This window comes from Henriciella mobilis (assembly GCF_003576285.1).
In the GTDB taxonomy this organism is placed as follows: Bacteria; Pseudomonadota; Alphaproteobacteria; order Caulobacterales; family Hyphomonadaceae; genus Henriciella; species Henriciella mobilis.
On sequence record NZ_QWFX01000013.1, the window covers coordinates 506,737 to 619,672 of the forward strand.

The 112,936-nt window shown below is 62.0% G+C and carries 110 protein-coding genes and 2 tRNA genes (2 of these 112 running past the window's edge); 53 read left to right on the forward strand and 59 right to left on the reverse strand.

Annotated elements, in window-relative coordinates; all coding sequences use genetic code 11:
* Positions 1 to 581: the start of a beta strand repeat-containing protein gene (locus D1223_RS12915; RefSeq protein WP_119376829.1), read on the reverse strand. It extends 2,335 nt beyond the left edge of the window; 581 of the gene's 2,916 nt are visible here — the first part of the coding sequence; the start codon lies at positions 579 to 581; its stop codon lies beyond the left edge, outside the window.
* Positions 582 to 984: 403 nt separating this feature from the next.
* Entirely contained in the window at positions 985 to 1,878 is an 894-nt protein-coding gene (locus D1223_RS12920) for a TolB family protein (RefSeq protein ID WP_119376830.1), read from the reverse strand.
* Positions 1,879 to 2,063: 185 nt separating this feature from the next.
* Between D1223_RS12920 and D1223_RS12925 the strand changes: the two genes are divergently transcribed.
* Complete coding sequence (locus tag D1223_RS12925) at positions 2,064 to 3,089, forward strand: SUMF1/EgtB/PvdO family nonheme iron enzyme (RefSeq protein WP_119376831.1); 1,026 nt, start codon at positions 2,064 to 2,066, stop codon at positions 3,087 to 3,089.
* 77 nt (positions 3,090 to 3,166) lie between these two features.
* On the opposite strand, the gene D1223_RS12930 is transcribed toward D1223_RS12925, so the two are convergent.
* Positions 3,167 to 5,503, reverse strand: coding sequence for a TonB-dependent receptor (locus D1223_RS12930; protein ID WP_119376832.1), 2,337 nt, complete (start codon positions 5,501 to 5,503; stop codon positions 3,167 to 3,169).
* Between the two features lie 551 nt (positions 5,504 to 6,054).
* Between D1223_RS12930 and D1223_RS12935 the strand changes: the two genes are divergently transcribed.
* From D1223_RS12935 to D1223_RS12945, 3 genes are all read left to right on the forward strand, one after another.
* Entirely contained in the window at positions 6,055 to 7,536 is a 1,482-nt protein-coding gene (locus D1223_RS12935; protein ID WP_147372810.1) for a hypothetical protein, read from the forward strand.
* On the forward strand, positions 7,524 to 7,958 hold the full coding sequence (locus D1223_RS12940; RefSeq protein ID WP_233353158.1) for a DCC1-like thiol-disulfide oxidoreductase family protein: 435 nt from the start codon (positions 7,524 to 7,526) through the stop codon (positions 7,956 to 7,958). The genes D1223_RS12935 and D1223_RS12940 overlap by 13 nt, the downstream gene beginning before the upstream one ends.
* A 305-nt stretch (positions 7,959 to 8,263) precedes the next feature.
* Positions 8,264 to 10,264 carry an acyltransferase family protein gene (locus D1223_RS12945; RefSeq protein WP_119376834.1) on the forward strand — a complete coding sequence of 667 codons (2,001 nt, stop codon included), beginning with the start codon at positions 8,264 to 8,266 and terminating at the stop codon, positions 10,262 to 10,264.
* A gap of 13 nt (positions 10,265 to 10,277) precedes the next feature.
* On the opposite strand, the gene D1223_RS12950 is transcribed toward D1223_RS12945, so the two are convergent.
* Both D1223_RS12950 and D1223_RS12955 read right to left on the reverse strand, forming a co-directional pair.
* Positions 10,278 to 11,042: a YdcF family protein gene (locus tag D1223_RS12950; protein WP_119376835.1), complete on the reverse strand. Its 765-nt coding sequence runs from the start codon at positions 11,040 to 11,042 to the stop codon at positions 10,278 to 10,280.
* A gap of 63 nt (positions 11,043 to 11,105) precedes the next feature.
* Positions 11,106 to 11,630, reverse strand: a complete 525-nt coding sequence (locus D1223_RS12955) for a CC0125/CC1285 family lipoprotein (protein WP_119376836.1) — start codon at positions 11,628 to 11,630, stop codon at positions 11,106 to 11,108.
* On the opposite strand from D1223_RS12955, the gene D1223_RS18850 reads away from it, so the two are divergent.
* The gene (locus D1223_RS18850) at positions 11,629 to 11,778 is read left to right on the forward strand and encodes a hypothetical protein (RefSeq protein ID WP_158588476.1); all 150 of its coding nucleotides are present in this window, start codon (positions 11,629 to 11,631) and stop codon (positions 11,776 to 11,778) included. The genes D1223_RS12955 and D1223_RS18850 overlap by 2 nt on opposite strands.
* Positions 11,779 to 11,849: 71 nt before the next feature.
* Positions 11,850 to 12,674, forward strand: a complete 825-nt coding sequence (locus tag D1223_RS12960; protein WP_119376837.1) for an SDH family Clp fold serine proteinase — start codon at positions 11,850 to 11,852, stop codon at positions 12,672 to 12,674.
* 26 nt (positions 12,675 to 12,700) lie between these two features.
* On the opposite strand, the gene D1223_RS12965 is transcribed toward D1223_RS12960, so the two are convergent.
* Positions 12,701 to 13,132 (reverse strand): DUF3775 domain-containing protein, encoded by a 432-nt coding sequence (locus D1223_RS12965; RefSeq protein WP_158588477.1) that lies wholly within the window; start codon positions 13,130 to 13,132, stop codon positions 12,701 to 12,703.
* A gap of 22 nt (positions 13,133 to 13,154) precedes the next feature.
* The gene (locus tag D1223_RS12970) at positions 13,155 to 13,598 is read right to left on the reverse strand and encodes a DUF2267 domain-containing protein (RefSeq protein ID WP_158588478.1); all 444 of its coding nucleotides are present in this window, start codon (positions 13,596 to 13,598) and stop codon (positions 13,155 to 13,157) included.
* A 171-nt stretch (positions 13,599 to 13,769) separates the two neighbouring features.
* On the opposite strand from D1223_RS12970, the gene D1223_RS12975 reads away from it, so the two are divergent.
* Positions 13,770 to 14,291, forward strand: coding sequence for a CC0125/CC1285 family lipoprotein (locus D1223_RS12975; protein ID WP_119376840.1), 522 nt, complete (start codon positions 13,770 to 13,772; stop codon positions 14,289 to 14,291).
* A gap of 16 nt (positions 14,292 to 14,307) precedes the next feature.
* Here D1223_RS12975 and D1223_RS12980 read toward each other — a convergent pair whose 3' ends face one another.
* Complete coding sequence (locus D1223_RS12980; RefSeq protein WP_119376841.1) at positions 14,308 to 14,754, reverse strand: baeRF12 domain-containing protein; 447 nt, start codon at positions 14,752 to 14,754, stop codon at positions 14,308 to 14,310.
* A 309-nt stretch (positions 14,755 to 15,063) separates the two neighbouring features.
* Between D1223_RS12980 and D1223_RS12985 the strand changes: the two genes are divergently transcribed.
* Complete coding sequence (locus D1223_RS12985; RefSeq protein WP_119376842.1) at positions 15,064 to 15,849, forward strand: helix-turn-helix domain-containing protein; 786 nt, start codon at positions 15,064 to 15,066, stop codon at positions 15,847 to 15,849.
* A 79-nt stretch (positions 15,850 to 15,928) separates the two neighbouring features.
* Here the strand turns inward: D1223_RS12985 and D1223_RS12990 are convergent.
* Positions 15,929 to 16,004: transfer RNA gene (locus D1223_RS12990), tRNA-Thr, on the reverse strand.
* A gap of 141 nt (positions 16,005 to 16,145) precedes the next feature.
* Here D1223_RS12990 and D1223_RS12995 point away from each other — a divergent pair.
* The gene (locus tag D1223_RS12995) at positions 16,146 to 16,598 is read left to right on the forward strand and encodes an OmpA family protein (protein WP_119376843.1); all 453 of its coding nucleotides are present in this window, start codon (positions 16,146 to 16,148) and stop codon (positions 16,596 to 16,598) included.
* A gap of 64 nt (positions 16,599 to 16,662) precedes the next feature.
* Here the strand turns inward: D1223_RS12995 and D1223_RS13000 are convergent, their stop codons facing one another.
* Positions 16,663 to 17,124 (reverse strand): DUF1761 domain-containing protein, encoded by a 462-nt coding sequence (locus D1223_RS13000; protein WP_158588479.1) that lies wholly within the window; start codon positions 17,122 to 17,124, stop codon positions 16,663 to 16,665.
* Positions 17,125 to 17,235: 111 nt separating this feature from the next.
* Here D1223_RS13000 and metG point away from each other — a divergent pair, with 111 nt between their 5' ends.
* On the forward strand, positions 17,236 to 18,984 hold the full coding sequence (gene metG, locus D1223_RS13005; RefSeq protein ID WP_119376844.1) for a methionine--tRNA ligase: 1,749 nt from the start codon (positions 17,236 to 17,238) through the stop codon (positions 18,982 to 18,984).
* Positions 18,985 to 19,065: 81 nt separating this feature from the next.
* A complete protein-coding gene (locus D1223_RS13010) occupies positions 19,066 to 19,698 on the forward strand; it encodes a hypothetical protein (RefSeq protein WP_119376845.1) in 633 nt (210 codons plus the stop codon).
* Here the strand turns inward: D1223_RS13010 and D1223_RS13015 are convergent.
* Positions 19,679 to 20,446 (reverse strand): hypothetical protein, encoded by a 768-nt coding sequence (locus D1223_RS13015; RefSeq protein WP_119376846.1) that lies wholly within the window; start codon positions 20,444 to 20,446, stop codon positions 19,679 to 19,681. The genes D1223_RS13010 and D1223_RS13015 overlap by 20 nt on opposite strands.
* Before the next feature lie 159 nt (positions 20,447 to 20,605).
* Between D1223_RS13015 and D1223_RS13020 the strand changes: the two genes are divergently transcribed.
* Positions 20,606 to 21,970, forward strand: a complete 1,365-nt coding sequence (locus D1223_RS13020) for an amidohydrolase (protein WP_119376847.1) — start codon at positions 20,606 to 20,608, stop codon at positions 21,968 to 21,970.
* Between the two features lie 9 nt (positions 21,971 to 21,979).
* Here D1223_RS13020 and D1223_RS13025 read toward each other — a convergent pair whose 3' ends face one another.
* The 4 genes from D1223_RS13025 to D1223_RS13040 form a co-directional block, all read right to left on the reverse strand.
* Positions 21,980 to 22,945: an alpha/beta fold hydrolase gene (locus D1223_RS13025; RefSeq protein WP_119376848.1), complete on the reverse strand. Its 966-nt coding sequence runs from the start codon at positions 22,943 to 22,945 to the stop codon at positions 21,980 to 21,982.
* On the reverse strand, positions 22,942 to 23,640 hold the full coding sequence (locus D1223_RS13030; protein ID WP_147372812.1) for a hypothetical protein: 699 nt from the start codon (positions 23,638 to 23,640) through the stop codon (positions 22,942 to 22,944). The genes D1223_RS13025 and D1223_RS13030 overlap by 4 nt, the downstream gene beginning before the upstream one ends.
* 71 nt (positions 23,641 to 23,711) lie before the next feature.
* Positions 23,712 to 24,914 carry an acyl-CoA dehydrogenase family protein gene (locus D1223_RS13035; RefSeq protein ID WP_119376850.1) on the reverse strand — a complete coding sequence of 401 codons (1,203 nt, stop codon included), beginning with the start codon at positions 24,912 to 24,914 and terminating at the stop codon, positions 23,712 to 23,714.
* Positions 24,915 to 24,926: 12 nt separating this feature from the next.
* The gene (locus D1223_RS13040) at positions 24,927 to 26,042 is read right to left on the reverse strand and encodes an acyl-CoA dehydrogenase family protein (RefSeq protein WP_119376851.1); all 1,116 of its coding nucleotides are present in this window, start codon (positions 26,040 to 26,042) and stop codon (positions 24,927 to 24,929) included.
* 195 nt (positions 26,043 to 26,237) lie between these two features.
* Here D1223_RS13040 and D1223_RS13045 point away from each other — a divergent pair, with 195 nt between their 5' ends.
* The 3 genes from D1223_RS13045 to D1223_RS13055 all read left to right on the forward strand — a co-directional run bounded on the left by D1223_RS13045 (position 26,238) and on the right by D1223_RS13055 (position 31,974).
* Positions 26,238 to 26,813 carry a hypothetical protein gene (locus tag D1223_RS13045; protein WP_119376852.1) on the forward strand — a complete coding sequence of 192 codons (576 nt, stop codon included), beginning with the start codon at positions 26,238 to 26,240 and terminating at the stop codon, positions 26,811 to 26,813.
* A 93-nt stretch (positions 26,814 to 26,906) separates the two neighbouring features.
* The gene (gene pepN / locus D1223_RS13050; protein ID WP_119376853.1) at positions 26,907 to 29,501 is read left to right on the forward strand and encodes an aminopeptidase N; all 2,595 of its coding nucleotides are present in this window, start codon (positions 26,907 to 26,909) and stop codon (positions 29,499 to 29,501) included.
* 181 nt (positions 29,502 to 29,682) lie between these two features.
* Entirely contained in the window at positions 29,683 to 31,974 is a 2,292-nt protein-coding gene (locus D1223_RS13055) for a PAS domain-containing sensor histidine kinase (protein ID WP_147372814.1), read from the forward strand.
* Here D1223_RS13055 and D1223_RS13060 read toward each other — a convergent pair.
* The 4 genes from D1223_RS13060 to D1223_RS13075 are packed head-to-tail and all read right to left on the reverse strand — an operon-like array spanning position 31,971 to position 35,429.
* Positions 31,971 to 32,573, reverse strand: a complete 603-nt coding sequence (locus D1223_RS13060) for an ABC-type transport auxiliary lipoprotein family protein (RefSeq protein WP_119376855.1) — start codon at positions 32,571 to 32,573, stop codon at positions 31,971 to 31,973. The genes D1223_RS13055 and D1223_RS13060 overlap by 4 nt on opposite strands.
* Positions 32,573 to 33,532: an MlaD family protein gene (locus tag D1223_RS13065; protein WP_158588480.1), complete on the reverse strand. Its 960-nt coding sequence runs from the start codon at positions 33,530 to 33,532 to the stop codon at positions 32,573 to 32,575. The genes D1223_RS13060 and D1223_RS13065 overlap by 1 nt, the downstream gene beginning before the upstream one ends.
* Positions 33,532 to 34,299: an ABC transporter ATP-binding protein gene (locus tag D1223_RS13070; protein ID WP_119376857.1), complete on the reverse strand. Its 768-nt coding sequence runs from the start codon at positions 34,297 to 34,299 to the stop codon at positions 33,532 to 33,534. The genes D1223_RS13065 and D1223_RS13070 overlap by 1 nt, the downstream gene beginning before the upstream one ends.
* Complete coding sequence (locus tag D1223_RS13075) at positions 34,299 to 35,429, reverse strand: ABC transporter permease (protein ID WP_119376858.1); 1,131 nt, start codon at positions 35,427 to 35,429, stop codon at positions 34,299 to 34,301. Before D1223_RS13075 ends, D1223_RS13070 begins: the two co-directional genes overlap by 1 nt.
* Before the next feature lie 103 nt (positions 35,430 to 35,532).
* On the opposite strand from D1223_RS13075, the gene dgcA reads away from it, so the two are divergent.
* Complete coding sequence (gene dgcA / locus D1223_RS13080) at positions 35,533 to 36,510, forward strand: N-acetyl-D-Glu racemase DgcA (RefSeq protein ID WP_119376859.1); 978 nt, start codon at positions 35,533 to 35,535, stop codon at positions 36,508 to 36,510.
* An 8-nt stretch (positions 36,511 to 36,518) separates the two neighbouring features.
* Here the strand turns inward: dgcA and D1223_RS13085 are convergent, their stop codons facing one another.
* The 4 genes from D1223_RS13085 to D1223_RS13100 form a co-directional block, all read right to left on the reverse strand.
* The gene (locus D1223_RS13085) at positions 36,519 to 37,265 is read right to left on the reverse strand and encodes an SDR family oxidoreductase (RefSeq protein ID WP_158588481.1); all 747 of its coding nucleotides are present in this window, start codon (positions 37,263 to 37,265) and stop codon (positions 36,519 to 36,521) included.
* Between the two features lie 83 nt (positions 37,266 to 37,348).
* Positions 37,349 to 37,780 carry a hypothetical protein gene (locus tag D1223_RS13090; RefSeq protein ID WP_119376861.1) on the reverse strand — a complete coding sequence of 144 codons (432 nt, stop codon included), beginning with the start codon at positions 37,778 to 37,780 and terminating at the stop codon, positions 37,349 to 37,351.
* A complete protein-coding gene (locus D1223_RS13095; protein WP_233353159.1) occupies positions 37,777 to 38,838 on the reverse strand; it encodes a phosphotransferase family protein in 1,062 nt (353 codons plus the stop codon). The genes D1223_RS13090 and D1223_RS13095 overlap by 4 nt, the downstream gene beginning before the upstream one ends.
* A complete protein-coding gene (locus D1223_RS13100) occupies positions 38,831 to 39,934 on the reverse strand; it encodes a hypothetical protein (RefSeq protein WP_119376862.1) in 1,104 nt (367 codons plus the stop codon). Before D1223_RS13100 ends, D1223_RS13095 begins: the two co-directional genes overlap by 8 nt.
* Before the next feature lie 110 nt (positions 39,935 to 40,044).
* On the opposite strand from D1223_RS13100, the gene D1223_RS13105 reads away from it, so the two are divergent.
* The 7 genes from D1223_RS13105 to D1223_RS13135 all read left to right on the forward strand — a co-directional run bounded on the left by D1223_RS13105 (position 40,045) and on the right by D1223_RS13135 (position 44,759).
* Positions 40,045 to 40,461: a PaaI family thioesterase gene (locus D1223_RS13105; RefSeq protein WP_119376863.1), complete on the forward strand. Its 417-nt coding sequence runs from the start codon at positions 40,045 to 40,047 to the stop codon at positions 40,459 to 40,461.
* Between the two features lie 110 nt (positions 40,462 to 40,571).
* Complete coding sequence (locus tag D1223_RS13110; protein WP_119376864.1) at positions 40,572 to 42,086, forward strand: flavin-containing monooxygenase; 1,515 nt, start codon at positions 40,572 to 40,574, stop codon at positions 42,084 to 42,086.
* A 67-nt stretch (positions 42,087 to 42,153) separates the two neighbouring features.
* A complete protein-coding gene (locus D1223_RS13115; RefSeq protein WP_119376865.1) occupies positions 42,154 to 42,513 on the forward strand; it encodes a DUF423 domain-containing protein in 360 nt (119 codons plus the stop codon).
* A 57-nt stretch (positions 42,514 to 42,570) separates the two neighbouring features.
* Positions 42,571 to 42,975, forward strand: a complete 405-nt coding sequence (locus D1223_RS13120) for a globin (protein ID WP_119376866.1) — start codon at positions 42,571 to 42,573, stop codon at positions 42,973 to 42,975.
* A gap of 145 nt (positions 42,976 to 43,120) precedes the next feature.
* Positions 43,121 to 43,891: an SDR family NAD(P)-dependent oxidoreductase gene (locus D1223_RS13125; protein WP_119377143.1), complete on the forward strand. Its 771-nt coding sequence runs from the start codon at positions 43,121 to 43,123 to the stop codon at positions 43,889 to 43,891.
* A gap of 5 nt (positions 43,892 to 43,896) precedes the next feature.
* A complete protein-coding gene (locus D1223_RS13130) occupies positions 43,897 to 44,268 on the forward strand; it encodes a tRNA-binding protein (protein WP_119376867.1) in 372 nt (123 codons plus the stop codon).
* Positions 44,265 to 44,759: a PaaI family thioesterase gene (locus tag D1223_RS13135; protein ID WP_119376868.1), complete on the forward strand. Its 495-nt coding sequence runs from the start codon at positions 44,265 to 44,267 to the stop codon at positions 44,757 to 44,759. The genes D1223_RS13130 and D1223_RS13135 overlap by 4 nt, the downstream gene beginning before the upstream one ends.
* A 327-nt stretch (positions 44,760 to 45,086) precedes the next feature.
* On the opposite strand, the gene D1223_RS13140 is transcribed toward D1223_RS13135, so the two are convergent.
* Both D1223_RS13140 and D1223_RS13145 read right to left on the reverse strand, forming a co-directional pair.
* Entirely contained in the window at positions 45,087 to 45,461 is a 375-nt protein-coding gene (locus tag D1223_RS13140; protein WP_119376869.1) for a hypothetical protein, read from the reverse strand.
* A 236-nt stretch (positions 45,462 to 45,697) separates the two neighbouring features.
* A complete protein-coding gene (locus D1223_RS13145) occupies positions 45,698 to 47,158 on the reverse strand; it encodes an AMP-binding protein (RefSeq protein WP_119376870.1) in 1,461 nt (486 codons plus the stop codon).
* A 172-nt stretch (positions 47,159 to 47,330) separates the two neighbouring features.
* Here D1223_RS13145 and D1223_RS13150 point away from each other — a divergent pair, with 172 nt between their 5' ends.
* Positions 47,331 to 47,822, forward strand: a complete 492-nt coding sequence (locus D1223_RS13150; protein ID WP_119376871.1) for a hypothetical protein — start codon at positions 47,331 to 47,333, stop codon at positions 47,820 to 47,822.
* Positions 47,823 to 47,889: 67 nt separating this feature from the next.
* Positions 47,890 to 49,983 carry a TonB-dependent receptor domain-containing protein gene (locus D1223_RS13155; RefSeq protein ID WP_119376872.1) on the forward strand — a complete coding sequence of 698 codons (2,094 nt, stop codon included), beginning with the start codon at positions 47,890 to 47,892 and terminating at the stop codon, positions 49,981 to 49,983.
* A 48-nt stretch (positions 49,984 to 50,031) separates the two neighbouring features.
* On the opposite strand, the gene D1223_RS13160 is transcribed toward D1223_RS13155, so the two are convergent.
* Positions 50,032 to 50,310, reverse strand: coding sequence for a hypothetical protein (locus tag D1223_RS13160; RefSeq protein ID WP_119376873.1), 279 nt, complete (start codon positions 50,308 to 50,310; stop codon positions 50,032 to 50,034).
* A 293-nt stretch (positions 50,311 to 50,603) separates the two neighbouring features.
* On the opposite strand from D1223_RS13160, the gene groES reads away from it, so the two are divergent.
* The 10 genes from groES to D1223_RS13205 all read left to right on the forward strand — a co-directional run bounded on the left by groES (position 50,604) and on the right by D1223_RS13205 (position 58,739).
* Positions 50,604 to 50,891, forward strand: a complete 288-nt coding sequence (gene groES / locus D1223_RS13165) for a co-chaperone GroES (RefSeq protein WP_119376874.1) — start codon at positions 50,604 to 50,606, stop codon at positions 50,889 to 50,891.
* 59 nt (positions 50,892 to 50,950) lie between these two features.
* Entirely contained in the window at positions 50,951 to 52,600 is a 1,650-nt protein-coding gene (gene groL, locus D1223_RS13170; protein WP_119376875.1) for a chaperonin GroEL, read from the forward strand.
* A gap of 159 nt (positions 52,601 to 52,759) precedes the next feature.
* Positions 52,760 to 53,377 carry a YceI family protein gene (locus D1223_RS13175; RefSeq protein WP_158588482.1) on the forward strand — a complete coding sequence of 206 codons (618 nt, stop codon included), beginning with the start codon at positions 52,760 to 52,762 and terminating at the stop codon, positions 53,375 to 53,377.
* 66 nt (positions 53,378 to 53,443) lie between these two features.
* Positions 53,444 to 54,148: a CoA transferase subunit A gene (locus tag D1223_RS13180; RefSeq protein ID WP_119376877.1), complete on the forward strand. Its 705-nt coding sequence runs from the start codon at positions 53,444 to 53,446 to the stop codon at positions 54,146 to 54,148.
* A gap of 198 nt (positions 54,149 to 54,346) precedes the next feature.
* The gene (locus D1223_RS13185) at positions 54,347 to 54,712 is read left to right on the forward strand and encodes a hypothetical protein (protein ID WP_147372815.1); all 366 of its coding nucleotides are present in this window, start codon (positions 54,347 to 54,349) and stop codon (positions 54,710 to 54,712) included.
* Positions 54,712 to 55,341, forward strand: coding sequence for a CoA transferase subunit B (locus D1223_RS13190; RefSeq protein WP_119376879.1), 630 nt, complete (start codon positions 54,712 to 54,714; stop codon positions 55,339 to 55,341). The genes D1223_RS13185 and D1223_RS13190 overlap by 1 nt, the downstream gene beginning before the upstream one ends.
* A complete protein-coding gene (locus D1223_RS13195) occupies positions 55,338 to 55,670 on the forward strand; it encodes a zinc ribbon domain-containing protein YjdM (RefSeq protein WP_119376880.1) in 333 nt (110 codons plus the stop codon). The genes D1223_RS13190 and D1223_RS13195 overlap by 4 nt, the downstream gene beginning before the upstream one ends.
* A gap of 100 nt (positions 55,671 to 55,770) precedes the next feature.
* Positions 55,771 to 57,279 (forward strand): acetyl-CoA acetyltransferase, encoded by a 1,509-nt coding sequence (locus D1223_RS13200; protein ID WP_233353160.1) that lies wholly within the window; start codon positions 55,771 to 55,773, stop codon positions 57,277 to 57,279.
* A 45-nt stretch (positions 57,280 to 57,324) separates the two neighbouring features.
* A complete protein-coding gene (locus tag D1223_RS18855; RefSeq protein WP_158588483.1) occupies positions 57,325 to 57,756 on the forward strand; it encodes a hypothetical protein in 432 nt (143 codons plus the stop codon).
* The gene (locus D1223_RS13205; RefSeq protein WP_158588484.1) at positions 57,753 to 58,739 is read left to right on the forward strand and encodes a zinc transporter ZntB; all 987 of its coding nucleotides are present in this window, start codon (positions 57,753 to 57,755) and stop codon (positions 58,737 to 58,739) included. The genes D1223_RS18855 and D1223_RS13205 overlap by 4 nt, the downstream gene beginning before the upstream one ends.
* Positions 58,740 to 58,742: 3 nt before the next feature.
* Here D1223_RS13205 and D1223_RS13210 read toward each other — a convergent pair whose 3' ends face one another.
* The 15 genes from D1223_RS13210 to D1223_RS13275 form a co-directional block, all read right to left on the reverse strand.
* Positions 58,743 to 59,426 carry a DUF938 domain-containing protein gene (locus tag D1223_RS13210; RefSeq protein WP_119376882.1) on the reverse strand — a complete coding sequence of 228 codons (684 nt, stop codon included), beginning with the start codon at positions 59,424 to 59,426 and terminating at the stop codon, positions 58,743 to 58,745.
* Positions 59,427 to 59,438: 12 nt separating this feature from the next.
* A complete protein-coding gene (locus D1223_RS13215; protein ID WP_119376883.1) occupies positions 59,439 to 61,184 on the reverse strand; it encodes a class I adenylate-forming enzyme family protein in 1,746 nt (581 codons plus the stop codon).
* A gap of 117 nt (positions 61,185 to 61,301) precedes the next feature.
* Entirely contained in the window at positions 61,302 to 61,433 is a 132-nt protein-coding gene (locus tag D1223_RS19170) for a hypothetical protein (RefSeq protein WP_267896316.1), read from the reverse strand.
* Positions 61,434 to 61,506: 73 nt separating this feature from the next.
* Positions 61,507 to 62,154: a hypothetical protein gene (locus tag D1223_RS13220; RefSeq protein ID WP_119376884.1), complete on the reverse strand. Its 648-nt coding sequence runs from the start codon at positions 62,152 to 62,154 to the stop codon at positions 61,507 to 61,509.
* A 69-nt stretch (positions 62,155 to 62,223) separates the two neighbouring features.
* Positions 62,224 to 62,991: a hypothetical protein gene (locus D1223_RS13225; protein ID WP_147372817.1), complete on the reverse strand. Its 768-nt coding sequence runs from the start codon at positions 62,989 to 62,991 to the stop codon at positions 62,224 to 62,226.
* A gap of 153 nt (positions 62,992 to 63,144) precedes the next feature.
* Positions 63,145 to 65,067: a 1-deoxy-D-xylulose-5-phosphate synthase gene (dxs, locus tag D1223_RS13230; protein WP_119376886.1), complete on the reverse strand. Its 1,923-nt coding sequence runs from the start codon at positions 65,065 to 65,067 to the stop codon at positions 63,145 to 63,147.
* 43 nt (positions 65,068 to 65,110) lie between these two features.
* Positions 65,111 to 65,995 carry a polyprenyl synthetase family protein gene (locus D1223_RS13235; RefSeq protein ID WP_119376887.1) on the reverse strand — a complete coding sequence of 295 codons (885 nt, stop codon included), beginning with the start codon at positions 65,993 to 65,995 and terminating at the stop codon, positions 65,111 to 65,113.
* Between the two features lie 10 nt (positions 65,996 to 66,005).
* The gene (locus D1223_RS13240; RefSeq protein WP_119376888.1) at positions 66,006 to 66,254 is read right to left on the reverse strand and encodes an exodeoxyribonuclease VII small subunit; all 249 of its coding nucleotides are present in this window, start codon (positions 66,252 to 66,254) and stop codon (positions 66,006 to 66,008) included.
* Positions 66,255 to 66,326: 72 nt separating this feature from the next.
* Positions 66,327 to 66,884, reverse strand: coding sequence for a histidine phosphatase family protein (locus tag D1223_RS13245; protein ID WP_233353161.1), 558 nt, complete (start codon positions 66,882 to 66,884; stop codon positions 66,327 to 66,329).
* Between the two features lie 127 nt (positions 66,885 to 67,011).
* Positions 67,012 to 68,172: a GNAT family N-acetyltransferase gene (locus D1223_RS13250; protein ID WP_158588485.1), complete on the reverse strand. Its 1,161-nt coding sequence runs from the start codon at positions 68,170 to 68,172 to the stop codon at positions 67,012 to 67,014.
* A gap of 84 nt (positions 68,173 to 68,256) precedes the next feature.
* Positions 68,257 to 69,129, reverse strand: coding sequence for a signal peptidase I (lepB, locus tag D1223_RS13255; protein WP_119376891.1), 873 nt, complete (start codon positions 69,127 to 69,129; stop codon positions 68,257 to 68,259).
* Positions 69,126 to 69,440, reverse strand: coding sequence for a YbjQ family protein (locus tag D1223_RS13260; protein ID WP_119376892.1), 315 nt, complete (start codon positions 69,438 to 69,440; stop codon positions 69,126 to 69,128). The genes lepB and D1223_RS13260 overlap by 4 nt, the downstream gene beginning before the upstream one ends.
* 12 nt (positions 69,441 to 69,452) lie before the next feature.
* Complete coding sequence (locus tag D1223_RS13265) at positions 69,453 to 69,719, reverse strand: hypothetical protein (RefSeq protein WP_119376893.1); 267 nt, start codon at positions 69,717 to 69,719, stop codon at positions 69,453 to 69,455.
* Positions 69,720 to 69,800: 81 nt separating this feature from the next.
* Entirely contained in the window at positions 69,801 to 70,865 is a 1,065-nt protein-coding gene (locus tag D1223_RS13270; RefSeq protein ID WP_119376894.1) for an MBL fold metallo-hydrolase, read from the reverse strand.
* 62 nt (positions 70,866 to 70,927) lie between these two features.
* The gene (locus D1223_RS13275; RefSeq protein ID WP_119376895.1) at positions 70,928 to 72,307 is read right to left on the reverse strand and encodes an L-serine ammonia-lyase; all 1,380 of its coding nucleotides are present in this window, start codon (positions 72,305 to 72,307) and stop codon (positions 70,928 to 70,930) included.
* Between the two features lie 120 nt (positions 72,308 to 72,427).
* Here D1223_RS13275 and D1223_RS13280 point away from each other — a divergent pair, with 120 nt between their 5' ends.
* The 5 genes from D1223_RS13280 to D1223_RS13300 all read left to right on the forward strand — a co-directional run bounded on the left by D1223_RS13280 (position 72,428) and on the right by D1223_RS13300 (position 79,830).
* Positions 72,428 to 73,915: an amidase gene (locus D1223_RS13280; protein ID WP_119376896.1), complete on the forward strand. Its 1,488-nt coding sequence runs from the start codon at positions 72,428 to 72,430 to the stop codon at positions 73,913 to 73,915.
* A 90-nt stretch (positions 73,916 to 74,005) separates the two neighbouring features.
* Complete coding sequence (locus D1223_RS13285) at positions 74,006 to 75,289, forward strand: Xaa-Pro dipeptidase (protein ID WP_119376897.1); 1,284 nt, start codon at positions 74,006 to 74,008, stop codon at positions 75,287 to 75,289.
* The gene (locus tag D1223_RS13290; RefSeq protein WP_119376898.1) at positions 75,290 to 76,072 is read left to right on the forward strand and encodes an enoyl-CoA hydratase/isomerase family protein; all 783 of its coding nucleotides are present in this window, start codon (positions 75,290 to 75,292) and stop codon (positions 76,070 to 76,072) included. It abuts the gene before it with no gap.
* A gap of 277 nt (positions 76,073 to 76,349) precedes the next feature.
* Positions 76,350 to 78,683: a TonB-dependent receptor gene (locus D1223_RS13295; RefSeq protein ID WP_119376899.1), complete on the forward strand. Its 2,334-nt coding sequence runs from the start codon at positions 76,350 to 76,352 to the stop codon at positions 78,681 to 78,683.
* 142 nt (positions 78,684 to 78,825) lie between these two features.
* Complete coding sequence (locus D1223_RS13300; protein WP_119377145.1) at positions 78,826 to 79,830, forward strand: zinc-dependent alcohol dehydrogenase family protein; 1,005 nt, start codon at positions 78,826 to 78,828, stop codon at positions 79,828 to 79,830.
* Between the two features lie 108 nt (positions 79,831 to 79,938).
* Here D1223_RS13300 and D1223_RS13305 read toward each other — a convergent pair whose 3' ends face one another.
* The 7 genes from D1223_RS13305 to D1223_RS13335 all read right to left on the reverse strand — a co-directional run bounded on the left by D1223_RS13305 (position 79,939) and on the right by D1223_RS13335 (position 89,605).
* The gene (locus D1223_RS13305; protein ID WP_147372819.1) at positions 79,939 to 80,712 is read right to left on the reverse strand and encodes a hypothetical protein; all 774 of its coding nucleotides are present in this window, start codon (positions 80,710 to 80,712) and stop codon (positions 79,939 to 79,941) included.
* Between the two features lie 33 nt (positions 80,713 to 80,745).
* On the reverse strand, positions 80,746 to 82,329 hold the full coding sequence (locus D1223_RS13310) for an MFS transporter (RefSeq protein WP_119376901.1): 1,584 nt from the start codon (positions 82,327 to 82,329) through the stop codon (positions 80,746 to 80,748).
* A 174-nt stretch (positions 82,330 to 82,503) separates the two neighbouring features.
* The gene (locus D1223_RS13315) at positions 82,504 to 84,861 is read right to left on the reverse strand and encodes an EAL domain-containing protein (protein ID WP_119376902.1); all 2,358 of its coding nucleotides are present in this window, start codon (positions 84,859 to 84,861) and stop codon (positions 82,504 to 82,506) included.
* A gap of 145 nt (positions 84,862 to 85,006) precedes the next feature.
* Positions 85,007 to 85,897, reverse strand: a complete 891-nt coding sequence (gene mmsB, locus D1223_RS13320; RefSeq protein ID WP_119376903.1) for a 3-hydroxyisobutyrate dehydrogenase — start codon at positions 85,895 to 85,897, stop codon at positions 85,007 to 85,009.
* Positions 85,897 to 86,931 (reverse strand): enoyl-CoA hydratase/isomerase family protein, encoded by a 1,035-nt coding sequence (locus D1223_RS13325; protein ID WP_119376904.1) that lies wholly within the window; start codon positions 86,929 to 86,931, stop codon positions 85,897 to 85,899. The genes mmsB and D1223_RS13325 overlap by 1 nt, the downstream gene beginning before the upstream one ends.
* Positions 86,928 to 88,070 (reverse strand): acyl-CoA dehydrogenase family protein, encoded by a 1,143-nt coding sequence (locus tag D1223_RS13330; protein WP_119376905.1) that lies wholly within the window; start codon positions 88,068 to 88,070, stop codon positions 86,928 to 86,930. The genes D1223_RS13325 and D1223_RS13330 overlap by 4 nt, the downstream gene beginning before the upstream one ends.
* Positions 88,071 to 88,108: 38 nt before the next feature.
* On the reverse strand, positions 88,109 to 89,605 hold the full coding sequence (locus tag D1223_RS13335) for a CoA-acylating methylmalonate-semialdehyde dehydrogenase (RefSeq protein ID WP_119376906.1): 1,497 nt from the start codon (positions 89,603 to 89,605) through the stop codon (positions 88,109 to 88,111).
* A gap of 110 nt (positions 89,606 to 89,715) precedes the next feature.
* Between D1223_RS13335 and D1223_RS13340 the strand changes: the two genes are divergently transcribed.
* From D1223_RS13340 to D1223_RS13350, 3 genes are all read left to right on the forward strand, one after another.
* Positions 89,716 to 90,585, forward strand: coding sequence for a LysR family transcriptional regulator (locus D1223_RS13340; protein ID WP_119376907.1), 870 nt, complete (start codon positions 89,716 to 89,718; stop codon positions 90,583 to 90,585).
* A gap of 303 nt (positions 90,586 to 90,888) precedes the next feature.
* Positions 90,889 to 91,581, forward strand: coding sequence for a response regulator transcription factor (locus D1223_RS13345; RefSeq protein WP_233350123.1), 693 nt, complete (start codon positions 90,889 to 90,891; stop codon positions 91,579 to 91,581).
* Positions 91,581 to 92,606: a sensor histidine kinase gene (locus D1223_RS13350; protein WP_158588486.1), complete on the forward strand. Its 1,026-nt coding sequence runs from the start codon at positions 91,581 to 91,583 to the stop codon at positions 92,604 to 92,606. The genes D1223_RS13345 and D1223_RS13350 overlap by 1 nt, the downstream gene beginning before the upstream one ends.
* Here D1223_RS13350 and D1223_RS13355 read toward each other — a convergent pair whose 3' ends face one another.
* Genes D1223_RS13355 through D1223_RS13365 form a run of 3 tightly spaced genes read right to left on the reverse strand, consistent with a single transcriptional unit; the run spans position 92,607 to position 95,207 of the window.
* Positions 92,607 to 93,488, reverse strand: a complete 882-nt coding sequence (locus D1223_RS13355; protein WP_119376910.1) for an amidohydrolase family protein — start codon at positions 93,486 to 93,488, stop codon at positions 92,607 to 92,609.
* Positions 93,485 to 94,540 (reverse strand): 4-oxalomesaconate tautomerase, encoded by a 1,056-nt coding sequence (locus D1223_RS13360; RefSeq protein WP_119376911.1) that lies wholly within the window; start codon positions 94,538 to 94,540, stop codon positions 93,485 to 93,487. Before D1223_RS13360 ends, D1223_RS13355 begins: the two co-directional genes overlap by 4 nt.
* Positions 94,533 to 95,207 (reverse strand): 4-carboxy-4-hydroxy-2-oxoadipate aldolase/oxaloacetate decarboxylase, encoded by a 675-nt coding sequence (locus D1223_RS13365; RefSeq protein ID WP_119376912.1) that lies wholly within the window; start codon positions 95,205 to 95,207, stop codon positions 94,533 to 94,535. Before D1223_RS13365 ends, D1223_RS13360 begins: the two co-directional genes overlap by 8 nt.
* Positions 95,208 to 95,307: 100 nt before the next feature.
* On the opposite strand from D1223_RS13365, the gene D1223_RS13370 reads away from it, so the two are divergent.
* The 10 genes from D1223_RS13370 (at position 95,308) to D1223_RS13415 (ending at position 105,529) form a co-directional block, all read left to right on the forward strand.
* A complete protein-coding gene (locus tag D1223_RS13370) occupies positions 95,308 to 96,477 on the forward strand; it encodes a LysR family transcriptional regulator (RefSeq protein ID WP_233353162.1) in 1,170 nt (389 codons plus the stop codon).
* A 62-nt stretch (positions 96,478 to 96,539) separates the two neighbouring features.
* Complete coding sequence (locus D1223_RS13375) at positions 96,540 to 97,406, forward strand: NAD(P)-dependent oxidoreductase (protein WP_119376913.1); 867 nt, start codon at positions 96,540 to 96,542, stop codon at positions 97,404 to 97,406.
* A complete protein-coding gene (locus D1223_RS13380; protein ID WP_119376914.1) occupies positions 97,403 to 98,431 on the forward strand; it encodes an amidohydrolase family protein in 1,029 nt (342 codons plus the stop codon). The genes D1223_RS13375 and D1223_RS13380 overlap by 4 nt, the downstream gene beginning before the upstream one ends.
* Entirely contained in the window at positions 98,428 to 99,444 is a 1,017-nt protein-coding gene (locus tag D1223_RS13385; RefSeq protein ID WP_119376915.1) for an aromatic ring-hydroxylating dioxygenase subunit alpha, read from the forward strand. Before D1223_RS13380 ends, D1223_RS13385 begins: the two co-directional genes overlap by 4 nt.
* Positions 99,437 to 99,841 (forward strand): protocatechuate 4,5-dioxygenase subunit alpha, encoded by a 405-nt coding sequence (gene ligA / locus D1223_RS13390; RefSeq protein WP_119376916.1) that lies wholly within the window; start codon positions 99,437 to 99,439, stop codon positions 99,839 to 99,841. The genes D1223_RS13385 and ligA overlap by 8 nt, the downstream gene beginning before the upstream one ends.
* A 1-nt stretch (position 99,842) precedes the next feature.
* Entirely contained in the window at positions 99,843 to 100,688 is an 846-nt protein-coding gene (locus D1223_RS13395; RefSeq protein WP_119376917.1) for a class III extradiol dioxygenase subunit beta, read from the forward strand.
* The gene (locus D1223_RS13400) at positions 100,688 to 101,629 is read left to right on the forward strand and encodes a Gfo/Idh/MocA family oxidoreductase (protein WP_119376918.1); all 942 of its coding nucleotides are present in this window, start codon (positions 100,688 to 100,690) and stop codon (positions 101,627 to 101,629) included. Before D1223_RS13395 ends, D1223_RS13400 begins: the two co-directional genes overlap by 1 nt.
* On the forward strand, positions 101,629 to 102,798 hold the full coding sequence (gene pobA / locus D1223_RS13405) for a 4-hydroxybenzoate 3-monooxygenase (RefSeq protein ID WP_119376919.1): 1,170 nt from the start codon (positions 101,629 to 101,631) through the stop codon (positions 102,796 to 102,798). Before D1223_RS13400 ends, pobA begins: the two co-directional genes overlap by 1 nt.
* A complete protein-coding gene (locus tag D1223_RS13410) occupies positions 102,795 to 103,790 on the forward strand; it encodes an aldo/keto reductase (RefSeq protein ID WP_119376920.1) in 996 nt (331 codons plus the stop codon). The genes pobA and D1223_RS13410 overlap by 4 nt, the downstream gene beginning before the upstream one ends.
* 107 nt (positions 103,791 to 103,897) lie before the next feature.
* Positions 103,898 to 105,529 (forward strand): Na/Pi cotransporter family protein, encoded by a 1,632-nt coding sequence (locus D1223_RS13415; RefSeq protein ID WP_119376921.1) that lies wholly within the window; start codon positions 103,898 to 103,900, stop codon positions 105,527 to 105,529.
* Positions 105,530 to 105,562: 33 nt separating this feature from the next.
* Here D1223_RS13415 and D1223_RS13420 read toward each other — a convergent pair.
* The 8 genes from D1223_RS13420 to D1223_RS13455 all read right to left on the reverse strand — a co-directional run.
* Positions 105,563 to 105,638: transfer RNA gene (locus D1223_RS13420), tRNA-Lys, on the reverse strand.
* A 74-nt stretch (positions 105,639 to 105,712) separates the two neighbouring features.
* Positions 105,713 to 106,447 carry a proteasome-type protease gene (locus tag D1223_RS13425; protein ID WP_119376922.1) on the reverse strand — a complete coding sequence of 245 codons (735 nt, stop codon included), beginning with the start codon at positions 106,445 to 106,447 and terminating at the stop codon, positions 105,713 to 105,715.
* A 21-nt stretch (positions 106,448 to 106,468) separates the two neighbouring features.
* A complete protein-coding gene (locus D1223_RS13430) occupies positions 106,469 to 107,272 on the reverse strand; it encodes a transglutaminase family protein (RefSeq protein ID WP_119376923.1) in 804 nt (267 codons plus the stop codon).
* Positions 107,273 to 107,287: 15 nt separating this feature from the next.
* Positions 107,288 to 108,226, reverse strand: coding sequence for an alpha-E domain-containing protein (locus tag D1223_RS13435; RefSeq protein ID WP_119377147.1), 939 nt, complete (start codon positions 108,224 to 108,226; stop codon positions 107,288 to 107,290).
* Complete coding sequence (locus tag D1223_RS13440) at positions 108,226 to 109,653, reverse strand: circularly permuted type 2 ATP-grasp protein (RefSeq protein ID WP_119376924.1); 1,428 nt, start codon at positions 109,651 to 109,653, stop codon at positions 108,226 to 108,228. Before D1223_RS13440 ends, D1223_RS13435 begins: the two co-directional genes overlap by 1 nt.
* Positions 109,654 to 109,807: 154 nt before the next feature.
* Positions 109,808 to 110,797 (reverse strand): NAD(P)H-hydrate epimerase, encoded by a 990-nt coding sequence (locus tag D1223_RS13445; protein WP_119376925.1) that lies wholly within the window; start codon positions 110,795 to 110,797, stop codon positions 109,808 to 109,810.
* 52 nt (positions 110,798 to 110,849) lie between these two features.
* Complete coding sequence (locus D1223_RS13450; RefSeq protein ID WP_119376926.1) at positions 110,850 to 112,244, reverse strand: acetate and sugar kinases/Hsc70/actin family protein; 1,395 nt, start codon at positions 112,242 to 112,244, stop codon at positions 110,850 to 110,852.
* Positions 112,245 to 112,255: 11 nt separating this feature from the next.
* Positions 112,256 to 112,936, reverse strand: the 3' portion of a protein-coding gene (locus tag D1223_RS13455) for a hypothetical protein (protein WP_119376927.1). Its footprint extends 105 nt past the window's final position; only the last 681 of its 786 coding nucleotides appear in the window; the start codon falls outside the window, past its right edge — the gene reads right to left on this strand; the stop codon is at positions 112,256 to 112,258.

The window sequence follows — 112,936 nt, forward strand, 5'->3', positions numbered from 1 at the left end:
GCGTTCGTGCCGGCCTCGATGATTGAGGAGCTGGTGTTCTCGTCGTTGATGGCTGCGCGCGCCGTCATCCGGACCGGGTTGGTCTCGGTGCCGTTAACGACAAGCTGCGACCCGCGGCTGATGACGACATAGTCATCAGAGCCGTCACCGGTCCCGGCAGCGGCCGCGCCATAAAGAACGGCGCCTTCTTCGAGGGTCAGCGTGGCGGATGTGCCACCATCTTCACCGATAAACACCGCGCCGCGTACGGCAACCGTGGTGTTCGCGGGGATGGTCAGGTCGCTGGTGATCGTCGTCGTCGTCGCACCGGCATCACCGATTGCGCAGACGTCGATGCTGGAGAAGCCTTCCGACGCGATCGCAGCGAAAGTGGTCTCGCTCGTGCCGGTCGGGCAGCCCGCAGTTGGCACCAGGTCAATGGTGGACGCGGCAGGCGGCGGGGGCGGCGGAGGCGGCGGTGGAGGGGAAGTCGGCGGCGCTGCTGCGCCGGGGGAGGAAATGTCCGTATCAGAACAACCGGCGATTGCGAGAACCGCGGCGCTGGCAAGGAAAATGAGACGTAGGCTTTTAGCCGTTTTCATGGGAGCCCCCTTAGGCTTTTCGATCCATCTGACGAGCGGCATCATCGGGGATGTGCCGAACTCGGCAGGGCTATTGCACAGCTCATTAACACTATTGCGACATCATAAAACATTCACAAAACTATTCGATGTCAGTTTTGTTTAGCTTTTACGACGAGCGCGTGACACACGCAGTATTGGCGGCAGTATAACAACGCACGTTACTTCGAGCGTTTTCGCCACAGGAAGACATGCAGTCGCGATATGCGTATACTGACAGTCTCACTTCCGGCAACTCCAAATAACTATTTTTTTGCACGTTTTCCGGGCACTAAGAGGCATGCTGCGGAAATACCACACGCTCAATCAATTGCAGCGGTTGCGAAGAATGTAACCTGATCGGCCTTCAGGAGCCGCGGCCTGCTCAGCTGTCCGGCTCCAGCGTGCCCACACCTTCAAGCGCCGAGTCGAGGGCGACTTCCATAAGCACGCCGTCTCGGGAGAAGAACAGGATTTGTCCGTCACCAGACATTCCAGGGCCGAAGTCGATTCCAGGCGTATTGACGGGTGCCCCGAGATTCTCGGGTTTGCCCCACTGGCCATCTTCGCCGCGTGCGATCGTCCAGATATCGACGACGCCGAGTTTGGGATTGCGATGGCTGTAGAAGAAGAGCCGGTTGCCATTCGGAGTGACAGCAAGATGGGCTTCCGCCTTGGCACTGTTGATCCCATCCGGCATGGCGGTGACCTGCCACTCACCCGTTTCGGCGTCGAGGGCCGCTTCGAAGATGTCGTGCCCCCCAATGCTGTCATAGCCATTCGAGGTGAAATAGAGCCGTCCGGCCCGGTCCATGGCCGGGTTCAATTCGTCGGCGCCGGTATTGATCGACGCCGGCAGGTGCTCGGGTGTGCCCCACCCCTCTTCTGTCAGCGCCACCCGCCAGATATTCGCGTCGCGCTGGCCCCGTTCGAGAATGTCGACATCCGACGCGTAGTAAAGCATCCCGTCGGCAAAGCTGAAGGATGGGTTGGTGAGCTTGTTGCGGCGCGGGAAATCGAGTTCCTGCGGCTCGCTCCAGCTGCCATCCGGCTGGCGGCGAAGCTCGTACAGATTTGTGAGGTCGTTCTGCTCGCGCGCAAAGACACGCACCGACCCATCTGGCGATTCCGTCAGCCCGTAGGCGCGGGTAAAGGGCGTCGGAGGCGCCTGGCCGGGAAAGACTTCAACCGGAGTATGTGGCAGAGTCGGAGCAGACGTTTCACCCGCACTGCAGGCAGCGATGACAGCGGTTGCAAACAGGCAAAGCGCGCGTTTCATGAAAGCCTCCAGCGGTTTGTGACGAAACGCGCGCCGTCATAGCCCCGGCGTGTGACGCTTTTTCTACAGCCGCTGCATACACCGCGCGCATTGCCTGCCATGGCCTTAGGCCGCACAGTAAAACCGGAAGCCCCGCAGAACGAACACACAGACACCCGTTCACGTCAAATGAGGACGAGCCGGCCATGAGCGAACAGCCAAGAAGTGACCGGAAACATCGCCCGAAAGGCTCAGTGCTGGGCGCGCTTTGTCTCGCCTGTGTCTGGTTCGGCGGGGCCGCACTCGCCGCGCCTGTTTGCCACCCTGGACGCACACCTGTGCAGATAGAGCCGGGTGAATTTGTGATGGGGAGCAATCAGACCTATCGCGAAGAGGGCCCTGCCCGGACGGTGCGGGTATCGGGTTTCTGGATCGACCCGACCGAGGTCACGGTCGGCCAGTTTCGCGCCTTCGTCGAAGCGACCGGCTATGTAACACTCGCAGAACAGGCGCTTGATCCGGCCGACTACCCAAGCATTGATCTTGAAGCCAATCCGGAGCTGGCAGACCTATTCAAACCCGGCGGTGCGGTGTTTACGCCCGACGTCGCCAGCATCTCACGCGGCCTCAGCTGGTGGACATATGTACCGGGCGCTACCTGGCGGTATCCACAGGGGCCTGACGCGCCCGCAGCGAACGATGAGGCGCCCGTCACCCAGATCGCATTCGACGACGCAGCCGCCTATGCGGCATGGAAAGGTGGCCGGCTGCCCACTGAAGCGGAGTGGGAGTATGCCGCGCTCGGTGGCAAGGCGCAGGCTACCTTCGAGGCCCAACCCGCCCCCAAGAATGCGAACACCTGGCAAGGTATCTTTCCAATCGCCAATACGTCTGGTGACGGCTTTGAGGGCGTCGCCCCCGTGGGTTGTTTCCAGCCAAACGGCAACGGGCTTTACGACATGCTCGGCAATGTATGGGAATGGACAGCCGACTGGTATGCGCCTGTCCATGACACGGGGACCGAGAATCCGAAGGGCATTCCACGCAACCGCAGCTTCGACCCCGCCAATCCAGGTGTGCCGTCGAGGGTGCTGAAGGGTGGCAGTTTTCTGTGCGCAGACAATTACTGCCATCGTTATCGTCCGGCCGCGCGTCACCCACAGGAAACAGGCCTCGGCACCAACCATATCGGGTTCCGGCTCGTCTATGACGAGGCACCGGCGGACGACTAGAGAGCGCCGCCAGATAAAAAAGGCCCCTCCCGGCCATCTATCCGGGAGGGGCTTTTTCCCGCGCAGGATATGAGCGCCTAGAAGTCCTTGGTGAAGACAAGGCTGAAGGTGCGCGGCCGGGCGTAGATGCCCTCCGAATAGCCGGTCGCCGTGGACGCGGACGTCGTTCCCGACAGAAGGTACAATTCATCGGTGAGATTGTCCCCGCGCAGACTGATGCGCCAGTCATTCATGACATCTGCCAGCGTGAGCGAACCCGTCAGCAGGGTCACGGAGTCCTCGCCAATATCATTGCCGGCATCGAAGAAGATCGAGTCCCGGTAGCTCACATCAAGACGCGGCGTCAGTTCGAAGCGCGATCCGATGTCGAACACGTATGATGCGCCGATATGAAATTCGGTCTCTGGCGCCCGCGGAAGACGGTCGCCCGCCTGTGTTGTCGCAGTTGGCGTCTGTGCACCGAGGTCGGGCACCGTGCGAACCGTGTCCATCTCAGCATCCAGGTAGCCGATGCTGGCGTCGACGATCAGCGCATCCGTCGGCGCATAATAGAGTTCGAGTTCCGCGCCATTGATGGTCGCCTCCCCCGCATTGAACAGGAGCGGCGCCGGACCAACGCGGTAAGTCAGCTGGATATCGTCATAGGCATTCGAGAAGATGGCACCGTTCAGCCTGACCGACGGCGCCGGGTTTGACTTGAAACCGACCTCGAAGGACTGCGCGGTTTCCTCATCGAAGGCCAGCGGGCTGCCATCGGTATTCAGCAGCGCATTGTAACGCTGGTTGAACCCGCCCGACTTGAAACCCTGCGAGAACGATGCGTAGGCCATCAGGCCCTCGTTGAAACGATAAGCAACGTTGGCCGAGCCGGTGACCGAGCTGAAATCCTCGGTGAAAGGCGTGCGGGCCACGAACAGGCATCCAGCAACAGGCGCGCCGACAACCGGGCAAAGGTCCGTCGGGATCGACGGTTCTGGCGTACCAACGCCAGCAACATTGAACCAGGCGCCCTGAATGCCCTTTTCTTCTTCGGTGTAGCGAAGACCGCCGGTGACGCTCAGCGCCTCGGTAAGGTCATACGTCCACTCCGTGAACAGGGCCACGGCTTCCGTGGTCAGTTCGACGCGGTTGGTATCGTAGGATGTCCCCGGTGTGCCCAGCTGGACAATGACACGGTCCTTGCTGGTTTCATCGAAATAGTAGGCGCCGACCACACCATTCAGGCGGTCTCCGGTATATTGCGCCTGAAGCTCCTGCGAGAACTGGTCGCTTTCCGACGAATAGTTCGTGTACAAAATGAGCAGCGGGGTATTGTCGGCATCACGGGCCCCAGCCCATTCGAGCTTCCGTCCCGAAGAAATCGACTTCAGCGTCCACTGTTCATTGACGTCCCAGGTAACGACCGCAGACAGTCCACTATTCTCAAGCGTCGAGAATATGCGCCCTGTGCCGCCATTCACGAACGGACCCCTGTCCTGAAAGTCATTCGCGCAGCGCGGGTCGTCGACGTTCGGGACCGGCGTCGGCGGAGGGAAAGACGATCCGGGACATCCGGCAAACGCGCTGGCAATCATCGGGAAGGCCGCGGTTTCATTGATGTCGAGGAAGACAAAGGGCGAGCCGTTTTCGTCCTCCTTGGCGTAGTCGCCGCGCACGAGGACGTTCAGGGACGAAGTCGGATCCCATTCGAGCGACACCTGACCTGTCCAGCTGTTCTCATCGCCAAGATCGGCGCCATCCACAGCCCGCGTGACATAGCCGTCGCGCGACCGCGCGCCCAGCGACGCCCTTACGCCTACCGTATCCAGATCGAGAAGATCTACCGCGGCAAACCCCTCGAAGAGATTATCCTCACCGACACCAACGCGGATCGTGTTGCCGGCTCCTGGACGGTTTGTGGTCAACAAGACAGCGCCGCCGATCGTGTTGCGGCCAAATAGTGTGCCCTGCGGCCCGCGAAGGACCTGCGTTGTGGCGATATCGCGAAAATCCATCGCGCCGCCAACCGACCGCCCCATGTAGACTTCGTCGATATAGACACCGACCCCGGGATCGACCCCGGGCGTCGCATCGGTCTGGCCGATACCACGGATGAAGACCTGCGCTGCCGAATTGTTGCCCGTCAGCGTTCCGTAAGTGGCAAATTGAAGGTTCGGCACGATCTGTGTCAGGTCAGTCGTGGCCGAAATGCCCTGGCGTTCAAGGTCTTCTGCATCGGCCACACTGACCGATACAGGAACATCCTGAAGGCTCTCGCTGCGCCGGCGGGCCGTCACCTGGACAGATTTCAGGGTGCGTTGTTCGGACGCCTCCGCCTCGCCGCCTTCATCCTGGGCGAAGGCGTGGCCGGCGAGCGCAGAACTGAGGACGGTTGCGCCCAGCAAGGTGCGCGCAAGTGATTTTCCAATAAACATGAATTCCTCCCTTTTGTTTATCGAGGAGGCCCGACTGGCTGGAACTGAATTACAACCATGCTCACGAACCAAAAGGCGCGCAGCCAGCGTTGTTCGCCATCCCGCCAGTCATTCCTCCACGCTCAACTGCCGGGCCATTCTCTCGTAGCCGGCCAGCCTGAACGCTATGGAGTATAGCTTTTTAATCGCTATGCACAATAGCTTTCTGAGGGAGGTGTTCTCCCATCCGAATTTGATCGATCAGTGACGCAAATTGGCCACATGCCGGGCGTGGCAAGAGTCTCTGGATTCGTGTTCCTTTCGGGAAAATGCACCGGATCCCCTTTATCCCAGTATTCGCACGGCCGCATCCACCTGATGATTTTCCAGAATGCCAATTCTCAGTCCAAAATGCCCGGTCATCGCGGAAATTATACTGCGCAAGACCGGCATCACGTCCTTCGATATTCACCTTCACCGAGTATTGACATGGTTTACAATAATCCAGAGACTGAGGCGGAGCGTGCGCCTTGCGCGTTCGGGGACAATCATCGCTAACGTTGGGGGACATCGTGAGCGGACAAGCAACTATCCCGAGTGACCGGGCGCGATCAGCTGTGCCCGACTCCCTGACAATATTCTCGTATGCCTGGGCGGCGCAGAGCCTGGTGCAACTGGTCTTTTTCAAGGACTGGGCAAGCCAGGGAAACATCCTCGGCTACATTTTCGCGGCCCTGTCCATTGCTGTCTTCGTCTTTCCGGGACGGCTCTTCCTGTTCGTGCCGATGGTGATCGCCAGCGTCACCTATTTCGTGTCGCAGTGGCCATTTGTGGTTAACCACGTGTTCGTCGATACCTTTGTGTCGCTGACCATGCTTGTCGCTTTTGGCTTGATGGCATTGCGATACATGACGTCACCGTCGCAATTCAGCCGGCAGACGGCAGAGGCCTGGTTCGTGAAGTTTGCCCCCGTCTGCGGGGCGATCTTTGCCTTCATGTATTTCTCGATCATCATCTCGAAACTGAACGCAGGCTTCTTCGATCTCGATGTCAGCTGCCTGTCAGGCATGATCGAGGAAGCGCAGGCTAACCGGCCTCTGATTTCCGGGCCTTTATCCCTGTTCAGCGTGGAGTTCTTCTTCTGGTTCTTCATCGTCGCCGAAGCCGCCCTGCCCGTCATGCTCGCCTTCCGGCGCACGCGGCTGGCCGCCTTCTATTTCGGCGTGCCATTCCACATCCTGCTGGGCCTGATGGGGCACTGGCCGTTCTCGTCATTCATGATCTCGCTCTATGTCCTGGTCGCCATGCCCGCGCTGAAAGGCGTTGCGCAGGAACTGGTGGCGCGTCTGGAAGAGATGAGGCAACGCGTCGTGCCGGCCATACCGGGCACATTGCTGTTTGCCGCAGCGAACGGCCTGCTTCTGGCCAGCGTCGTGGTACTGAAACCGAGCTGGATTTGGCTGCTCTGGACCAGCGCCCTGTCAGCGGTCCTGATGGTCGCCGTCATGCGCGAGCACTTTCACCATGGCCTCTTTTCCGGCACGGGCGCAACGCCGATGTGGACGACGAGGCCGGGCATACTCTGGGTCTTCTTTGTCCTGGCGATTGCCAATTCCGCCTCGCCCTATATCGGCTTCAAGACTGAATCCAATGTCGCGATGTACAGCAACATGCGGACCGAAGGCGGGGTGAACAACCACCTCTTCATGCCAAAGGTGGCACTTTTCGACTTTCAGGACGACCTAGTCGAAATCGTCGATTCGAACTCACCGGACATACTCGATCTCAAGACCCATCCGGCGCGCTATGGCTTTGTGGGTGAGGAATTCGAAGTCTACATCCCATACTTCGAGTTCCGCCGCGCGGTGAGCAGCCTTGAAGGCCCAAATGACCTTCAGATCACCTATCGGCGCAATGGCGAGTTGCGTGAGTTCAGGCGCGGTGCAGACGACAATGTGGATGCGGACCTTGATGTCCGCCCGCCGGTCGTCTTGGCCAAGCTCGCCTATTTCCGTCCCGTATTCAAAGGCGAGGTGTCCTATTGCCTGCACTGAACGATAACAGCGCGGACGGCAAACCGGGCCTTCCCCCAAAGCTCGATAACTGGCTGCTCTACGACGGTGAATGCCCGTTCTGCAGCCGGTATGTCCAGCTCCTGCGGATCCGTGAGACGGCCGGCCCGCTCCGGCTGATCGATGCGCGGAATGGAGGACCGGAGCTGAAGGAGGCATTGGCCGAAGGCCTCGACCTTGATGAGGGCATGGTGCTGAAAGTGTCAGACCGGCTTTACCATGGTGACGACTGCGTCCACATGCTCGCCCTTCTCAGCGCGCCAAAGGGTCTGTTCAGCCGGTTCAATAGCTGGGTCTTCAAGTCCCGGATGCGGTCTGCCCTGATCTATCCGGTCCTGCGCACGGGCCGGAACATCACGCTTCGCCTGCTGGGGCGCAGAAAACTCCAGGCAAGGAACGGATAGATTGACGGTCTCACCAAGGGGCCGGCGAACCAGATGACAATGGCATTCTCACCGATGGGAAACGGAATACAAATATGATGTGAGCGCAGTGCTTGGGTGGGGACAATCAACAGAAAACGTGCAGGCGGCCTCAGGGCGCCCGTGCTGATTGTTATTGATCCACAAGGGGACAGCAATGTGGAACGCAAGACCTTCAATCACAGGCGGCGCCGCGGCCAGAGCCGGCATCGCGCGGAATTCGGCCGCTATAAGGCCCCGGCCGGCGTGCCCTGGCGTCTGCTCCGGTGGGATTCCCGGCTAGAACCATGAAATATAGAGCGGAAATCGACGGACTTCGCGCCATCGCCGTGATCCCGGTCGTGTTTTACCATGCCGGGTTCGACGTGCTGAAAGGCGGCTTTGTCGGCGTCGACATCTTCTTTGTCATCAGCGGATACCTGATCACCACCATCATAAAGACCGAACTTGATGAGGATCGTTTCAGCCTTGTCCAGTTCTACGAACGGCGCGCCAGGCGAATCCTGCCTGCGCTCTTTCTCGTTATCCTGGTTGCCCTGCCGCTCGCCTGGATATGGCTGCCGCACCGCGCCATGGAAGAGTTTCTACAGAGCATCTTCTCGGTCTCGCTCTTCTCATCCAACATCTTCTTCTGGCAGGAGAGCGGCTATTTCGACACCGCGACGGAGCTTAAGCCCCTCCTGCACACATGGACGCTCGCCATTGAAGAGCAGTACTACATCCTCTTCCCGCTCTTCCTGATGTTCATGAAGCCCTTCGGCACGCGCAAGACGATTATCGTTCTCGTTGTCGCGCTGGTGATGAGCCTCGGCCTGGCCCAGTGGGGCTCATCGGCAAAGCCGGTCGCAACCTTCTACCTGCTGCCCACCCGTGCCTGGGAGCTGGCCATCGGCTCTCTCGTGGCGTTCCAGCTCATGTATTCCAGCTGGACGCCGTCCCGCATGGTCAGCCAGGGCGCGAGCCTTGCAGGCTTTGCGCTGATTGTATTCTCGGTGTTCGCCTATAGCGCCGACACGCCATATCCGAGCCTCTATACCGTCGCGCCAACCCTCGGCACCGCGCTGGTGATCCTGTTCGCCAGGCCAGGCACATGGGTCAAGGCACTGCTGAGCCTGAAGGTTCTGGTAGGGATCGGCCTGATTTCCTACAGCGCGTATCTGTGGCATCAGCCTCTGCTCGTCTTCGCGCGCTATCAGTTCGCCATTGAGGGGCCATCCATGTTCGTGATGGCCTCGCTCGCCATCCTGACTTTCATTCTCGCCTATCTCAGCTGGAAATATGTCGAGACACCTTTCCGCAACCGAGCGCTCTATTCGCGCGGCCAGGTTTTCGGGGCGTCGGCGGCAGGCATAGCGGCCTGCATGTCCCTTGGCATTGTCGGCATGGCCACAAATGGCAAGTTGCTGCAACCCGATGCCACGACCTATCATGTGGAGCTGCTGGACTATAATCCTGACAACCGGACCTTGCAGGAGGCGACCTGGGACCCCCTGCGGGACCTAAGCGGCGACCCGCACTATCGCGTCGACAACAATCCATTTGACAGGACGCTCTGGTTCGATCTCGATGATGAGCGGCCAAGGCTTCTGCTTGTTGGCAACTCCTTCTCGAAAGATCTCTACAATGTCCTGTCGTTCAGCGAGGTCAGCAAGGTGTTCCAACTGGCCCGATATGGCGTTCAGACCGGCCATATCGACGAGACCTTCTTCGGGTCACCTAATTATGTAAATGCCGACGTCATCATCCTGGCATCGAAGAACAACTGGCAGGACCTGAAACATCTCGAGACAGTCCTTGAGCGCTTCGAGGCAGACGGGAAGATCGTCGCCATACTGCGCAATATCGTTTCTTTCGATGAGCACCTTGGCGGCACGCTCACCCTTGCGGATATCGCTGTCATCGAACAGACGCGCGCTGGTATCGAGGATGGCGACACCATCCGTGACGAGGCCGACGAGCGATATTATGAAGACCTTGATGCGCTCAGCCGCGAGCGGCGCTCCAAACCCTCAGTCCGCCTGCTGGACGATCTGTCGGTGCAGTTCCCACGGCTGATCCAGCTCGACAGGATGGGCTATGCGTGCGCCCTCGAACGGGCGACCTGCTACTCGATGGATGAGAAGCTGAACAAGTTCTTCTACGATTATGGCCATCATACCCTCGTGGGGGCCCGATTCTTCGGCCGGCGGATTGACAGGATCGGCTGGTTCGACCCGGTCTATGAAGCCATTTCCGACGCCCCACCCCCCGACCGCGCCGGCACCTCCGGAACGCAGGACCTCAGGTGATGCAGGGACAGTGTCAATCGTCGGGATAGAGCGCGTCCGTCCGCCCGAGCAGTCGGTAGGAAACGAGGCCGACCCACTCATCGACGACGTCATCCAGCAGTTCGAACCGTGTGGTCGGATTCATGCGGCTCACCGCCCAGGATGGTGGCAAGGCCCTGTAATCGACCGGGTACGGAATAACGTCCACGCCGGCCTGCCGGAACGTTCCGACCGAACGAGGCATGTGACGCGCCGAGGTAATGAGAAGATACTGGCCGGCCGGATCCGGCAGCATGTCGGCTGAAAACATCGCATTTTCATGCGTGTTTCGCGACTCGTCCTCAAAGATAATCGTCTCCGGATCGACGCCGACATCGGCGAGGAAAGCGCGTGTAATCCTCGCCTCATCGGGATTGCCCGTGACGATGATTGGCAGGTCCGGGCGATGGCGACGCAGGGAAGGAATGGCCGCCAGCCGCTCACCCGAGCCGGTGAGAAGGTAGACGCCGCGCAAATCCGTCAGTTCTCCCGAGCCGGTCGAACCACCGAGGACGATGGCGCCCTGGATCTCATCGATGTCATATGCGGCCGGCTCTATGCGGTCCTCGAGCGACCAGGCTAGCCAGTCTGCAAAAGGGGTGAGGGAGATAAGGGCCACAAGCCCCCCGGACGCCCAGAAGCTGTATTTGGCCAGCCGGCGGTAATCGAGGGCCAGCATGGCGAGCCCGAGCCCGACCAGACCAAGGCAAAGGTGCCAGGGCTGGATCACGAAATGTATGACCTGCGCAATCAGATACATGTTGTCCCCTGCCGGCAGACTTAGCAGACAGAGGCCAACGACGCCAACAAGCGGGCCGGTTTTCTAGCCGCTGCTGGCCTGCGAACTCAGGATCATCGGCTCGAGATTAGCCAACACTTCACGCGCATCATAAACGTTTGCGCCATCTTCCGGCTTATCGCCGCTAAATAGCTTTATATAGGCATGTGCCTCGTAGCGGCGGCTTTCACGGTCCGTGGCATCGTATGCCCAAGGATAGCCATAGGAATAGTATGGGAAGCGGTGGCGCGCATAGGGATAGTATCCGTATACTGCGGGTGTATGGCCGGCGGCGCGCCAGGTTGAGCTCGTATCGGTCGCGCGCTCGACGACCATGAAATAGTCGGCACCATTCGCCACGGTGAGCTCAGCGGCCCGATAAAGCAGGAAAGCCTCTACAGTTTCCCTCGGCGTGGCGCTGTTGCCCCGGAACGCGACCTGATAGCGATCGCTCTCGATCTGCTGGTCGCTGTAGCCATACTGTCCGTCCATTGGCCCGTAGGGTGTTGCCGTCTGGCAGGCGGCAAGCAGCGTAGCGGAAACAAGTGCGGTCAGAAGTGCAATACGCATGAAACTGGTCCTCCTCGGCCTGATTGCCGCTGGACATTGGCGCAGCTGCGAAGCGGGCGCCTTGCGCAATGTCAAATCCGGCCTGCGCCGCAATGAAAATAAGCGAGGTGACCGGAACCGAAATTTCGGCGCTTTGCTGCGCTATTGAAGGCATGGCTTCCGGGCGACAACTGAATACAGTGACGGCGATGGGCTAAACCGGAGAGAAAACGCAACGACATGACTGACCTGATATGGATCCTATTTCTCGTCTTCGCGCTCCAGCCGATCATAAGCACTCGCGTCATGGAATGGTCCCGGCGCGGGAAGTTATCGCAGATCGAACGGGCCAATGGTTCCCGGGCAATCGCGCTCATCCACCGGCAGGAAACCATGCGGCTGCTGGGATTTCCGGTCATGCGCTACATCGACATGCAGGATTCCGAAGCCGTCCTTCGGGCCATCCAGATGACGGGGAACAATGTCCCGATCGACCTGATCCTCCATACACCGGGCGGGCTGGTCCTCGCTTCGACCCAGATTGCAAGGGCGATCCGCGCACATCCCGCCAAGGTCACCGTCTACATTCCCCATATGGCCATGTCCGGTGGAACGCTGATCGCCCTGGCGGCGGACGAAATCGTCATGTCGCCGCATTCGGTGCTCGGGCCCGTCGATCCGCAGATCAACCAGTACCCGGCCGTGTCCATCCTCGACGTGGTTGCCCGAAAGCCGGTTGCCGAAATCGACGATGAAACGCTGATCCAGGCCGATGTCGCCCGCAAGGCACTCGATCAGCTGCGCAAAACGGTAGAAGCGCTTCTGTCTCCCGATGTCGATCCGGGCAAGCGATCCGCCCTGGTTGACGCGCTCAGCAGCGGGCACTGGACGCATGACTATCCGATTTCGGCTGAGGAAGCCTCCGCCCTCGGTCTCAACATCTCCCTGGATATGCCCTCATCGGTTCTCGACCTGATGACGATGTATCCCCAGCCGACGCGGATGGGCCAGAGCGTCGAATATGCCCCTGAACCAAGGACCCGTCCGCCATCCCGCCGGCGGTGATCCGGACGGCGTTCGCCACTCCGCCGCTATTGCTGGCCGTATTCCTCAGCTGGATAGCCCAACTGGTCGAGCGCCTGGCTTAGATACTCGTCCGCCAGCGGGGTCTGTTCGAGATAGGAAATGAGGTGGAGGCTTTCGGTTTCGCGCGCCTGTCGCCGGGCGGCGTCCCAACGGCCATCGAAATCGCCCCGGCCGAGCCAGATCAGTGCGAGCAGGTCACGCAACTCGTCAATATCAAGCGCTTCGATCACGCCTGTTAGCTCGGCATGAACCGGGTCGACTGGCCCTGCATTCGCATCCTCGTCGAGCTCCGCCTCGTCGTATTGGACCGGATCACTTTCGCGGTCATCATCATCAGGCTGCGGGCCGTAATCCTCGGCCGTAAACTCTCGTGCGAGTTCCGCGATCCGGTAAGCCACGGCCGGATCGATTGTCAGGTCGAAAGGTCTCTGTGTCATTGCGTCTGCTTTTCCAATCCTCTCAGAGGCCAGCCACGTACTTCTGCGGCCAGAGGCGCTTGATCGCCTCGGGCAAAGTCGCGATGACATTATCGATTTCGCCGGGATCCATTCGCTCCCACAACACAGCGAGGACGCCCCGCGTGGTTGGCCAGGGATCGAGGGGATAGCCATGCGGCAACCGGTCATCCACACGGCCCACGAAATCGTCGGCGCTTCGTTCCTTTGTCGGCGACTCCGAAAATTTCCAGCTTTCGAAGAATATACCCCGAAGCAGCATCGGCATCTGCGCGCTCAGATGCACAGCCGCAGCCGGCGGCAAACGATCGCGAAGCGCATGCAGGACCGCCCGCAGTGCCGCGTAGCCATGATGACGGTCATTCAGCTGAAGTTCCTCGGCCACACGGTCGATGAACTCATACGTCTCAGTCTGCGTTTGCGCGAAAACGGGAAGAGCCTCACTCATAGCGGTCATCCTTTCGGAGAAGACTTCTGATGGCTGAAGGTTACGGCGAGCCGGTCACCGCGCCTTGATCAAGATCAAAGCCGCATGATGGCAATCAGGCACATTCGAATGCGTTCCGCAGGCCGGGTGGGGCCGCCTATGTGTATTCCAAAGAGAGCAGGAAAAGTGTCAATGCGTCGGACCAATCTCGTACATCTGCCCAAAAGTCTTGCACTGGCAGCTTCGCTTGCGGTCGCAGCATGTCAGACAATAGAGCCAACCCCCTATCAAGCCAGAGAGTCCGGCGCCGGGTATAGCGAAACAAGCCTAGGGGAAGGCATTTACCGGATAAGCTTCGAAGGCAATGCGGTAACGTCCTACAAGACCGTTGAGGACTATCTCCTCTACAGGGCAGCCGAAGTGGCCCATGAGCATCAGGCCGATACATTCACCGTGCTCCGCAACACCGAGCCGTCGACGTTCATCGAAAGCCGTCTGCAAACCACCGTCTGTCATTATTCTCCGGCAGATTTCTCCCAGTTTGTCTTATACCCCGACGCGGAAGCGGTTGTTGACGACCCATCGCCCGCGACGCGTTTCGAGGCATATATCGACATCAAGCTGGGTCCCGCGCCAGCGGGGGCGGATGATGCGCAGGTTTTCCGTACGCAGGAGACCCTGGATTATCTCGCATCCTGCGTGGGCGGAGAATAAACGGGCGCGCCCCGTCTTAGTCGGCGGTCCAGGCTGTTATGGCCTGCTCGATATCCTTTATGGGCAATTTTGTCAGATCCTTTGGAATCTCATGTTTGAGAGCCGCTCTTACCGGATCTGTATAACAGCCCCTCATCTCGCCGAGCGTCTTTGGATCCGCCGCAATGACGAGGTTTTTCAACGTCCCGCTGGCCGCAAGGCTCGACAGCTTTTCGACCATCCTTTCGGCAAAACGGCGTTCTGCACGTTCATGCTTGTCAGGCCCCTCGGGCCCGCCGCCAGCATGGCCGCTTGCCTGAAACTGACCCGGCTTCGAACGTCCCTGCTCCCGCGCCGGCGGATTATCCAGCTCGTCATGATCGACATGGCGCAAGTCAATGATCTGCTCGTCGCCCTGATTGACGAGAAGCAATTGCCGGCCGCCGTCGGCGAGCGCAACGATTGTCTTGTTGGGCAGTTTCATGCGGTGTCCTCTTCCTGATCGGCATCACGGGTCCAGGCTCTTTTGTATCGAACCCACATCGTGCCCGAGTTGACGCCGATCAAAGCATGTTCGCGACCTGAAACGAATATTTCTGTTCGCAAAGACCGCCGGGTCCACCACAGGAATCCAGGATGTGCCGGATTCGGGCCTGTGTTCGGGTCACGGTGCGGCCGGCCGGAGACCGCAAGATACGGTTAGGTAGTTTTCCGAATTAACCAATTGGCTGCAAGTGCGCACATTTCTCGCGAGGTGGGAGGAACGAATTCGTTCGGAGAGAAAGACGTGCATATGATGGAGCTTACGTCCCGCAGACTTGCCAGCGACATTAAAAGCGAGCACGAGGTCCGATACAGACCCCATCAGTCACTCTATCTCGACGGCGACCCGGCCCACTCGGTTTTTCGCGTCACGTCAGGCGTTGTCATCGTCTACCGCCTGCTCCCCGATGGTCGCCGCCAGATTTATTCCTTTGCGACTCAGGGCGACTTTCTCGCCCTCGACCTTGGCCGTACATATCGTCATTACGCTGAGGCCATTACAGAGGTATCGGTCGAGGTCTATGAACGCACCTCCTTCGAACAGGCCCTTCAGCGCGATGCCGACTTCCGTCGCGCGATTTTCAGCTACCTCACCGAAAGCCTCCTTGCGGCGCAGGAACAGGCCATCCTGCTCGGCTGCAAATCGGCGCTCGAACGCACGGCGTCCTTCCTCTGCTTTCTGTACGAGAAATCACCCGCTCGCGCGCCTGGCGCCTACATCGTGATCCGCATGAGCCGCAGCGACATTGCAGACTATCTCGGGCTGACCTTCGAAACCGTCAGCCGGATGTTGCATCGTATGAAAGACCTCGGCGTGATTGACCTGCCCAAACCGGACCGGTTCAAGGTTCTGGACTGGCAAGCGCTTGCGAAACTGGCCGGCAAGCAGTCGGCGCAACGATGGGTCGAGCCAAGGCCAGCCCGCATGCCTGGCCTTGCCGGGCGCAGCCGGACGAGCGCTGTTGAAGGAGCCAGCCGCCTGCGTCACGCAAATGACTGCCGGCCTGTCGATTCGAGCATCGCCCGTTCGCACTGAACCAGCCTGCCCGCCTTGGCGCGCGATTGCCAGGATCGCCTTTCCTGGGACAAGCAGGGGCCATTCTTCAAGGTCTGGGTGGTGCCGGCAGAGGGACTTGAACCCCCGACCCCCTGATTACAAATCAGGTGCTCTACCAGCTGAGCTATACCGGCGACGCAGTTCGTTTAAGGCGCGCGGCGCTGGAGGGCAAGATTCCTTTGTAAGATCACCGCATTGCCACATTTGACCCGGTTTGCGGCACTTTTTCGCCGCCGCTGCGTTGTTCCTTCAGTATCGCAAGAAGGAGCAATAAAATGAGCAAGTCGATCATCACTGCCTGCGCTGCGATTTCTGTCTTCACGATGCCGGCCCTGGCCGACGATGCGCGCACACCTCCCTCCGACCCGTACTTCGCGCCAGCCGCACAGGCCTGCGACGACATAGACCTGACGATCTATTTCGAGCCCGGCCAGGCCGAGCTCACCCCCTTTGCCCGTGGTGTCATCCGCGAGACCCATGATCAGCTGAGCGGTTGCGCCGTGACGTCGATCACCGGCCTTGCCAGCGCCAACGATGCCGAAGCGGAATCTGACAAGCTGACGCTCGCCGCGGCCCGCCGCGCCGCCATTGTCGAGGCGCTCGATTCCCACGGCATTCGCGCCGTTAACGCCAATCTCAAAATGGATGTCTCTGCGGCCCCGCAGGACGCCGTCATGGCACGGAACGTCAAGCTGACCCTGCAGGCAACACCCGCCCAGGTCGGCTAGACCCGCCCGACAAGGACAGTCCGGACAAGGCCCGCCCTGCCTGAGCAGCGGCGGGCCTTTCGCATCAGTCGAAGAATGACAGCACGATACAGCCTGCAACGAAGCTGACGACTGTGTGAGACGCATCGACCAGGAACGCCGGCCAGGAATGCCAGGGTGAATAGACCAGCCCGTAGGCCATCAGCGGCACTCCAACCAGAAGTGACAGAACAAGGCCAAAGCCCGCAGCGCCCCCGATCGAAGAAATAGCCTGTGTCTTCAGAAAATAGCCCAGTCCGAAGGAAAGCACGAGCGGAATCAGGAAGCCGGCGGCCATCCAGGCCCCCTCCTCGCCCATGCCGGTGCGCGTGCTGATCCCGTCCGCCTCAAGCCAACGGACCGTGTCTCCGGCCTCATTGAAAAAAACGCCGATGCCGTTCATGTAGGCTTCGGAAAACAATAGTCCGTACCATAGGAAGCCGACAAAATAGATTGCGATTGCCGCGAGCAGGACGCCCAACAGGTTTACATTCGCTAGACGTGGCATGTGCATGATCCTCCCTTGCCCCGTTTCATTTTGTATCCACCGCGCTATGAGTGTCGCCCACCCGCGCGGGGCATGCAGCTTGCCCTCAATCGCTGATCGACGGAAGACACCATGACGACACCTGGCCAACGCCGCATCCTCGTTACGTCCGCCCTGCCCTACATCAATGGGGTCAAGCATCTCGGCAATCTCGCAGGATCGATGCTGCCGGCTGATGTCTATGCGCGCTTCCAGCGCCTTCGCGGACACGATGTCCTGTATATCTGCGCGACGGACGAACACGGCACGCCTGCCGAACTCGCGGCGCAGGCGGCCGGCATGTCGGTTCGCGCCTATTGCGACGAGCAGCACGAGATCCAGAAAAAAGCTGGCGAAGGCTTTGAGCTCTCCTACGATTATTTCGGCCGGTCCTCGGGCGAGGAGAATGCCCGCCTTACCCAGCATTTCGCGCATGTGCTCGAGGCTGAAGGCCTGATCGAAGAGCGGGTGATGGAACAGGTCTACTCCATCGATGACGGGCGTTTCCTGCCGGACCGCTATGTCGAAGGCACCTGCCCGTATTGCGAGTTCGAGAAGGCCCGCGGCGACCAGTGCGACAATTGCGGGCGCCTGCTCGACCCGGTCGACCTTATCGATCCCTATTCTGCGGTCTCCGGATCGAAGAATGTCGAGGTCCGTGAGACGCGCCACCTCTTCCTGTTGCAGTCGAAGATGCAGGACACGATCCGGCAATGGGTCGAGCAGTCAAAGGACTGGCCGCAGCTTGCCCGGTCGATTGCCCTGAAATGGCTGGATGAAGGCCTGCGCGACCGCGCCATCACGCGCGACCTGTCATGGGGCGTGCCCGTCACCAACCCGGACGGATCGATCCGGGAAGGCTTTGAAAACAAGGTCTTCTATGTCTGGTTTGATGCGCCGGTTGAATATATTGGCGCAACTGAAGAATGGTCCAAAGCCACCGGCCAACCCGACGCCTGGCGCAGCTGGTGGCGGACGGATGAAGGGGCCGACAATGTCGAATACATCCAGTTCATGGGCAAGGACAATGTCGCGTTCCACACGGTCTCCTTCCCGGTAACCATTATCGGGTCGAAGGAACCCTGGAAGCTGGTCGACCAGCTCAAGGCCTTCAACTGGGTCACCTGGTATGGCGGCAAGTTCTCGACCTCGAACAAGCGCGGCGTCTTCATGGACCAGGCGCTGGACCTGCTGCCGGCCGACTACTGGCGTTGGTACCTGACGGCAAATGCGCCCGAAGGCTCCGACGCGGCCTTTACCTGGGAGGGCTTCCAGGCCTCGATCAATTCCGATCTTGCCAATGTGCTCGGCAATTTCGTCAACCGGATCACGAAGTACTGCGCCTCGAAATTCGACGGACAGGTGCCGTCGGCGGGCGAGACTGGCGAGGCGGAAGCCTGGATGGTCTCGGAACTGGAAACGCGGCTGCCGCAGCTCTTCGAGCATTACGAGAACATGGACTTCCGGAAGGTTGCCGCGGAGACGCGGGCGATCTGGGCGGCGGGCAATGAATACCTCACCAAGGCCGAGCCCTGGGTAAAGTACAAGAGCGACGTCGACGCAGCCGCAGTCGGTGTCCGGACCGGCCTTAACCTCGCTGCCTTGTTCGGCATCATCGCCCAGCCGATCATTCCGGAAGCCGCGAGGATGATCCTCGATGCTCTCGACATCCCTGAGGACAACCGGACCCTGCACGCCGACCGGATCGGGCGGGATGGTTATGGCGGCCTGCTCGATGCGCTGCCGCACGGCCTCGCCATCACGCCGCCAGACGTTCTCTTCCGCAAGATCGAAGACGATCAGGTGACCGCCTGGACCGAGCAGTTCGGCGGGGAGAGCTGAGACTGGATTGTCGGCTGTCGTAATCTCGACACCGAACAGCGGTATCGGATCAGGGTTATTGGCGACCTTAAGGCTTCAGCCATGGTCCTTCAGAACCGCGTTGATCCGTTTGGTGAAGTGCACGCTGCGCCGGAAAGAGGCATGTTCATGGGCAATCGCGGTGGATGTTTCCACCGAGATGACCAGACGCTGAAACCCACACACTGGGCAAGCCGGCACTGGATAACCTGCTTGCTGGCGTTCAAGGGGCGGCGCCGCAAACTCATGCAGTCGGGCCAGTACACCGAATTGTTCTTTTTGGATGAAGTGACGGCGCTCGCGGCCGGTCACAGGCCATGCTTCGAATGCCGGCGCGGCGATGCCCTCGCCTTCCGCGCTGCTCTGATCTCTCGAAAAGTTTTCGATGAGACACCTTCAGCGAGTGAACTTGATGCGCTGATCGCCGGCGAGGTCCAGGCGCGCCGCCGGGAAAAATTGCCACTTCTTCGCTGCACGGCAAATTCGCTGCCGGACGGCGCGATGTTCGAACATGACGCTCGCGCCTGGCTGAAATGGCAGGACAGAGCGCTTTTATGGTCATTTGGCGGATACCAGGCCGTATCCGACCTGCCTTCCGATCACGTTGGATGCCTGACACCTTCGGCATCGCTTGAAGCGCTAAGAGGTGGCTACTTGCCGAAACTTCACCCGAGCTTCAATCAACTGGCCGCGTGACGATCAGCTCATTCATGCGGCGCGTGCGCTGTTTGGCGAAGAGAACGTTGTGCATGTGCCAGACCTCGCCATCACCGAGCGTGACTTCAATATCACCTGTCACGACAAGACCGAGAATACGGTGACGCAGGAAATCGTCCGAACGGTAGCGGCACCGGGCATTTGCGCCACTTTCGGCCCTGTCCCCGCTGCCCCAGAAGACGCGCTCATGCAGCTGTCCGGGCACGATCTCCCAGTAGCGGACCTTGTCGAAGCCGAAGATCATTAGCGCCCACTGTACGAAGATCAGCACGGCCGTCACCAGGTAGAACATGTTGCTCATCCGGATATCAAGCTGGGCGAGGAAATCCGCGATCGGGCCAGAGAGGTTGGCGAAGGTCAGCAGGATAAACCCAATCACCAGGATCAGGCCGAATATGACGGAATTGGCCCCGCGCAGCCTGACCGTTGTCGAGAAGATGACGAAGGCCAGCGTGAAAACGAAAATCAGGCCAAGCACTTTCTGATTGGTCAGCTCCCCCACGATTCCCGTCGCCTGAAGGAAATAGAAGACAAAGCCGAGCAGCCAGATCGGCCACCAGTAAAGGATGGGCGAGTGCGTATAGACCTTCATCGGCTGCAGGAGGTTCCGGTCCAGAAGCTCACCCTTGCTCGGCTGGGGCGTCTTTGCAGCCGAGTGGCTGACCGCGGCTGACGACTCCGGCGGCTTGTCTGGCGGCGGCGGTGACGGCGGTGTTGTGTCGCTCATGGCGTCCCCTCACTGTGGCGTCTGGTGGACAGTGTAGCCGAGGGGCCGCATGGCGCAAAAGCTTTTCGAGATTTCCTGCGGCGCGCCCAAAGCACCGCTGGCCGTATGCCCCGCATCTGTTAGGGTGGCGCAAGCCAACCCGTATGGAAGGATGCCAGGATGAAGTTCAGCCGTCTCGCCATTTCGCTCTCCGCACTTGCAATCGCAACCGCGCTGCCGGTTTCAGCCCAGCAATCGAAACCAACCCCGGACACCGAGCTGATCGACGTCTACACCTGGCTACACAGCAATCCGGAGCTTTCCTTCAAGGAATCAACATCAGCCTCGATCATGGCTGCCGAGCTTGAAGCGCTCGGTTTCAGCGTCTCGACCCGGATCGGCGAGGACTGGGTTCGCCAGAAATCGATGCGCGACGAAGGCACTGTGCGAGACGGCGTCGGCGGTTACGGCGTCGTTGGCGTCTATGAGAATGGCGACGGCCCGACCGTCCTGATCCGTGCTGACATGGATGCCCTGCCGGTGCCCGAGCAAACCGGGCTCGATTACGCCTCCAAGGTCACAAGCGTGACCTGGACGGGCGTTGAAAGCCCGGTGATGCATGCCTGCGGCCATGATATCCACATGACCAGCTGGATCGGCACAGCCCGCAAGCTGATCGAGAACAAGGATGACTGGTCAGGCACGCTGGTGATGATCGCCCAGCCGGCAGAGGAACTCGGCCTGGGCGCCAAGGCGATGATCGAGGACGGGCTGTATGATGATTTCCCGCTGCCGGACTATAATCTTGCCCTTCACGTGTCGGCATCTGCGCCCGCCGGCACGGTAGCCTACTCATCCGGCTATGCACTGGCCAATGTCGACAGCGTCGATATCCACGTGAAGGGGGTCGGCGGTCATGGGGCCTACCCTCACACCACCAAGGACCCTATCGTGGTCGGCTCGGCCATCGTCATGGCACTTCAGACGCTCGTCTCGCGCAATGTCGACCCCCAGAAGCCGGCTGTGGTGACAGTCGGCGCGTTCACCGCCGGCGCCAAGCACAACATCATCTCGGACTCGGCCGAATTGCTGCTGACCGTCCGCTCCTATGATGATGCCACACGCCAGCTTCTGCTCGATGGTATCAAGCGTATTGCGAAGGCTGAAGCCGAAGCGTTCGGCGCCCCAGAACCGGAAATTTCAATCGATTCCGACTACACGCCGTCGACCTACAATGATCCCGCACTCACCAGCACCGCCATGGCCGCGATCAGCGGCGCGATCGGCGAGGACAACGTGACTGAGGTCACACCCGTTATGGGCGGCGAGGACTTTTCCCAGTTCGGCCGTACGCAGGAAGACGTGCCGGGCCTGATCTTTTGGCTAGGCGCGATTTCACCCGAAACCTATGAGCAAGCCAGGAATGGCGAGACCAGCCTTCCCTCTCTGCACTCTCCCTTCTTCGCGCCTGACGCGGCCCCAACCATCGAAACGGGTGTGAAATCCATGACAGCGGCTGCCATGGCGCTGTTCAATGATGGCTGATGCCAGCGGCTAAAGCGTTGCGAGCCAGTCGACGAGGAGCCTGTTCACTTCATTCGGGCGTTCCTGCTGTGTCCAGTGACCACACCCCTCGAGGAGATGTGCGCCTCGCAGGCCCGGAAGGTTCGGCTTCATCATCTCGACTGGATCGCCGGGAAACATCTTCAGCACGAGATCCCGGGTACCGCCGATAAAAAGGCTAGGCTGATAGATCTTGTGGTCTTCCAGCGCCGTCAGAAAAGCATGGTCGCGCTCATGATTGCGGTAGCGGTTGAGCGGGCCGCGAAAGCCGGACTGGGCAAATTGCGAGGCGTAATAATCAACGTCCTCCTTGCTGAGCCATGGCAGCGGCATGTCCGGCTCGGGCAGGCGATGAAGCAACGTGTCGCCGTGCTTCTTGTCGATCGGCCAGGTCCCGTCGGGCGCATCGCCGCTGATCGCGTAGTAGAACCGGCGGATCGTCGCTGCCGGATCAGCTTCGAGCTCGGCCTCTGGCGGCCCCTCATCCTGGAAATAGACCTGGTAGAAGAACATCCCGCGCGCGGTGAAGAACTCACGGAAGACCTGAATCGCCGGTTTATCGCCGGGCGGAATGTAGGGAACCGACAGCCCGGCAACGGCGCGAAACTGGTCCGGGAACAGCAAGGCCGAGTTCCAGGCAAGCGGAGCCCCCCAGTCATGGCCAACGACAATTGCCGGCGCTTCCGGCTGCAAAGCCTTTGCAACGCCTGCAATGTCGGCCGTCAGGTTTTCCATTGAATAGGCTTCAACGGGATGCGGCTTGTCCGACCCGCCATAGCCACGCACATCAATGGCCGCCGCAGTGAAGCCCGCCGCCGAGACCGCTTCCAGCTGGTGGCGCCAGGAATACCAGCTTTCCGGAAATCCGTGGACGAAGAGAACAAGTGGCCCCTGGCCGGCGATGGCGACCCTTAGCTTGACGCCATTGGTCTCCACGTCACGGAATTCCGGATTCATTGCTGACTGTTTCCTTCTGTTCCCGACTGGGCGGACTGGATGAGCGCAGCCGTATCGGGATGGGTAAACACGCGGTAGCCCTGATCCTGCTGCATGGATGCGAGTTGGCTGATCACGGCCCCGAATTCGATCGGCATGACTTCTACATTGCTGGCCTCAACGCCCTGTGCAGAGACCTGCGCCGCCATGTCGGCAGCGTCACCGGAGCTGAGCAGAATGGGCGTGATCGGCCCGGCACCAGCCTCGATCTGGGCTTCCTTCCCGTCGATCAGGACAAAGAAGACAGGCGCGCCGTAATCCGCATCATCGGCATTCAGGCCGTTCGCGTAACTGATTTCTTCGCTGCTTGCCTCGAACACGACGGGACCTTGCCAGCTCCCCATCATCTGCAACAGCGGAATGGTCGCAACGGACATATCGGCAATCGCGGGGTTCTGCATTGCCTCTTCCGCTGCTCCCGGTTCAAGGAACAGCACAACAGCATTCTCGCCCTGCGGGTTCTGCACCGTGACGACGCCGCCTTCCGCGTCCTGAAGGACAGCAACGTGCAAGCCTCCAAGCGCACCGACGATGGCTGGCGGAATCTGCTGCTGCTGCTGGGCTGGCTCGGCCTGAGGGGCCTGCTGCGCCGTCGCAGCAAGGCCCATTGCGCCGAAAGCGGCCAGGCCGGCGCAGGTCATGATTGATTTAAACAAAGGCAGTCTCCTTGTGGATTGCTCCCGGCCGAGTCTAGGGATCCCGGCCGGGCGGCACAAGAAAACGCCTGTTAACCTTGCTTCAGGGACTCGAACGGCACGTCCTTGTCGACGCGCACATCCTGCGGCAGGCCAAGCACACGTTCGGCGATGATATTCTTAAGAATCTCATCGGTACCGCCGGCAATGCGAAGGCCCGGCGCCCACATGAAGCTCTGCTGGAACAGGGCATTGGACGGCATGGTTTCCGAGTCGGTCATGATCCCGAAATGGTCCTGCATCTCGATCGCCGAGTTACAGATATCCTGCAACTGGTTCGCTGTGATGATCTTGCCGATGGAGTTCTCCGGGCCGGGCGTCTCGCCGCGCGAAAGTGCTGTCTGGGTCCGGAACTTCGTCAGGTTGTAACCCTGTGCAGCAACGTACCAGTCGGCGAGTTTCTCGCGGAAGGCCTGGTCCGTGAGCGAGCTCGTCCCACGGGCGTAGTCCATGATTTCCTTCCAGTCCGGGCCGGGCGAACCGCCGACGGCCAAGCGTTCATTCATCAGCGTGACGAGCGCGACCTTCCAGCCGGCACCGACTTCACCAAGGCGATCGGAGTCGGGAATGCGTACATCGGTGAAGTACACCTCGTTGAATTCCCGGCCGCCGGATGCCTGGTGGATCGGCTTTGCCTCGACACCTTTCTGATGCATGTCCACGATAAACATGGTCAGGCCCTTGTGCTTGGGCGCTTTCGGGTCCGTGCGGGTCAGCAGGATCCCGTAATCGGAGAAGTGGGCACCGGTGGTCCAGACCTTCTGGCCATTGATCACCCATTCATCGCCGTCCTTGATGGCGCGAGTCTTAACACCCGCAACGTCAGAACCGGCGGCTGGCTCGGAGAAGAGCTGGCACCAGATTTCCTCGCCGCGAAGCGCCTTTTCAACGTAGCGCTTCTTGTGCTCGTCCGAGCCGAAGGCGATCACGGTCGGCACACACATGCCGAGACCGATGGCGAACGGACCGACCGGCGCATCAAACTTGGCTTCTTCCTGGTTCCAGATGACCTGCTGCATGGCCGTACCGCCACGCCCGCCCCATTCCTTGGGCCAGGTGATCTGGGCAAAGCCACCTTCGGCTTTCGTCTTCTGCCACGCCTTGGCGCGTTTCAGGAAGTCATCGGAGGATCGGTGACGGCCACCAGCCCCGTCCTTGAGCTTCAGGTGTTTTTCAAGGAAAGCGCGGGCTTCCTTGCGGAATTCTGCTTCTTCAGGGGTATCGTTAAAGTCCATGACTTTTCCTCCTTAAGCGGCGTTCTTGCGCTCAAGAGCGCTGACAAGTTTCTCTTTCCAGACTTTAGGTGAGCCGGCCTGCACGGCAAGCAGCTTGGCGCGGCGGTAGAAAAGATGGCAGTCCACCTCCCAGGTGAATCCCATGCCCCCATGTGTCTGGATATTCTCTTTCGAAGCGAACCAGTAGGCCTCGCTCGCGGCGAGGCGTGAGGCAGCCGCCGCTTCCGGCAATTCAGCCGCATCGGTGGAAAGGGCCCAGGCGCCGTAATAGCAGTTGGACCGGGCAACCTGGTTCTTCACATACATCTCGGCGAGTTTGTGCTTGATCGCCTGGTTGCCACCAATCGGACGGCCAAAGGCATAACGCTCCTTGGCAAAATCGGTCGCCATTTCGAGGCAACGGTCTGCGCCGCCCAGCTGTTCGAAAGCAAGAAGGACAGCCGCGCGGTTCAGCAGCGCGTCGTGCAGATCGCCGCCGGCACCTGCTTCACCGATCCGCTGACCGGGAGCGCCGTCGAACTTGATCTCCGCATGGCTGCGTGTGGGCTCAAGCGTTTCGACCGGAGTGCGGGTGACGCCGGGACCGTTCAGGTCCACCAGGACGAGACTGGCACCAGCACCTTCCTTGGCAAGCACAATGGCATGCGTGGCAATGTCGCCATCCGTCACCGGGATTTTCGTGCCCGAAACCTTCGAACCGTCGAAGCTGGTGGACAGTTTGGCCGGGTCGGGATTGCCCGGACCTTCGCTGGACGCATAGCAGCCGACGACTTCGCCGGAGACGACCTTGGGCAGGATGTCGCTTTTCTGCGCTTCCGATCCGGCGATCTTCAGGGCTTCCGCAAAGAAGTAGGCAGTGGATGCGAACGGCACCGGCGCAAGCGCCCGGCCCATCTCTTCGGCAATGACACACATTTCCAGCATACCGAGCCCAAGCCCGCCATATTCTTCCGGAATCGCCGTGCCGAGCCAGCCCATCTCGACGACCTGCTTCCAGACGCCTTCATGATGGGATTTCGCCTTGTCGTTCAGTACTTCCCTCACATGGGCCGTCGTACATTGGGCGCTGAGAAATTTGCGTGCTTCGCCCGCAAGAAATTTCTGGTCCTCGGAAAAGTCGAAATTCATACGACTTCGTCTCCCTGGTTTATCGGTTGTTCTGACCAGACAATAGCGCGCCCGGTGTCGACTAAAAGCCGTCTCGCAGGGGAAGGACCTAGCGTCGCCCCGGCAATTTCATGCGAGAAGTATCAAATTTTGCAGACCGGCTTCACTGGCTCTCAAACGAGACGTGCCAAAAGACACCAACTTCGGAGATTGGTCATGGCGAAAGCGCTCTATCACAAATCGCAACGCGTCTATGTGAAGCCTGTCGGCACATGGGCTCTGGTAGAGAAAGTCCTGCCGCACTGGGTAAAGGACGTCGAAGAACCGCTGCGGGTGACCTATGATGTCGGGCTTGGCCGCGAATTCACCGCCGGCGAACTCGTATCCGAAGAAGTTATGCGCCGGCGAGAGGGCGGTAATTCCGCCGACGATGCTGTCGAGCTCGAAAACTGGCGAATTTACCGCGCCAAGAACCGCTGGCAGGACGGCGATGAAGTTGCCTCCCACCCTTATCCCGGCACCTTTCCGGTCGTGATGACCGATGAGAACGATTGGGGCGGATGGCGCGTGCCCGGATCGGAATACGACCGCGACCCGTCGAAAATCGAGTATCAGGCCCGCCTGATCATGAATGCGCCGCGCATGCTGAAGGTCTGCCGGCAGCTGTCGGAATACGCCTCGCGCCATTCCGGCGAGCTTCCCGAAGAGCTGCAGAAAGCCGTGCGCAATTGCCAGGGCATCCTGCGGCACGTGTATGAGGTCGGCGACTCCCCCAAAATCGCGGCCGAATAACTGCGTTCAGAGGCTGGCCGCGATTGTGGCTGGCGGCGCACCGTCCTATCTCTAGCGCAACGATATTTGCCAAGAGACAGGACAGGACACGCCATGCGCACGGAAACGCCGGTTTCGGTCAAGCTCGAAGACTACACACCCTACCCATTCGAAATTGACTCGGTTTCGCTCGACTTCTCGCTCGAGCTGGAAGCGACGCGCGTGCGCACGAAGATGTCGGTCCGGCGCGTGCGCCCTGGCGAATTCGTTCTCGATGGCGAGGGCTTGACCCTGAATGACATTTCCATCGACGGAAGCCCGTTGCAGGTCTCGGACTACAAGATCGCCGATAACAAGCTGACCATCGCGGACGTTCCCGACACATTCACGCTCGAAACAGATGTGACGATCAATCCGAAGGCCAATACCGCACTGTCGGGTCTCTATGTTTCCGCCGGACGCTTTTGCAGCCAGTGCGAGGCCACAGGATTTCGCCGGATCACCTACTGGCCCGACCGTCCGGACGTGATGAGCCGGTTCCATGTCCGCATCGACGCCGACAAGGCCACCTATCCTATCCTGTTATCGAACGGGACTCCCGGCAAGGCGGGCGACCTGCCAGGCGGACGTCATTTCGCAGAATGGGACGATCCGCATCCCAAGCCGTCCTATCTCTTTGCCCTCTGTGCTGGCGATTATGATGTCTGGAGAGACAGCTTCACCACGATGAATGGCGACCATGTCGACCTCGGCGTCTATGTCGACAAGGGCCAGGCAGACCGCGCCGAATGGGCGATGGAAAGTCTGAAGGCGTCGATGAAGTGGGACGAGGAGCGCTTCGGGCGCGCCTATGACCTTGGCGTGTTCAACATCGTGGCCGTGCGCGACTTCAATTTCGGCGCCATGGAGAACAAGGGCCTCAACATCTTCAACTCGGCCTATGTGCTTGCAAGCCCGGACAGCGCGACCGATGCGGATTTCGAGGCCATCGAAAGCATTGTCGGTCACGAGTACTTTCACAACTGGACGGGCAACCGCATCACCTGCCGCGACTGGTTCCAGCTCTGCCTGAAGGAAGGCCTGACCGTCTTCCGCGACCAGGAATTCTCGTCCGACCTGCGCTCCCGGCCGGTCCAGCGGATCAAGGACGTCATGCGGCTTCGCGCGCGCCAATTCGCCGAAGATGGAGGGCCGCTCGCGCACCCTGTGCGCCCGCAGGCTTATGGCTCGATCGATAACCTCTACACCGCGACGGTGTACGAAAAGGGCGCAGAACTGATCCGGGCGCTGACTGTGCTGATCGGCGATGATGCCTTCAACAAGGGCATGCAGATCTATTTCGACGAGTATGACGGCACAGCCTCGACCATCGAGGATTTCTATTCCTGTTTCGAGAAAGCCTCCGGCAAGGATCTCAGCCAGTTCCGCCTCTGGTATGCGCAAGCCGGTACGCCCGAAGTGACAGTCGTGGAGGAATGGGACGAGGCCAAAAGCGAGCTGACCCTGACGCTCAGCCAGAAAACGCCGCCTACGCCGAAACAGGACAAAAAGAAGCCAGTCCCGATTCCGCTGCGTGCTGCCTTGCTTGATGGCAAGGGCGGCCACGTTGAAGCCGAGGGCTGGCAAGATGGCGAGACCGTTATCGTCCTTGATAAGGCCGAGAAGACGGTGAAGGTAAACCTCTCCAAGGGCAGCGCCCGGCCGCTCCTGTCCATAAACCGCGAATTCAGCGCGCCTGTGCGCGTCCGCCGCGATCTCGACAAGGCAGGCTTGCTCAAACTGGCCGCAGCCGAGACCGATCCGTTCAACATCTGGGACTGTTTCCAGTCCCTCGCCAAGACCGAGATCTTCCGCCTGCTCGACGAACCCCAGTCGCCGCCGGACGATGCCCTCGTATCAGCGATGGCCGATGCGGTTCGGCTGAATGAGAGCGATCCGGCTTTTGCGGCTCTTCTGACCGTGCTTCCAGACGTTGGCGAACTGTTCCAGGACCGGGAGCCTGCCGATCCGGCGGGACTGGATTCTGCCCGCAAACGCCTGCGCAAGGCATTCGCCGAAGCGCTCGCAGGCGACATCACCCGGATCCTCGAGCAACCGTCGCCCACCCCATTCAAGCCCAGTGCAGAGCAAGCCGGCACCAGGGCGCTTCGCGGCGCCATGATCGGCCTGACGGGCGCCCTTGGCACGCCGGAGGCTGCGAGCCAGCTGAAAAGCCATTTCGACTCGGCGAGCAACATGACCGAAAGTCTTGCCTGTCTGCGCTCTCTCATTCCCCTGCCCGGCAAAGCGCGGGACGAAGCAATCGAAACCTTCTACGCGCGCTGGAAGGACAATCCGCTTGTCATCGACAAATGGTTCGCCGTGCAGGCGGGTCAGGGCACAGCCGAGGATGCCAGGCGCCTGTCTGAACATCCCGATTTCGACATGTCGAACCCGAACCGCGTACGCTCGGTAGCTGCGGCCTTCTCGATGACCAACCTCGCCGCGTTTCACGCACCTGACGGCAAGGGCCATGAGGTCATTGCGGACATCATCCAGCGTGCCGACAAGCTCAATCCCGCCCTGGCTGCGCGCCTGCTGACCAGTTTTGAGCAATGGAAAAAGCTCGAACCGAAAGCCCGCGCCAGCGCCAAGACCGTACTGGAGCGCCTCCAGGAGGCTGGCCTGTCCAAGAACGCCATGGATATTGTGACCCGGGCTTTGGATTAACAACCGACTCGGCTTCATTAACGCAGGTGCAAGCATTTGACCGGATTGTCCGGGATCGTTTGAATCTGCGTCGGGAACCGAGTCGTTGGCATCTTTTGGCCGGGCAAATAGCAGGGATGAGGCTAGCGGGCCCCATGTGCGATCGGCAGGGTCGCTGAAAGCGATTCTGGTTCTGACGCTCATGGTCCTCAGCGCCGCGCTGGGCCTCATGATCTGGAACAGCCATCAGGCCCGTAACGGGCAGGAACTGAAGGTACTGAAGCGCGATGCCCTTCTGGTTGGCGAGCGTTTCATCCGAAATGCAGATCGCGCATCCGACCGGCTGGAAAATGAGCTGCGCGCCGGCGCCCGCCTGTCCTCGATTGATCCGGCCTATATCGGCCTCGATTCCATTCAAAGTATCGACGCTGCCATGGCATCGGATGATCCAGCCCTGGCGCAGGCCGGCAAACTCGCCGCCAATCTTGCCAGCTCCGGAAACAGTATCGGCCTGCTGGACGACGGCAAGCTGGTCCTCAGTCATGTGCCAACCGTTGGCGGCACGGTCGTCGGGATTGTGGATGCGCCCCGCTGGATCCCTGAGTTGAATGACGGTCTGCGGCTCGTGCTTTACGGCGATGCAACCGTGTCTTTGGGCGATAGCGGTATTCTGCCGGCAAACCGAGCCATCAGGGATGCTGGCACCGGCTTCCGCCTGGAGAGCATCCAAAAGCGCTCTGCATCGGCCTGCATCGACATCAATGGCGCAAGCTTCTCCATGTGCCTGTCGCGATCAAGTCCGCTCCTGACGCTGGACTCCCTTCTTTCCCTACTCCTCAACATCCTTCTCGTGTCTGCGCCCGCTCTTGCGATCATTGGCCTCTACAACCAGTCAAAACGCGATCGCGCCGACGAGGCCGATCATCGCCATGGGCGTGGTGAGACCACGGAAGTCTCAAAGGCAGAGCTTGCGACGGCCAATGCCGGCATCGGACTCTGGGACATCCGCCCGGGCGACGGATCCGGATGGATCAATGATGAGGCTGCCCGCCTGCTCGGACGACAGAGCGCGGGTGCCATCAGCCAGGCGGAGTTCATCGAGGCATTCCATGCTGCCCATCGCGACAACCTGTCTGAAGCGATCGATGACGCAAGACCTAGCCACGCCTTCAGCATTAACGCAGCGACGTCCACATCGGTTGGCGAAACGTGGCTGGAGCTACGCGGCTGTCAGGTCTTCGATGTGGGAACGGACACCGCGATCATCAGCGGCGTGATGTTCGACGTCACCGAGGCAGTGCGTCGCCGCGAGCGGCAGAAGACAGCCGAAGCCCGCCTTCGTGGCGCGATCGAAAGCTTCCCCTGCCCGTTTGCACTTTGGGACAGCAACAGACGGCTGGCCTTCTGGAACCGGGCCTTCGAGACAATGTTCGACCTGTCGGACGTGCTGCGGCCTGGAGTCAGCCACGAAACGGTGATGGTCGCGCGTAGCGGCAATGTCATCAGCGAAAAAACCAGTCCCGAAGAGGCCGGCACGGTCCTGCTTGGCCTCAGAAATGGTATCTGGATCAAGCTGGTCGAGCGCGCGACGACCAGCGGAACGCTGATCAGCTTTGGCCTCGATGTTACCAATGACGTGCGCAATGAAGAACAACTCCAACAGCAGAAGAAGAAGCTGAAAACCCTTGTTCAGGAGCTGGAACGCTCGGAAGGGCACAAGTCGGAGCTGGCTCGAAAGTACAATGAAGAGAAGGCCAAGGCCGAACGATCCGCCGACTCAAAGGCTGCCTTCCTTGCCAATATGAGCCACGAGCTGCGCACGCCGCTAAACGCGATCAACGGCTTCTCGGAAATTCTCGTCAATGAAATGTACGGTCCACTCGGTGATGAGCGCTATAAGGGCTACGCGACCGACATTCTCACATCGGGACAGCACCTACTCGACATGATCAACGACATCCTGGACATCGCGAAGATCGAGGCCGGCAAGATGACCATCGATCCGAAGCCGATCGATCTTGTCGATCCGGTTGACGCCGCCGTGCGTATGATCCGCCGGAAGGCAGAAGACAAGGGTGTGAAAGTCATTCTGCAGGCAGAAGATGGCCTGCCAAAGACCGATGCCGATCACCGCGCCATTCGCCAGATGGTGCTCAACCTGCTGTCCAATGCAATCAAGTTTACCGATGCGGGCGGCAAGATCACAGTCAGCGTCCAGCACCGCGACGCGTTTATCCGGGTTGCTGTCCGCGATACCGGCATTGGCATTCCGAAAGAACACCTGCCACGTCTCGCCAAGCCTTTTGAACAGGTCCAGGACACGCGCGAACGCAACTTTGAGGGCACAGGGCTTGGCCTTGCACTCACAAAGTCCTTCGCCGAAATGCACGGCGGAAAGCTCACGATCGCAAGTGAGCCAGGCAAGGGAACGCTGGTCTGCTTCTATCTGCCGGTTGCCAAGGAAGAGCCGGGCGAAGACCGCTTCGTCGCCTAGTCGTCAGTCTCGAGCCCTGCAACCTCGCTGGAAACCCTTTTCGCGGCCTCTGCCACACAAAGGTCGCCCGCTTCGGCCAGCGCCCGCACCCGAGCTTGCGCGTTGCTGCTGGCTGCGGTTGATGACGCTTGCGCGCTCCATTGCACCAGCGGTGTACGTGACCCGCCATCAAGCAAGGTCAGGCGAAGTTTGCAGGTGCCTGTGTCCCCGTTCAGCGTGAAGTCGGCGACATGCCAATAGAGCTCGTAGTCGCCGCTGATCCCGGCAGAATCATCCATGGCATATCCGGCACCGCCACTGAAACTGTCGGTCATGGCAACCTGGAACTGGCGCGTGGCGCGGTCGGCCCAGGCGACACCGCGCAGGACCTTCAGACCGGAATTGGCCCCTTCAACGGCAATCTGCCGTCCAGCCAGGAGGCGCGACGCTTCCGGTTCACGCACGACAAGAACCGCTGGCAAAGGCAGCTGGTCAGAAGGCTGGGCAAACCGGAACACGGCCTCCGGCGTCGGTTGTTCCGGCAGCACGCTGACGCAGGCAGCAAGACCTGCAAGCCCAGCCAGGGCCACGGCAAAATGGTGAAGTCTCTTCGCAGTCACTAGCGATCTCCTTCATAGGGTAGCGGCTCACTGCGCAGCAGGCCCTGAGGATTCTGCTCAAGCTCCCGCGTGACCCGGTCGAGCCGCCGGATAAGGACCCGCAGGTCCTGCGCAATCAGGCGGAAATCGGTGATCGCATCGGTCGCCGGCCCTTCGATGACGTCCGTTGCAGCCGTGATCGCGCCTTGGCTGGCCTCGATGCTCTTGCGGGCGCCTTCCGACATGGTTTCAAGCTCGCCGATCAGTGTAGAGATTTCTTGGCCGACGCGCACAACTTCGCCGTCGGTGTTGCGGCTGAGCGTCTCGAAGGCCTGGGAGGCTTCATTGATGCTGTCGGCCGCTTCCTTCACGGCTGCGAGCGTGGATGCAACGTCTTCGGTCATGGCCTCATCACCCGACAGCAGGTCGGTCACCGCTTCGATATTGTCCAGAATGTTGCTGACGGACTCGATGTTTTCTTCACTGAGCAGTGCGTCGAAGCGTTCCAGCGCGACATTGGCCCGTCCCATGACTTCCGTACCGCCGGAAAACAGCTCGGCGAAGGGGCTTGTGATCGATCGGATGACCGGCACTTCCTGGTAAGGCCCGACCGTCAGTCTGGGAGCATCGGGCGAGCCTGCATTGATCTGGACGAAGGTCACACCGGTAATCCCTGCGAGTTCAATGCTGGCCGTGGAGTCGGTCTTGACCGGGGTCTCGGAGTCGATGCGGATACGCGCGCGGACCTTTGAAGCGTCGTTTCGATCGATCCCGATACGGTCCACCTCGCCGACCTTGATGCCGATATAGCGCACGGACGCCCCTTCCTCGAGACTGACCGGGCCGTCGAAGACAACGTCATAGAGATCGTATTCCTGATTGAATTGCGACTGCCCCAGCCAGAGGATGAAGCCGAGGCCGGCAATCACGGCGAATATCACGAAGGCGCCGATCATCGCGTAATTGGCACGTGTTTCCATCACTTCACTCCTGCCGCAGCGGCGCGGCCGCGCGGGCCACCGAAATACTCCTGCAGCCATGGCTGGTCCATGGCACGCAGCTCATCCATCGTCCCGGCAGCAACCACACGCTTGTCGCCCAGCGCCACGATCCGGTCGCACGTGGCCGCCAGCGTATCGAGATCGTGCGTGACAAGGAACACGGTGAGCGAGAGCGATTGCTGCAAGTCGCGAACCAGTTTGTCGAAGGCGCCGGCAGTGATCGGATCAAGTCCCGCTGTCGGCTCGTCGAGGAAAAGGATGGGCGGGTCGAGCGCCAGCGCTCGCGCCAGGGCGGCCCGCTTGCGCATGCCGCCAGACAGGTCCGACGGGAACTTGTCGCCCGCCGCAGTTTCCAGCCCCGCCATCCGGATCTTCTGGTCGGCCAGCTGGCGCATGAAAGGCTTGGACAGGTCCGTATGCTCGCGCATCGGCGCCATGACGTTCTCTCGAACGGTCAGGTTGGAAAACAGCGCACCATCCTGGAACATGATGCCCCAGAGCGTCTGCACTTCGCGCAATTCGTCACCCTCAAGACCGGTCACATCCTCGCCATAGACCTCAACCGTGCCATGATCCGGCTTCTTCAGGCCGACAATCGCCCTCAGCAGGACCGACTTGCCTGATCCCGACGGGCCAATGACACCGACGATCTCGCCCTCATAGACATCCATATCGAGATGCTCATGCACGACATGCGCGCCATAGGACGTCCTGAGATCGCGGACCTTGATCGCCACCTTCGCCATTACCAGCCGAGCTCCATGTAGAAGACAGCAAACAGCGCATCGATGACAATCACCGAGAAGAGCGCCTGCACCACCGACTTGGTCGTCGAACGACCCAGCGACTGAACGCTGCCTCCTACGAGCAGGCCCTGCCGGCAGCCAACCAGCGCCACGATCATGCCAAAGACGGGTGCCTTCGACATACCGACCCAGAAATTCTCGATCGGCACGAATTCCTGGATACGGTTGAAAAAGACGGTCGGGTTAATATCGAGCGCAACCCAGCTGACGAATGCGCCGCCGCCAACGCCAAAGAGCATGGCGACAAGCGTCAGGACCGGCGTCATGATGAGCATGGCAAAGGCACGCGGCACGACAAGCACATCCATGGGATCAAGCCCGAGCGTTGTCATCGCATCGACTTCCTGACGCATGCGCATGGCACCAATCTGCGCGGTGAACGCTGAATTTGTTCGCCCCGCCAGGATCACCGCAGTCAGGACGACGCCGAATTCCCGCAGCACGGCAATGCCGACCAGTTCGACCGTAAAGATGGTCGCGCCGAATTCAGATAGGGTGCTTGCACCGATAAAGGCGATCACCATGCCGACAAAGAAGGAGAGGAACGCCACGATCGGAACAGCGTCGAGTCCACTGTCCTCCATCACGGCCACGAGCGCGGTCCATCGCATCCGCGTAGGCCGGACCAGCGCCATGAACATCGACATCAGCGTTTCACCAAAAAAGGCAAGCGTATCGACGACTTCATTAACCAGGCTGGACGTCGTGCGCCCGGTCCGCTCCAGCAAGTCCACCAGGCCGTGCGGTTCTTCGTGCGGCGTTTCTTCCTGGGGCTTGGGACGAAGGGATGCTGCCTGCGTCAACAGCTGGCGCATGCCATCCGAACCGCCCTCTACTTCAATGGCGTCGATCCCTCGAACGCAGGCGAACCGGTCGATAAGAAAGGCAGCCGCGGTGTCGAACCGCCCTACGCCGGTCAGATCAACCTCCAGGGCCTGAACGTCGGCCGCTTCCAGATGCGATAGCTCGGGCTGGACCGCAGACAGCGTGTGCACCGTCCAATCGCCTTCAATCACCAGTTTCGCCCGGTGGTCGGTGACATTCAGATGGTAGCGCGGCGCGGTCGGCATAATTCACTTGTGGCTGGTTTGCTGTTTACCCTAACAGTCGGAATTTAAGGATGCCGCAGGGCAGACTGTGAAATTAAATCTATTTTTGTCAGACTGCTAATGCATGACCAAACTTGAGCTTCAGCCCGTTTCTTCACCGCTCCGCAAGAGCTTCGCCATTTCACGCGGGGCGAAGACCAGCGCAGAGACGATCCAAGTCAGGCTGAAGCGTGATGGCAAGGAGGGCGTCGGCGAATGCGTTCCCTATGGCCGCTATGGTGAAACCATCGACTCCGTCGCCCAGCAGATTGAAACCTTGCGCAGCGCACTTGCCGACGGCATGGACCGGCTTGCCCTGCAGGACGCCCTTCCCCCTGGCGCAGCCCGCTGTGCAGTCGACTGCGCCTTCTGGGACCTTGAAGCCAAACTGTCCGGCAAGCCTGCCTGGGAACTCGCCGGGCTCCCCGAGCCGCAGCCGCTGGCGACCGCGGTCACGATCAGCCTGGCGCCGCCCGAGGAGATGGCAAACGCCGCCGCTGAAACCACCGGTCCCATCCTCAAGCTGAAGCTTGGGGGCGCGCAGGACATCGAACGTGTAAAGGCGGTGCACGACGCCCGTCCGGACGCGAAGCTCATCCTCGACGCCAATGAAGGACTTGATGCCGGCCTGTTTCCCGGAATCGTCCGTTCTGCGGCCGAGCTCGGCGTCGTCATGATCGAACAGCCCTTTCCGGCCGGCGAGGATGGATACCTTCTCAAACGTCCACCGGAAGTGGCGATTTGCGCCGACGAGAGCATGCACACATCGAAAGATATCCAAGATCTCGCGCGGCTCTACGACGTCGTGAATATCAAACTCGACAAGACCGGCGGGCTGACTGAAGCCCTTGCAGCCGCCCGTGAGGCCAAGGCTGCAGGCCTTGGCGTCTTGGTTGGCTGCATGGTCGCCGGTTCTATCAGCATGGCACCGGCTGTCCTGCTCGGAATGCTGGCCGATGCGGTGGATCTCGATGGCCCGCTATGGCTCGCCCACGACGTCGAGCACGGTCTTAAATACGAGGGTGGGAACGTCTTCCCACCCTCGCCCCAGCTTTGGGGTTAGACACGGACCTAGAGTTCACTCAGACCGCCATCGACCACGTATTCCGAGCCGGTCACGAAACTCGCATCGTCCGACAGAAGAAAGGTCGCGACCGAGGCAACTTCTTTCGGCTCGCCAAACCTGCCGAGCGGCACGCCTGTCACGATTTGCTCTGAAAGCGCTTTGCTTTCTTCCTCGCTCAGACCGCTGCGGTTGAAGAAGTCCGTGCCGATTGGACCGGGGCTGACAGCATTTACGTTGATCGCCCTTGGCGCAAATTCACGCGCAATACCGCGGACAACCGTTCGCAGCGCCCCTTTTGTCGAGCTGTAGACCGTAGCGCCTGGCAAGCCTGCATTGCGGGCAACAGATGTGTTGAAGACGACCTTCCCGCCGTCACGAAGAAGGCTCGCAAGTGCGCGGACCTGAAGAATTGGCGCGCGGACGTTGATCGCGAATTGCTCATCGATTTGGTCCGCGTCGGTCTGCTCAAGCGCGACAAAGCGGCCAAAACCGGCATTCAGGAAGATTGCGTCCAGTGTCAGGCCGGCTGCGGTAACGGCATTGGCAATCGTGTCGGCACTCGCTGGATCACGATTGTCCGCCTGGATTGTCAATACACCGGGAAACCGGCGACGCAGGTCTGTCAGACGCGCCTCATTGGACCCGGTCACGACGAGGCGGGCGCCCTCTCCCGCCAATCTTTCCACGGTCGCAAGTCCAATACCGGACGTCCCGCCGGTGATCAGGACCGTCTTGTTCTCAAAGCGTGCCATGACATTCTCCTTTGTTGGCATCGCCCGAGCAGATGGGCGCCCGCGCCGCAGGCAGAACGTCGAGTCGTGGCATATATCCTATGTCAGGGCTCGCCCTCCCCCGCCGCGCCAAAGGCCGGCGGGCTAGGCATGCGCCCCGCACATGTCGCGAGAAGATGACCCCAGATCTGCGTGTTGAGCGCTTTCGATCCCTCATCGTCCTTCGCCTCAAGCGAGGCCTGGAGCTCGATCAGTTGCATCGCGAGCTCGTTCCGCATGGCTTTCAGGTCCGAAATCAGGAATGACTCGATATGCGGTTCGGCCTCACCAATACCGGCAGCGGCGAGAAGCGCCTTCATGCGGCCGATCTCATTGACGAGAAGGTCTGCCTCCTTTTCCCACATCTCGCCCGCCATAACGGCCATGAGCCCCGCCATGCTGGCATGGCCACCCGAATAGTCGCCCTCAAGTTTCGGGGCGACTTCATTGACCAGCGTCGCACCCAGCCTCTGCAGGATCATGCCGACATCGCTCATAGCTTCACTCCGAATTTCGGCGCCAGGCGGCTGGCCAGCATCAGCTCGTGGGCGGCGTGGGTAAACCATCCAGACCAGGCCAGGATCGGGTCATCGTTCTTGCCGTCCGCAAAGGCGCGCGCGGATGTGATCCAGATACCGAGGCCTTTAAGGTGCGCAAACAGGCTCCACCACTCAAACGCCGCCGGTTCGAAACTGCAGCCCGACGCCTCCTGCCAGACAGCAATCGCGTCGGGCCAGGGGATAAATCCGGCCGCACGTTCCTGGTCGTTGCCGCACCAGAGCAGGTCTGTTGCCCAGGCAAGATCTTCATAAGGGTCGCCAATATGCGCCATCTCCCAGTCGAGGACGGCGTTGATCCGCCCCTGCCCGTCATGGAGGAAATTCCCCGAGCGGAAATCGCCATGCACGAGCGACAGCTTCTGCGCGGGCGGCGGCGGATTGGCGGCAAGATAGCGGATCGCTGCTTCGGCCACGGGTTGCGGTTCGCGCGCATTGGTGCGGATTTCATTGGCCCAATAGTCGAGCTCGCGCTTCCAGCACTGGTCTGGAGCCGGCGTCTCGATCTCTTCGGCAATCGGCGTGCCGTCGATCTCGAGGGACGCGATGGCCCCGAGATGGCGAAAGAACTCCCGGCCGACCTCGGCCCGATGAGGTTCCACCGCATCGATCTGGAACGGATTGAGCGGCATGCCGCCCTCGATCCGCCCCATGACAAAGAAAGGCGCGCCAAGCGGTCCGGTATCGGTCTCGAGAAACAGCGCTTCAGGCGCCGGAATACCGGCCTTTCCATGCGCTGTTCGGATCGCGGCAAACTCCACCCGCCGCTCGGTATCGATCAGACTGTCCGCCGGGTCACGGCGCAGAATGACCCCTTTCGTCTTGAGACCGGTGGCATCTTCATAGGCGATGTCGACCGAATAGGTCTGACGGCTGGCCCCGCCATGGATCCGGCGCATCTGGACCACACGGAGGTTTTTGGCGCCCGGGATATGAGCTTCGGCATAGGGTTCGAACTGGCGGGCAAGCTCTGGATTGTCGATGACCGCCTCAGGCATCCAGCATGTCCTTCCAGCCCGATGCATCATGCGGACCGATAAAGAGCTGCTCAAGGGCGCCTATACCTTCCGAGCCCTGCCCGTCCGGGCCTTCGTGACGGACCTTGGAAATCGCCTGGATATGAAGATTGTCCGGCTGCTTCCACGGCATGGCCAGCGGTTTGAAGTCTTCCCGGCCAATGGCGTATTCGCCTTTCCAGGCCGCATGGCCCCATTCGGGATGGCCATAGCCGATGCCCTTCATCTGGAAGGTCGCGATGGGCTCGTAAATAATCCTGTGCTCGCGCCCATGGGCATCGCTCGCCGTCAGGACCGCCGAACGAACCCGCCGCGTTCCGGCTTCGAATTCCGGTTTGATCACGGGATTGGCAAGATGCGTCAGCCCATCTGCCCCTGCCCCGTCCATGGCGAACACTGAACGGGTGTTCCAGCGGTCACCGTGCCGGTCTTCATTGACGTGGAAATAGACCGAGGCATTCGGGAAGTTCATCGGCGTCCAGATCCAGTAGAACTGCGGCAGCTGCTGCGGCACAACGGGTTGCGGATCCTGCGCGCCAAGCGGGCGGACACCCCAGCTGCGATCCCGCGTACCCCAGAAATTATCGCTCGAAATCTCTATGGTGTCGCCATCGACCGTGATGCTGCCAGACCAGCGGCCATTCTGCGTCATACGCGTGACATCCATCATCATGCGCGAGCCATTGCGCCTGGTGAAGCGCGGTTCCTCAACCGGGAAGTGGCGCCCCTCGAAAGTGAGATCGGCGGAAATGCCCTCGGCATCATCCAGCTTGATGCGGACAGACTGGAGCGGCTGGACCACCTCGATGCTCATCGGGCCAACACGCGTATCCATCCGCTCGAAATTCAGGATGCGCGACAGATGGACCGATTTCTGGACGCCATCCTTGAGGACAGAGAAGGCGCCATCCTTGATATTGAGATGCGGGTACACCCCGAAAGCGGCGCCAAAGAGCACGGATCCGTCCTTGGAATAGCCATTGAAGAAGTACCGGTCGTAAAAGTTCCGGTCTGACCCAGCCACCCAGACGGGCTCCGGTGTCTGGTGAATTGGATATTCGTCGCCCCAGGTGAGCATGCGGTTCTAACCTCCCTTGCGTGACCTCTTGGCGGGCCAGTTCTCTCTCCTAGACTGGCCAAAGCGGACAAGCGGATCAATCGCTGACGTCAGGGAAAAGGAAAACGCCAATGCCATCAAAGGTCTCTGTCGATGAGGCAAACTCGTTCCTGCACGAGGCCTTCAGCGACGCGAAGAACCGCTCCGAAGTCATGCTGATGGAGGACGGCCACGCCGTCATGCGCCTGAAAGCCGGTCCGGAGAACTTGCGCCCCGGCGGCTATATCTCTGGCCCGACGCAGATGACCATGGCCGACAGCGTGACCTATATGGCTATCTTCACAAAGCTCGGGATCACACCAATGACGGTGACGAGCAATCTGAACATCAACTTCCTGCGACCCTGTATCGGTGAGGCCGTCATCGCAGAGGCGAGGCTCATGAAACTTGGCCGGACACTGGCGGTGGCCGAGGTTGAAATACGGGCTGAAGGCTCCAGCAAGGTCGCGAGCCATGCAATCGTGACCTATTCAATTCCAACCGCCTGAACAGCACCGGAAACCGACTGACGCCACGTCATCCGGGCGATTACCTATTGGACTGTCGTCTTCATGAGGTAGCCTGTCGCGAAAACAGAACAGATCGCGGAGGGAATTACATGCCTACTGGAAAAGGGACCGACGTCCTGGACGTCCTCATTGTCGGCGCAGGAATATCGGGCGTTGGTGCGGCCTATCATTTGCGCACGCGCTGTCCCGGCAAGAAGGTCGCCGTCTTCGAAGCGCTCGACAGCTTCGGCGGCACCTGGAAAGTCCACACCTATCCGGGTATTCGTTCCGACAGCGACCTCTACACGTTCGGATATCGCGACAAGCCCTGGACCGGCCCGCCGATCGCCACTGCCGATGAGATTCTCGCCTATATGGGCGAGTTTATCGAGGAGAACGACCTCGGTCCGCTGATCCATTACAATCACAAGATCACCAAGGCCGCCTGGTCATCCGAAGACAAGCTCTGGACCGTCACTTACGAAACGCCGGACGGCGCACACACCGTCCAGACCCGGTTCATGTGGATGTGTCAGGGTTATTACGACCTCGACAAAGGCTACACGCCTGACTGGGATGGCATGGACGACTTCAAGGGTGAGATCGTTCATCCGCAGAACTGGCCGGACGATATCGACCTTTCCGGCAAGAAGGTTCTCGTCATCGGATCAGGCGCCACGGCGGCGACCCTCGTGCCGAACATTGCCGACCAATGCGAACATGTGACGCTTCTCCAGCGTTCACCGACCTATTTCGTACCGGGCCGCAACGTAAACGAGCTCGCCGACGAGCTGCGGCGTCTGGAGATCGATGAGGACTGGATCCATACGATCATCCGCAAGAAGGTTCTTGTCGACCAGCACGAATTCACACAGCGGGCCAAGGACGAGTCTGAATCGGTGAAAGATGAATTGCTGGCGGGCGTGCAGGCCTTTCTCGGGGAAGACTTCGATATGAGCCACTTCACGCCGCATTACCGGCCTTGGCAGCAACGTATCGCCTTCGTCCCTGATGGGGACATCTTCCAGGGCATCGCCAGTGGCAAGGCCAGCATCGTCACCGACCATATCGACCGGTTCGTGCCGGAAGGAATCAGGCTGACATCGGGGGATGTGCTCGAAGCCGATGTGATCATCACCGCAACAGGCTTCAATCTGAAATTCCTTGGCAACATCCCGTTCGAGGTGGACGGCAAGCCTGTCGCCTGGAACGATCAGCTGACCTGGCGTGGCATGATGATCGAGGATGTCCCCAACATGCTGTTTGTGTTCGGATATTTCCGCGCCAGCTGGACACTTCGTGTCGACCTGCTTGGTGACTTCATGGTCCGGTTACTTAAGCATATGGACGAGGTCGGCGCCGTAGAAGTCTGCCCGAAGGTTCCAGCCGGCGTCCAGGCAAAGGAACGCCTCAGCTGGATGAATCCGGACGACTTCAACCCCGGTTACCTCAAGCGCGGCGAACACCTGATGCCGAAGCGGGCCGATCATCCCGAGTGGCAGCATACCCAGGACTACTGGCACGAGAAGGATGACCTGCCGGAAATCGATCTCGGTGGAGATGTCTTCGAATACTCCGATGCCCAGGGCCACACCATCGACACGCACAAGGCCGATGCCGCCTGAGATGAAGCTTCGCCGCATAGGCGCATCGGCAAACACACGGTAAGAGGCGGACAGAAAGGATTCCTGCATGCCGCCTCTTTCCTTCTTCGCCGCCCTGTTCGGGTTTGTCGGTGTCGCACTGGGTGCGTTCGGCGCACATGGGCTGAAGGGCCAGTTCACGCCCCAGGCCGAAGCCTGGTGGGACACGGGAACGTTCTACCTTCTTATCCATGCTGTCGCCGCACTTGTGATCGGCCTGACCGGCAGGAAGGACGAGGTCCTGGCAGGTGGCTGGGCCATGATCATAGGCTCGGCGATCTTCTCCTCGACGCTCTACTTCCTCGCCTTGGGCGCACCGCGGTGGTTTGGTGCCATCACGCCTATTGGCGGCCTGGCATTACTGGCCGGGTGGGCGCTCGTCCTGGTAGGCGTTTTGCGGTCTGCCTGACGCTTCACCGGTCTGGTAAACTTTCTACAGGGCGTGCGAACATATAAGGTGAAAACCATGGACCAGGCCGAGATTGTCATCGACACATTCGAGAAGGTCGCGGCCCGCGCAGGCGATCCGCATGACCTGATTTATGCCCGCCTTTTCGAACGCCATCCGCATTTCGAAGACCTCTTCGCCATGGACACGGATGGCGGCATTCGCGCGAATATGCTCACGACAAGCCTGAACTGCCTACTCGGGGTCGCCGAAGGCAGCGAAACACCGCGGCTCGAACTGGAAGCGGCCCGGCTGCACCATGAAGGCTATGGCCTGGGGAGCGGCGATATCGACGAGATGTTCGAGATCATTCGAGACGTCTTCCGTGACGTGCTGGCTGACGACTGGACGCCAGCCGCTGAAACATCGTGGAGTGCTGTGCTCGATCAGATCAGCCGTATCGGCCGCGACCTGGACAGCTGACCGCTTGCATCACCAGCCGTCCGCGCCCCTTCTTGCAGATGCATCGCAGATTTTCCAGGCGCACCCTCCTGCCGGGGATTGGCAGGACGCGTGTTTTGAATAAGGTGCCGGCGATACTACACACGTGAAATAAATGGAGGAAATCATGGCCAGTCTCTTCGACATGAGCGGGAAGGTCGCCGTCATAACGGGCTCCTCGCGCGGAATCGGCAAGGCGATTGCCGAGCAGATGGCCGAACAGGGCGCCAAGGTCGTCATCTCGTCGCGCAAGCCCGGCCCCTGTCAGGAGGTTGCTGGCGAGCTGAACGAGAAGCATGGCGAGGGAACAGCCATCGCCGTGCCCGCCAATATTTCCTCCAAGGAAGACCTCACCAACCTTGTCGACGAGACCCGCAAGGCATTCGGCAAGATCGATGTTCTGGTCTGCAACGCTGCCTCGAACCCCTATTACGGCCCGATGGAAGAGATCGGCGACGAGCAGTTCGAGAAGATCCTGTCCAACAACATTATTTCCAATCACTGGCTGATCCAGCTGGTTGCGCCGGAGATGAAGGCGCGCAAAGACGGCGCCATCGTCATCATTTCCTCGATCGGCGGCCTCAAGGGCTCCCCGGTCATTGGCGCCTACAACATCTCCAAGGCCGCCGACTTCCAGCTGGCCCGCAACTACGCCATCGAACTCGGCCCCCACAATATCCGCGTCAACTGCGTCGCTCCAGGCCTGATCAAGACCGATTTTGCCCGCGCCCTCTGGGAAAATCCCGAAAATGCAGAGCGGATCGAGAAAGGCACCCCGATGCGCCGGATCGGTGACCCGGTCGACATTGCCGGCGCGGCGATCTTCCTGGCGTCCGATGCCGGCAAATACATGGCCGGCCAGATGATCGTCGTCGATGGCGGCTCGGTCATCGTCTAATCGCCATGCACAAGACTGACCTTCCCGGAAACCCGCCGGAAGCCGAAACCGATTTCGACACGTTCAGGCGGGTCGATATCCGCGTCGGTACGATCCTCGAAGCCGCCCCGCTCGAGGGCGCCCGCAAGCCGGCCATTCGCCTGCTCATCGATTTCGGCGAAGGCGTGGGCACGAAGAAGAGCTCGGCCCAGATCACCGATCACTATTCGCCCGACCAGCTTGTCGGACGCCAGGTTGCCGCTGTCGTGAACTTCCCGCCGCGCCAGATCGGCAAGTTCATGTCCGAGGTCCTCACGCTCGGCTTTCCCGACACTGACGGCGCAATCGTCCTTTTCTCACCGGATACACCGGTCCCGAACGGAGCCCGCCTCGCATGAGCCTTGATGTCGATACCAGCCAGTTTTCGCCGCACTTCCAGCCCTTCCTGGAAGGCCTTCTCAGCGGCGACTGGCCGAACAAGCCCAAGGGCCTGCAAAAGCTCGGCATCATGCCGGAGAACTGGCTGAAGCATATCGAGCCCGGCCATGTGCGCTATGTCTGGCCGAATGACGGCTCTCACGACATCCAGCCGGGCCGTACCTTCGGTGGCTGGGTCGGCGCGCTGTCGGACCATGTGGTCTCCATCTGCATGTTCTCCGGGCTCACCGAGGGCGAGGCCTTCACCACGCAGGACCTGCAGATCAAGCTGTTCCGCCCTGTCTCCCTGGGCGACATCACCATCGAGGCGCACCTTATCAATCGCTCGCGCACAACCGGCTATGTCGAGGCCGAGTGGCGCCTGCCGGATGGAAAGCTGGCCGCAAAAATCCTGGCCTGGAAAGCGATCCGGTCCATCGAAGCGATACACGGCCAACGCCCGGCAGGCTGATGAAGCGGCGCCAGCACCAGCGCCCGCAGCGTCCGTTGGGACGTGCGGCGTGCTGGTTTTGATCCCCGCTTCGCGATGGATCGCGCTCAGGGAGTCTTTGGTTTTGATCCCCGCTTCGCGATGGATCGCGCTCAGGGCTGTCTTTTCTTTTGATCCCCGCTTCGCGATGGATCGCGCTCAGGGCTGTCTTTTCTTTTGATCCCCGCTTCGCGGTGGATCGGGCTCAGGGCTGTTTGTTTTGATCCCCGCTTCGCGATGGATCGGGCTCAGGGCTGTTTGAAACATCAGTCCGCATGGTGAGCGAAGTCGAACCACGCGGACGGGAGGTCAGCTCGAATCCAGAAAGGCCGGTCCGGCGGCCGTACAATTCGGGTCTGATTCCAGTACGAGAACAGTCCAATTCCGGTATGATTCCAGTCTGGCGCCGAGTGCGGCGAGAAACCCGCCCGGCGCGAGCCTTTCCCACGGCGCACGCGGCGCGAAATTCGTCCAGTCATCGGGGTCCGGCCGGTCACCAGACAGCTGAAGCGTGATCACCAGCCGGCCATTGGGCAGCACGGCGACACCGAGCATCCCAACCGGGTTCGCGGCCCGGTAGGCGCGATAATACCGCTCGAACCGCCAGACTTCGAGGAAGAAGACCGGCCAGTAGTAGAGCGGCAGCAAGGCCAGCGTTTCAAGAATCCAGGCGCGGGTCAGCATGGCCCGAATTGGACCACGGGTTTTGTGGGGGTGGGATGAATTAGCGCCTCTCCCTTCTCCCTCGGGAGAGTGCGCAGGGAGAAGCATCGCATGTCGATGCGCCGGAGCACGGGGATGAGGGGGACTGGTTTGGAAAGGATCGCGCCCGGCATACAGGCCTGCATCCCCTCTCCCCAACTCCTCTCCCCCGGGAGAGGGGAAAAGTCAGCGCGGTCCGGCGGTTCCTCTCGGCCTGATCATGCCGTTTGGCTGAGCCGCGCCTGGCGGAGTGCGCTGCGCCGGGACTTACCGGCATCGTCGCGCAGCGGCTCGGTCACCACTTCGATGGAGCGAGGCAGCTTGTAGCGCACCAGCCGCTCGGCGAGGTGGGCCATGAAGGCGTCCTCATCCAGCGTACCGCCCGGTACATCGACAATAGCGTGCAGGCGTGCGCCCATATCCTCGTCCGGCAGTCCGATGACGGCGGAACTGCGCACGCCGGGCCACGAATCGATCGCCGCTTCGACTTCCGCCGGATAGATGTTCGCGCCGCCGACGACGATCATGTCGGAACGCCGGTCGCTGAGATAGAGATACCCCTCCTCATCCATCCAGCCCATGTCGCCGAGGCTCTCCCAACCGCCCTCGATCGCCTTGGGTTCGGCGCCGAGATAGTAATAGCTCGTCCCGGGCCCGGCGAGCGGACGCATGAACACCTCGCCGACCTCGCCGGGGGCGACGGGGTTCCCGTCCTCATCGACGATCTTCATCTCGCAGGTCTCGACGGGCCGGCCAACGGAGCCCTTGTGAGTCAGCCATTCGGTGCCCTGGATGGTCGTCGATCCCTGCCCCTCAGTGCCGCCATAAAGTTCCCAGATGACTTCCGGGCCGAGCCAGTCGATGAAGGCCTGCTTAAGCCAGGGCGGACAGGGCGCGGCAAGGTGCCAGAGCGCCTTCAGGCTGGAGAGGTCATAGCGCGCGCGCACCTCCGGCGGCAGGGCCCAGATCCGGCGCATCATGGTCGGCACCATGTAGGCCGTCTCCAGCTTGAGCCGGTCGATCAGCTGCAGCGTCTGCTCCGCGTCGAAGCGCGTCGTCACGGCGACCGTGGCGCCCTTGAACAGCGCGATCATTGCCCAAAGGAAGGGGCCGTTATGGTAAAGCGGGCCGGGCACCAGCATCGATCCCTGCTTGCGGATTTCCAGGAAGTCGGGATCGGGATCCCAGGCGGCGGGCTGGCGCGACACGATCAGTTTCGGCCGCCCCGTCGACCCGCCGGACGTCATCGCCTTGAAGGAGTCGGCGGTCTTCTCCGGCAGGGGCGCATCCGACAGGCTGGCATCGGGTTCGAAGCCCGGCTCGACCGAAGCCATGTCGGGATACTCGCCCGCCGGGACACCGACGACGAGTTTCGGCTTGCCGAGCTCAATGATCTGGTCGCGCTCGAACTTCGGCAGCTTCGCGGAGATGGGCTGCGGTGTCGCGCCGAGCTTCCAGGCTGCGAAGGCGGCCTCGAAGAATTCGACGCCGTTCGGCAGCGCGATGGTGACGAAATCGTTCTCACCGACCCCGAGGGCGGCATAGGCGCGGGCCAGCCGGTTTGTCCGCGCTTCGAGCTCATGCCAGGTGCGCTGGTCGCCTTCATGGTCTACCGCGACCCGGTCCGGCTGGATCTCGGCCCAATGCGCCAGGATGCGCGACAGGGAAATATTCGCCACGTGTTTCCTCCACTCCTTGTGCGGCCCGGATATCTCCGGGCTCTGTTTCTGGTATGGGCTATACGGGCTAGGCGGCAGTCCGGCAATGTGCACGCAAGCCTGCCGCTTGTGTGGCAATTTGCGCTGCCCGGAGCCAGTGGATCGAGGCCGCGCAAGAGACTACGAAACGCGGATGACGTGCCCGGCTCCTCTTCGCGCGGTCCAGCTGCTGACCTTTGCCTTCGTGGCATTGATCACGCTGCGCGGGCTTGTGCCGGATGGCTATATGCTCGACCGCTCGCCGGAGACCGGCGCCATCGTCCTGCGTATCTGCGGCGGGCTGCATGAGATGGATCGCGGCCCTGCGGCAGCGCCCGCGACCGGCGGACATACCAGTCACCAGATGCATGATCATCAGGCTCATGGCGCATCCATGCCAACCGGGGAGGCCGAACCACATGGCATGACGGACGGCCAGCCGGGCGACATGCCCGAGCATGAGCAGCAAGGCGCCATGTGCCCGTTCGCCCTGTCCTCCCTGATGGATACAGTCGCCGCGCCGGCCCTGCCGGCGATGATCGCCATCCGCCAGCCGATGCTTGGCGGCAAACCCTATACCCGGCCGGCCGTGCGCCCCTCGGCGCGCCCGCCCATGCCGCCGCGAAGCCCGCCTGCCGCCGTCTGATCGTTTCCAGAATTCCATTCCAACGAACAGACAGCCTGCACGCCCGTGCGGGCCTTCAGGATATATCATGACTTACAAACTCGTCGCAGGCGCGAGCCTGCTGGCGCTTGGCGCAGCCGTTCAGGCCGCGTCGGCGCAGGAATCGGCGCCTGCCCTGCAGGACGTCATCATCGTCACCGGCTCCAGGTACGACACCGCAACCCAGACCGGCATTGCCCCCGATGCCAGCCCGCTCGACGGGGCCGACATCACCCGGCTGGCCGCGCGCACACCCGGCGGCGCCCGGCTCTCGAACGGGGAGCTGTCCGGCCAGATGGCCTATCGCGGCCTCTCAGGCGAACGCCTGAACCTGCGCGTCGACGGCCAGCGCTTTGCCTCGGGCGGTCCGAACCTGATGGACCCGGTGTTCCATTACGCCCCCGCCCCGCTCGTCAGCGCGGTGATCATCGACCGGGGCGTCAGCCCGGTCTCGGAAGGCCCGGGGCTCGCCGGGGGCGCGGACGCCGTCTTCAAGCGACAGGACTTTACAGACGGGCCGGGCGCCGACTTCGGCTACGACCTCACCGCCAGCGCGCGCTCGGTGAATGACGGCCTCTCGGTCGGCGGCATGGCCGGCGCCTCAACGGACCGCTGGCGCTTCAACCTGCTCGGCGCCTATGAGGATGCCAGTGACACCGACTATGGCGATGGCACGATTGGCGGATCGTCCTTCCAGCGGAGTGTCTATGGCCTGTCGGCCGGGGCGAAGCTCGGCATCGGTGAGGTCGGTCTCGATCTTCGCCGTCACGAGGCGGACCCGTCGGGCAACCCGCCCTTCCCGATGGATATCCAGTATGTCGATACCGACTTCGCCAAGCTGTCCTACAAGGCGGATCTGGACGGCGTCACGGTGAACGCGTCGGTCAACTACACCGATGTCGACCACCTGATGGACAATTTCAGCCTGCGGCCCTCGCCCGCCCCGATGCAGACCCGGGCAACCTTTACCGAGGCGACCACGCGCGGCGCTGAACTCAGTGCCAGCTTCGACTGGCAGGGCGGCGAGCTGGAGATCGGCACCGACACGGCCCGCGCCGAGCATGACGCGATCATCACCAACCCGAATATGGCGGCCTTCTTCGTGACGCCCTTCCCGGATGTGACGATCGACCGGACGGGCGCGTTCGCGCAATGGACCGGCACCATCGGCCCGGTGGAAAGCGAGCTGGGCGTTAGGGCCGACTGGCATGATCACGATGCGGGCGACGCGTCGCTGGCCACCATGCTGCCCCCGCCGGCGCAGATGCTGGCCGCCGTCTTCAACGCCAGCGACCGCAGCACGCAGGACACCACCGTGGATGCGGTCGCGCGCATCTGGACGCCGGAGCGCAATGGCCTGTCCTGGCGCGCAACGCTTGCCCGCAAGCAGGCCATGCCGGGCTACATCCAGCGCTTTGGCTGGTTGCCGATCAGCGCCAGCGGCGGCCTCGCCGACGGCAACATCTATGTCGGCGATCTCGGGGTCGATCCGGAGACGGCGCTGATTGCCGAAGCCGGGTTCGATTATGCGGCGCCCGCGCTCTATGCGCGGCCAACCGTCTATGTTCGCCAGATCGACGATTACATCCAGGGCGTGCTCTATGATTCGTCACCTGGCATCGCCGACACACCGGTCGAGATGATCGCCAGCATGAATGGCGACCCGACGCCGCTGCGCTGGGCCAATGTCGATGCGCGGCTGTATGGCTTCGACCTGGATGCCGGCTACGATTTTGACGGGCCGCTGCGCCTTGATGGCGTGCTGAGCTATGTCCGGGGCGAACGCCGCGACATAGACGACAATCTCTACCGGATCGCGCCGGCCAGCCTGACGCTGGACCTGACCTGGGAGGCCGACAGCTGGTCAGCGACCTTCGAAACGCGGGCTGCCGCCGAGCAGGACAAGGTGTCTGCCACCAATGAGGAGGCCGCGACACCCGGCTATGTCGTGCTCAATCTCTATGGCGACTGGCAGGTGAAGGACGGCGTGACAGTCTCGGCGGGCATCGAGAACCTGCTCGACCATGTCTATCGCGACCATCTCGCCGGCTATAACCGCAACGGGTTCGGCGATGTCGCTCTCGGCACACGCCTGCCCGGCGCCGGGCGCGGCGCCTTCATAAGGCTGTCGCTCAAGGGCTAGGCTGTCTGTGGCCAGCCTGGCCTGCGCGCCGGGCTGGCCACCATCCCGCTAGTTCAGTTTCTGGATCTTAAGTTCCTCGTCCACCCAGCGCACCTGCGCCGGACGGAGCATGTCGTTATGCGCGATGTTGATGGAGTGGATGACCGCCTCGATCTCGCGGCGCCAGTGGTCGAGAAACTGTGCGAGGCGCGGGAATTTCGGCGCCATGTCCACGGTCTGCCAGACGAAGCTCTGAAGGAGTTTTGGAAAGTCTGGCCTGTAGTAAATGATTTCAGCTGTCAGAAGCCCGCCCCCGGAAAGCTGTTTCCTGAAATCGTCGTGCTGCATTCAGTGATTCCTTCTGTCATGCGGTTGATCCGCATACAGAAGTGTGCCAGAGACGCGGCGCCTGTCAAGAAATGTATATATTTCAATATGTTAGCAGCCGTTAAGCGTGGCTGCCAGCACGCCCGGCCGGCAGGTTCGGACAGCCTTCCCGAATATCGCAAAAATTTCAGCTTTTCCCCCGTTGACGCCAGCGCGCGCGCTTCCTAATTCAACGCCGTTAGCAGTCACCCCAGGTGAGTGCTAATCCTGTTTTCATTGCCCAGTCAGGGTAACAGTCAAAGGTAGGAAAGCACATGAAGTTCCGTCCATTGCATGACCGCGTTCTCGTCAAACGCGTCGAGGAAGAAGCAAAGACCGCTGGCGGCATCATCATCCCCGATACCGCCAAGGAAAAGCCGCAGGAAGGCGAAGTCATCGCCGTCGGCAAAGGCGCTGTCGGTGACGACAATGAAGTCATCCCGCTGGAAGTCAAAGCTGGCGACCGCATCCTGTTCGGCAAATGGTCCGGCACGGAAGTGAAAGTCGACGGTCAGGACCTCCTGATCATGAAGGAAAGCGACATCCTCGGCATCGTCGAGTAACGCAACCCCTTCCCCAACAATCCCAAGACCAAGACGTAATCTGAAAAAGGAATACGAATATGGCTGCAAAACACGTCAAATTCGGCACCGATGCGCGCGAGCGCATGCTGAAAGGTGTCGACACCCTTGCAAATGCGGTGAAAGTCACCCTCGGCCCGAAAGGCCGTAACGTTGTCATCGAGAAGTCCTTCGGCGCCCCGCGCACCACGAAGGACGGTGTCACCGTCGCAAAGGAAATCGAACTGGAAGACAAGTTCGAGAATATGGGCGCACAGATGCTGCGCGAAGTCGCTTCCAAGGCCAATGATGTTGCCGGTGACGGCACCACGACCGCCACGGTGCTCGCCCAGTCCATCGTCCGCGAAGGCATGAAGCGCGTCGCCGCCGGCATGAACCCGATGGACCTGAAGCGCGGTATCGACAAGGCGTCTGCCGAAGTCGTTTCCGACCTCGCCCATCATTCCCGCAAGGTGAAAGAGAACAGCGAGATCTCGCAAGTCGGCTCGATCTCCGCAAATGGCGACCGCGAAATCGGCGACATGATCGCCAAGGCCATGGAAAAGGTCGGCAATGAAGGCGTGATCACGGTCGAGGAAGCCAAGTCCCTCGAAACCGAACTCGACGTCGTCGAAGGCATGCAGTTCGACCGCGGCTACCTCAGCCCGTACTTCGTGACCAATCCGGACAAGATGAGCGTCGAACTCGAAGACCCGTTCATCCTGCTGCACGAGAAGAAGCTCTCCTCGCTCCAGCCGATGCTGCCGATCCTCGAGCAGGTCGTCCAGAGCCAGCGCCCGCTGCTGATCATCGCTGAAGATGTCGATGGCGAAGCGCTCGCAACGCTGGTCGTCAACAAGCTGCGCGGCGGCCTCAAGGTTGCAGCCGTGAAGGCCCCTGGCTTCGGCGACCGCCGCAAGGCCATGCTGCAGGACATCGCAGTCCTGACCGGCGGCCAGGTCATCTCCGAAGACCTCGGCATCAAGCTGGAGAACATCTCCATCGACATGCTGGGCACGGCCAAGAAGGTCGAGATCGACAAGGACAACACGACCATCGTCGACGGTGCTGGCGAGAAAGCCGACATCGAAGCGCGCGTTGGCCAGATCAAGAAGCAGATCGAAGACACCTCGTCCGACTATGACAAGGAGAAGCTCCAGGAGCGCCTTGCCAAACTCGCCGGCGGTGTTGCCGTGATCAAGGTCGGCGGTGCCACCGAGGTCGAAGTGAAGGAACGCAAGGACCGCGTCGACGACGCGCTCAACGCAACCCGCGCTGCCGTCGAAGAAGGCGTCATTCCGGGTGGCGGCGTTGCCCTGCTCCGGGCTGCCCAGAACATCGACGTGAAGGGCGAGAACGCTGACGAGCAAGCTGGCATCGACATCGTCCGCAAGGCCCTCGAAGCCCCGGTCCGCCAGATCGTCCAGAACGCTGGCCTCGAAGGCTCGGTCGTTGTGGCCAACATCCTCGCCCAGAAAGACCGCGGTTACGGCTTCAACGCCCAGACCGAGGAATATGGCGACATGTACAAGATGGGCATCATCGACCCGGCCAAGGTTGTCCGCTCTGCCCTGCAGAACGCAGCCTCTGTTGCTGGCCTGCTGATCACCACCGAAGCTGGCGTTGCCGAAGCTCCGAAGAAGGAAGGCGAAGGCGCCGGTGGCATGCCCGACATGGGCGGCATGGGTGGCATGGGCGGCATGGGCTTCTAGGTCCGGCCTCCCTGGACGGCGACGGCGGCGGCCCCCAATCCCGCTGCCAAGGCCAACATCCAGACCCAATCAAGGGCGGTGCTTCGGCGCCGCCCTTTTTTCATGCGTGAAATCGGGGCCGGCCGGGCTAGATTGGACCTGTCAGCAAGGGAGCCCGCCATGCCCAGTCACCTGTTAAAATCAGCCTTCGCCGCCCTGGCGCTCAGCCTGGCCGGCTGCGCCGCGCTGCTCACGCCTGATGTCGAGGCGACGCCAGAGGCCCTGCGCCCGGGCGCCTATGAACTCGACACCGCGCATGCTGCGCTGGTCTTCAAGATCGGCCATATGGGCTTTTCCGACTTTGTCGGCCGTTTCGACGACTTCGATGCCAGCCTCGACTTCGACGCTGAAAATCCAGAGAGCACGCGCCTGGAAGCCATTGTCGACATGACCAGCCTCAACCTGCCGGACAAGGATTTCGCCGCAACCTTGATGGGGCCCGGCTGGTTTGACGCCGAGGCCTACCCGCAAGCCATCTTTCGCTCGACCGGCATCGAGGTGACGGGCGAGGCGACCGGCCGGGTGACCGGCGATCTAACCCTGCATGGGCAGACCCATCCGGTCTCGCTGGAAGTGACCTTTAACGGCGGAGCGAATGACACGCTGCGCGGCGCCTATGTCACCGGCTTTTCCGCGACCGCCACGATCAACCGCTCGGACTTCGGCATCAGCAAGTTTGTCGGGCCCGTGTCTGATGAGGTCGAGCTGATCATCGAAGTCGAGTTCATGCGGGAATAGGGTTCTCGAATTTCAACAAGCGTTGAGGGTTGCATCCGCAACTGACCATGCGTAAGGATCGCGGCCATGAGCAAGATCTACAAGACAGCCGCAGACGCGCTTGATGGCGTGCTTTTCGACGGCATGACAATCGCCGCCGGAGGCTTTGGTCTCTGCGGTATCCCCGAGCTTTCCATCGCTGCTATCCGCGCGGCTGGCACGAAGGATCTGACCATCTACTCCAACAATGCCGGCGTCGACGGCTTCGGCCTTGGCGTGCTGCTGGAAAGCAAGCAGGTGAAGAAGATGGGCTCGTCCTATGTCGGCGAGAACAAGGAGTTCATGCGCCAGTATCTCGGCGGGGAACTGGAGCTGGAATTCAATCCGCAGGGCACGCTGGCCGAAAGGATGCGCGCCGGCGGGGCCGGCATTGCCGGCTTCTACACCAAGACCGGCTATGGCACGCAGATCGGCGAAGGCAAGGAAGTGAAGGTCTTCAACGGCGAACACTACATCCTCGAAGAGGGCATCTTCGCCGACCTCGCCATCGTGAAGGCCTGGAAGGCGGACACGACAGGCAATGCCATCTTCCGCAAGACGGCCCGCAACTTCAATGAGCCCGCCGCCATGTGCGGCAAGGTCTGCGTCATGGAAGTCGAGGAGATCGTCGAGCCGGGTGAACTGGACCCGAACCATATCCACCTGCCCGGCGTCTTCGTGCACCGGCTGGTACAGGGCGAGTTCGAGAAGCGTATCGAGCAGCGCACGACCCGGAAGCGCGAAGAGGGCTGATGCCGTCCCAACCAGCCTACCGGTCTGAAATCAGAGGTTTGGATATACATGATAAAGCATCTGCTCTCCGGGCTTTCGGCACTCCTGGTTTGTGCGTGCCAGAACTCGACCGGAATAGCCTCGGGTCACGACGCTGAAGCTTACGCGGCAGCGATGGCTCTTGCGGACCCAGCCGCGATGAGGCTTGAACGCTCCTGCATGTTGCAGACGCCAAAGACGACCTTTACCACCGCGCTTGTCGAAGACGTTTTCGACGGTCGCTACATCTACGCAAAGCGGACAGGGCGCGACAATGGCTACCTCGTCGAGTTTTCCGACACCTGTCGAAAAGCGCAAAGAGGCGTGACACCGCACATTGAGGACATTTGCCGCCGCGACTGGTTGCGGGTTCGCGGTGAGCTTTGTGTCGTTCAGGATATTTACCGCGTCCCGGACGAATCGGTCGGACGGGCACTGGCACTGAAACTCGAGCAGGAGCGCAATCGCGCCGCCTTGCACCGCTCTATCCCCACCCGCGACGCTGCCAAACCAGCTGGGACGAACAATTCCACAGGAGACGAATAATGCCCTGGACACGTGACGACATGGCCAAGCGCGCCGCGCAGGAGCTGGAAGACGGGATGTATGTCAATCTCGGCATCGGCATTCCGACGCTGGTGGCGAACTACATCCCGGATGGCGTCTCGGTGACGCTGCAGTCGGAAAACGGCATGCTGGGCATGGGGCCCTTTCCCTATGAAGGCGAGGAAGACGCCGACCTCATCAATGCCGGCAAGCAGACGATCACGGAACTTCCGCACACGGCCTTCTTCGACAGCTCGATGAGCTTCGCGATGATCCGCGGCGGCAAGATCAACATGGCGATCCTCGGCGCGATGGAAGTCGCGGAAAATGGCGATCTCGCCAACTGGATGATCCCCGGCAAGCTGGTCAAGGGTATGGGCGGGGCGATGGACCTCGTCGCCGGCGTCAAACGCATCGTGGTGATCACCGACCACACGTCGAAATCGGGCGAGCCGAAGCTGATCAAGGAATGCACCCTGCCGCTGACCGGAAAGGGCGTCGTCAACCGGATCATCACCGACCTCGGCGTCTTCGACGTCGTCGAAGGCGGCCTCGAGATCAAGGAAATCGCGCCTGGCGTCACCCGTGACGAGATCTACGAGAAGACCGCCGCGAAGATCGTCAATTGAGCACGCTGCCGCCCTGCCCGAAATGCGCGTCCGCCTTCGTCTATGAAGACGGCGCGCTGCTCATCTGCCCGGAATGCGCCCATGAATGGTCGCCCGCCGCCGATGCCGAGTCCGCAAAAGTCTGGCGCGATGCCAATGGCAACACGCTGCAGGATGGCGACACGGTCACCGTGATCAAGGACCTCAAGATCAAGGGCTCCTCATCGGTCGTGAAGGTCGGCACGCGCGTCAAGAATATCCGCCTTGTCGAGGGCGACCACGACATCGACTGCAAGATTGACGGCATCGGGCAGATGGGCCTGAAGACCGAGTTCGTGAAGAAGGCCTGAGTAGCATCTGCCTTAGCAGCCATTCCCGCAGCGTCATGGATTGAACACTGCCCTGCCGCCCCTATCACAGACCCTGACAACAGACAGGGAGTAAGACGATATGGCCAAAGGCGCGATGCCCGTCCTGGTGGGCGTGGGACAATCGATGAGCCAGTGGGACGGCAAGTCCGGCGCGGATGGCGCCCCTTCCCCGCTCAGCCTCGCTCGCGATGCCTCGAAGGCGGCCCTGAAGGATGCTGGCGTCGACGCCGGAGAGATCGACGCGCTGACCTTTGTCCGGATCTTCGAGGATTCGGTGCCCAGCGCCCCGCACCCGCACGGCCACAATACCAACCTTCCCGGCACGCTGGCCCGAGACCTCGGCGCTTCGCCATCCAAGCTGATCTATTCCGATGTCGGCGGGCAGAGCCCCCAGGCGCTTGCCAACGAGATGGCAAACCGCATCCATGCCGGGGAGTTCGACGTCGCCCTCGTTGCTGGCTCCGAAGCCAATCGCGCCTCGAAGGGCGCTCGCAAGAACGGCGTCGAGATCGACTGGGCCGATGATAGTGACCTGGCCTATGAGGATCGCGGCCTTGGCGGCCAGATGCTGAGCCGGCCGGAAATCAAGCACGGCCTCATCGCACCGGCCTTCTTCTACGCCATGTTCGAGAACGCCATCGCCGCCCGGGAGGGCCGCTCGCGGTCAGGCCAGCGCGAAGCCATGGCGAAACTGTTCCAGCCTTTCACGGCCCGGGCCGCGCAAAACCCCTACTCCCAATTCCCCGTCGAGCGCAGCGTCGACTTCCTGAAGACGCCGTCGCCGGAGAATTACGAATTCGCCGACCCTTATCTCAAATGGCATATCGCACAGGATGCCGTGAACCAGGGCGCCGCCATCCTGGTCATGTCGGAAGACAAGGCCGATGCCCTCGGCGTGTCGAAGGAGAAGCGCGTCTACCTGCATGGCGGCGGGGAGGCGAGCGACAGCTTCATTTCCGAGCGCCCCATGCTCGACGGGTCCTGGGCCATGGAACAGGCCATCGGCAAGGCGCTGGACCAGGCCGGCAAGGACTCCGGCACCATGAAGTACTTTGATCTGTACTCCTGCTTTCCTTGTGCGGTCTTTTCATCGGCACAAGTCCTCGATATCAATCCGTTTACCGATAAACGTCCGCTGACGCTGACGGGTGGCCTGCCCTTCTTCGGCGGCCCGGGCAACAATTACTCCATGCACGGCCTCGCCAGCATGGCGGACGCGCTGCGTGCCGACCCCGGCAGCTTCGGCCTTGTCCTTGCCAATGGCGGCTGGATGACCAAGGAGGCCGCCGGCGTCTGGTCGACGGCCCGGCCTGATGCGTACAAGCCGACCGCCGCATCCGTGAAGGCGACAGAAAAGGTGGAGCTCGAAAGCGCGCCAACCACGGGCACGATCGAGACCTTCACCGTGGTTCACGGCCGCAAGGGCGCCGAGCATGGCGTCATCTTCGCGCGCACGGGGGACGGCAAGCGTTTTATCGCGAAGGCCACGCCGGACGCCCTGGAGCGGTTGCGCGAGGACAGCTCGCCTGTCGGCGCTGCTGTCACGGTAGAGACCGCAGACGAGGTCAACACTTTCCGCTTCGCCTGACCCGCCTGCCCGGTTAAGCTGGCCGCGAAACCGGAAGGATTCCATATGCGCGCGCCTGCGATGCGACCGATTGCCCTTGTGCTTGCCATGTGCTCGATGGCGGCAGCCTGCGTCACCCAACCGGAGCCGTGCACGCCTGAATGGGTCGAGTGGAAGACCGACCGGGTCCTCGACAAGTTTGCCGACGCGCATCGCGGCACGGTTCGCGATCTGCGCGAGGTGTCGGGCAGGATCGAGAATCCGTCCGTGCTCACCGCCATCCGGATCGCCAGCCTTGCTGCCGACTCCCACGACCTGGTGCGCGACTTCAACGAGATCGTGATGCCGGAACTGAATGACGCCATCGCGCAATGCGGGCGTCCGCAGGAGTTCGTGCCGGCCTTCACAGGCTTCCTGCGCCGGGAAGGCGTCGGCGAAGACGTGATCGACTGGATCGAGGCCTTCGGTGTGTTCCTCGAAATGCAACAAACCTCATGAATACCAGCAGCGAAAGCACGCTTATCTTCGGCTATGAATTCGACGAATCCGGTCACGCGCGCCGCCTTTCCTGGGAAGACGTCGCCAGCGGGCCGGCCGCGCGTCCGGGCGTTCGCCGCTGGCTGCATCTCAACCGGCTATCGCCGGCCGTGCAGACCTGGCTGACGCGAGACAGCGGCATCGACCAGGTCATCGACCAGGCACTGCTGCAGGAGGATACACGGCCACGCTGCCTTGCTCATGATGGCGGCCTGCTGATCAATCTGCGCGGCGTGAACCTCAATGAGGGCTCCGACCCGGAAGACATGATCGCGATCCGCATCTGGATGACGTCCGATGTCGTTGTTTCGCTACGCGCGTTTCACATAAAGGCCGCACAGGACCTCAGTGAACGGATCATGGCAGGCAGTGTCACGGAAAACACCGGCGCCATCATCACGTTTCTCGCCAATGGCCTGACAGAGCGGATCGAACCCGTTATCGCGGAACTCGACGAAAAGGCCGACGATTTCGAGGAAACGCTCCTGACGTCGGATGACAAGCTGCCGCGAAGCGCGCTATCCAGTTTCCGGCGGAAGGTCCTGACGCTCCGCCGCTACATCATCCCGCAGCGTGACGCGCTGGCACAGATGATCCGCGAGGGCGAAGGCCTGTTTACGCGCGCCCAGATCATGCAGCTTCGTGAGGTTGCAGACCGGGTCACCCGGATCGGAGAGGAACTCGACACGATCCGCGACCGCTCGACGGTGCTGCAGGAACAGATCATCGAACAGCGCGCCGAACGGATGAACCAGCGCCTATTCGTGCTGTCGATCATCTCGGCTGTCTTCCTGCCGCTGGGCTTCGTCACCGGCCTGTTCGGCGTGAATGTCGGCGGGATGCCGGGCGTCAACAGCCCACTGGCCTTCACCCTGCTCTGCATCGGCATGCTGACCCTGTCGACGGGGCTGATCTTTCTCTTCCGGAAGATGCGCTGGCTGTAGACGTCAGGCGCGACGGAAGATCACGCTGGAGTTGTTAGACGGCATGTCGACAACCGTTTCCAGCTCGAGCCCGGCAGCAACGGCGAGCGGCATCAGCTCCCGGTCGAGATCACGAACGCCCCAGGCCGGGTCCCGGCGCTTCAGGTTCTCACTGAAGCGGGCGTTCGACCCGGCGATCGCGCCATTGCGCGCGAACGGTCCGTAGAGGAACAGTTTTCCGCCGGGCCGAAGCAGCCGGCCAGCCCCACGCAACAGGCCCGCTGCCGCCTCAATGGGCGCAATATGGATCATGTTCGCGCAGAACATCCCGTCGAGCGGCGCCAGCGCCTCGGCCTTACCCCAATCATCTGCGGACGCATCAATCGTGTACGGCCCGGTCAGACGCTCGCCGGACGGTGCCAGCTGCACCCAGGCGCGCTGGCTGTCTCGGCTCATCTCGTCGAGGTCTGAATAGGTCCAGCGCAGCGCATCGAACCGCTCCGTCATCCAGGCACCATGCTCACCCGTGCCGGACGCGATTTCCAGCACCCTGCCATCCAGCGGCATCACGCGCGCGAAGACTTCCGCAATCGGCTCGCGGTTTCGCGCGACCGAGGGCGAATAGCGCCGCCCGTCCTCGCCGGTGTCACGCTGCTCCAGCGCGACCGACTTGCCGGCGCTGCCGATATCGTCGCGGTCCTTGCTCATCGGAGCCTCCCGTCAATCGCGCGGCTTGAACCGGTTGCGAAGCTCGGGTTTCAGGATCTTGCCATTGGCGTTGCGCGGCAGTGGCTCGCTCTGGAACTTGATCTCGACCGGCACCTTGAAGGCCGCGAGCTGGCTGGCGACATGCGCGCGCAGCTCGTCCTCGCTCACCGTCTTGCCCGGCTTCAGCTGCACGATCGCGCCAACTTCCTCGCCCAGTACCTTGTGCGGGATGCCGACCACCGCCGCATCCATGACGGCTGGATGGTCGTAGAGCGCGCTTTCCACCTCGATGGAGTAGATGTTCTCGCCGCCGCGGATCAGCATGTCCTTGGCCCGGTCCACCAGGTAGAGGAAGCCCTCCTCATCCAGGCGCGCGAGGTCACCGGTCACGACCCAGCCATCGCGGAAGGTCTCCGCGGTGGCATCGGGCCGGTTCCAGTAGGACTTGCAGTTTGACGGGCTCTTGCACCACAGCTCACCGACTTCGCCGGGCGGCAACGTCTTGCCATCCGGGCCGACAATCTTGAGGTCAACGGCGAGAGGCGGCGCCCCGGCGCTGTCCGGCCGGTGAACATAGTCCTCACCGATGTTGAGGGTGACCGTCGCGCAGGTTTCCGTCATGCCCCAGCCATTACCGGGTGCTGCTTCAGGAAAGCGCTTCTTGATGGTCGAGACGAGTTCAGGCGCCGACGGCGCGCCACCATAGGACACGACTTCAATGGAGGAGAGGTCGTATTTGTCCCGGTCAGGGTGTTCGAGCACCTGCCAGGCGATCGCCGGCACGCCGCCAATGGTGGTGACCTTTTCCTTTTCGATGATCGGCAGCGCCTTGTCCGCGTCCCACTTGTACATGCAGATGATCTTGTCACCGCGAAGCAGGGTCGGGATCAGGATGGCGAACGCCCCGGTCGCGTGAAAAAACGGGATCGAGAGTAGCGTGGCGCGCTGCACATCCGGGTCCGGTTCGGGCAGCGCCTCGCCGCGGCGCAGATACATCCGCGCCTGGCAGGTCATCGAGTTCAGGAAGTTCGAGATCACAGCACGATGCGTCGCCAGCGCGCCTTTCGGCTTGCCGGTCGTCCCGGAAGTGTACATCAGCGTGGCGTCGTCGTCCGGCGCGATCTCGACATCCGGCAGGCTGCGCGGCTCAAGCCCCGCCCAATCATTCGTCTCGCCGATGATGTCCTCGAGATTGTAGACGCCGGGATGATTGCGCTCTTCTTCGGTTTCGCGGGCGATGATGATGGAGTCCAGCTCCGGCAGCTGATCAACATGCTCGCGAATGCGCTCATAGATCTGCGGGTCGACGATGGCGAGCTTGGCGCCGGAATTCTGCAGGCCGTATTCCAGCTCTTCCCCGGTCCACCAGGAATTCATCGGCGTGGCGATGGCGCCGACGGAGAGGGCCGCAAAAAAGGCGACCGACCATTGCGGATAGTTGCGCATGATGATCGCGACGCGGTCACCCTTGGCGATCCCGAACTGGTCCTTCAGGGCATGCGCAAGATGCGACACGGCCTTCAGGTGGGCCAGGAAGGATGCGCGCTCATGCTCGTAGACGAGGAAATCGCGGTCGCCATGCAGCGCCGACGCCTCGGCCAGGAAACGAATGGTCGGCGGCGCCTCGGGATAATACTTCATCGATATGCCGTCGATGACCCCTTCGCTGACCGCGAGCGGCGTGCCCGGTTCGGCGAGCTTCCGGTTGGCATCCTCAATCGAAAGTGCCGGCCAGGCCGATCCTGAATCCGCTGCCATTCTGTCTTCCTCCAGATTGATCGTTTATTCTGCAATCAATCACGAGAAACAGACGAAGGGAAGTGTGGCACGGCCGCGCGCAAAGCCCCGCAACATAAACAGTTCGTGCCGGACGCCCTAGCGCGCCGACACGGTCTTCGCGGGTGCTGCGATGGTTTCGCCCGCAACAGTATCACCCGCTGGCGGCCAGAGCAGCAGGACACCGAGGCAGGCCAGCGCTGCGAAGAAGATTGTGAGGACGTCCTTCATGAAATGCCCCTCCTGGACAAAGATCCAGGAGGGGCAGCAATCGGCATGCCATCGCACCGCGATGGCAGGCTTTCTATTTTCCAAGCTCGCAGAACTGGACGTTACGCGCCGTGCCGTCCGGTTCTGTCATGCTGAAGACCGGCCCTGCGAGTTCGTCACCGTCGCAGAGATAGCCGATCTGGTACATGTCGACGAGATATTCGTTCTCCGGCTCCAGGGCGCCAGCCAGCATAAGGTCTGCTGCTTCCTGGTGGCGGCCAAGACGGAACAGGATCTCGAAACGCTCCATCGGCGAAACTTCGCCGGAGGCGAGCATGTCGGTCAGCGTCGAATATTCGGCCTCGGCCGTCTCGAGCAGCGATGCTGCGTCGGCGGCGACCGCACTGTTGGCGTAACCGGTCTTGATTTCCTTGAGGTCAGCGATGGCGCCTTCCAGGTCGCTGCCGCCGCCATAGCGCAGCTCTGCCCGCTTGAAGAGGACTTCCGCAAATTGCTCTTCGCTGAGGCCCGGATCGCCCAGGAGCTGGGTCAGGCGGTCGATTGCGATCTGCTCATTGCCCGCCTCGACGAGCGAATTCACCGTGCCGATGGCGAGGCTGTACTTGGTCTGCTCAATCGACGTTTCGGCTGGCGGTTCGCTGACGGTTGCCGGCTCGGTGTCAGGGGCGGTGGTACAGGCCGCGATGGCGACCCCGCAAAGTAGCGCGCTCAGGCGTTTCATGATGTGCTCCAGTTCGATCCCGATAAAACTCGTTGGAGCCTTGGTTCTAACCGGCGGGGCAAGGCAACATTATGGCCCTGCAACGGCAATTGCGGGTTGGGCCTCATCCTTGCGCGCGGCGGCATTCTTGCCGTCGCCCGGCGCGGGTGACCCGGTGGCCGGCGCTGAAGCGGTCAGCAGGCGCGGGGCCTTGTCCGGCCCGGGCATGGCGGCTGCCGGCCCGCACCAGTGCAGATTGGCGAGATCGGGCCGCTCGGGCCCGAACTGATGCAGCTTCGGCGCATCGGGGCGGTCCTCGCAGATATAGCCGAAGGCCATCATGGTCTGGACCTGTAGCGGCGTCGGACTGATCCCGGACTTTCGGTAACGGGCGACCGCCTCGTCATGGCGGCCCAGGGAAAAGACGCCGTCAAACCATTCTGCGATGGTCTGCAGGTCCTCATGCTGCTGCTCGATCCAGATGATCTCGTCTTCCGCCCAACCCTTCTCGATCTTCGCATTGTTGGCAAAAGGATGGTTGGCATCGATGGCGAGGATGGCTTCGAAGTCGTCCAGGGCGCCGAGCTTGTCCATGCCGTCCTTCCAGCGCCGCGTCGCCCGCTCGAACAGCGTCTTGCCGCGCTGGTAGTCGCTGAGGTCACTACGGTTCAGGATAGATGTGAGGGCCGCATCATAAGCAACTGGGTTCTCGTGGGCCTTGGCCTCGGCGAGCAGCGCCTCATAGGCCGCTTCCGACAGCGTCTGTGGCGACTGGGCAACTGCCGCAAACGGCCCCGGACCGGCCATGCCAGTTCCAAGAATGACAGCGCAGGCTGCCGCCAGCAAATACGTCTTCATCGCCCACCCCATGAACGCCAGATCACTCAGGTGTTAACACCCGCTCCCGGCGAGGTCACCACAAAATCCTGACGAATTCACCTCAGAGGCGAAAAGCTTTTATGACAAATTTTGCCGATCCGGCGGGCAGACCATCGCCCGCAGGTGCTGGCGTCAGGCGCGGGCGAGCTGGTCGATCGCCTGCATGTTGCCGCGACCGAGCGCCTCGATTGCGCGCGCGGCAATGCTGCGGGCGTCGAGACCGGCCTGCTCATACATGAGCTCCGGCTTGTCCTGGTCCTGGAAGATGTCGGGCAGGCACATGGTCCGGATCTTGAGGCCTGTGTCGAAGGCGCCAACATCGGAAAGGTGCTGCAGCACGAACGCGCCAAAGCCGCCACGGGCGCCCTCTTCGATGGTGATCAGGACTTCGTGTTCCTTGGCCAGACGGTTGACCAGGTCCTCGTCCAGCGGCTTGGCAAAGCGGGCATCGGCGACCGTGCAGGACAGGCCCTGCGCAGCCAGCATGTCGGCCGCCTTCATCGCCTCGGCGAGACGCGTACCATAGGACAGGATGGCAATGCTGGTGCCTTCGCGCAGGATACGGCCCTTGCCGATCTCGAGCGCCTGGCCGACCTCCGGCAGGTCAATCCCGGTGCCATTGCCGCGCGGATAGCGGAACGCGCTCGGCCGGTCATCGATCTCGACAGCCGTGCGGACCATGTGAACCAGCTCAGCCTCATCCGCAGCCGCCATGCAGACCATGTCCGGCAACGCGCCGAGATAACCGATGTCAAAGCTGCCGGCATGGGTCGGGCCGTCAGCGCCGACCAGCCCGGCGCGGTCAATCGCGAAGCGGACTGGCAGTTTCTGGATGGCAACGTCATGGACAACCTGGTCATAGCCACGCTGCAGGAAGGTCGAATAGATCGCCGCGAAGGGCTTCATGCCGTCTGCGGCAAGACCGGCGGCGAAGGTCACGGCATGCTGCTCGGCGATGCCGACATCGAACATGCGGTCGGGGAATTCCTTCTCGAACAGGTCCATGCCCGTTCCGCCCGGCATGGCCGCCGTTATGCCGACGATCCGGTCATCCTTGCGCGCTTCCGCAACGAGGCTCTGCGCGAACACCTTGGTGTAGCTTGGCGGGCCGGACTTCGATTTCTGCTGCTCGCCAGTGACAACGTTGAACTTGGCGACGCCGTGATACTTGTCGGCGGAATTCTCGGCCGGCGCGTAGCCCTTGCCCTTCTGCGTCACGACATGCAGCAGGACCGGGCCGGATTCCATCGCCTTGCAGTTTTCCAGCACCGGCAGAAGGACATCCAGGTCATGCCCGTCAATCGGGCCGACATAGTAGAAGCCCAGCTCCTCGAACATCGTGCCGCCCATGGCGAAGCCGCGCAGGTATTCCTCGGCCTTGCGCGCCGGATTGGCGAGGCCGATCGGCTTGACGACGCTCTTGGCGAACTTGCGGAGCCCGCGATAGGAACGCGAGGATACGAGCTTGGAAAGATAGTGGCTCATCGCGCCGACGGGCGGAGCGATGGACATGTCATTGTCATTCAAGATGACCAGCATGCGGCTCATGTCGGAGCCGGCATTGTTCATCGCCTCATAGGCCATGCCGGCCGACATGGCGCCGTCGCCGATCACGCAGACCACCTTGTTGTCCTTGCCCGTCAGGTCGCGCGCCTTGGCAAAGCCGAGGCCGGCGGAAATCGAGGTCGAGGCGTGCGCGGCACCGAACGGGTCAAACTCGCTCTCGGCCCGCTTGGTGAAACCGGACAGCCCACCGCCCTGGCGCAGCGTGCGGATCTGGTCCTTGCGGCCGGTCAGGATCTTGTGCGGGTAGCACTGGTGGCCGACATCAAAGATCAGCTTGTCATCGGGCGTATCAAAGACGGTATGGATCGCCAGCGTCAGCTCGACGACGCCCAGCCCGGCACCAAGGTGGCCGCCCGTGACAGAGACCGCATCGATCACCTCCGCGCGCAGCTCGTCAGCGATCTGTTTCAGCTCCTCACGGGAGCGGCCTTTCAGATCGGCGGGCAAGGATACGGTATCCAGAAGACGGGTCTTTGAGGGGAGCGTCATGTATTCGTCCTTCGAGACGGGCTCTTTTCATTAAATTCGGAGTCTATCGCGTCCTGTCGAGAACATAATCAACTGATTGCAGCAGGATATTGGCCTTATCGCGGAAAATTGCGAGGTGCTGCTTGGCTTGCGCGGCAAGGAGACGCACGCGTTCGCGCGCGCCTTCAATGCCCAGGACTGTAACAAAATTGGCCTTTCCGGCGCTTTCATCCCGGCGCAGCGTCTTTCCGACAACGTCCTGATCACCTTCAGCATCGAGCAGGTCATCGGCAATCTGGTAGGCCAGTCCGAGGTCCTGGGCAAATCCGGCGAGCGCGTGGCGGGAATTTTCGCTCGCTCCGCCGATAATTGCGGCAGCCTCGACCGAATAGGAGATGAGCGCGCCCGTCTTCAGGCGCTGCATCCGTGTAATCGTGTTGAGATCGCGCGGGCTCTCCTCTTCAAGCATGTCGATCATCTGGCCGCCGACCATGCCCTTTGCGCCAGCCGCGTCTGCGAGCCGCTCGATCAGCCGCAGGCGGACCATGGGATCGCCGTGCGTGTCCTCGCCCGACAGGATCTTGAAGGCCAGCGTCAGCAACGCGTCCCCCGCCAGCACGGCTGTCGCCTCGTCGAAAGCCTTGTGGACGGTTGGCTGGCCGCGCCGCAGGTCGTCATCGTCCATGCACGGCAGGTCGTCATGAACGAGGGAATAGGTGTGCACGCATTCCAGAGCCGCCGCTGCGCGCAAGAGCGCGGTCTCATCGGCATCAAATAGCGCACCGGTCTCGATGACGTAGAAAGGCCGCATCCGCTTGCCATTGGCGAGCGCTGCATGCCGCATGGCTCTCATCAGGTTCGCTTCCGGCCCCTGGGCGGGCGGAATGAGCTGATCGAGCGCCACGGTGACCTTGTCGGCGATTTCGGTCAGGCGCTGTTCGAATTCCATGCGGGCATCCTCAGTCGAAACTGGCGGGCTCGGTGCCGGGCTTGCCATCGCTGCCCTGCACGATCTGCTCAATCTTCAGTTCGGCTGATTTCAAACGCGACTCACAGTGCGCCTTCAGCTTGGCGCCCCGCTCATAGATCTCGATGGATTTCTCGAGTTCGACATTCCCGGATTCGAGTTTTCGGACGATTTCCTCAAGTTCCTTGAGGGCTTCTTCGAAACTCATTTTCTCGATTGCCTGTGCTGGCTTTTCGGCCATTCGTTCGCTCCCCGGGACTAAGAGATTGCGCGCACCCTAAGCAGGTGTTGGGCGCTGCACAATGGCGGCTATTCAAGATTTGCCGCGATATTCGTAAATCCGGTAACTCCAGTACTTGTCACCGCCGTCGCGCACACAAACCCAGCCAAGCCGGGCCATCGCCGGACGCAACATCCGGTTGAACCAGCCATGCGCGGCCAGGTAGACCTTTCCGTCAGCGGCCGCCTCATGCAGGCGGCTGGCCGCTTCCCTGGCCCGCTCGCGCGCCTGCCGGTTGCTTTCCCCATCAAGGCTATGCCCGTAAAGCCAGGCCGTCCGGGCGATCACATTCCAGGTTTTCGGCAGGTATTTGCGATTCTTGAAGCGGGGCGGCGGTAGCGGCGCCTCGCAGAAAACCTCATCGGTTTCAGGCTCCCGGTCGCTGGCCATGCGCGCCGTTTCTATGGCACGCGGCGCTGTCGAGCTGAGGATGATGTCAGCATCGGCCACCGCCTCTCGCAGATTGTCGGGCACAAGCTGGCCAGGAGCCAGGCTGCCGGCCTCATACTGATCCCACCAGTCACGATACTCCCGCCAGTCCAGGCGCGGCCCGGCTGCGCGGTCCAGCGCCGGGCGTCCGTGACGGGACACGATAATCGGCCCGCGGGAACTTTTCTGTCTGTCAGTCTTGCTGGCAGCCATTCCTGATCAAGCCTCATACCCCGTCCGACGAGCCGACCATGCCTGTCCGGACGCCAACCATCAACAGGTTCAGCGATTAGTCGGCTTGGTAGGAGTCGGCAAGCTCCGTGGCTGCTCTTGTGCGGGAGAAGGCGTCGCGAAGCCCGAGGATACGCCCCATCGTGTCCGTTTCCGCCAGACATATCTGGTCGAGCCGGCGGCGCGCCTGGGTCATGACCTTGGCCACACCGCCGGGAATGTAGGTTTCGCCACTGCGCCAGGCCTGGCCGAGCAGCCGGTCGGGCCGGATCGCCAGCTCCCGTGCACGGATCACACCCGATCCGATGGGCAGCTGGTAGTTCGCATAATGGCGCTTGTAATGATCCATGCCGGGACCGGCGTCATAGATGGCCGGACCGTCCTTGCTCATCCTCTCCAGCATGTTTTGCACCAGCACGTTGCCTGGCGAATGCCGGCTGAATTCCGGCTCAAACCCTGTAATCCAGCCGTGGACAACCTTGTCGGACTGCAGGACCAGCTCGCTGGCGGCATGCTGTCCATCGAAGTGGAGGCTTACAAGGCGCATTCGGAAACGCGGGCCCTGCGTGACCCGCAGCTGTTCCAGAAGGACGCGCACCCAGTCAGGCGACAGCACATCATGGCGGCCGGTGCGCCGGAACTGCTCCTGCTTCAGCAGGATGAGGCGCTCAAAGGTCTCATCGCTCGTGTCGTCGAACCGGAATTCCATGTTGGAGAAATCCCGCTCGATATTGCGCTCGAGACGCCGCATCTTCTTGAAATGTTTCGGCCAGCGTCGCGCCTGCTCTTCGAGATAGGCGTCCCAGTCGTCCCCGACATGGGTGATGTTGGCGCCCGAGATCGTAAGATGCGTCTCACTTTCAGCATCCTGCGGCATCCATCCGAATGCCGACATGCCAAGCAGGCCAACCCCGCGCAGGAAGGCCGCGGGCGTCAGGTCCGTCGAGGCAGACAGGACCGGGCCGTGCCAGTCCGAGAATGGGCCACCGATAGGACGGGCCCAGGCACCCGGCCGGCGATGCAGCGCCCAGAAGCCGACCGGCTCGCCGCCCTCTTCAGCCACAGCGATCCGCGTGTCGTCGCGCAGGCCGCCGACAAGCCGCGCATAAATGGGATCGAAGAAGGGGTCGTCATAGATTGCGCGCGCATTGCGGAGTTCGGCAAACGAGACCCAGAGGTCTTCACTTACCTGCGCTGGTCGAAGCAGCCTGAACTTCATCTGTCCCATCCCTGATCACCCCATCGTGTTCAAGGCGCAGATCTGCAAGCGCCACGCCAGATTCGCCTGTTAGGAGAAACTTAACTATAGGCCGCGCCAGAGACGCTTTTTCATGCACGGCTCGGCTTGTGCCTTTGCACATGAATAGGTTGAGAAGAGCACCGTGTCGGCGCGCCCGATCAGGTTTTCAGCCGGGACAAATCCGACAGACGCCTCCTCCGGCGAGATGCCGCGGGGCGGTTCGCAGCCGGCCCGGTCTATCACGCCCTGTTCATTCGGCGGGCAGTGACCGGTCGTCGAGCGGCCATCCTCGGAATTGTCGCGATTGTCACCGATGAAGAGGTAGTGCCCCTCGGGTACTTCGAAGACCGGTGTCGTGTCGAGCGAGCGCATCTGGTTGTCGCCCTGCTGCCACTGATGCGTCAGCCAGGACTGGCCATTGATGGTCTCGCGGTATTCCCGCGCCGTCTCGGCATAGCTCTGCGTGTGCGGGACATAGCGGATGCGGCGCACGAAGTCGCGCTCGATCGGCTTGCCGTTGAGATAGAGTTGCTCGTCGATCATCTGCACCTGGTCGCCAGGCAGGCCAATGATGCGCTTGATCATCACGCGGTCGGTATGCGGGTGCATGAACACGGCGACATCACCGCGCTCTGGCTTGCCGCCGAAAACGCGCCCATCGCCTTCGGGCAGCAGACGCCAGGCGCCCCAGGGCAGGCTGTAGCGGCTGTAACCATAGGCAAACTTGTTGACCGCCACCCGGTCACCGACCTGCAGGTTCGGCACCATGCTCTCGGACGGGATCACCCGCTGCTCGTAGATCAGGAAGGAAAAGATGTAGAAGGCGGGGATGAAGATCGCGAGCGTAACGGCCCATTCGCGCGCTTCATGCAGCAGCTTGTCTTTCAGCGACCGTTTCTGTTCAGGCGCATCCGGGGTCTGGGAGGAGGTGCTCATTTGAGTCTGACGGCTGTTCCATAGGCGAGCAGCTCGGCAGAACCGCCCATGATCATTGATGTCGTTATGCGCATCGTGACGATGGCGTCGGCCCCAAGCCTTTGGGCGTCGTCTCGCATCCGGTCAAGGGCCTGTTCGCGCGCTTCTGCCATCAGCTTGGTGTATTCGGGCACTTCCCCGCCGACCAGGTTACGCAGCCCGGCCATGATGTCGCGACCGAAAAAGCGCGTGCGAACGACATTTCCGCGCACGATCCCGAGGACGTCCGCAACCTCCCGGCCGGGAACGCTGTCAGCCATGGTCACGATCATGGGCGTGGTCTCCTACTTGTCGACATTTTTCGAATAGTGGTCGTCTTCCTTGCTGCCCAGCCGGTCGGCGACGACCTTGATGAAGAGCAGGAGCAGGCCGAGGAAGACCAGCCCTGGCAGGGCGAACATCATATAGAGCGGCATGCCGGTTTCAGCCGAGGCCTGGCCGACGGCAAAGCTCACGCCGAGCACAGTCAGGATGCCGTAAATCGCAGCGCCCGCCACAATCAGGCCAATGCCGATAACAAACAGGAAGCTTGTCGGCCCGCGTTCGTTCATGGTCGTCTCCCTTCGTGCAGAAGGAAGACTAGCGTCATGGCGAAACCATGGCGACCCACAATTTCTGTCGCAGGGAACGGCTCAGGCTGCGGTGTACCAGTCCACCCCGTCGCCATCGCGGCTGACCGTCGCTTCGCCGCGCCCGATGAGGCAGCGCAGGTGCGCGATGGCCTCTCCCGTCGCCATGGACAGGACATCGTCACCGATCGCCCGGCCGAAGATGGACGGGAATACGTCAATCACGCGCCGGGGCGCCTGGCCAAGACGCTGCTTCAGGCGGCGAAGCCCGACCTCATGCCCGCGGATCAGATCATCGAGGCGCTTGTGGGCGCCGCGGAAGGGCTCATTGTGCGCGGGAAGGATGAGCGCATCCTCCGGCAGGTGCCCACGAAGCTTCCGACAGCTGTCCAGCCAGTCCTTGAGCGGATTAGCCAGCGGTTCGGTCGGGTGGACCGAGACATTGGACGAAATGCGCGGCAGCAGCTGGTCGCCTGAAATCATCACATTTTGTTCGGCATTGAACAGGCAGGCATGCTCGGGCGAATGGCCCCGCCCCACAATCACCTGCCAGTCATGCCCGCCGAGGCGGATCGTCTCCCCGTCCACGAGCCTGCGATAGGCGTCCGGCATCTGGCTGACGCCGCGCCCGAACCCGCCGAAGCGGCCGCAATAGGTCTTGATCTGGTCTTCATTCCAGCCGGCGGCGCGGTAGAAGTCGATCCCGGCCTGCGGCGCTTCGCGTCCCGTATCGGCGACCAGCATCCGGCAGGTAATGTATTCCAGCTGCGACATCCACAGCTCGGCGCCCGGGAATTTCCGGCTCAGCCAGCCGGCATTGCCGACATGGTCGGGATGCATGTGCGTAACGATGATCCGCCAGACGGGACGGCCATCAAGCTTTTCCTCGAAAATTTTCCGCCAGGCCTTCTTGGTATCGTCGAGCGGCATGCCCGTATCGACGATCGTCCAGCCGGCTTCGCCGTCATCAATGAGCCAGAGATTGATCCATTTCAGGGAAAACGGCAGCGGCATCCGAACCCAGTGCAGCCCGGGCAGGATCTCCAGCGTCTCGCCGGGCGCCGGTACGTCGCCAACCGGGTAATCCAGCCCTGCTCTGGCCGGTGTCTTGGTCTGAAATCCATCCATACGTGCAGAATGACATGGTGCAAAACCGCCTCCAAGCGTGACCGCGGGTCAAGCTGGTGGTTTCAACAGGCAATCACATTGACCGCCAGGCCGCCCTTGCTGGTCTCCTTGTACTTCGACGACATGTCGATGCCGGTCTGGCGCATCGTCTCGATGACCTGGTCGAGGCTGACCTTGTGCTGGCCGGTCCCGTGCAGGGCCAGACGCGCCGCATTGGCGGCCCTAACCGCGCCGAACGCGTTGCGTTCGATACAGGGGATCTGGACGAGGCCGCCAACCGGATCGCAGGTCAGGCCGAGATTGTGCTCCATCCCGATCTCGGCTGCGACGCAGACCGCTTCGGCATCCGCGCCCCAGACCGCGGCCAGTCCGCCCGCTGCCATGGAGCAGGCGACGCCGACCTCGCCCTGACAGCCCATCTCCGCGCCGGAAATCGAGGCGCGCTGCTTGTAGAGCAGGCCGATCCCGCCAGCGGTGGTGAGAAACCGGCGCGCCTTGGTCCGGTCCAGCCTGCCATCATCATGACAGTAGTGACGGATAACCGATGGCAGGATACCGGCAGCCCCATTGGTTGGTGCGGTCACGACCCGCCCGCCCGCAGCGTTCTCCTCATTCACGGCCATGGCGAAAACATTCAGCCAGTCGAACAGCTGCTCGCGCTCATTCGAGCCGGGATTATCGCGGAGCTTGCGGTAGAGGCCCGGCGCCCGGCGGGAGACATCAAGACCGCCCGGCAGGACGCCGGTCTGGTTCAGCCCGCGGTCGATGCAGGCCATCATCGTATCAACGATGCTGTCGAGGCGCTGGACCGTCTTGTCTCGTGCGCGCCGGGCATCCTCATTGTGAAGGACAAGCTCATCTACCCGCCAGCCTTTTGCCCGGCAGATCGAAACCATCTCACTGGCCGAGCCGAAAGGATGCGGCGCGCCGCGGGCGCTGGCCACGACATCATCCCTCGCCGGTTTTTCCAGCTGCTTGCGAGACGCGATAAATCCGCCGCCGGTGGAGAAATACGTCCGTGAAAACGGGTCTTCTCCGCCTTCAGGCGTCAGGTGCAGGACCATGCCATTGGGATGCAGATCGGGAACCGTATCGGTCTGGAAGACGATATCGCGCACCGGGTCGAAGGCGATTTCGGGCCCCTCGGCCAGCTTGATCCGCTTTTCCCGCGCCGTCTGCCGGAACAGGGTCTCGGCGGCTTCCGGATCGGCCGTTTCCGGCTTGAGACCGATCAGCCCCAATATGACCGCCTTGTCGGTGCCATGGCCGACACCGGTCAGCGCCAGCGACCCCTGCAGCTCGACCCTGACAGACCCGGCACCCGCGAGCTTTCCGGCCCGCGCCGCGTCCTGCAGAAAGCGCCGCGCAATCCGCATCGGTCCCACCGTATGAGAACTGGATGGGCCAAGGCCGATGCGAAAGAGATCCAGGATCGACAGCATAAAGGGGGGCTCCGGCGCGCAAGTGGTTGCGTTTGAAATCAATGGCTAGCTTGCGCTTGCCTTACGGACAAGGCGGGTGCAGCGTCACAGCAATAAAATGACCCGGGAGGAACTAGAACCATGACAAACCTGACCCGCCGCCACTTTCTGCGCGGTTCGGCTGCAACAGCGGCGTTGCTGCCTTTTGCTTCGGCCTGCGCCCCTGCCCGCGCGCTCAGCGCCACCAGCCTGCCTTCGGGCGATCTTGACGGCGTGCGCATGGCCGAGTTGATCGCGAACGGGGACATAACCTCCCTGGAGTTCACCAATGCGGCCATCGCCCGCGCCGAGACGGTCAACCCGCAGATCAACGCCATTGCAAGCGCGATTTATGACCAGGCCCGCGCGCAGGCTGCAGCGAGTCCCGAAGGCGCATTGGGCGGCGTGCCAACCTTCATCAAGGACCTCGCAAACTGGAAAGGCGCGCCGACCTATTATGGCAGCCGCGCCTTTGAGGGCTACATGCCGGACACCGACGACATCTTCCCGGCCAACTGGCGGGAGATGGGCGTGGTCGTCCTCGGCAAGTCGACAACGCCCGAAATGGGCCTGATCTCGTCGACCGAGCCGCTGGTCACCGGCCCGACGCGCAATCCGTGGGACCTCGATCGCATTCCGGGCGGCTCTTCCGGCGGGGCGGCTGCCCTGACAGCGGCACGCGTCGTGCCCTTCGCGCATGCCAGCGACGGTGGTGGCTCGATCCGTATCCCGGCGGCCTGCTGCGGCCTGTTCGGCCTGAAGCCATCACGCGGCGCGATCATCGAATCGCGAACCGAGGAAGGCATCGATCTCAGCGTGAATCACGCCGTGACGCTCACGGTGCGCGACAGCGCCGCCATCTTCGCCGCCGAGGAAAACCCCGATAGCGGCCTGCCCAAAGTCGGGCGCGTCATGGGCCCGTCCACGCGCCGGCTGCGCATCGCGTTCGCGCCTGAGCCGATCAATGGCGCCGCGCTTGACGCCGAAACGCGGACGGCCATCGAACGCACGGCGGAGCTCTGCCGCGGCCTTGGCCATGAGGTCATCGACTGGTCCATGCCGATCGACGGGAAGGAGTTCACCGACAACTTCCTGCTGCTCTGGGCGGCCGGCGCCTACGAGTTCGCGCAGGATGCCGCCGCCTATTTCGGCAAGCCGCCTTCGGAAGACATCGTCGAGCCCTGGACGCTCGGCCTTGTACAGGAATTTGCCCGGAAGGCCGACAAATTCGAGGATGCGGTCGCCTACCTGGCCGCGTTCGAGCCGCTCTATCATTCATGGTTCGAGGATTTCGACGTCATCCTGACCCCGACTGTCTCGACGCTGCCGCCGAAGATCGGCGTGCAGTCACCGACTGGACCGTATGACGAGGTCCGCAAGTCTGTTACCGACTTCGCTGCCTTCACCGCCCCGCTCAACGTGGCCGGTGCCGCCTCGATGAGCGTCCCGGTCCAGTGGACCGAGAGCGGCCTGCCGGTCGGCTCCCTCTTCTCGGGGCAGCGCGGGGATGACGGGCTTCTGCTCGCACTCGCCTATGAGCTGGAAGCGGCCCAGCCCTGGATTGACCGCAGGCCGGGCATTCTCGGCTGACCGCATGTCCGTCGCGCAACGTGCCTTGCCAGACCCTGAATCTGGCGACACGTTGCGCACCAATCCTTTTGATCCGACCGGAGTTTCGCCATGTCCCTTCGCCTCACTGCCCTGTCCGTCGCCGCGCTGAGTTTCGCCATGGGTGCACACGCAGAGAAGACGGTGCTGTCAGGCGGGAACATCATCGATGTCAGGACCGGCAATGTGATGACCGGCAATTCCATCCTGGTCGAGGATGGCCGGATCGTCGCCCTTGGCGGTGAGGATTCGCTCGGCCTCGACGGCACGGAGACGGTGATCGACATGAAGGGCGCCTACGTCCTGCCCGGACTGTCCGACAGCCATGTCCACCTGACCAGCCGGCATGACGATCACGGCTATCGCAGCCTCGCCATATCGCTGCCGCGCGCGACGATTTCTGGTGTGGCCAATGCCGAGACGACGCTGAAGGCCGGGTTCACCACGGTGCGAAATGTCGGGGCGGCCGGGTATTCCGACGTCGCCCTGCGCGATGCGATCATGGATGGTGAAATTCCGGGCCCGCGTGTCATCCCCGCCGGGGTGGCGCTTGGCATCACGGGCGGCCATTGCGACATGAACCTGCTGCCGAAGGAATATGATGCAACCTCGGAAGGCGTGGCCGACGGTCCATGGGCGGTGCGCCAGAAGGTGCGCGAGAACTTCAAGTATGGCGCCGAGGTCATCAAGTATTGCGGCACGGGCGGCGTCCTTTCCAAGGGCACGAAGATCGGCGCGCAGCAATTCACCGCCGAGGAGATGGCCGCCATTGTCGACGAAGCGCATGCCCTCGGCATGAAGGTGGCGGTCCACGCGCATGGCACCAAGGGCATCCGCACGGCCATCGAGGCGGGCGTCGATTCGGTCGAGCATGCCAGCCTGATCGACGATGAGAGCATCGCGCTCGCCAGGAAGCAGGGCACATACCTGTCCATGGACGTCTACGTATCCGACTTCATCCTGTCGGAGGGCGAGGAAGCCGGTATCTTGCCGGAGTCGCTCGACAAGGAGCGCGAAGTCGGCCGTGCGCAGCGCGAGAGCTTCAAGCGCGCCGTCGAGGCTGGTGCGAAGATGGCGTTCGGCACGGATGCCGGCGTCTACCAGCATGGCCTGAACGGGCGCCAGTTCGCCTATATGGTCGAGTGGGGCATGACCCCGCTTCAGGCGATCCAGGCGGCGACGATCAACAATGCCGACCTGTTCGGCATGGCCGATATCATCGGCGCCATCGAAGTCGGCAAGGAAGCTGACATCATCGCCGTCGGCGGCAATCCGCTGGACGATGTCCGTGAGCTTGAGGATGTCGACTTCGTGATGGCCGATGGCGTCGTTCACTCCAACGAACTGGGCGAATAGATGCCGGGACAGCTTCGGCTGGAAATTGCCGCGCCGGTCGCTGAGATCATCATCGATGCGCCAGCCCGGCGGAATGCCTTCAATATCGAGATGTGGGCCGCACTGCCCGGCCTCATCGCCGAGGCAGAAGCCTCGCCGGAGGCCCGTGTCATCATCCTGCACGGCGGCGAAACCGGTCACTTTGCCGCCGGGGCCGATATCTCCGAATTCGAAACGATCTATGCCGACCGGGAGTCGGCCGCAAAGAGCCGGGACACAATTTCGGATGCGCTGGACAGATTGGCCACATGCCGAAAGCCCGTCATTGCGGCCATCGAGGGCGCCTGCGTGGGCGGCGGCGTCTCGCTGGCCCTGGCCTGCGATATCCAGATTGCAGCAGAAGACGCCCGGTTCGGCGTGACGCCGGCAAAACTCGGCCTTGTCTACCCGCCCGGCGACACACGGCGACTGCTCGCAGCCGTCGGCCCGGCACAGGCCAGGGACATCCTCTTCACCGGCGCGATTTTCGATGCCGGGCGGGCGCTGCGGATCGGACTGGTGGCTGAGCTTTGCGCGCCCGGGACGGCGCTGCAGACGGCGAAGGAAAAGGCTGCCAGGGTCGCTGCGGTCTCCCAGTACTCGGTGCGGGAAATGAAAGAGATCATCGCCGCGCTCGGCTCGCCGGAGGGGCTCGATGAGACAGAAGGTCGCGAGCGATTTGTACAGGCCGCCACTGGACCTGACTTCAGGGAAGGTTATCTCTCCTTCATCCAGAAGAGAAAGCCGGATTTCCCGACCGTCTGACCTTCATTTTCACAATCGTATCGATGGGTTCGCCGCGCTGCCCAGCCGGCTTCGAGCCTTCGCTCGCATATCGTCATAAACAGATGGATAGACGTTAATGTGATGCATCATTGCATCACTGTGAGCGGCGCAGCAGCATGTGACCGCATGTCTCCATTGCATATCCGTATAAACGAAACATATGGCTGCGGAGCGGAATCGCTTCGGTGATTCACTCGGAAACGGACCCGTCAACGACCGGTCCGAAAAACAACATAAAACCATTAGGGAGACCTCAATGCAGCGCAAATCCATCCTCCTGTCCGGCGTAGCTCTGGCGACCGCTTTCAGCGCCCTGCCCGCCATCGCACAGGAGAGCGACAGCGACCGTGAAACGGCCGTCGACCGCGTTCTTCAGAAAGTCACTGTTTCGGCAACCAAGAAGAAGGACGTTGAAGACGTCCAGGACGTTCCGATCGCGGTCACCGCATTCAATGCCGACACGCTCGACGCCCTGAACGTGACGACGATCGAAGACCTCAGCTTCACCTCGCCAAACGTCTCGCTCGACGATGTCGGCACGGCGCGCGGCACGGCAAACTTCGCCATTCGCGGCCTCGGCGTGAACTCATCCATTCCGTCCATCGACCCGGCTGTTGGCGTCTTTATCGACGGCGTCTATCTCGGCGTGAACAACGGCGTGGTTGTCGACCTGTTCGACCTGGAGAGCGTTGAAGTCCTGCGTGGCCCGCAAGGTCTTCTCTTCGGCCGCAACACGACGGGCGGCGCACTGGTCGTCAACACCGCCAACCCGACCGACGACTTCACCTACAAGGCCCGCGCGACCTTTGACGGTCCGATCGACGACGATCGCGGCGGCCTGAACTCCACCATCCAGGCAACCGTTTCCGGCCCGCTGGTCGAAGGCGTCCTGAACGGCAAGATCGGCGCCTACTACAATTCCGACGCCGGCTACTTCAAGAACCTGTATGACGGCGACAATCACGGCGAAGCCCAGACCGCCATCTACAAGGGCGCGCTGGAGTACTTCCCATCCGAGCGGCTCACCTTCCTGCTCAAGGCCGAGTATGGCGACAGCCGCGTCGATGGCCCGACCGGCCAGAACCGCTCATACTTCGATCGCGACAGCTTCGACTTCTCGATCAACAATCCGGGCTTCGGCGAGTCGGAAACCATCCTCAGCTCGCTGCGCACCGACTATGATGTCGATTTCGGCAACGGTCAGATCACCAACATCCTCGGCTACCGCAAGTTCACGTCCGACACGTCGGGCGATATCGACGCGACGCCGTTCACCCTGTTCCACTCCGGTTCCGAACTCGCACAGGAACAGATCTCCAACGAGCTGCGCTATGCTGGCACGTTCGGCAAGACCGACCTGACGACGGGTGTCTACTACTTCAACCAGACAGTCGACTATACGGAAATCCGTAACCTGCCGACCACGCGCCCGGCAGCCCTGCCGGCCTCCATTCCGTGGCAGTTCTACGGCGGCGGCAGCCAGGACCACACCGTGTATGGCGTCTTTGCCAACGTCGACTACTCGATCACGACGGACCTGATCGCGACAGTCGGCCTGCGCTATTCGTCAGAGGAAAAGGACGCAGACGTGACCTATATCCGTCCGCGCTTCGAATGCTCGGTCGTTGACGGCACCTGCCCGGTCGATGGCAACAATGCGCTCCTCGGCGCGCTGGGCGCCACCGAGCCGAACGGCTTCTCCGATGGCGACGATTGGTCGAACTGGACGCCGAAACTTGGCCTGCAATACTTCTGGGCCGACAATTTCCAGACCTATGGTACCTATACCAAGGGCTTCCGCTCGGGCGGCTACAACTTCCGGATCACGGACGTTGGCGTCTTCCTCGGACAGATCGTTCCGCAAACCGGTGACTTCGGCTTCGACGAAGAGGAAGTCGACGCTTATGAAGTCGGCTTCAAGTCGAGCAGCGAGGATGGCCGCGTCCAGTTCAACGGTGCAGCCTTCCTGACCAAGATCTCCGACATGCAGCGTGAGGTGAACACGGCCGGTCCGTCCGGCGTCGTGCAGAACATCCTCAACACGGCAGATGCGACGATCACGGGTGTCGAAGTCGATGGCCGCTGGGCAGCGACCGACAGCCTGCTCTTCACCTTCAATGCCGGCCTGATCGATGCCGAGTATGACGATGTTCGTTTCGACATCAGCGGCGATACCGTGGTCGACCAGCGCGACGAAGCCCTGGAACTGCCGCGTGTGCCGCAGGTGACCTATGGCTTCGGCTTCATCCACGACACCGATCTCGGTGACATGGGTTCGCTCGTCTCGACGCTGAACATGCAGTATCGTGACCGCATCGCTTATACCGACAGCAATTTCGGCTGGGTGCAGGGCACGACACAGCTCGCGGCAGACTTCACCTGGGAGACCCCATATGAAGGCTTTGCCGTTTCGCTCTTCGGCGACAACCTGCTCGACGAAGTGCAGGTCGGCAACGACACCCAGCTGCCCTTCCCGGGGCCGCTCTCCAACGGCGTTCAGTCGCCCTTCCAGGCCCTGCCGGGCGGCGGCACGTTCAGCCCGCTCAAAAAGGGCCGTGTTGTCGGCGTGGAATTCACGCTGGCGCGCTAAGGCGACCCGCAATTCGACAGGATGGGGCGGCAGAGCGATCTGCCGCCCTTTTCTTTTGCGCCAGCCGGACGAGTTCCTTCTTGGCTGTCGCAGCGGCAGCGATGCTTGGTGTGATTCAAACACCTTCAAGGGAGATACGATCATGAAAGTTGCAGCAGTCAAGAAACCGGGCGGCCTGGAGAACCTGAAGATCGAGGAGCGTCCCGATCCGAAGCCCGGCCCGGGCGAGATCCTTGTCCGGGTGCGCGCCAGTTCGCTCAACTATCATGACTTTGTCGTCGTCATGGGCGGCATCCCGACCCCGGACGGCCGTATCCCGATGTCGGATGGCGCAGGCGATGTTGTCGCCGTCGGCGAGGGCGTCACCCGCTTCAAGGAGGGCGACAAGGTCCTCTCGACCTTCTTCCCGAACTGGCATTCCGGCCCGATTGGCGCCGCCGGATTTGCCAGCGTGCCGGGCGATGGCGATGACGGCTTCGGCGCTGAACTCGTCGCCGCCTCGCAGGAAGCGTTCACGCGCATGCCCGACGGCTATTCCTATGCCGAGGCCGCAACGCTGACCTGCGCCGCCCTGACCGCCTGGCGCGGCATGTTCGTCGAGAACAAGGTCAAGCCCGGCGACTGGGTGCTCACGCAGGGCACGGGCGGGGTCTCGATCTTCGCGCTGCAATTTGCCAAGGCGGCGGGCGCGCGCGTCATCGCGACATCCTCCTCGCAAGAGAAGCTCGACAAGCTGAAGGCGCTCGGCGCCGATCACCTGATCAATTACAAGGAAACGCCCGAATGGGGCAAAAAGGCCTTCGAGCTGACCGGCGGTCGCGGCGTTGATGAGGTCGTCGAGATTGGCGGCCCGGCCACCATGGCGCAATCCATCGCAGCCGCTCGTGTCGGCGGGCATATCTCGCTCATCGGCGTGCTGACGGGTGTCTCAGGCGAAGTGCCGACGGCGGCGTTCTTTTCCAAGAACCTTACCATGTCCGGCATCACCGTCGGCTCACGCGCCCACCAGGAAGACATGATCGCCGCCATCGAGGCGAACGGCATCAAGCCGGTGATCTCCGACAGCTTCCCGCTCGACAAGATCGCCGAGGCCTTCGGTCACCAGGCCGCTCAGAAGCATTTCGGGAAAATCGTGCTGGAGATCTAGGCCGGCAAGGAAAGCCTCATGGTGAGCGATGTCGAACCACAAGGCTCCCCGATGAAAACCAGACACCCTCGTCCTTCGACTTCGCTCAGGATGAGGGTGTTTTTTTCATCAGTTCACCGAGGTGAACTCAGCCCCGGTCTTCTCGAAATAGTCGCGCCAGAAGGCTTTCACGTCGCTCATCGGCAGGTCGTATTCCTGGCGCGGGACAACGCGGGCGACGATCTCGACACCGTCCATTTCCGGCACCTGGTCGGCAAGGCGGGTCTTCGAGAAGGCGTCCTTGTCGGTCCCGGTCTTGTAGAAGGAGAACTCGCCGGAATGCTGCATCAGGTCCGAGATGAGGATGATGCGGCGATCCCCGCGCGAGGCCCGGAAATCAGCCCGGTCGGCAATGGAATAGACCGCCTCGAACAGCGGTGAGCTCGGCTGGCGCTTGTCCATAAGCGCCTTCTCGATCTCTTCAGAAAGCGGCTCATAGAAGGTCTCGCGCCAGGTGTCCTCGATCATGCGGGGGTTCTGCAGGAAAGGGTTGGCATGTTCGGCCGAGCCCGGCGAGCAGTGGCTGTAGACGATCTTCGCGTCATATGGATCGGCCGAATTCGGCGTGACGACGGTCAGCCGGCCAAAACGCGGCAGGGTGCGCGCCTCGCTGTCGATGAATTCTGCGACCCATCCCAAATCGTTCGGATTGAACGGGTCCGACTGGTCGATCATGACCACCGTGTGCGCCGGGTCCTTGCGGTCCATGCGGCAACCGGTTTCCGGCGTTGTTGCCGGGCTCGCGCTGAAGGCGGCGAGGGCAAACAGGCCAAACACGCTGGCCAGCATCGCCCCGATCATGCCCCGCCAGAACCAGGGGCCCTTTTCTCTCGACCTAGCCATGACTGAGACTCCTTCCCGTCTGACGGCTTGCTATCAGGCGCTTTTCGCCTGGTGTTCCTGACGCTGGTGATGCTGCTTGTCGCGCATCGCCTGGATGTGTCCGCCCACGCGCTCCTCGATGGAGGAGAGGCCCTTCTGGACCTGCTGGATATGGCTTTCCATCCACTCGCGCACGATGTTCAACGCCTGGATGTTGTTCTCGATCGCCTTGATCGCCGCATTGGCCTGCTCGCGCTCTTTCTGGGTGTCGAGCGGCGGGATGTTCGGCGTGACGATCTCGTCGAAATAGGCGGGCACAGCGGCCTGTTCGCCCAGCTTGTCCCGGCAGGCATTACGCGCGCGGCGATGGGCCTGGCGGTAGGCAACCTTGAGCGAGCGCTCCTGGTCCCCGGCCCGTGCGGCGATCTCGACGGCAATGTCGCGGCGCGTCTCAAGCAGGTTCATCGCCTTCTCGATCTCGCGCTTGGCGGCAAGGTGGCGCTGCTGCTGGGTCTCGAACCAGATGCGTGAGCGGGTGAAGAAATCCGACAGGTCGTCGCGCACGCCATTGCGCACCTGCTGGCGCTTCTCATAAGCCGCGCGCTCCTTGCGCCAGACCCGGCCATAACCCGGGAAGCGGTCGGAGATGCGGTCATAGCCCTCATAGAGCGCAATCGCGAAGACGGTGAGGCCGATCAGCAGGAGGCCAATCGCAACAAGGCTGTCGAGGCCGAAAATGTTCGGGAACATGTCGGCGATCACCGCTGAAGGCGAAATCGCGAACATGGAGAAACCGGCGAGCGAACCTTCAGCCAGCGCATCATGCAGGGCGACCTCCACGGCATCGCGGAAGTGGGCCACGAAGAAGTTCACGAACAGGCCGCACGCGACGCACACGCCTGCAACGATCCCGCCGAGCACCTTCATATAGGTCTCTGGATGGTTGAGGTTCCTGAGGCCGACAAAGCCGCCAACCACGCCGAAGAGGACGTTTACAGCGGAAATACCGAAGGCGACCATCATGCCGCCCAGCAGGCCGGACGACTGCGCATCCTTGAACAGCAGCGCGTTGAAACAGCCTTCGACGATCATGATGAAGATCAGGATCGCGATGGCCTGTTCGACATTCTTCTTGATGTCGGGCGTGCGTTTCTGGAGCTGGTCGCCGAAGCGTTGCTTGAAGCTTTCCAGCTCAACCACCGTGGCTTCGTGATGCGCCTTGGCGTCGGTCGAATCGTCGAATTCGTAGTGACGGTATTCGCTCTCTTCCGCCTTGATCGCTTCCTTGAGCTGCTCGGGATAGATCGCGCCCGGCGTGCAGTCGGAAATGAAGTTGCGCACAGAGGCCGACGTGGCACTCATCCAGGTCTTCAGGCCGCGGCGCACGCGCTCGGCCTTTTCGGCGATCTGCTGTTCGCGCTCGCTCCACTGGTCCTCAGTGATCGATTCAGACGTCGGGATCCCGTCCTGGGCATCCTTGCGGGCCACCCGACGGGTGACCATGCGCGAAAAGCCCAGTTCGCCATCCTTGAGCGAGCCTTTCAGCCCGTGCTGGTTCTGCTCAACCTTCGGATCGAGTGGCTTGACCGGTTTCGTGTAGCCAAGTTCCGCGCCCCAGCGCACCTGTTTCTTCAACATGCCGGACCCTCTTAACAATAGCCCCAGTACGGTTAACGATTACCGGGAAATTGCGCGCGGAGGCTTAACAGAGTGCTAAGCCCCGAGGGACCGCCACCAGCCGGGCGCTGGGACGCTTTGACTTCTCAGGCTTTTTTGGCCGAAGCCGTCCTGTTTGTTACAGAAAGCTAATTTTCACGAGGCGTTGGCAAGCTTCGAAATGACCATGCCGTCCACGTCCAGCGGGGCTGGACGGCTGAGCAGGAAGCCCTGGAGCTCGCTGCAATGGGCCTCGATCAGCCTCTTCGCCTGCGATTCGGTCTCTACCCCTTCTGCCACCACGGGAATGGACAGGCTCGAACCAAGATGCAGGATGGCGTCCACAATCGCCTGGGCCTTCTTGTCACTCTCCATGGACAGGACGAACGACTTGTCGATCTTGATCCGGTCGAAGGGGAATTGCTGGACAAAGCGCATCGATGAATAGCCGGTACCGAAATCATCAAGGGCGATCTGTACGCCAAGCTTCTTGAGTCGCTCGAGGATGCGGGCCGCGACAATCGTGTTCTGGATCAGACAGGTCTCGGTAATCTCGAGCTCCAGCCGGCTGGCGTCCAGCCCGCTCTTGCGAAGCGCGTCACGGACAGTGGCATACAGCTTCGGATCGAGGAACTGGCGGGCCGACAGGTTCACCGACACGCTGACCTTCTCCTTCCAGCGCGCGGCCGCCTCACAAGCCGTGTAGATCGACCAGCGGCCAATGTCCTGAATGATCAGGCTCTGCTCGGCGACTTCGATGAACGCACCCGGCATGACCAGGCCGTGGCCCGGCCTGTTCCACCGAATAAGCGCCTCATATCCAAGTATCCTCGACGTCCTGGAACACACCTTGGACTGGTAATGGAGGACGAACTCCTCTTCGCGTACCGCCCGCTCGAGGTCCGCTTCCAGTTTGCGCTTTGTCTCGGCCTGCGCGTGCAACTCGCCGTCATAGAAGCGCGCTGTCCGGCGCCCGCCATGCTTGGCGACGTAAAGGGCCCGGTCGGCCGCCTTGAGCAAGGCAGCGGGATCTTCCCACATCAGGCCCGAGGCAATCCCGACGCTGGCCCCTGAGCGAATTGTGACCGCACTATAGCGTATCGGGCGCGACAGGCTCTGGACACATGCCTCGCCGAGCGCAACGAGCGCCTTCTCATCCTTGCCATCCGGGTAGATGACCGCAAACTCGTCGCCGCCGAGGCGCGAGACAATGGCATCCTTTCCGAAGGTGATCCGCAGCCGCTGGGCCGATTCCTTGAGCACCGCATCACCGGCCTCGTGGCCGAACTGGTCATTCACGTCCTTGAACTCGTCGAGGTCGACCAGGAACACGCTGAAGTCCCGGATGGCCGGCGCGTTCTGCGAGGTCCGCTCGTCGAGCGCTTTCTGGAAGGCGGCGCGATTGGGCAGCTGGGTCAGCTGATCGAGATAGGCCAGCTCGCGGATGTGGGCTTCGTTTCGGATACGGTCGCGCAGGTCGTAGAGACTGACGGCGACAAGGCCGCGACCGCTGTCTTCCAGATCGCGCACGCTGAGGTCGACGGGGATTGCCTCGCCGGCACACTGGATTTCATATTCGCAGACCGTATCCGGCCCTGTCCTCAGGGGGTCGAGACCGATCAGGTTTGTGGCCTGTGCGCCAATCAGGGCGTCCCGCGGCGTGCCAAAAAGGGCGACAGCTGCTTCATTGACCTCCACGACGACGCCATCATCGCGGACAACAAGGATGGCTTCCGATGCGGCGTTAACCAGCAGGGACATCGTGCGCTGTTGGCGAAAGCGGAAGCTGGAAAGGACGGTATCCCAGCCGGCTGCGACCGAAGCGGCGACAATCGCGGCGGCGACACCGAGGACGACCCAGCTGCCGAGCGTTGCAGGCGCAATCTCCCAGCCTGCCTGCGCAAATCCGTCGAGCGGAACGACCGTCATCGCGGTCATGCCGATGAAGTGGAGCGATGCGACCGCCGCCATCGATGTCCCGAGCGCGGCCACGTTGCGCGCCTTGCTTTCGGTGCTGAGACTGAAATAGGTCGCGGAAAACAGCGCCAGTGCGGCGACAAACGAGGTGATCACATAGCCGGTGTCGAACTCGATGAGCGCTGACGCCTTCAGGGCGCCAACGCCATAATAGTGCATCGTGGTGACGGTGATCGTCGCCAGCAATGCGCAGGTCGCGCGGCGAAGCGGCGTCATCGCGCCAATCAGGATCTGGCTCGTGGCGAGGAAACCCGAAAGGGCGATCCCGGCCGAGAGAAGCGTCGTCAGACCGTCGAACTGGACGGCAAACCCTGGCCGGTACCCCAGCATGGCAACGAAGTGGGTTGCCCAGATTCCAATGGCGGTAACCGCCCCGGACAGACCGGCCCAGACGCGCTGGCGCATGCGCGTCTCTGCGAGAACGCCGCGCTGATAAACGATGACCGAGCAGACTGAGCCGGTTGCCAGAACAAGAACGGCCGCCAGCACATAAAGCAGGCCATGCTCGCCCGTTACACATGAGAGGATTTGATACATGCCTAGCAGCGGTAGGGCGCTATCATGTATTATGTATTAAAACGTATGCTTTTCAGTGGGTTAATAAACACGCCGCGTACTTTAACCATGCCGGGCGAGCTCATTGGCGTCCGGTTGCCGACAAGCCCTGCCCCGCGACTCTGGATCAGATCTCGCCCCTGATCCGCTTCATGACGCCCGAGAAGTCGAGACCGGCATGGCCGTCCTCATCGAGCTTTGCATAGATTTCCCCGGCATGATGGCCAAGCGGGGTCGAGGCCCCCGCCCCTTCCGCCGACGCCAGCGCCAGCTTGAGGTCCTTCAGCATCATGGCCACGGCAAAACCAGGCTTGTAGTCGCGGTTCGACGGCGCGGCCGGCACCGGCCCCGGAGCCGGACAATAGCTCGTCATCGACCAGCACTGGCCAGAGGCCGTGGAGGAAATATCGAAGAAGGTCTGCGCGTCGAGGCCCAGTTTTTCGGCCAGGTTGAAGGCCTCGCAGGTGCCGATCATGGAGATGCCGAGCAGCATGTTGTTCGCGATCTTGGCAACCTGGCCATTACCCGCCCCGCCGGCATGAAAGACATTCTTCGCCATCTTCTCCAGCACGGGTTTGGCGCGTTCATAACCCTCGTCCGGTCCGCCCACCATGAAGGTCAGCGTCCCGCCTTCAGCCGCCGCGACGCCGCCGGAGACTGGCGCATCGAGATAGATAAAGTCGGCCGCCTCAGCCTTCTTCGCAGCCTCACGGGCTTCCTCCACAGCGATGGTCGAGCAGTCGAGAAACAGCGTCCCCGGCTTCGCATTTGCGGCAACGCCGTCGGCGCCGAAATAGACCTGGTGAACATGCTTGCCCGCTGGCAGCATGGTCACCACGACATCGACGTCGGACACGGCATCGGCGACCGAGGCCGCAGCCGTCGCGCCGCCACTGACGGCCTGCTTCACCGCGTCGTCATTCAGGTCGAACGCCGCCACCTCATAGCCGCCCTTGGCGAGGTTTGCGCACATGCCGGAGCCCATATTCCCGAGCCCGATGAAAGCCAGCTTGCTCATCATTTCTCTCCGATGAATTTGAGTTCGTCTTCGCCTAGCGTCTCAAAGAAGGTGTTCAGGATGACCGGACGCACCTCTTCAAGGCTGCCCGGGGTCCAGTCCGGTTTGTCGTCCTTGTCGATCAGCACCGCGCGCACGCCTTCATGGAAGCTCTTGGTGAGGACGAGCCGCGAAGCGATGCGGTACTCCATGCGCATGTTCTCGCGGAAGTCCTTGCACTGGCCGCCTTCGTGGAGCTGGCGGTGGGCGATCTTGAGCGTGAGCGGTGACTTCTTTTTCAGGCCGGCCGCCTGCCCTTGCGCCCAGTCGCTGCCGGCTTGGAGGCAGCTCACGATCTCCTCGACACTCTGCTTGGCAAAGCAGGCATCGATCTCGGGGATGTGATCGGTGAAACTCGCCCCAGCCTCGGTCTTCAGGCCATCGAGCGCGGAGATGCCGGCTTCGCACAGCGCGTCGGCCAGTCCGTCCGTCTCTTCAGCAAAATGTGTCGCCACACCGACCGCCAGCACGTCCTCGCCCTTCAGCCGCTCACCGGTCAGTGCCAGCCACATGCCCAGCTCACCCGGCAGGCGCGGCAGGAACCAGCCGCCGCCGACATCCGGGAACAGGCCAATGCCCGATTCAGGCATGGCGAACAGCGTGTTCGGCGTCGCGACGCGATAGTCGCCATGCACCGAGATGCCGACACCCCCGCCCATGGTCACGCCGTCGATGATCGCGACATAAGGCTTAGGATATTCCTTGATCAGCGTGTTGAGACGGTACTCGGCCGCGAAGAATTCACGCGCTTCCTTGCCGTCCTTGGCCCCGGATTCGGCCAGCATGCGAACATCGCCGCCCGCGCAGAAGCCGCGCGTGCCCTCGGCATGATCGACGACAATCAGCTCGACACTCTCATCGACTTCCCATTTCACGAGCGCATCCGTCATGCGCTTGACCATGTCGGAATTCAGCGAGTGCAGCGCCTTCGGCCGGTTCAGCGTGATCCGCCCGGCCCTGCCCTGCTTGCGTGCGATGACTGTCGGTTCGCTCATACCTGCCCCTTCATCATTTCACGCGCGACGATGACGCGCATGATTTCATTGGTGCCTTCCAGGATCTGGTGAACGCGAAGGTCGCGCACGATCCGCTCGACTTCATAGTCGCCGAGATAGCCATAGCCCCCATGCAGCTGCAGCGCGTCATTCGCGACCTTGGATGCTGTGTCCGTGACAAAGCGCTTGGCCATGGCGCAGAACTTGGTCTTGTCCGGCGCATTCGCGTCGACCTTGCGGGCCGCGTCGTAGAGCAGCGAACGGGCCGCGGCGAGTTCGGTCTCCATGTCGGCGAGCTTGAACTGTGTCGCCTGGAAATCGATGATGGCGCGGCCAAACTGCTTGCGTTCCTGCACATAGGCAAAGGCCCGGTCGAGCGCGTCCTGCGCGCCACCAAGGGCGCAGGCGGCGATGTTGAGCCGGCCGCCATCGAGGCCTGCCATGGCAAACTTGAAGCCATTGCCCTCGTCGCCAACCCGGTTCGTCGCCGGGATACGGCAATCATCGAAATTGACCATGGCCGTCGGCTGCGCGCGCCAGCCCATCTTGTCTTCATGCTTGCCGAAGGAGAGGCCCGGCGCGTCCTTTTCGACAATGAAGGTCGAGACGCCCTTCGCGCCGCCATCGGCCGTCCGCGCCATCACGACATAGATATCCGAAAAGCCCGCGCCCGAAATGAAGACCTTCGCGCCATTGAGGACGTATTCGTCGCCGTCGAGCTTCGCCGTCGTCTTGAGGCTGGCCGCGTCGGAGCCTGCGCCCGGCTCGGTCAGGCAGTAGGAGGCGATGAGGTCTGTGGCGGTCAGCCGCGGGACATATTTCGCGCGCAGCTGGTCATGGCCGAAACTGTCGATCATCCATGTCGCCATATTGTGGATCGACAGGAAGGCCGCATGGCTGATGTCGCCGCGCGAGAGCTGCTCAAAGATCAGCGCTGCATCGAGCCGGCCGAGACCGGAGCCGCCATGCTCCTCACCAGTGTAGATCCCGCCAAAGCCAAGCTCGCCCAGCGCGACCAGCTTGGCGCGATCCATATGCCCCGCCTTGTCCCATTCTGCCGCGTGGGGACGCAGCTCGCTCATGGCGAAATTCTTCGCCACGTCGGAAATCATCGTCTGTTCTTCCGTCAGAAGCGTCATCGATCCTGCCCTTCAAAAACCCAAACTTCGCGTCAGACTTATTGCATCGTCGGGATGATGAAAGCCTGGTCGCCGATATCGCCTTCCGGCCAGCGCTGGGTAACGGTCTTGATCTTGGTCCAGAAGCGCACGCCTTCGGGGCCATGCTGGTTGGTGTCGCCAAAGGCTGAGCGCTTCCAGCCACCGAACGTATGATAGCTGACCGGCACCGGGATCGGCACATTGATGCCGACCATGCCGACGTTGACCTGCGCGGCAAACTCGCGCGCGGCGCGGCCATTCGAAGTGAAGATCGCAACGCCATTGCCATACTGGTGATTGCTTGGGAGCGCCGCCGCCTCTTCCAGCGTCTCGGCACGCACCACCTGCAGCACCGGGCCGAAGATCTCTTCCTTGTAGGATTTCATGTGCGGCTTCACATTGTCGAACAGGTTCGGCCCGATGAAATAGCCATTCTCGGCGCCCTGCATCTTCAGGCCTCGGCCATCGAGCAGGAGGTCGGCGCCCTCATCGACACCCATCTGGATATAGTCCTCGACCTTGGCCTTATGCGCAGCCGACACGACCGGGCCGTACTGGGCGTCCGGATCGGTCGACACACCAACCTTCAGGCCCTTTGCGGCGTCCAGCATGCGCTCAACGAACTCGTCGCCCGTCTTCTTGCCGACCGTAACAGCCACGGGCAGCGCCATGCAGCGCTCGCCAGCCGAGCCATAGGCCGCGCCGACAATATCCTTCACGGCCTGCTCCATATTGCAGTCCGGCATGATGATGCCGTGGTTCTTCGCCCCGCCCATGGCCTGCACGCGCTTTCCGTGCGCCGTGCCGGTGGCGTAGACATACTGTGCGATGTCGGATGAACCGACAAAGCTGACAGCCTTGATCTCCGGATGCTTCAGGATCGCATCGACGGCGGTCTTGTCGCCGTGCACGACATTCAGCACGCCTTCCGGCGCGCCCGCCTCGAGGAACAGCTCGGCGAGCCGCACCGGCACCGACGGGTCCTTCTCCGACGGCTTCAGCACGAAGGTGTTTCCGCAGGCAATCGCGACAGCAAACATCCAGCACGGGATCATGGCGGGGAAGTTGAATGGCGTGATGCCGGCGACGACACCCAGCGGCTGGCGCATCGAATAAACGTCAATGCCGGGGCCTGCGCCCTCGGTATACTCGCCCTTCTGCAGGTGGGGGATGCCGCAAGCGAACTCGACCACATCGATACCGCGCTGCACATCACCCTTCGAATCGGCGACCACCTTGCCGTGCTCGGAGGAGAGCAGCTCGGCCAGCTCGTCGATGTTCTGCTCAAGCAGATCCTTGAACTTGAAGAGCACGCGGGCGCGGCGCTGCGGGTTGGTCGTCGACCATTCCGGCAGCGCGGCCTTGGCCGCCTCAACAGCCTTGTCGACTTCGCCTTCCGTCGCCAGGCCCACCCTGGCCTGCACTTCGCCGGTATTGGGATTATAGATGTCACCGAAGCGGCCCGACTGGCTTTCAACGCTCTTGCCGGAGATGAAGTGATGCACGCTGCGCATGGCTGAGGCTCCCTGATATGTTGTCTCGTCCTATCGTAAGGACGGCGACCATGCGGGTACACTAAAAGGTTTGCAGCTGACACCTGCAATTTTGCAGGTTAAAAGCTGACATGAACTGGGACGACCTGAAGATCTTTCTCGACGTGGCCCGCCAGCCAAAGCTGGACGAAGCCGCAGCGCACCTGCACCTCGATGCGACCACCGTCAGCCGGCGGATCAAGCGGCTCGAAACCGAACTCGGCCTGACGCTGTTCGAACGCACGCGGCGCGGCCATGCCCTCACGCCAGCAGGCGAAAAGCTCGCCGACCGGGTCGAGGCCATGGAGTCGCTCTCCTTTGACATCATGGCCGAAAGCACACGGGAACAGACAGCCGCGGGCCGCATCCGGCTCGGCGCTACGGAGGGACTCGGATCGGCCGTCATCGCCCCGGCCCTCGCCGACTTCCGGCGGGCTCACCCGAACATCGACGTCGACCTGATCGCCCTGTCCGGTTTTGTCAGCGTCCCGAAACGCCAGGCCGACATGTCGGTCCTGCTGACCCGGCCGAGCGCGGGACGCCTCAGGGTGCGCAGGCTCACCGACTATTCGCTGCGTCTCTATGGCACGGCCGAGTATCTTGCCGCCACGCCGCCGGTTCACTCGCGCACCGACCTCGAACAGCACACGCTGATCGGCTACACCGAAGACCTGATCTATTCCTCGCAGCTGCGCTATCTCGATGAGCTGCTGCCCGGCCTCACCCCCCATCTGTGCAGCCCGAGCATCGTTGCCCAGCTTGAAATGGTTGCGGCGGGGGCCGGTCTCGGCATTCTCCCGGTCTTCATGGCAGACCGTGAGCCTCACCTCGTCCCGGTGCTCGCCGGAGACATCGAAGTGCGTCGCTCCTTCTGGCTGGCCGTTCACGAGGACGTTGCCGGGCTCAAGCGCAACAGCCTCATGGCCGGGTTCCTGGCCGAGCTTCTGGCATCCCTGCCATGAGCTGGCCGGGCGGGTTCTGGAAAAGAAGGGAGAGGACGAAGCGAAGTGCCGGGTGGGGTGTGGCACTCGCTCCGCCCTCCGCGACAAGGCAGGCCTCGCCGCTCTTTGGTGCCTGACTTCGCAAGGCGAAGTCGAATGGATGCTTGCTAAGCTTAGCGGCACATGAACCCTGATATATCGGGCAAAACTGACATCTCGCTGACGCGGCCTGTGGCATGCCGATTGCTGTTCAGCACCACGGGACACGACAGGTTGCTCGTGTTCGCGTAGTCTCAATGGGTTGCTGGCGGGAATGGCCGGCAAATGAGCAGCAGGCAGATCACGATGCGTGTCCTGGTAGTCGAAGACAACAAGAAGCTGGCCATGCTGCTGTCTGAACGCCTTATGGTGCGCGGCATAGACAGCGATGTCTGCCACGCGCTGGACGATGCCGGCGCCTGCCTTCATGCGGGTGGATACGACGCAATCCTGCTCGATCTCGGCCTGCCGGACGGCGATGGTCTGACCTGGCTTTCGACTCTCCCGCGAGAGCGCGCGCCCGTCCTTGTGCTGACGGCACGCGGATCGCTCGAGGACCGCGTGCGTGGACTGGACAATGGCGCGGACGATTACCTCGTAAAACCGGCTGACGCCGAAGAAATCGCCGCCCGCCTGCGCGCCATTTCGCGGCGGCCGGGTCACCGTCTGGATCCGGTCCTGACGCTCGGCGCGCTGACCTTTCACACGGCCGACCGCCAGCTCTTCGTCGACGGCGAACCGGTCTCTCTCGGCGCCAAGGAGGCCAACATGATCGAAGCCCTGCTTCGCCGGCCCGGACGGGTCGTGGCGCGCGAGCAGCTCGAAGCGGCCGTTTACGGATCGATGGAGGCCGTCACACCCAACGCGCTGGAAGCTGTCGCCTCCCGCCTTCGCAAGCGGCTGGCCAATGCATGCGGCGAAGACATGCTGCATACTGTGCGCGGTGTCGGCTATTATCTCGGGACGGGAAGAACCTGATGCAATCCATTCGATCGAGACTGTTGGCGGGGTTGGCGATCTCCGGGCTGATCGGCGGCTCGGTACTCGTCCTGCTTGTGACCCAGCAATACGGTCTGCTGACCGGGCACCACCTCTCAACGACACAGACCCTGCACGAGATCTTCGACCATGTGGTGCTGCCTGTGGGTGTGTTTCTGACCCTCTTCGGGATCGGCGCCTTCCTTGTCGTACGCGACCTTGAGCGCAAGCTTCGCGCGACAGCAAGGCAGGTCAGTCTCGCGGCGGGCTCCCTGCAGGCCTACCAGGCCCCGGTCGAGAACCTGCCGACGGAACTCCGGCCCTATGTGACGGCGGTCAACGACCTCATCCTGCAGCTTTCGAGACATGCCGAGCGCCAGGAAGCCTTTGCCGCCGATGCCGCGCATGAGCTGAAGACCCCGCTCGCCCTGCTTGCGCTGGAGCTGGACAAACTTCCAGAGCACGACACCAGGCGGCTGCAGGAATATCTGACAGCGCTTTCCGACATGATCGACCAGCTGCTGCTCCTGGCCAGGAGCAACGTCACAGAGATCGCAAAGGACAGCCGGATGATCGATCCGGTCGATCTTGGCCGACGTATCGTGGAGGACATGGCCCCCGCAGCCATCGGGAGCGGACGATCACTCTCCTTCGAGACGCACGATCCGTCCTCTTTCCCGGGGCTGGAGGAAGCCGTTGGCGCAGCCGTTCGAACCCTGGTGACGAACGCCCTGCGGGCCACGCCGGAGGGCGGGAATGTCTCGGTCATCGCCGGACCTGGCGCCTGCATAACCGTGTCCGATGGCGGCAGCGGCCTCGACGCAGCGACGCTGAAAAAGCTGAAAGCAAGGGGCGTTCGTGCAGACATTGCGCCGGGCGGTGCTGCCGGGCTGGGCCTTGCTATTGCCGACCGGATCGCCGAGTCGCATGGCGGAGAACTGCAGACCTGCCTGCCTGAGACGACCGGCCTGAAACTCATCTTTCCCGAGCATCCCGGCCGGACAATGCCGGCCGCCGCCGAATAGCTAGGCCTTCCGCTCATCCGGCCAGTAAAGCCGCATCGGATTGTCGACGAGCAGCTTCTTGCGGAGCGCTGGCGCCGGCGCGAGGCGTGGAATGAGGTCAACCAGCGCACCATCGTCGGGAATGGAATCCTGCATGTTGGGATGCGGCCAGTCCGTGCCCCACAGCACGCGATCCTGGAATTCCTCCACCAGGGGCGCAACGCTCTCCACAAAATCGTCAAAGGGCGGGCCCTGCTTCGACAGGCGCTCGGCGCAGCTGACCTTGGTCCAGACATGGGGGCGGGCCCGCAGAAAGGTTCGGAAGGCCTGCATTTCGGCGCCATCGGGCCCATGGCTGACATCCGGGCGCCCCATATGGTCGATGACGATGTCGGTCGGGATCGCATCCATGAAAGGCGTCAGGTCGTCCAGCAGGTCGGCCTCGAAATAGATGACGACATGCCAGCCCAGCCGGTCGATGCGTTTGGCCACCTCAAGGAAGCTGTCCTTTGGTGCATCGTCGACGAGCCGTTTCAGGAAGTTGAACCGCACGCCGCGGATCCCGCCCTCATGGAGCGCATCGAGGCCGTCATCGCTGATCGCCGGATCAACCACAGCCACGCCGCGCGCCCGTCCGTCCGATTTGGCAATGGCATTGAGCGTCGCGCGGTTGTCGGTGCCGTGGCAGCTCGCCTGGACAATGACATTGCGGGCAAAGCCGAGATGATCGCGCAGCGCAAAAAGCTTTTCGGGGCCAGCATCCTCGGGATGGTACTTGGCCTTGGGGCTGAACGGGAAATCGGCTTCGGGTCCGAAGACGTGGCAATGCGCGTCGACAGCGCCGGGCGGAGGCACGAAAGCCGGTCTTGATGGCGACAGCGTCCAGCTCCTGATCCGGGTCATGCGAACACGTCTCCGTCCATCAGCTTGCGCGCCGTGCGCAACAGCGCGGCCGCCTCGACATCGCCTGACTTTCCCACCGTGAGGATGCAGCTCATCTCACCGGTCGGATGCTCGATGGACAGCGTCTTGCGCCGACCCCCGGGAACGTCCGCAACGCCAGCGGCGGGCGAACCGGGCAGCAGGCAGGCCGTCGCGACGGTCACAGCACCCAGCACACCAATCGAGGCATGCGCGCGGTGCGGAATGAAGCTGCGGACGCTGACCGCGCCGCCATGCTTGGGCGGGGCAACGAGCATAAGCTTTGGCACCGACTTTTCCGTCACATCACCAAGATTCATCAGCGGCCCTGCCGTCAGACGAATCTGCTCGATCCGCTTTTTCAACGCGGTGTTGGCGTCGAGCTCATCGCGCGTCTCATAGCCCGTCGCGCCGACATCGCCAGCCTTCATCACGATGCAAGGCATGCCATTGTCGATCAGCGTGCAGGCCACGCCTTCAATCGTGTCGGCCTCATTGCCGGTGGGCAGTAAGGCGCCGCAGCTGGACCCGGCTGTATCGCGGAATTCGAGCGGAATGGGCGCATGCGTGCCAGGCACGCCGTCAATCGCTGCCCTGCCGGTGTAGCGGACCTTGCCGCCGGGTGTCTCTATCTCGGCAACAGCGGTCTGGCCCGTATTCTCCATGAAGATGGTCACGGGCGTGGTCTCATCGCCCGCGGCGACCAGCCCACGCTCTATCGCGAACGGGCCGACGCCGGCGAGCATGTTTCCGCAGTTCTGCTGGTCGCTCACCAGCGCCTGATCGACGAAGACCTGCAGGAACAGATAGTCGACATCGGCGCAGGGACGGGACGACTTCGAGACGACGGCCACTTTGCTGGTCAGCGGGTCGCCGCCGCCCATCCCGTCGATCTGGCGCGTGTCGGGCGAACCCATGACGCGCAGAAGAAAGGCGTTCCTCTCATCCGGATCGGCAGGCAGGTCCTCCTTCAGGAAAAAGGCGCCCTTCGACGTGCCGCCGCGCATCCACATGCAGCGAACGCCATCAGACATATTTGAGGCCCATCTCTTTCAGCCGGGGGCGCATGTCATAGATGTCGAGGCCGAGTTCGCCAGCGGCGAGGCGCTCGCGTTTTTCCTCTTCCCTGGCTTCGCGCGCCCTTGCCTGCACAAGGACCTGTTCGGCCTCTTCGCGGGCAACGACGCACACCCCATCATCGTCGGCAACAATCACGTCCCCCGGACTGATCGCAGCGCCGGCGCACACGACGGGCACATTCACCGAGCCGATCGTGTTCTTCACCGTACCCTGCGAATAAATCGCCTTCGACCAGACCGGAAAGCCCATTTCGGTGAGGTCACGCACGTCGCGCACACCAGCATCGATGACGAGACCACGGCAGCCCCTTGCCATGGCCGAAGTCGCGAGCAGGTCACCGAAATAGCCGTCCTCGCAGGGGCTGGTCGGCGCGAGGACGAGAATGTCGCCTGCCTTCAGCTGTTCGATGGCGACATGGATCATCCAGTTGTCGCCCGGCGGCGCGGATATCGTGACGGCCGACCCGGCAATCCGCGCGCCGCTATAGATCGGCCGTAGACGGCTGGCGAGCAGGCCCTTTCGCCCTTGCGCCTCATGCACCGTGGCGACCCCGGCCCTGCCCAATCCGTCGATCACGTCGCTCGCTGCCCGCTGGATCGACTGAACCACGACACCGCTCATCGCGAAAACCTCCACTTTGAAACAGGAATGTCTTAGTCGCCGGCAGCGGATTTCGGCCATTCGTACTTAGACATAACTATAAGCATATGCTAATAGTCTGATGATGGATCCCTGGGATTTCAATCTCCGCCATTTGCGGGCGTTCGTAAAAACCTTCGAACTGGGAACACTGCTGGCCGCCTCCCGGGCCGTACACATTTCGCAACCAGCACTCACGCAGGGCCTGGTCAGACTCGAGGACCAGCTGAATGTGCGTCTTTTCGACCGTCAGAGCGATGGCATGGTGCCGACGCAGGCCGGTCACCTGCTCGCCCCCCGCGCCGCCGCCGCACTCGAACTGATCCGCTCGCCGAAAGTCACGCACGCCCAGGTCCGCGCCTTTGTCGCGCTCGCGCGGGGCGGCAGCTATGCCGAGGCCAGCGCCGCCACCGGGCTTGCCAAGGCCTCGCTGCATCGCGCGGTCGCCGACCTCGAAGCCTCGCTCGGCATGCGTCTCGCCAAACGCCGGGGCCGCGGCGTGGAGCTGACCAATGCCGGCAAGGCCGCCGCCCGCCGCTACAGGATCGCACACGCGGAACTCGCCGCCGCGATTGACGAGATACGCCAGCTGCTTGGCCAGAGAGCCGGTCAGCTTTCGATCGGGGCGATGCCGCTCTGCCGGGCCCGCGTCCTGCCGAGCAGCATTGTGGCCTTCCAGGACCGCAATCCGGGCAGCCAGATCTTCGTGGCTGAGGGCTCGCATGTCGAACTGATCGAACCATTGCGTGACGGCGACCTCGACTTCCTGATCGGCGCCTTGCGCGACCCGCCGCCCGGCCCGGACCTCGTGCAGGCGCCCCTCTTCAATGACCGGCCCGTCATCCTGGCCCGCTCGAGCCACCCCCTGGCGCAGAAGGCCGAAGCGGTTACGCTTGAGGACGTTGCAGCCTTTGAGTGGTGCGTCCCGCAAAAGGGCGTGCCGCTGCGTGACCGCTGGGAGGCCATGTTTGATGAAATCGGTATCGCGTGCCCGCGTGTAAGGGTGGAATGCGGCTCGGTCATCACCATCCGGCAGATCCTGATGAAAACGGACTGCCTGACCCTGCTGTCACCCGACCAGGTGAAAGTCGAGCTCGAAGCCGGCTGGCTGACGGTGCTCGCCAATGCGCCCGAAACCCTCACCCGCACGATCGGCCTGACCTATCGCGAAGGCTGGCGGCCGACGCGCCTGCAATCGGAGTTCATCGACACGCTGAAGGGCATTTCAACACAAGATATTCTGTTCGTTTAAACTTATAGTCTGGATCGACTTCCAATTGGCGCACGCCCGGGACATGTGCCTATCCAGACGCCATGACTGTCCGCACGGCATTTCTCGGATTTGGCGAAGCCGCGAGCGCATTTGCGTCCGATCCCCGCTGGACAGGTGATGCCTTTGGTTACGACCTGAAGCTCGACGATGCGGGCGCCCGCGACGCCAAGATGCGCGACTTCGGAGCGGCGGGCGTGGACGTCTCTGCGTCTTGCGAAGACGCCATTTCCAGTGGCGATCAGGTCCTGTCCCTGGTCACAGCCGACCAGTCGCTTGCCGCAGCCAAGACGGCGTCTGGCTACCTCAACGAAGGCACACTCTTTTTCGACATGAATTCAGTCGCCCCGCAGCGCAAGCGCGAGGCAGCCATCTTCATCGGGGCGGCTGGCGGGCGCTATGTCGATGTCGCGGTAATGTCGCCGGTCTACCCCGCGCAGCTGGATGTGCCGCTCCTGCTCAGCGGGCCGCATGCCGAAGAAGGCGAGCCGGCCCTCAAGGCGCTGGGGTTCGGCAAGGTCCGCCAGGTCGGTGCTGAGATCGGCCGCGCGTCGGTCATCAAGATGATCCGGTCAGTCATGGTGAAAGGCATTGAGGCGCTGACCGCCGAATGCGTGCTGGCCGCCGATGCAGCCGGTGTCGTCGATGAGGTCTTGGAATCGCTCGGCGCGGAATGGCCAGGCCGCGCAAACTATAATCTCGAACGCATGCTGGTTCACGGCAATCGCCGGGCCGCGGAAATGGAAGAGGTCTGCGCCACGCTTGAGAGTCTCGGCATCCAGCCGGCACTGACGCGAGGCACCGTCCGCCGCCAGCGAGAGCTTGGCCTGCTCGGCCATCACACACCGCCCACACGGCTGGAAGACAAACTCTCGCTCATTTCAGGGACAAAGGAGGCGCGCACCGCATGAGCCTCATCATCGACTGTCATGGGCACCATACGGTTGCCCCCCAGAAGCACCTCGACTACCGCGCGGCGCAGAAGGCGCGCCTGAAGGACCCGTCGCTGCCCCGGCCAGACCGTCCGCACATCAGCGATGACGAAATCCGGGAAGGTATCGAGGCCAACCAGCTGAGACTGCTGCGCGAGCGCGGCGCTGACATGACGATCTTCTCGCCACGCGCCTCCCGCATGGAGCCGCATGTTGGCGACCCGGAAACGGCGATCGACTGGTCGCGCGCCTGCAACGATCTCATCGCCCGGGTCGTCGATCTTTACCCGGAGACCTTCATCGGCGTCTGCATGCTGCCGCAAAACCCGAAGGCTGACATGACAGCCTCAATCGCGGAGCTGCACCGCTGCGTGAACGAGTTCGGCTTTGTCGGCTGCAACCTCAACCCTGACCCGTCGGGCGGCCACTGGACGGCGCCGCCGCTGACGGACCGCTACTGGTACCCGTTCTACGAAGCCATGTGCGAGCTCGACGTGCCAGCCATGATCCACGTCTCGGGCTCGTGCAATCCGACATTCCACGCCACGGGCAGCTATTACATCGCCGCCGACACGAACGCCTTCATGCAGTTCATCGAAGGCGACCTTTTCAGGGACTTCCCGGAGCTGCGCTTCATCATCCCGCATGGCGGCGGCGCGGTACCCTATCATTGGGGACGCTATCGCGGCCTCGCCGACATGCTCGACCAGCCCGCGCTCGACGGTCATGTCATGCAGAACGTCTATTTCGATACCTGCGTCTATCACCAGCCGGGCATCGATCTCCTGTTCGAGGTGATCGACACGAAGAACATCCTTTTCGGCTCGGAAATGGTCGGGGCCGTGCGCGGCATCGACCCGCAGACCGGCCAGTATTTCGACGACACCAAACGCTATGTCGATGCGCTGCACCTCTCCGCGGAGGATCGCCATGCGATCTTCGAGGGCAATGCAAGGCGGGTCTATCCGCGTCTGGACGCAAGGCTGAAGGAGATGGGAAAGTGACCTTTATCCGCAACAGATGGTATGTCGCCGCCTGGGATGGCGAAGTCGCCAATGCGCCGCTCGCGCGGATGATCTGCAACGAGCCGATCGTACTATACCGCAAGCTCGACGGCACGGCTGTCGCCATGCGCGACGCCTGTCCGCACCGTTTGCTGCCGCTCTCCATGGGCATGCGCGAGGGCGACAATATCCGCTGCAAGTATCACGGCATGGTCATCACGCCGGAAGGCAAGCCGTGCGAGATGCCGCTGACCCATGAGCGGGTCAATGAGAAGATCACCACGCCGGTTTACCCGGTCGTCGAGAAGCACCGCTATGTGTGGGTCTGGATCGGTGAGCCCGAAAAGGCCGACGAAAATCTGGTCCCCGACTTCTGGCCCTGCTCGGCCGAAGGCTGGGTCTTCGATGGCGGCTACATGAAGGTGAATTGCGACTATCGCCTGTTCATCGACAATCTCATGGACCTGACCCACGAGACCTATGTCCACATGGGGTCCATCGGCCAGAAGGAACTGATGGAGGCGCCGCTCGAAACGCGGGTGGAAGGCGATGAGGTATTCCTGTCGCGCTGGATGCCGAATATCGATCCGCCGCCCTTCTGGCGCGAAGCCCTGAAGAAAACCGGCAAGGTCGACCGCTGGCAGATCTGCCAGTTCATCGAGCCTTGCTCGGTCATCATCGATGTCGGCGTTTCGCCGGTCGAGGCGGGCGACACGCTGGAAAGTCACGACTCCGGCGTGCGCGGTTTCGTCATCGACTCGATGACACCGGAGACCGAGACGAGCTGCCACTACTTCTGGGGCATGGCGCGCAATTTCGACATTCACGATGCCGGCGTGACCGCGCGCATCAAGGCCGGCCAGGACAACATCTTCAATGAAGACATCGAAGTCCTTGAAGGCCAGCAAAAGAATATCGCCCTCAATCCGGACATGAAGCTGCGGGTCCTGTCCATCGATTCCGGCGGTGCCCATGCGCGGAAGATCATCGAAAGGCTGATGGCCGATGCATAGAAGCGTCAGCGACTATATGAGCGAGTTCGACGATATCCCCGGCACGCGGGTCTATACGACCAGGCGCGCCCGACAGGGATACTGGCTGAACCAGTTCTGCATGAGCCTGATGAAGCCGGAAAACCGGGAGCGCTGGCGCGCTGACGAAGCGGCCTATCTCGCCGACTGGAAACTGACCGACGCGCAGAAAGAGGCCGTCCTCGCGCGCGACTATAACCGCCTGCTCGATCTTGGCGGCAACATCTACTACCTCGCCAAGCTGTTCTCCACCGATGGCCAGTCCTTCGTCCAGGCCGTCTCGACGATGACCGGCATGAGCGTCGAGGACTACAAGGCCATGATGATGGCCGGCGGCCGCTCGCCCGACGGTGTTCGCTCCATCAGGGAGGGCACCTGACATGGCCAGGCTGACCGCAGGCATCGCCACGAGCCATGTCCCGCTGATCGGCGTGGCCATCGACCAGGGCAAGACCGAAGAGGACTACTTCAAGCCGATCTTCGCCGGCTATGAGTGGACAAAGGAATGGATCCGCAAACCGGAGAACAAGCCGGATGTCGTAATCCTCGTCTACAACGACCACGCTTCCGCCTTCGACATGAACCTGATCCCGACCTTCGCGATCGGCTGTGCGGAGGAATTCGAACCCGCCGATGAGGGCTGGGGCCCGAGGCCGGTCCCTGTCGTGAAGAATGATGCCGATTTTGCCTGGCACATCGCGCAGAGCCTGATCATCGACGAGTTCGACATGACCATCATCAACAAGATGGATGTCGATCACGGGCTGACCGTGCCGCTATCTGCCATGTTCGGGCAGCCTGATGCGTGGCCCGTGAAGGTCGTCCCGATCGCCGTGAATGTGGTCACCTACCCTGTCCCGTCCGGCGAGCGCTGCTGGAAGCTTGGCGAAGCCATTGCACGCGCCGTTGCCGACTATCCTGAAGACCTGAAAGTCCAGATCTGGGGCACGGGCGGCATGAGCCACCAGCTGCAGGGACCTCGCGCCGGTCTCATCAACCAGGAATGGGACCAGAAATTCCTCGACGACCTGACGGCCGATCCACAGCGCCTGCGCAGCATCGAAGCGATCGAATACCTGCGCGAGACCGGCTCGGAAGGGATCGAAATGGTCATGTGGCTGATCATGCGCGGCGCCCTGCAGGGCGATGTCCGCGAACTTCACCGCCACTATCACGTCCCGGCCTCGAATACGGCCCTGGGACACATCGTATTGGAGAATGCCTGATGAAACTCGCACTCGCTGGCGCCGGCGCCTTTGGCGAAAAGCACCTCGACGGACTCGACAAGATTGATGGCGTGGAGGTCGTTGCCCTGGTCGGCCGTACGCTCGAAAAGACGAAAGAGATTGCTGACCGGCGCGGCATCGCGACGGCAACGACAGACCTCGATGAGGTCCTCGCCATGGATGACGTCGACGCGGTCATCCTGTGCACACCGACACAGATGCACGCCGCCCAGGCGATCGCCTGCATGAATGCGGGCAAGCATGTCGAGGTCGAAATCCCGCTTGCCGACAGCTGGGAAGACGCGCAGGCCGTGATGGCCAAGCAGAAGGAAACCGGCCTTGTCTGCATGGTCGGCCATACGCGCCGCTTCAACCCGTCCCACCAATGGGTGCACAACAAGATCAAGGCGGGCGAACTCTCGATCCAGCAGATGGATGTGCAGACCTATTTCTTCCGCCGCACCAACACCAACGCCAAGGGCGAGCCGCGCAGCTGGACCGACCACCTGCTCTGGCATCATGCCGCGCACACCGTCGACCTCTTCCAGTACCAGACCGGCGAGAAAGTCGTCGTCGCGCAGGCCGTTGAAGGCCCGCACCATCCTGAGCTCGGCATCGCCATGGACATGTCGATCCAGCTGAAGACCGAGACCGGCAAGATCTGCACGCTGTCACTGTCCTTCAACAATGACGGCCCGCTCGGCACCTTCTTCCGCTATATCTGCGACAACGGCACCTACATCGCGCGCTATGACGACCTCGTCACGGGCCGCGAGGAGCCGGTCGATGTTTCGAAGGTCGACGTGTCGATGAACGGCATCGAGCTTCAGGACCGCGAATTCATCGCCGCCATAAGGGAAGGCCGCGAGCCGAACAGCTCAGTCGCAAAGCTCCTGCCCTGCTACGAGACGCTCTACGAACTCGAACAGGGCATGAAGTGATGAAAACCGATGTCGCCATCGTCGGGGCCGGCCCGGCTGGCCTCATGCTCGCCCACCTGCTTCGCCAGGCCGGCATCGATGTTGTCGTGCTCGAACGCAAGTCGTCCGACTATGTGCTCTCGCGCATCCGGGCGGGCGTGCTTGAGCAGGTCACCGTCGATCTTCTCGACGAACTCGACCTTGGCGAGCGCATGCACAGGGAAGGCCTGCCGCATGAAGGCTTCTTCCTGGCCGATGGCGAACGCCTGATCCACATAAACATGGCCGAGCTGACTGGCCGGTCTGTCATGGTCTACGGCCAGACCGAGGTCACAAGGGACCTTATGAATGCCAGCGCGGCGCGTGGCGTCGAGGTGGTGTACGAGGCCGAAGATGTTGCCCTGCACGATATCGACAACGAAAGCCCATATGTCACCTACCTGAAGAACGGCACCGAGCACCGCGTGGATGCCCGCTTCATCGCCGGATGCGACGGCTTTCACGGCCCATCCCGCCAGGCCATTCCAGACACTGTCGGCCGGGCCTATGAGCGGGTCTACCCGTTTGGCTGGCTCGGCATCCTTGCGGATGTGCCACCCTGTAATGACGAGCTGATCTACGCCAATCACGAGAACGGATTTGCGCTCGCCTCAATGCGCTCGAAGACGCGCTCGCGCTATTACATCCAGGTCCCGCTCGACGAGAAGCTGTCGGACTGGCCTGACGACCGGCTCTGGGACGAACTCGCGACGCGCCTCGGCCCCGATGCGGCCAGCCACATCACCCGTGGGCCGGCGCTGGAAAAATCCATCGCCCCGCTGCGGTCCTATGTTTTCGAGCCGATGCGGTATGGCAGCCTGTTCCTGGCAGGCGACTCCGCACACATCGTGCCACCAACCGGGGCCAAGGGACTCAACCTCGCCTCTTCTGATGTGGCTTACCTGTCGCGTGCGATGATCGAATACTTCAAGGAGGGCAGGAGCGAGGGTATCGACGCCTACTCGCAGACCGCCCTTGCCCGGGTCTGGAAGTCGGAACGCTTCTCCTGGACACTGACGACGCTGATGCACCGCTTCCCGGATGGCGGGGCTTTCGGCCGGCGCATGCAGGTGGCCGAGCTTGACTATATTGCCGGTTCGAGGGCAGCACAGACCTCGATTGCGGAAAATTACATCGGACTGCCTCTATGACATTCTCGAAGCGCGCCATTGGCGGAACAGACCTCAACCCAGTCGGCCTGGGGTGCATGTCACTCAGCCAGGCCTACTTCCCGCTTCCGAGCGAGGAAGATGGCGAAAGACTGCTGAACCGCGCCCTCGATCTTGGCTATGATCATTTCGACACCGCGCGGCTCTACGGTCTCGGCCACAATGAAAAGCTGCTGTCACGCGTGCTGAAGACACGCCGTGACGAGGTCTTCCTCGCCTCGAAATGCGGGATCGAATTCGACGACGGCAGGCGCCGCATCGACTGCCAGCCGGCCACCATCCGCCGGGCCGTGGACAAGAGCCTTGCGACGCTGGGTGTCGACCATATCGACCTCTATTACCTGCACCGGCGCGACTTCAACACGCCCATCGAAGAGAGCGTCGGCGCGCTGGCGGACCTGAAGACGGAAGGCAAGATCGGCACGATCGGTCTTTCGGAGATGTCGTCGGCCACGCTGCGCGCCGCCCATGCCGAGCACCCGGTCGGAGCGATGCAGACCGAATACTCCCTGTGGACCCGCAATCCGGAGCTGGGCGTGCTCGAGACCTGCGGTGAGCTCGGCGTGGCTTTCGTTGCCTTCTCACCGGTCGCCCGGGGCGCGCTCGCGCGCGGCGTGAAGGATCCGAGCACGCTGCCAGACAAGGATCTGCGGCGCACGCATCCGCGCTTCGACGAGACCAACTGGCCGGCGAACCTGGCATTGGTCGAACAGTTCAACGCACTCGCAGACGGGGCGGGCATCACGCCGGCGCAGCTTGCCCTGAGCTGGGTCCTGTCGCGCGGCGACCATGTCCATGTCATCCCTGGAACGGCGTCCATTCCTCATCTTGAAGAGAATTTCGAGACGCTGGCTCTCAATGTCAGCCAGGACGTCCTCGACAAGGCCGACAGGCTGATCAACCAGTCGACCGTCTCGGGACACCGTTATCCCGAGCGCCTGCAACGAACCATCGACACTGAAGACTTCGTCTGACCGCTCGACCCGGCCCGCGCGCCTATCCGTAGTCTCCACACTTGCACCCGCCCGCGCCGGCCGCCAAAACTCGCAGGCTGTAGCAAACGGGTCTCGCGCTGTGACTGATGGATAGCCTGTTTACATTCCTCGGCGGCCTCGGCCTGTTCCTCGTCGGCATGCAGGTGCTGACCGACGGGCTGAAAGGCCTTGCGGAAGAGACGCTTCGCAAGCTGCTGGTGCGCTTCACGCAAAGCCCGCTCAGCGGTGCGGTGACCGGGGCAATGGCCACCGCGATCCTGCAATCCTCAAGCGCCACGACCGTGGCAGCGGTCGGCTTTGTCGGCGCCGGCCTGCTGAGCTTCAACCAGGCGCTTGGCATCATCTTCGGCGCGAACATCGGAACGACCATTACCGGCTGGATCGTCGCCCTGGTCGGCTTCAAGCTCGAACTGACAGCGCTGGTCTTTCCGCTCGCCTTCCTCGGTGCGATGCTGAACCTGTTCACCCGCGGCTGGATCCAGAAAACCGGCTGGGCGATTGCCGGCTTCAGCCTGATCTTCATCGGCATCGACGCGCTGCAATCGGGCATGTCGGTGCTGGAGAGCGCGGTCACGCCGGACACGTTTCCGGGCGACACCATCTTCGGTCGCCTGCAGCTTGTCGGGATCGGTATCCTCGTCACCATTGTCACCCAGTCCTCGAGCGCCGGCGTGGCAACCGCGCTGGTCGCGCTCAGCGTGGGCGCCATCTCCTTCAGCCAGGCCGCCGCCCTCGTCATTGGCATGGATGTCGGCACGACCTTCACCGCCTTCCTGGCGACGCTCGGGCGTGGCACTGCCATGCGCCGCACCGGCTATGCCCATGTCGTCTACAACCTGATGACCGGCATCATGGCCTTCTGCATCCTGACACCCTTCGCGATGATCATCTCGAACTGGCTGGCGCTCGACCAGGCCGGCGACGCACAGATCGCGCTCGTGGCTTTCCATTCCACGTTCAACATACTGGGCGTCATCGTGATCATCGGCTTCACGCGCCAGTTCGCCCGGCTGATCGAAACCATCGTACCCGGCCGAGAGGGCGAGATGTTCGGCGAACTGGAAGACCGCCTCCTGCGCGATGGCACCGCCGCGACAGACGCCGCCGCCGGGCAGGCGAACCGCATCGCGCTGAGCCTGGTCCACAAGCTGGAGCGGATCCTGACCAATCCGTCAGCCCGCCATCTCGGTTCGACCGATGCCGAGGGGGCCGCGCTGGAAGAGCTGTCGGACTATGTCGTTCGCATCCGGACCGATCCGGGCTCGCCGGCAAATTACCGCCTGCAATCTGTCCTGCATGCCCTTGATCACATGTCCCGGCTGCAGCGACGCATGGCGGGCTTGCGCGAGGCGCGGCTCAGCTTTGCGCAAGGCGATATCCAGGCCGCGGCCCGCAGCCTGAAGCCGATCCTGGGCGAAATCCATGACGGCGGCTTCACCGGCGAGCTTGTCGAGCGTCTCGATGCGGCGCGCCAGGACTTCCGTGACCAGCGCGAGACGCTGCGCCATGCCGCCATCGCCCACATGACCGAGGCCGAGCTCGATGCAGACATCGCCATGCGCCAGCTCGAAACGATGCGCTGGCTTCACCGGTGCACCTATCATGTCTGGCGCATGGGCGTTCACCTGGAGAATGCCCTCTCCAGCAGTCCGAAGGCGCTGCTCATCACAGAAGAGCACCGTATCGAAGCGGCCCAGCCTGCCCCGCCGGCGCAATGAACGCGATGGTGCGGTGCCGAAAAAGAGGAACGGTGGTGCGCCCACGAGGATTCGAACCTCGGACCCGCTGATTAAGAGTCAGCTGCTCTACCAACTGAGCTATAGGCGCCTGAATTTTGGAAAGGGCGACATAGTCCTTCTCACTGGAAAAGGCAAATGCCCTTTTCAGGACAGGCCACGGTCTCAGATCTCGTAGTCCGGCAGCGAGGCAAACGCCGATTTCAGCGCCTCGCCCCAATTGTCCGAGATCAGATTGAAATAGGGATCGTCTTCCTCGATCCGCCGCTGGGCCTTGATGGCGAGGCTGTCGGTCTCATAGAGCAGCAGGTCGAGCGGCAGGCCAACCGACAAATTCGCCTTCAGCGTTGAGTCGAAAGACACCATCATCAGCTTCACCGCCGCCTCGAAACTCATGTCCGGGTCATAGGCGCGCACCAGGATCGGGCGGCCATACTTGGTCTCCCCGATCTGGAAGAAAGGCGTCTCCTCGCTGGCTTCGACGAAATTGCCTTCGGGATAGATCATGAAGAGGCGCGGCGGGGCGCCCTTGATCTGCCCGCCAAGGATGATCGTCGCCTTGAAGGGCGATTCCGCATCCGGCCCCTGGCTCGGTGCACTTTCACGGATCACGTCGCGCAGCACCTTGCCGACTGTGCGGGCCGCCTGGAACATGGTCGGCACTTCGAGGATGGAGGGGCTGCGTTCTTCCGGCGCCTTGGTGCGCTCGTCCAGCATGCTGACCACGGCCTGCGTCGTGGCGAGGTTGCCCGCCGTCATCATCACGATGACGCGCTCATCCGGCTGGGTCCAGGTGAACATCTTCCGGTATCTGGAAACATTGTCGACGCCGGCATTGGTTCGGGTGTCGGACATGAACACCAGGCCCCGGTCGAGGCGAAGTCCCACACAATATGTCATCTTATGCCGAAACGGCCCCGCCTATTGCTGTTGCACCTGGACAGAAACGTCCAATCCCTCCTGCGCGTGGCCGAAAGTCATCCCGGACACGGGGGCAGCATCCAGATAATCGAGCCCGGTTGCCACCGCGACGTATTTTTCATCCGGCGAAATGGCATTGGAGACGTCGAATCCGACCCACCCCAGCCCATCAACATACGCTTCCGCCCACGCATGGGAAGCATCCTGTTGCACACGATCTGTCATCATCAGATAGCCGCTGACATAGCGGGCCGGAAACCCCAGCAGCCGGGCGCAGGTGATGAAGACATGGGTGTGGTCCTGGCAGACGCCATGGCCGGCGGCGGCCGCCTCCTCAGCTGTGGTCTGCGCATGGGTTTGCCCCGTCTCATAGGCGATTTCCGCGCCGATCAGCTCCATCAGGCCGTGCAGGCGCGCGACATCATCCTCGAAGTCTGCGCCAAGGCCGCGCGCGAGCTTTCGCAGCGTCGGGCCCGGCGCCGTCAGCGGGGTCTTGCGGTTGTACAGCCAGAGCGGCGTCCAGCCTGCATGTTCGCCGACAATCCCGGCCTGGTCATGCGTCTCCACCTCCCCGACAGCCCTGAACACCAGTTCGCGTGCGCCCTCCTCGATGCTGATCAGCTGCGTCGCATTGTTGAACTGGTCGACGAAGGCCACTTCTTCCTTGCCGCCCTCCAGTTCGATCTGCCAGGAAACCACCTCCTGCCCTCGCCGCGTCTTGGGCGTCAGGCGCAGTTGCTGCAGCGCGTAGCTGACAGGCTCCGCAAACTGGTAACGGGTCTGGTGGGCGATCTTCAGGCGCATGGGCAGTCTTCGATCTTACGCATAGAAGCGGTAATCCTTCTCGATCTGCAGGCCGAGCGAATTGTTTGCCTGGATGATGGACTGGATGAATTCGTGCAGGCCGCCCTGGAAGATGGTCTCGATATCGGTGGAGGTCAGCCGGTTCAGCGTTTCGGCACAGATCTCCATGCACGGGCGGGACTCGTCATATTCCGCTTCGAGATAACCGAGATTGCGCGCAATGTTCAGGTAACAGAAGGCGATCGACCGCGGCAGGCGCCGGTCGAGGATCAGGAATTCGGCAATCGTGCGCGGCCCGGAATCCTTGTTCAGCCAGGCAAAGCTACGCTCTGCTGCCGCTGACCGCAGGATCGCCTCCCACTGATAATTGTCGATCGACGTTCCGACCATCGAGACCGATGGCAGCAGGACATAGTATTTCACGTCGAGGATGCGGGCGACATTGTCACTGCGCTCCAGAAAGGTACCGATCCGGCAGAAATTGAAGATGTCGTTGCGCAGCATCGTGCCGTGCAGGGCGCCGCGCACCTGCGCGCTCTGCTGGCGGATCAGTTCCAGCACATTGGGCAGCTCGGTCTCGCGCACGGGCCGGGCCAGCGCGTCCTTGAGCTTCATCCAGGTGTCGTTGACGGCCTCCCAGACTTCACGGGTCAGCGCGACGCGTACCATCCGCGCATTCGAACGGGCCGCCTCGACCACGGACATCACGCTGGACGGATTGGCCTTGTCCCGCAGCAGGAAGTCGATCACCGACTGGCGGTCCACAGCGTCGTGGCGCTCATCATAGATCTGGCGGACATTGGCCGTTTCCAGAACCGACCCCCACTCGGCATTCTCCTCGGTGGTCCGCGTCATCATCATGCGCGAGCCCGCCTCGATCAGGCGCGCATTGTTGGCGCTGCGCTCAAGGTAGCGGCACATCCAGAACAGGCCGCCGGCTGTCTTTCCGAGCATCATGATTCAAGCACCCAGGTATCCTTGGTCCCGCCACCCTGGCTGGAATTGACCACGAGAGAGCCTTTCTTGAGGGCCACGCGTGTCAGCCCGCCGGGCGTGATGTCGACGCCTTTCGGCGAGACAAGCACGAAGGGCCTGAGGTCAACATGGCGCGGGGCAAGCCCCTTGGCCGTAAAGATCGGAACCGTCGACAGCGACAGGGTCGGCTGGGCGATATAGCCATCAGGCTTGGCCTGGAGCTTCTTTCGGAAATCGGCGATCTCCCGCTTGCTGGCGGCCGGGCCCACCAGCATGCCGTAGCCGCCCGAGCCGTGAACTTCCTTGACCACCAGATCTGCGAGATTGTCGAGGACATAGGCCAGCGAATCCGGCTCAGAGCATCGCCAGGTCGGCACGTTCGGGAGCTTGGCCTTCTCGCCGGTATAGAATTCGACGATGTCCGGCATGTAGGAATAGATCGCCTTGTCGTCGGCAATACCGGTTCCCGGCGCATTGGCGATGGTGATTCCGCCGGCCCTGTAGACGTCCAGGATACCGGGCACGCCGAGCATCGAGTCAGGCCGGAAATTGAGAGGGTCGAGGAAGTCGTCGTCGACACGGCGGTAGAGCACGTCGACCGGCGTATAGCCCTGCGTCGTGCGCATGGCGACGCGCCCGTCGACGACCCGCAGGTCATGGCCCTCGACCAGTTCCGCGCCCATCTCGTCGGCGAGGAAGGAATGCTCGAAATAGGCCGAGTTGTGGATACCCGGCGTCAGGACGGCGATGACCGGCCGGCCATTGCAGGCGGGCGGTGCACATGCTTCCAATGACCGGCGCAGACGTTTGGGATAGGTCGAGACCGGGCGGACCTTGTTCTTGATGAACAGCTCCGGAAACATCTCGAACATCGTCTCGCGGTTTTCCAGCATGTAGGAAACGCCTGACGGTGTGCGCGCATTGTCTTCGAGCACATAGAACTCGTTCTCACCGGTGCGCACGATGTCGGTCCCGACGATGTGGGTATAGATGCTGCCCGGCGGCTCGACGCCGATCATCTTTGGCAGGTAGGCTTCATTCTCGCTGATCATGTGGCGCGGCACGCGCCCTGCCCGGACGATTTCCTGGCGATGATAGATGTCATGCAGGAAGGCGTTCAGGGCCCGCACGCGCTGCTCGATGCCTTCCGACAAGGATTGCCATTCGCGCGCTGACAGGATGTGGGGAACAATGTCAAACGGGATGAGGCGCTCATTGGCTTCCTCACGACCGTAGACATTGAAGGTGATCCCGGTCCGGCGAAAGGCATGCTCGGCGTCGCGCGCCTTGCGTTTCAGCCGCTTCGTGTCCTCCCCGTCAAACCAGTTGCAGTAATGAAGATAGGGTTCGCGCGGCGTGTCGCCGTGACCGAACATCTCATCGAAAGGCTCTGATTCATCTGACATGGAATGACGCGCTTGGCTGCTCCTTTCTCAACACTGGTTCAATCGTGCCGTCCGACCAGCCACTAGGCAAAAAATGTTTCCTGAATCGCGCTGATCTCTCTTCTAAGTGCCCAAAAAATAGGCTGATTTCAAGCGATCTCTCCAAACGCGCCGGTTAACCCGGTTTATGTTCAACCCCGTCTGGACGGCTGGCTTGCCAGATGGCAGCGCAGGCTGCTTCGAAGCCCGGGAGCCCTTGCGCCCGGGCCTTGCGGACGGCTGCCATGACATCGTCCAGCGTCCACGTTCTCGCAATCCCAGGCTGAACGGCACACCGCCCTTCCGGGGCCGCGATGACGATGTCCTCTCCCAGCACCAAAAGGACTGAGCCTGCCTCAGCAGCAGCTTGCCGGACGGCTTCTATCGGGTTGGGCGCGCCACGATCGATCTCCTTGAAGTCTCGCCGGAAGCCGTCTCCATCGAGCAGGCGGACCGCCAGAGAGTCGCCAGCCTTATCACCTGCCCCGCTCCAGATGTCCGGGCCATTCGTGCGAACGCTCTCATCGACGGGCACCCCGATCGCCTGGACCCGCACCGACCCGCAAAGACTGCGCCCTGGTATCAGCACATGGGCCGGCCTCAATGCCGCGAAGGTCACCGTCAGGTCCGCGCGAAAGCACGGGCCGAGCGGCCGCGCGCTCAGCCCGTCGAGGCCAGACGGCACATCCACCGACACGGTCGGACCACCCTGCCGCGACAGCGCCGCCGCGACGCCGGACAGCGGCCTTGAGAGCCCGCCACCGAACAAGGCGTCCAATGTCACCGATGCTGTGCCTGAAAGCCCCTCGTCGAGTGTCCCGACCGCCCCTCCCCACAAGGCGGCTGCCCGGGCCGGGTCGCCGCTAAGCGCATCGACCGGCTTCATCGAATAGACCCGGACCGCGCGGCCGAGATCCCGCAGGCGCGCGGCGGCGACAAATCCGTCGCCGCCATTGCCGCCCGGGCCGCAGAGGACGCGGACATCGCCGTCTGGAAAGCTGTCATGGAGGTGATCGGCCACGCCCTCACCGGCGATGCGCATCACATCGAAGCTGGCCGTTCCCGCATCGAAGACGCGCTGCTCGGCGGCATACATCTGCTGCGGCGTGATGATCGGCAGGGACATGCCGCCAGTCTAGCGGGTCATGCGCCGCCTGCCCATGGCTGGAGCGACAGGGTCAGGCCGCGACAGCGCCAACCTGTCTTGGCAGTTCGAGGACCGCGCCGCCGACTGACACGGCGAGCTGACGGCTGACGGCATTGAAGTCGGCATTGTCGGTGGTCAGCAGTTCCGGCGCGATCGTATTGAACCGCCACTCGATCGGCACCTTGCGGATCATCTCCTGCACCATGGGAAGATTGTACCCGCCCCCCGTCGGCAGGATATCGACGCGCACCTGGGCCCGCGCGCCCTGCGAGAGATAGCGTGCGAAATCGACCGCGAGTTCGAGCGACTTGTAGAAGGTTTCCTTCAGGCGGCCGGCAAAAGCCTGGACATGTTCATCGGCGAGGAACTCATCCAGCGTCATCTCGACGAACTGGTCGCCAGCCTCGGCAACAACGCGCCCCTCGGCAAACAGCGCTTCCTTCAGGCTGCGCTGGCGCGCCCGGATCATGGCGACGGCGCCGCGGGCTGCCGGATCGTCCGGCAGGAGGCCCGCCTTGTTCACAAGCAGGCGCCGCAGCTGCATGTCGAGAAAGTCGCCAGCCTGGCGCAGGACGCAGGCGCTGCCCTCAATCTCCGCGACGACATTATGGCCAGGCCGGCCGGTCACGAAGGCCGCGAAATCGGATGTGCCGCCGCCAATATCGGCGACCACGACAACCCGCCGCTCCCCCGGCCGCAGCGAAGCAGCCGCGACCGCCGTCGCTTCCGGAACGGTCGTAGTGCCGTGCTCTGAAATCTCGAAGATTTCCTTGTCCGGGAAATCGGATGTGTCGGGAATGGCGTCAAAGGCATCGTGGACGACGTCGTGGGCGAGGCCATCCTTGGCGAGCAGATCGTCGCCAAAGCGGTCGACCAGGATGAAGGCGTGGCGCACCAGCACGCGAAGGGTCTGTTCGCCCCAGTCGGCGCGCTCCTTGTCCCAGGCCGGACGGGCAATCCGGAAACGCGGCGGCCAATCAATCTTGCGCTCGCGCGCAGCATCTTCGGCCCGGCGCAGCAGATAGGCGAGGTAAAGCGTGATCAGGCGGCGGGCCGAATAGGAATTGGTCGGGTCGATCTCAGGCGGCAGCTTGTCGTCAAGCTCATCGAGCGCATGGGTGCTGAGATACTGCTTCGGCGACATGAACGGGGCACGCCCGCGGCGCTCACCCCGCCGGGCGGCTGACTCGGCGCTCGCGCCAAAACGCACCGTGTCGGAATCAACGAAGAGCAGCGACGGCAGCAGGAAAGGATTTGCCGAGATATCCCGGCCGATGGGCAGGCCATGGATATCCTGGGCCATCAGGTCCTCCGACAATTCGGACGCGACAATGGACACTTTCGAATAGGCGGTGCCAAAGTCGATACAGCCGATACGCGTGATATCGCGCTTCTGAAACAGTCTTTGAATCCAGCTCTTCGCCAAGAGGGTCCTCCTCAGTCGGCGGGACTTGCCAGGCCCCGCAGCACAATGAGTGTCTGGTCTCGCGCAGTATGCTTAACGACTGGTTGCTTCAGGACGATTGCGGGCTCGCCCTCGTCAATTTCTTCAAAACAATCAAAGTGAACCGCATCGAAATCGACTTCCTCGCCGCGCTCGAAAACCGTCTCCAGCCCGCGCTTGCGGGCCGCCTGACGGATATTCTGGAAGATGCTGTCGACGTTGAGGGCCAGCTGCTTGGCCGCATTCTTCTGGCTGTCGTCGATGACCCGTTCCAGGGCAGTCATGCGGCCCCCGAAAGCGGCGATATCCTGCAAGGCCATGGCGAGGGCTTCCTCACTGTCGCTCCAGGCCGCATCGCTGAGATCGGTCTCTCCTGAGGGCGGCGACGGCGGCGTCGAAGGCTTTGTCTCTTCAGCCTTGGCCGGCGCTTTGCCTTTTGCCGCCTTGCCGCTGAAAAAGGCCCGGATGGCATCGGCGTCGGGGCCGGCACGCTCTCGCACGCCAGAGAGGAGCGCATTCAGGGCGCCGAGCTTCATGCCATCGCGCGGGATGTCCATCGGAAAGCCGTCCGCCATGAACGCCCAGCCTTCATCGGTCAGCGTGTGCACGAAGGGTTTCTTGCTTGTCCTGATCAGCCCGAGGCCGGCCAGCTTCTTGCGGTGCGCGGGCGTCAT

Bases quoted from the DNA above. Each gene is read 5' to 3' on its own strand.
- D1223_RS12920 (WP_119376830.1), bottom strand. From the start codon at position 1,878: ATGAAACGCGCGCTTTGCCTGTTTGCAACCGCTGTCATCGCTGCCTGC.
- D1223_RS12925 (WP_119376831.1), top strand. From the start codon at position 2,064: ATGAGCGAACAGCCAAGAAGTGACCGGAAACATCGCCCGAAAGGCTCA.
- D1223_RS12930 (WP_119376832.1), bottom strand. From the start codon at position 5,503: ATGTTTATTGGAAAATCACTTGCGCGCACCTTGCTGGGCGCAACCGTC.
- D1223_RS12945 (WP_119376834.1), top strand. From the start codon at position 8,264: ATGAAATATAGAGCGGAAATCGACGGACTTCGCGCCATCGCCGTGATC.
- D1223_RS12950 (WP_119376835.1), bottom strand. From the start codon at position 11,042: ATGTATCTGATTGCGCAGGTCATACATTTCGTGATCCAGCCCTGGCAC.
- D1223_RS18850 (WP_158588476.1), top strand. From the start codon at position 11,629: ATGAAACTGGTCCTCCTCGGCCTGATTGCCGCTGGACATTGGCGCAGC.
- D1223_RS12955 (WP_119376836.1), bottom strand. From the start codon at position 11,630: ATGCGTATTGCACTTCTGACCGCACTTGTTTCCGCTACGCTGCTTGCC.
- D1223_RS12960 (WP_119376837.1), top strand. From the start codon at position 11,850: ATGACTGACCTGATATGGATCCTATTTCTCGTCTTCGCGCTCCAGCCG.
- D1223_RS12965 (WP_158588477.1), bottom strand. From the start codon at position 13,132: ATGACACAGAGACCTTTCGACCTGACAATCGATCCGGCCGTGGCTTAC.
- D1223_RS12970 (WP_158588478.1), bottom strand. From the start codon at position 13,598: ATGAGTGAGGCTCTTCCCGTTTTCGCGCAAACGCAGACTGAGACGTAT.
- D1223_RS12975 (WP_119376840.1), top strand. From the start codon at position 13,770: ATGCGTCGGACCAATCTCGTACATCTGCCCAAAAGTCTTGCACTGGCA.
- D1223_RS12980 (WP_119376841.1), bottom strand. From the start codon at position 14,754: ATGAAACTGCCCAACAAGACAATCGTTGCGCTCGCCGACGGCGGCCGG.
- D1223_RS12985 (WP_119376842.1), top strand. From the start codon at position 15,064: ATGATGGAGCTTACGTCCCGCAGACTTGCCAGCGACATTAAAAGCGAG.
- D1223_RS12995 (WP_119376843.1), top strand. From the start codon at position 16,146: ATGAGCAAGTCGATCATCACTGCCTGCGCTGCGATTTCTGTCTTCACG.
- D1223_RS13000 (WP_158588479.1), bottom strand. From the start codon at position 17,124: ATGCCACGTCTAGCGAATGTAAACCTGTTGGGCGTCCTGCTCGCGGCA.
- metG (WP_119376844.1), top strand. From the start codon at position 17,236: ATGACGACACCTGGCCAACGCCGCATCCTCGTTACGTCCGCCCTGCCC.
- D1223_RS13010 (WP_119376845.1), top strand. From the start codon at position 19,066: ATGGTCCTTCAGAACCGCGTTGATCCGTTTGGTGAAGTGCACGCTGCG.
- D1223_RS13015 (WP_119376846.1), bottom strand. From the start codon at position 20,446: ATGAGCGACACAACACCGCCGTCACCGCCGCCGCCAGACAAGCCGCCG.
- D1223_RS13020 (WP_119376847.1), top strand. From the start codon at position 20,606: ATGAAGTTCAGCCGTCTCGCCATTTCGCTCTCCGCACTTGCAATCGCA.
- D1223_RS13025 (WP_119376848.1), bottom strand. From the start codon at position 22,945: ATGAATCCGGAATTCCGTGACGTGGAGACCAATGGCGTCAAGCTAAGG.
- D1223_RS13035 (WP_119376850.1), bottom strand. From the start codon at position 24,914: ATGGACTTTAACGATACCCCTGAAGAAGCAGAATTCCGCAAGGAAGCC.
- D1223_RS13040 (WP_119376851.1), bottom strand. From the start codon at position 26,042: ATGAATTTCGACTTTTCCGAGGACCAGAAATTTCTTGCGGGCGAAGCA.
- D1223_RS13045 (WP_119376852.1), top strand. From the start codon at position 26,238: ATGGCGAAAGCGCTCTATCACAAATCGCAACGCGTCTATGTGAAGCCT.
- pepN (WP_119376853.1), top strand. From the start codon at position 26,907: ATGCGCACGGAAACGCCGGTTTCGGTCAAGCTCGAAGACTACACACCC.
- D1223_RS13055 (WP_147372814.1), top strand. From the start codon at position 29,683: ATGGTCCTCAGCGCCGCGCTGGGCCTCATGATCTGGAACAGCCATCAG.
- D1223_RS13065 (WP_158588480.1), bottom strand. From the start codon at position 33,532: ATGGAAACACGTGCCAATTACGCGATGATCGGCGCCTTCGTGATATTC.
- D1223_RS13070 (WP_119376857.1), bottom strand. From the start codon at position 34,299: ATGGCGAAGGTGGCGATCAAGGTCCGCGATCTCAGGACGTCCTATGGC.
- D1223_RS13075 (WP_119376858.1), bottom strand. From the start codon at position 35,429: ATGCCGACCGCGCCGCGCTACCATCTGAATGTCACCGACCACCGGGCG.
- dgcA (WP_119376859.1), top strand. From the start codon at position 35,533: ATGACCAAACTTGAGCTTCAGCCCGTTTCTTCACCGCTCCGCAAGAGC.
- D1223_RS13085 (WP_158588481.1), bottom strand. From the start codon at position 37,265: ATGGCACGCTTTGAGAACAAGACGGTCCTGATCACCGGCGGGACGTCC.
- D1223_RS13090 (WP_119376861.1), bottom strand. From the start codon at position 37,780: ATGAGCGATGTCGGCATGATCCTGCAGAGGCTGGGTGCGACGCTGGTC.
- D1223_RS13095 (WP_233353159.1), bottom strand. From the start codon at position 38,838: ATGCCTGAGGCGGTCATCGACAATCCAGAGCTTGCCCGCCAGTTCGAA.
- D1223_RS13100 (WP_119376862.1), bottom strand. From the start codon at position 39,934: ATGCTCACCTGGGGCGACGAATATCCAATTCACCAGACACCGGAGCCC.
- D1223_RS13105 (WP_119376863.1), top strand. From the start codon at position 40,045: ATGCCATCAAAGGTCTCTGTCGATGAGGCAAACTCGTTCCTGCACGAG.
- D1223_RS13110 (WP_119376864.1), top strand. From the start codon at position 40,572: ATGCCTACTGGAAAAGGGACCGACGTCCTGGACGTCCTCATTGTCGGC.
- D1223_RS13115 (WP_119376865.1), top strand. From the start codon at position 42,154: ATGCCGCCTCTTTCCTTCTTCGCCGCCCTGTTCGGGTTTGTCGGTGTC.
- D1223_RS13120 (WP_119376866.1), top strand. From the start codon at position 42,571: ATGGACCAGGCCGAGATTGTCATCGACACATTCGAGAAGGTCGCGGCC.
- D1223_RS13125 (WP_119377143.1), top strand. From the start codon at position 43,121: ATGGCCAGTCTCTTCGACATGAGCGGGAAGGTCGCCGTCATAACGGGC.
- D1223_RS13130 (WP_119376867.1), top strand. From the start codon at position 43,897: ATGCACAAGACTGACCTTCCCGGAAACCCGCCGGAAGCCGAAACCGAT.
- D1223_RS13135 (WP_119376868.1), top strand. From the start codon at position 44,265: ATGAGCCTTGATGTCGATACCAGCCAGTTTTCGCCGCACTTCCAGCCC.
- D1223_RS13140 (WP_119376869.1), bottom strand. From the start codon at position 45,461: ATGCTGACCCGCGCCTGGATTCTTGAAACGCTGGCCTTGCTGCCGCTC.
- D1223_RS13150 (WP_119376871.1), top strand. From the start codon at position 47,331: ATGACGTGCCCGGCTCCTCTTCGCGCGGTCCAGCTGCTGACCTTTGCC.
- D1223_RS13155 (WP_119376872.1), top strand. From the start codon at position 47,890: ATGACTTACAAACTCGTCGCAGGCGCGAGCCTGCTGGCGCTTGGCGCA.
- D1223_RS13160 (WP_119376873.1), bottom strand. From the start codon at position 50,310: ATGCAGCACGACGATTTCAGGAAACAGCTTTCCGGGGGCGGGCTTCTG.
- groES (WP_119376874.1), top strand. From the start codon at position 50,604: ATGAAGTTCCGTCCATTGCATGACCGCGTTCTCGTCAAACGCGTCGAG.
- groL (WP_119376875.1), top strand. From the start codon at position 50,951: ATGGCTGCAAAACACGTCAAATTCGGCACCGATGCGCGCGAGCGCATG.
- D1223_RS13175 (WP_158588482.1), top strand. From the start codon at position 52,760: ATGCCCAGTCACCTGTTAAAATCAGCCTTCGCCGCCCTGGCGCTCAGC.
- D1223_RS13180 (WP_119376877.1), top strand. From the start codon at position 53,444: ATGAGCAAGATCTACAAGACAGCCGCAGACGCGCTTGATGGCGTGCTT.
- D1223_RS13185 (WP_147372815.1), top strand. From the start codon at position 54,347: ATGTTGCAGACGCCAAAGACGACCTTTACCACCGCGCTTGTCGAAGAC.
- D1223_RS13190 (WP_119376879.1), top strand. From the start codon at position 54,712: ATGCCCTGGACACGTGACGACATGGCCAAGCGCGCCGCGCAGGAGCTG.
- D1223_RS13200 (WP_233353160.1), top strand. From the start codon at position 55,771: ATGGCCAAAGGCGCGATGCCCGTCCTGGTGGGCGTGGGACAATCGATG.
- D1223_RS18855 (WP_158588483.1), top strand. From the start codon at position 57,325: ATGCGCGCGCCTGCGATGCGACCGATTGCCCTTGTGCTTGCCATGTGC.
- D1223_RS13205 (WP_158588484.1), top strand. From the start codon at position 57,753: ATGAATACCAGCAGCGAAAGCACGCTTATCTTCGGCTATGAATTCGAC.
- D1223_RS13210 (WP_119376882.1), bottom strand. From the start codon at position 59,426: ATGAGCAAGGACCGCGACGATATCGGCAGCGCCGGCAAGTCGGTCGCG.
- D1223_RS13215 (WP_119376883.1), bottom strand. From the start codon at position 61,184: ATGGCAGCGGATTCAGGATCGGCCTGGCCGGCACTTTCGATTGAGGAT.
- D1223_RS19170 (WP_267896316.1), bottom strand. From the start codon at position 61,433: ATGAAGGACGTCCTCACAATCTTCTTCGCAGCGCTGGCCTGCCTCGGT.
- D1223_RS13220 (WP_119376884.1), bottom strand. From the start codon at position 62,154: ATGAAACGCCTGAGCGCGCTACTTTGCGGGGTCGCCATCGCGGCCTGT.
- D1223_RS13225 (WP_147372817.1), bottom strand. From the start codon at position 62,991: ATGAAGACGTATTTGCTGGCGGCAGCCTGCGCTGTCATTCTTGGAACT.
- dxs (WP_119376886.1), bottom strand. From the start codon at position 65,067: ATGACGCTCCCCTCAAAGACCCGTCTTCTGGATACCGTATCCTTGCCC.
- D1223_RS13235 (WP_119376887.1), bottom strand. From the start codon at position 65,995: ATGGAATTCGAACAGCGCCTGACCGAAATCGCCGACAAGGTCACCGTG.
- D1223_RS13240 (WP_119376888.1), bottom strand. From the start codon at position 66,254: ATGGCCGAAAAGCCAGCACAGGCAATCGAGAAAATGAGTTTCGAAGAA.
- D1223_RS13250 (WP_158588485.1), bottom strand. From the start codon at position 68,172: ATGAAGTTCAGGCTGCTTCGACCAGCGCAGGTAAGTGAAGACCTCTGG.
- lepB (WP_119376891.1), bottom strand. From the start codon at position 69,129: ATGAGCACCTCCTCCCAGACCCCGGATGCGCCTGAACAGAAACGGTCG.
- D1223_RS13260 (WP_119376892.1), bottom strand. From the start codon at position 69,440: ATGATCGTGACCATGGCTGACAGCGTTCCCGGCCGGGAGGTTGCGGAC.
- D1223_RS13265 (WP_119376893.1), bottom strand. From the start codon at position 69,719: ATGAACGAACGCGGGCCGACAAGCTTCCTGTTTGTTATCGGCATTGGC.
- D1223_RS13270 (WP_119376894.1), bottom strand. From the start codon at position 70,865: ATGGATGGATTTCAGACCAAGACACCGGCCAGAGCAGGGCTGGATTAC.
- D1223_RS13275 (WP_119376895.1), bottom strand. From the start codon at position 72,307: ATGCTGTCGATCCTGGATCTCTTTCGCATCGGCCTTGGCCCATCCAGT.
- D1223_RS13280 (WP_119376896.1), top strand. From the start codon at position 72,428: ATGACAAACCTGACCCGCCGCCACTTTCTGCGCGGTTCGGCTGCAACA.
- D1223_RS13285 (WP_119376897.1), top strand. From the start codon at position 74,006: ATGTCCCTTCGCCTCACTGCCCTGTCCGTCGCCGCGCTGAGTTTCGCC.
- D1223_RS13290 (WP_119376898.1), top strand. From the start codon at position 75,290: ATGCCGGGACAGCTTCGGCTGGAAATTGCCGCGCCGGTCGCTGAGATC.
- D1223_RS13295 (WP_119376899.1), top strand. From the start codon at position 76,350: ATGCAGCGCAAATCCATCCTCCTGTCCGGCGTAGCTCTGGCGACCGCT.
- D1223_RS13300 (WP_119377145.1), top strand. From the start codon at position 78,826: ATGAAAGTTGCAGCAGTCAAGAAACCGGGCGGCCTGGAGAACCTGAAG.
- D1223_RS13305 (WP_147372819.1), bottom strand. From the start codon at position 80,712: ATGGCTAGGTCGAGAGAAAAGGGCCCCTGGTTCTGGCGGGGCATGATC.
- D1223_RS13310 (WP_119376901.1), bottom strand. From the start codon at position 82,329: ATGTTGAAGAAACAGGTGCGCTGGGGCGCGGAACTTGGCTACACGAAA.
- D1223_RS13315 (WP_119376902.1), bottom strand. From the start codon at position 84,861: ATGTATCAAATCCTCTCATGTGTAACGGGCGAGCATGGCCTGCTTTAT.
- mmsB (WP_119376903.1), bottom strand. From the start codon at position 85,897: ATGAGCAAGCTGGCTTTCATCGGGCTCGGGAATATGGGCTCCGGCATG.
- D1223_RS13325 (WP_119376904.1), bottom strand. From the start codon at position 86,931: ATGAGCGAACCGACAGTCATCGCACGCAAGCAGGGCAGGGCCGGGCGG.
- D1223_RS13330 (WP_119376905.1), bottom strand. From the start codon at position 88,070: ATGACGCTTCTGACGGAAGAACAGACGATGATTTCCGACGTGGCGAAG.
- D1223_RS13335 (WP_119376906.1), bottom strand. From the start codon at position 89,605: ATGCGCAGCGTGCATCACTTCATCTCCGGCAAGAGCGTTGAAAGCCAG.
- D1223_RS13340 (WP_119376907.1), top strand. From the start codon at position 89,716: ATGAACTGGGACGACCTGAAGATCTTTCTCGACGTGGCCCGCCAGCCA.
- D1223_RS13345 (WP_233350123.1), top strand. From the start codon at position 90,889: ATGAGCAGCAGGCAGATCACGATGCGTGTCCTGGTAGTCGAAGACAAC.
- D1223_RS13350 (WP_158588486.1), top strand. From the start codon at position 91,581: ATGCAATCCATTCGATCGAGACTGTTGGCGGGGTTGGCGATCTCCGGG.
- D1223_RS13355 (WP_119376910.1), bottom strand. From the start codon at position 93,488: ATGACCCGGATCAGGAGCTGGACGCTGTCGCCATCAAGACCGGCTTTC.
- D1223_RS13360 (WP_119376911.1), bottom strand. From the start codon at position 94,540: ATGTCTGATGGCGTTCGCTGCATGTGGATGCGCGGCGGCACGTCGAAG.
- D1223_RS13365 (WP_119376912.1), bottom strand. From the start codon at position 95,207: ATGAGCGGTGTCGTGGTTCAGTCGATCCAGCGGGCAGCGAGCGACGTG.
- D1223_RS13370 (WP_233353162.1), top strand. From the start codon at position 95,308: ATGATGGATCCCTGGGATTTCAATCTCCGCCATTTGCGGGCGTTCGTA.
- D1223_RS13375 (WP_119376913.1), top strand. From the start codon at position 96,540: ATGACTGTCCGCACGGCATTTCTCGGATTTGGCGAAGCCGCGAGCGCA.
- D1223_RS13380 (WP_119376914.1), top strand. From the start codon at position 97,403: ATGAGCCTCATCATCGACTGTCATGGGCACCATACGGTTGCCCCCCAG.
- ligA (WP_119376916.1), top strand. From the start codon at position 99,437: ATGCATAGAAGCGTCAGCGACTATATGAGCGAGTTCGACGATATCCCC.
- D1223_RS13395 (WP_119376917.1), top strand. From the start codon at position 99,843: ATGGCCAGGCTGACCGCAGGCATCGCCACGAGCCATGTCCCGCTGATC.
- D1223_RS13400 (WP_119376918.1), top strand. From the start codon at position 100,688: ATGAAACTCGCACTCGCTGGCGCCGGCGCCTTTGGCGAAAAGCACCTC.
- pobA (WP_119376919.1), top strand. From the start codon at position 101,629: ATGAAAACCGATGTCGCCATCGTCGGGGCCGGCCCGGCTGGCCTCATG.
- D1223_RS13410 (WP_119376920.1), top strand. From the start codon at position 102,795: ATGACATTCTCGAAGCGCGCCATTGGCGGAACAGACCTCAACCCAGTC.
- D1223_RS13415 (WP_119376921.1), top strand. From the start codon at position 103,898: ATGGATAGCCTGTTTACATTCCTCGGCGGCCTCGGCCTGTTCCTCGTC.
- D1223_RS13425 (WP_119376922.1), bottom strand. From the start codon at position 106,447: ATGACATATTGTGTGGGACTTCGCCTCGACCGGGGCCTGGTGTTCATG.
- D1223_RS13430 (WP_119376923.1), bottom strand. From the start codon at position 107,272: ATGCGCCTGAAGATCGCCCACCAGACCCGTTACCAGTTTGCGGAGCCT.
- D1223_RS13435 (WP_119377147.1), bottom strand. From the start codon at position 108,226: ATGCTCGGAAAGACAGCCGGCGGCCTGTTCTGGATGTGCCGCTACCTT.
- D1223_RS13440 (WP_119376924.1), bottom strand. From the start codon at position 109,653: ATGTCAGATGAATCAGAGCCTTTCGATGAGATGTTCGGTCACGGCGAC.
- D1223_RS13445 (WP_119376925.1), bottom strand. From the start codon at position 110,797: ATGTCCCTGCCGATCATCACGCCGCAGCAGATGTATGCCGCCGAGCAG.